The organism is Burkholderia territorii (assembly GCF_001718335.1).
Classification (GTDB): domain Bacteria; phylum Pseudomonadota; class Gammaproteobacteria; order Burkholderiales; family Burkholderiaceae; genus Burkholderia; species Burkholderia territorii.
The window spans coordinates 3,070,498-3,184,151 of sequence record NZ_CP013366.1 but is presented as its reverse complement, the minus strand read 5'-3'; the positions used below and the strand labels follow the sequence as shown (position 1 = coordinate 3,184,151).

102 protein-coding genes (2 of these 102 only partly in view) are annotated in these 113,654 nt (G+C 68.7%); 58 read left to right on the top strand and 44 right to left on the bottom strand.

Annotation, left to right across the window (positions count from 1 at the left end; all coding sequences use genetic code 11):
- A protein-coding gene (locus tag WS51_RS25170) for an NAD(P)H-dependent flavin oxidoreductase (protein WP_059507867.1) crosses the window boundary here: on the bottom strand, positions 1–399 show its 5' end (the start). Its footprint begins 561 nt before the window's first position; the window shows 399 of its 960 coding nt (coding positions 1–399); the start codon lies at positions 397–399; the stop codon falls past the left edge of the window.
- Between the two features lie 279 nt (positions 400–678).
- Between WS51_RS25170 and WS51_RS25165 the strand changes: the two genes are divergently transcribed.
- Complete coding sequence (locus WS51_RS25165; protein ID WP_059507866.1) at positions 679–1,575, top strand: alpha/beta fold hydrolase; 897 nt, start codon at positions 679–681, stop codon at positions 1,573–1,575.
- A 49-nt stretch (positions 1,576–1,624) separates the two neighbouring features.
- On the opposite strand, the gene WS51_RS25160 is transcribed toward WS51_RS25165, so the two are convergent.
- Positions 1,625–2,119 (bottom strand): Lrp/AsnC family transcriptional regulator, encoded by a 495-nt coding sequence (locus WS51_RS25160; RefSeq protein ID WP_059768568.1) that lies wholly within the window; start codon positions 2,117–2,119, stop codon positions 1,625–1,627.
- Positions 2,120–2,232: 113 nt separating this feature from the next.
- On the opposite strand from WS51_RS25160, the gene WS51_RS25155 reads away from it, so the two are divergent.
- On the top strand, positions 2,233–3,135 hold the full coding sequence (locus tag WS51_RS25155; RefSeq protein WP_059507864.1) for a DMT family transporter: 903 nt from the start codon (positions 2,233–2,235) through the stop codon (positions 3,133–3,135).
- A gap of 233 nt (positions 3,136–3,368) precedes the next feature.
- On the opposite strand, the gene WS51_RS25150 is transcribed toward WS51_RS25155, so the two are convergent.
- From WS51_RS25150 to WS51_RS25130, 5 genes are read right to left on the bottom strand one after another with little or no spacing between them, the layout of a single operon-like run.
- Positions 3,369–3,575 (bottom strand): DUF1289 domain-containing protein, encoded by a 207-nt coding sequence (locus tag WS51_RS25150; RefSeq protein ID WP_059451596.1) that lies wholly within the window; start codon positions 3,573–3,575, stop codon positions 3,369–3,371.
- A complete protein-coding gene (locus tag WS51_RS25145) occupies positions 3,572–4,078 on the bottom strand; it encodes a YbaK/EbsC family protein (RefSeq protein ID WP_059451595.1) in 507 nt (168 codons plus the stop codon). Before WS51_RS25145 ends, WS51_RS25150 begins: the two co-directional genes overlap by 4 nt.
- Before the next feature lie 22 nt (positions 4,079–4,100).
- A complete protein-coding gene (locus WS51_RS25140; RefSeq protein ID WP_059451594.1) occupies positions 4,101–5,033 on the bottom strand; it encodes a hydroxymethylglutaryl-CoA lyase in 933 nt (310 codons plus the stop codon).
- A 29-nt stretch (positions 5,034–5,062) separates the two neighbouring features.
- Complete coding sequence (locus WS51_RS25135; protein ID WP_059849172.1) at positions 5,063–6,004, bottom strand: 2-hydroxyacid dehydrogenase; 942 nt, start codon at positions 6,002–6,004, stop codon at positions 5,063–5,065.
- Between the two features lie 4 nt (positions 6,005–6,008).
- Complete coding sequence (locus WS51_RS25130) at positions 6,009–6,446, bottom strand: VOC family protein (protein ID WP_060023199.1); 438 nt, start codon at positions 6,444–6,446, stop codon at positions 6,009–6,011.
- A gap of 258 nt (positions 6,447–6,704) precedes the next feature.
- Between WS51_RS25130 and WS51_RS25125 the strand changes: the two genes are divergently transcribed.
- A complete protein-coding gene (locus WS51_RS25125; RefSeq protein ID WP_059507861.1) occupies positions 6,705–7,328 on the top strand; it encodes an RBBP9/YdeN family alpha/beta hydrolase in 624 nt (207 codons plus the stop codon).
- 48 nt (positions 7,329–7,376) lie between these two features.
- Here the strand turns inward: WS51_RS25125 and WS51_RS25120 are convergent, their stop codons facing one another.
- Both WS51_RS25120 and WS51_RS25115 read right to left on the bottom strand, forming a co-directional pair.
- Entirely contained in the window at positions 7,377–9,497 is a 2,121-nt protein-coding gene (locus tag WS51_RS25120; protein ID WP_069229905.1) for a phosphocholine-specific phospholipase C, read from the bottom strand.
- Positions 9,498–9,548: 51 nt separating this feature from the next.
- Positions 9,549–9,827 (bottom strand): hypothetical protein, encoded by a 279-nt coding sequence (locus tag WS51_RS25115; RefSeq protein WP_059507859.1) that lies wholly within the window; start codon positions 9,825–9,827, stop codon positions 9,549–9,551.
- A gap of 545 nt (positions 9,828–10,372) precedes the next feature.
- Between WS51_RS25115 and WS51_RS25110 the strand changes: the two genes are divergently transcribed.
- Genes WS51_RS25110 through WS51_RS25100 form a run of 3 tightly spaced genes read left to right on the top strand, consistent with a single transcriptional unit; the run spans position 10,373 to position 14,360 of the window.
- Positions 10,373–11,125, top strand: a complete 753-nt coding sequence (locus WS51_RS25110) for a (2Fe-2S)-binding protein (protein ID WP_060273303.1) — start codon at positions 10,373–10,375, stop codon at positions 11,123–11,125.
- A gap of 11 nt (positions 11,126–11,136) precedes the next feature.
- Complete coding sequence (locus WS51_RS25105; RefSeq protein ID WP_059952270.1) at positions 11,137–12,138, top strand: FAD binding domain-containing protein; 1,002 nt, start codon at positions 11,137–11,139, stop codon at positions 12,136–12,138.
- A complete protein-coding gene (locus WS51_RS25100) occupies positions 12,135–14,360 on the top strand; it encodes a xanthine dehydrogenase family protein molybdopterin-binding subunit (protein WP_069229904.1) in 2,226 nt (741 codons plus the stop codon). The genes WS51_RS25105 and WS51_RS25100 overlap by 4 nt, the downstream gene beginning before the upstream one ends.
- Positions 14,361–14,367: 7 nt before the next feature.
- Here WS51_RS25100 and WS51_RS25095 read toward each other — a convergent pair whose 3' ends face one another.
- Positions 14,368–15,630, bottom strand: a complete 1,263-nt coding sequence (locus tag WS51_RS25095) for an MFS transporter (protein ID WP_069229903.1) — start codon at positions 15,628–15,630, stop codon at positions 14,368–14,370.
- A 107-nt stretch (positions 15,631–15,737) separates the two neighbouring features.
- Between WS51_RS25095 and WS51_RS25090 the strand changes: the two genes are divergently transcribed.
- From WS51_RS25090 to WS51_RS25080, 3 genes are all read left to right on the top strand, one after another.
- Positions 15,738–16,769, top strand: a complete 1,032-nt coding sequence (locus WS51_RS25090) for a LysR substrate-binding domain-containing protein (RefSeq protein WP_059768678.1) — start codon at positions 15,738–15,740, stop codon at positions 16,767–16,769.
- Positions 16,770–16,864: 95 nt separating this feature from the next.
- Complete coding sequence (locus WS51_RS25085; RefSeq protein WP_059451619.1) at positions 16,865–17,092, top strand: type II toxin-antitoxin system Phd/YefM family antitoxin; 228 nt, start codon at positions 16,865–16,867, stop codon at positions 17,090–17,092.
- Positions 17,092–17,472, top strand: a complete 381-nt coding sequence (locus WS51_RS25080; RefSeq protein ID WP_059507854.1) for a type II toxin-antitoxin system VapC family toxin — start codon at positions 17,092–17,094, stop codon at positions 17,470–17,472. The genes WS51_RS25085 and WS51_RS25080 overlap by 1 nt, the downstream gene beginning before the upstream one ends.
- A 20-nt stretch (positions 17,473–17,492) precedes the next feature.
- Here WS51_RS25080 and dapA read toward each other — a convergent pair whose 3' ends face one another.
- Complete coding sequence (gene dapA, locus WS51_RS25075) at positions 17,493–18,386, bottom strand: 4-hydroxy-tetrahydrodipicolinate synthase (RefSeq protein ID WP_069229902.1); 894 nt, start codon at positions 18,384–18,386, stop codon at positions 17,493–17,495.
- 452 nt (positions 18,387–18,838) lie between these two features.
- On the opposite strand from dapA, the gene WS51_RS25070 reads away from it, so the two are divergent.
- Entirely contained in the window at positions 18,839–19,858 is a 1,020-nt protein-coding gene (locus WS51_RS25070) for a sulfate ABC transporter substrate-binding protein (RefSeq protein WP_059768680.1), read from the top strand.
- A 181-nt stretch (positions 19,859–20,039) separates the two neighbouring features.
- Positions 20,040–21,008 (top strand): ion channel, encoded by a 969-nt coding sequence (locus WS51_RS25065; RefSeq protein WP_059807834.1) that lies wholly within the window; start codon positions 20,040–20,042, stop codon positions 21,006–21,008.
- A 74-nt stretch (positions 21,009–21,082) separates the two neighbouring features.
- On the opposite strand, the gene WS51_RS25060 is transcribed toward WS51_RS25065, so the two are convergent.
- Positions 21,083–21,697 (bottom strand): glutathione S-transferase family protein, encoded by a 615-nt coding sequence (locus WS51_RS25060; RefSeq protein ID WP_057928595.1) that lies wholly within the window; start codon positions 21,695–21,697, stop codon positions 21,083–21,085.
- 389 nt (positions 21,698–22,086) lie between these two features.
- Here WS51_RS25060 and WS51_RS25055 point away from each other — a divergent pair, with 389 nt between their 5' ends.
- The 3 genes from WS51_RS25055 (at position 22,087) to WS51_RS25050 (ending at position 28,441) form a co-directional block, all read left to right on the top strand.
- The gene (locus tag WS51_RS25055; protein ID WP_059952273.1) at positions 22,087–22,644 is read left to right on the top strand and encodes a sugar O-acetyltransferase; all 558 of its coding nucleotides are present in this window, start codon (positions 22,087–22,089) and stop codon (positions 22,642–22,644) included.
- A 63-nt stretch (positions 22,645–22,707) separates the two neighbouring features.
- Positions 22,708–22,983, top strand: coding sequence for a hypothetical protein (locus WS51_RS32220; RefSeq protein ID WP_155773613.1), 276 nt, complete (start codon positions 22,708–22,710; stop codon positions 22,981–22,983).
- 1,885 nt (positions 22,984–24,868) lie between these two features.
- Entirely contained in the window at positions 24,869–28,441 is a 3,573-nt protein-coding gene (locus WS51_RS25050) for an indolepyruvate ferredoxin oxidoreductase family protein (RefSeq protein ID WP_069229901.1), read from the top strand.
- Between the two features lie 168 nt (positions 28,442–28,609).
- Here the strand turns inward: WS51_RS25050 and WS51_RS25045 are convergent, their stop codons facing one another.
- Positions 28,610–30,277, bottom strand: coding sequence for a Na+/H+ antiporter (locus WS51_RS25045; protein ID WP_059507849.1), 1,668 nt, complete (start codon positions 30,275–30,277; stop codon positions 28,610–28,612).
- 291 nt (positions 30,278–30,568) lie between these two features.
- On the opposite strand from WS51_RS25045, the gene WS51_RS25040 reads away from it, so the two are divergent.
- Together WS51_RS25040 and WS51_RS25035 are read left to right on the top strand one after the other, a co-directional pair.
- On the top strand, positions 30,569–31,855 hold the full coding sequence (locus WS51_RS25040) for a sensor domain-containing phosphodiesterase (RefSeq protein WP_059451578.1): 1,287 nt from the start codon (positions 30,569–30,571) through the stop codon (positions 31,853–31,855).
- Positions 31,856–31,931: 76 nt separating this feature from the next.
- The gene (locus WS51_RS25035) at positions 31,932–32,657 is read left to right on the top strand and encodes a copper homeostasis protein CutC (RefSeq protein ID WP_059507848.1); all 726 of its coding nucleotides are present in this window, start codon (positions 31,932–31,934) and stop codon (positions 32,655–32,657) included.
- A 98-nt stretch (positions 32,658–32,755) separates the two neighbouring features.
- Here WS51_RS25035 and bioB read toward each other — a convergent pair whose 3' ends face one another.
- From bioB to bioA, 4 genes are read right to left on the bottom strand one after another with little or no spacing between them, the layout of a single operon-like run.
- Positions 32,756–33,775, bottom strand: coding sequence for a biotin synthase BioB (gene bioB / locus WS51_RS25030; protein ID WP_059768589.1), 1,020 nt, complete (start codon positions 33,773–33,775; stop codon positions 32,756–32,758).
- A 50-nt stretch (positions 33,776–33,825) separates the two neighbouring features.
- A complete protein-coding gene (gene bioD, locus WS51_RS25025) occupies positions 33,826–34,545 on the bottom strand; it encodes a dethiobiotin synthase (RefSeq protein WP_069229900.1) in 720 nt (239 codons plus the stop codon).
- On the bottom strand, positions 34,542–35,774 hold the full coding sequence (bioF, locus tag WS51_RS25020) for an 8-amino-7-oxononanoate synthase (protein ID WP_069229899.1): 1,233 nt from the start codon (positions 35,772–35,774) through the stop codon (positions 34,542–34,544). The genes bioD and bioF overlap by 4 nt, the downstream gene beginning before the upstream one ends.
- A 23-nt stretch (positions 35,775–35,797) precedes the next feature.
- Positions 35,798–37,144, bottom strand: coding sequence for an adenosylmethionine--8-amino-7-oxononanoate transaminase (gene bioA / locus WS51_RS25015; protein ID WP_059768595.1), 1,347 nt, complete (start codon positions 37,142–37,144; stop codon positions 35,798–35,800).
- Between the two features lie 198 nt (positions 37,145–37,342).
- On the opposite strand from bioA, the gene WS51_RS25010 reads away from it, so the two are divergent.
- Positions 37,343–37,615, top strand: coding sequence for a hypothetical protein (locus tag WS51_RS25010; protein ID WP_155773612.1), 273 nt, complete (start codon positions 37,343–37,345; stop codon positions 37,613–37,615).
- 63 nt (positions 37,616–37,678) lie between these two features.
- On the opposite strand, the gene WS51_RS25005 is transcribed toward WS51_RS25010, so the two are convergent.
- The 5 genes from WS51_RS25005 to aceK form a co-directional block, all read right to left on the bottom strand.
- On the bottom strand, positions 37,679–38,938 hold the full coding sequence (locus WS51_RS25005) for a dienelactone hydrolase family protein (RefSeq protein ID WP_059798195.1): 1,260 nt from the start codon (positions 38,936–38,938) through the stop codon (positions 37,679–37,681).
- Between the two features lie 107 nt (positions 38,939–39,045).
- Positions 39,046–39,483, bottom strand: a complete 438-nt coding sequence (locus WS51_RS25000) for a YchJ family protein (protein WP_069229897.1) — start codon at positions 39,481–39,483, stop codon at positions 39,046–39,048.
- Between the two features lie 39 nt (positions 39,484–39,522).
- On the bottom strand, positions 39,523–40,200 hold the full coding sequence (locus WS51_RS24995; RefSeq protein WP_059507841.1) for an SDR family oxidoreductase: 678 nt from the start codon (positions 40,198–40,200) through the stop codon (positions 39,523–39,525).
- A gap of 100 nt (positions 40,201–40,300) precedes the next feature.
- Entirely contained in the window at positions 40,301–41,068 is a 768-nt protein-coding gene (gene can / locus WS51_RS24990) for a carbonate dehydratase (RefSeq protein ID WP_059507885.1), read from the bottom strand.
- Positions 41,069–41,123: 55 nt separating this feature from the next.
- Positions 41,124–42,944 carry a bifunctional isocitrate dehydrogenase kinase/phosphatase gene (gene aceK, locus WS51_RS24985; protein ID WP_059507840.1) on the bottom strand — a complete coding sequence of 607 codons (1,821 nt, stop codon included), beginning with the start codon at positions 42,942–42,944 and terminating at the stop codon, positions 41,124–41,126.
- A gap of 349 nt (positions 42,945–43,293) precedes the next feature.
- On the opposite strand from aceK, the gene WS51_RS24980 reads away from it, so the two are divergent.
- Entirely contained in the window at positions 43,294–44,373 is a 1,080-nt protein-coding gene (locus WS51_RS24980; RefSeq protein WP_059451567.1) for an MBL fold metallo-hydrolase, read from the top strand.
- A gap of 16 nt (positions 44,374–44,389) precedes the next feature.
- On the opposite strand, the gene WS51_RS24975 is transcribed toward WS51_RS24980, so the two are convergent.
- From WS51_RS24975 to argS, 6 genes are all read right to left on the bottom strand, one after another.
- Positions 44,390–46,030 (bottom strand): ABC-F family ATP-binding cassette domain-containing protein, encoded by a 1,641-nt coding sequence (locus tag WS51_RS24975; protein ID WP_069229896.1) that lies wholly within the window; start codon positions 46,028–46,030, stop codon positions 44,390–44,392.
- Positions 46,031–46,219: 189 nt separating this feature from the next.
- Positions 46,220–47,818, bottom strand: a complete 1,599-nt coding sequence (locus WS51_RS24970; protein WP_059768600.1) for an ABC transporter substrate-binding protein — start codon at positions 47,816–47,818, stop codon at positions 46,220–46,222.
- 497 nt (positions 47,819–48,315) lie between these two features.
- Entirely contained in the window at positions 48,316–49,089 is a 774-nt protein-coding gene (locus tag WS51_RS24965; RefSeq protein WP_060130343.1) for an SDR family oxidoreductase, read from the bottom strand.
- Between the two features lie 19 nt (positions 49,090–49,108).
- The gene (locus tag WS51_RS24960; RefSeq protein WP_059768603.1) at positions 49,109–49,750 is read right to left on the bottom strand and encodes a thiol:disulfide interchange protein DsbA/DsbL; all 642 of its coding nucleotides are present in this window, start codon (positions 49,748–49,750) and stop codon (positions 49,109–49,111) included.
- Positions 49,751–49,819: 69 nt separating this feature from the next.
- Entirely contained in the window at positions 49,820–50,707 is an 888-nt protein-coding gene (locus WS51_RS24955) for an SPOR domain-containing protein (protein ID WP_059544896.1), read from the bottom strand.
- Positions 50,708–50,815: 108 nt separating this feature from the next.
- A complete protein-coding gene (gene argS / locus WS51_RS24950) occupies positions 50,816–52,597 on the bottom strand; it encodes an arginine--tRNA ligase (protein ID WP_069229895.1) in 1,782 nt (593 codons plus the stop codon).
- Positions 52,598–52,797: 200 nt separating this feature from the next.
- Here argS and WS51_RS24945 point away from each other — a divergent pair, with 200 nt between their 5' ends.
- The gene (locus WS51_RS24945) at positions 52,798–53,121 is read left to right on the top strand and encodes a DUF1840 domain-containing protein (protein ID WP_059451560.1); all 324 of its coding nucleotides are present in this window, start codon (positions 52,798–52,800) and stop codon (positions 53,119–53,121) included.
- Positions 53,122–53,240: 119 nt separating this feature from the next.
- Here the strand turns inward: WS51_RS24945 and metH are convergent, their stop codons facing one another.
- From metH to WS51_RS24920, 5 genes are all read right to left on the bottom strand, one after another.
- A complete protein-coding gene (metH, locus tag WS51_RS24940; RefSeq protein ID WP_059507835.1) occupies positions 53,241–55,958 on the bottom strand; it encodes a methionine synthase in 2,718 nt (905 codons plus the stop codon).
- Positions 55,959–56,001: 43 nt separating this feature from the next.
- Positions 56,002–57,069: a homocysteine S-methyltransferase family protein gene (locus WS51_RS24935; protein WP_059451558.1), complete on the bottom strand. Its 1,068-nt coding sequence runs from the start codon at positions 57,067–57,069 to the stop codon at positions 56,002–56,004.
- A gap of 177 nt (positions 57,070–57,246) precedes the next feature.
- The gene (locus tag WS51_RS24930; protein WP_006477667.1) at positions 57,247–57,504 is read right to left on the bottom strand and encodes a BTH_I0359 family protein; all 258 of its coding nucleotides are present in this window, start codon (positions 57,502–57,504) and stop codon (positions 57,247–57,249) included.
- Positions 57,505–57,749: 245 nt separating this feature from the next.
- Positions 57,750–59,027 carry a DUF3108 domain-containing protein gene (locus WS51_RS24925; RefSeq protein ID WP_069229894.1) on the bottom strand — a complete coding sequence of 426 codons (1,278 nt, stop codon included), beginning with the start codon at positions 59,025–59,027 and terminating at the stop codon, positions 57,750–57,752.
- A gap of 117 nt (positions 59,028–59,144) precedes the next feature.
- Positions 59,145–60,020 (bottom strand): IclR family transcriptional regulator, encoded by an 876-nt coding sequence (locus WS51_RS24920; protein WP_059507833.1) that lies wholly within the window; start codon positions 60,018–60,020, stop codon positions 59,145–59,147.
- 126 nt (positions 60,021–60,146) lie between these two features.
- On the opposite strand from WS51_RS24920, the gene WS51_RS24915 reads away from it, so the two are divergent.
- The 6 genes from WS51_RS24915 to rfaE2 all read left to right on the top strand — a co-directional run bounded on the left by WS51_RS24915 (position 60,147) and on the right by rfaE2 (position 66,205).
- Positions 60,147–61,139, top strand: a complete 993-nt coding sequence (locus WS51_RS24915; RefSeq protein WP_069229893.1) for a fumarylacetoacetate hydrolase family protein — start codon at positions 60,147–60,149, stop codon at positions 61,137–61,139.
- A 128-nt stretch (positions 61,140–61,267) separates the two neighbouring features.
- Positions 61,268–62,095, top strand: coding sequence for an enoyl-CoA hydratase/isomerase family protein (locus WS51_RS24910; protein ID WP_059544902.1), 828 nt, complete (start codon positions 61,268–61,270; stop codon positions 62,093–62,095).
- Between the two features lie 79 nt (positions 62,096–62,174).
- Positions 62,175–62,939: a PhaM family polyhydroxyalkanoate granule multifunctional regulatory protein gene (locus WS51_RS24905; RefSeq protein WP_059507830.1), complete on the top strand. Its 765-nt coding sequence runs from the start codon at positions 62,175–62,177 to the stop codon at positions 62,937–62,939.
- A gap of 24 nt (positions 62,940–62,963) precedes the next feature.
- Positions 62,964–64,190 carry a patatin-like phospholipase family protein gene (locus tag WS51_RS24900; RefSeq protein ID WP_059451552.1) on the top strand — a complete coding sequence of 409 codons (1,227 nt, stop codon included), beginning with the start codon at positions 62,964–62,966 and terminating at the stop codon, positions 64,188–64,190.
- A 487-nt stretch (positions 64,191–64,677) separates the two neighbouring features.
- The gene (locus tag WS51_RS24895; RefSeq protein ID WP_059451551.1) at positions 64,678–65,556 is read left to right on the top strand and encodes a ferritin family protein; all 879 of its coding nucleotides are present in this window, start codon (positions 64,678–64,680) and stop codon (positions 65,554–65,556) included.
- 163 nt (positions 65,557–65,719) lie between these two features.
- Positions 65,720–66,205: a D-glycero-beta-D-manno-heptose 1-phosphate adenylyltransferase gene (gene rfaE2, locus WS51_RS24890; RefSeq protein ID WP_069230039.1), complete on the top strand. Its 486-nt coding sequence runs from the start codon at positions 65,720–65,722 to the stop codon at positions 66,203–66,205.
- 16 nt (positions 66,206–66,221) lie between these two features.
- Here rfaE2 and WS51_RS24885 read toward each other — a convergent pair whose 3' ends face one another.
- The 5 genes from WS51_RS24885 to WS51_RS24865 all read right to left on the bottom strand — a co-directional run bounded on the left by WS51_RS24885 (position 66,222) and on the right by WS51_RS24865 (position 71,655).
- The gene (locus WS51_RS24885) at positions 66,222–66,464 is read right to left on the bottom strand and encodes a hypothetical protein (RefSeq protein ID WP_059451615.1); all 243 of its coding nucleotides are present in this window, start codon (positions 66,462–66,464) and stop codon (positions 66,222–66,224) included.
- Positions 66,465–66,693: 229 nt separating this feature from the next.
- On the bottom strand, positions 66,694–67,488 hold the full coding sequence (locus WS51_RS24880; RefSeq protein WP_059451550.1) for a type III pantothenate kinase: 795 nt from the start codon (positions 67,486–67,488) through the stop codon (positions 66,694–66,696).
- Entirely contained in the window at positions 67,485–68,405 is a 921-nt protein-coding gene (locus WS51_RS24875) for a biotin--[acetyl-CoA-carboxylase] ligase (RefSeq protein ID WP_059768621.1), read from the bottom strand. Before WS51_RS24875 ends, WS51_RS24880 begins: the two co-directional genes overlap by 4 nt.
- Before the next feature lie 323 nt (positions 68,406–68,728).
- Complete coding sequence (locus tag WS51_RS24870) at positions 68,729–69,574, bottom strand: tetratricopeptide repeat protein (RefSeq protein WP_069229892.1); 846 nt, start codon at positions 69,572–69,574, stop codon at positions 68,729–68,731.
- 14 nt (positions 69,575–69,588) lie between these two features.
- Positions 69,589–71,655, bottom strand: coding sequence for a bifunctional 2',3'-cyclic-nucleotide 2'-phosphodiesterase/3'-nucleotidase (locus tag WS51_RS24865; RefSeq protein WP_069229891.1), 2,067 nt, complete (start codon positions 71,653–71,655; stop codon positions 69,589–69,591).
- Between the two features lie 272 nt (positions 71,656–71,927).
- Here WS51_RS24865 and WS51_RS24860 point away from each other — a divergent pair, with 272 nt between their 5' ends.
- The 10 genes from WS51_RS24860 to WS51_RS24815 all read left to right on the top strand — a co-directional run bounded on the left by WS51_RS24860 (position 71,928) and on the right by WS51_RS24815 (position 81,079).
- The gene (locus WS51_RS24860; protein ID WP_069229890.1) at positions 71,928–73,052 is read left to right on the top strand and encodes an MlaE family ABC transporter permease; all 1,125 of its coding nucleotides are present in this window, start codon (positions 71,928–71,930) and stop codon (positions 73,050–73,052) included.
- A complete protein-coding gene (locus WS51_RS24855; RefSeq protein ID WP_059544912.1) occupies positions 73,049–74,008 on the top strand; it encodes an ABC transporter ATP-binding protein in 960 nt (319 codons plus the stop codon). Before WS51_RS24860 ends, WS51_RS24855 begins: the two co-directional genes overlap by 4 nt.
- Positions 74,009–74,035: 27 nt before the next feature.
- Positions 74,036–74,971 carry an MlaD family protein gene (locus WS51_RS24850; protein ID WP_059451545.1) on the top strand — a complete coding sequence of 312 codons (936 nt, stop codon included), beginning with the start codon at positions 74,036–74,038 and terminating at the stop codon, positions 74,969–74,971.
- A gap of 95 nt (positions 74,972–75,066) precedes the next feature.
- Positions 75,067–75,690 carry an ABC-type transport auxiliary lipoprotein family protein gene (locus tag WS51_RS24845; protein ID WP_059545019.1) on the top strand — a complete coding sequence of 208 codons (624 nt, stop codon included), beginning with the start codon at positions 75,067–75,069 and terminating at the stop codon, positions 75,688–75,690.
- Positions 75,691–75,709: 19 nt separating this feature from the next.
- Complete coding sequence (locus WS51_RS24840) at positions 75,710–76,861, top strand: VanZ family protein (protein WP_059451544.1); 1,152 nt, start codon at positions 75,710–75,712, stop codon at positions 76,859–76,861.
- Between the two features lie 157 nt (positions 76,862–77,018).
- Positions 77,019–77,336, top strand: coding sequence for a (2Fe-2S) ferredoxin domain-containing protein (locus WS51_RS24835; protein ID WP_045567109.1), 318 nt, complete (start codon positions 77,019–77,021; stop codon positions 77,334–77,336).
- 13 nt (positions 77,337–77,349) lie between these two features.
- Positions 77,350–77,994 (top strand): alpha/beta hydrolase, encoded by a 645-nt coding sequence (locus tag WS51_RS24830; RefSeq protein WP_059451543.1) that lies wholly within the window; start codon positions 77,350–77,352, stop codon positions 77,992–77,994.
- 485 nt (positions 77,995–78,479) lie between these two features.
- Positions 78,480–79,796: a D-alanyl-D-alanine carboxypeptidase family protein gene (locus tag WS51_RS24825; RefSeq protein WP_069229889.1), complete on the top strand. Its 1,317-nt coding sequence runs from the start codon at positions 78,480–78,482 to the stop codon at positions 79,794–79,796.
- A 48-nt stretch (positions 79,797–79,844) separates the two neighbouring features.
- Positions 79,845–80,771 (top strand): D-amino acid aminotransferase, encoded by a 927-nt coding sequence (locus WS51_RS24820; RefSeq protein WP_069229888.1) that lies wholly within the window; start codon positions 79,845–79,847, stop codon positions 80,769–80,771.
- Positions 80,771–81,079: an HP0495 family protein gene (locus WS51_RS24815; protein ID WP_059451540.1), complete on the top strand. Its 309-nt coding sequence runs from the start codon at positions 80,771–80,773 to the stop codon at positions 81,077–81,079. Before WS51_RS24820 ends, WS51_RS24815 begins: the two co-directional genes overlap by 1 nt.
- Here the strand turns inward: WS51_RS24815 and WS51_RS24810 are convergent.
- Positions 81,063–82,052 (bottom strand): transcriptional regulator GcvA, encoded by a 990-nt coding sequence (locus tag WS51_RS24810; protein WP_059451539.1) that lies wholly within the window; start codon positions 82,050–82,052, stop codon positions 81,063–81,065. The two genes, WS51_RS24815 and WS51_RS24810, sit on opposite strands and share 17 nt — an antisense overlap.
- A 102-nt stretch (positions 82,053–82,154) precedes the next feature.
- Here WS51_RS24810 and WS51_RS24805 point away from each other — a divergent pair, with 102 nt between their 5' ends.
- From WS51_RS24805 to WS51_RS24780, 6 genes are all read left to right on the top strand, one after another.
- The gene (locus WS51_RS24805; protein ID WP_059451612.1) at positions 82,155–82,481 is read left to right on the top strand and encodes a DUF2917 domain-containing protein; all 327 of its coding nucleotides are present in this window, start codon (positions 82,155–82,157) and stop codon (positions 82,479–82,481) included.
- A gap of 83 nt (positions 82,482–82,564) precedes the next feature.
- Positions 82,565–83,320 (top strand): lipoyl(octanoyl) transferase LipB, encoded by a 756-nt coding sequence (gene lipB / locus WS51_RS24800; RefSeq protein ID WP_059507820.1) that lies wholly within the window; start codon positions 82,565–82,567, stop codon positions 83,318–83,320.
- Positions 83,313–84,305, top strand: coding sequence for a lipoyl synthase (lipA, locus tag WS51_RS24795; protein WP_059451537.1), 993 nt, complete (start codon positions 83,313–83,315; stop codon positions 84,303–84,305). Before lipB ends, lipA begins: the two co-directional genes overlap by 8 nt.
- A gap of 254 nt (positions 84,306–84,559) precedes the next feature.
- The gene (tauA, locus tag WS51_RS24790) at positions 84,560–85,576 is read left to right on the top strand and encodes a taurine ABC transporter substrate-binding protein (RefSeq protein WP_059544926.1); all 1,017 of its coding nucleotides are present in this window, start codon (positions 84,560–84,562) and stop codon (positions 85,574–85,576) included.
- A 39-nt stretch (positions 85,577–85,615) separates the two neighbouring features.
- A complete protein-coding gene (locus WS51_RS24785; RefSeq protein WP_059979721.1) occupies positions 85,616–86,413 on the top strand; it encodes a taurine ABC transporter ATP-binding protein in 798 nt (265 codons plus the stop codon).
- The gene (locus tag WS51_RS24780) at positions 86,413–87,378 is read left to right on the top strand and encodes an ABC transporter permease subunit (RefSeq protein WP_069229887.1); all 966 of its coding nucleotides are present in this window, start codon (positions 86,413–86,415) and stop codon (positions 87,376–87,378) included. The genes WS51_RS24785 and WS51_RS24780 overlap by 1 nt, the downstream gene beginning before the upstream one ends.
- Positions 87,379–87,420: 42 nt before the next feature.
- On the opposite strand, the gene ggt is transcribed toward WS51_RS24780, so the two are convergent.
- Together ggt and WS51_RS24770 are read right to left on the bottom strand one after the other, a co-directional pair.
- Positions 87,421–89,313 carry a gamma-glutamyltransferase gene (gene ggt / locus WS51_RS24775; RefSeq protein WP_059544932.1) on the bottom strand — a complete coding sequence of 631 codons (1,893 nt, stop codon included), beginning with the start codon at positions 89,311–89,313 and terminating at the stop codon, positions 87,421–87,423.
- 71 nt (positions 89,314–89,384) lie between these two features.
- Positions 89,385–90,347 carry a LysR family transcriptional regulator gene (locus WS51_RS24770; protein ID WP_059451532.1) on the bottom strand — a complete coding sequence of 321 codons (963 nt, stop codon included), beginning with the start codon at positions 90,345–90,347 and terminating at the stop codon, positions 89,385–89,387.
- A 240-nt stretch (positions 90,348–90,587) separates the two neighbouring features.
- Between WS51_RS24770 and WS51_RS24765 the strand changes: the two genes are divergently transcribed.
- The 9 genes from WS51_RS24765 to WS51_RS24725 all read left to right on the top strand — a co-directional run bounded on the left by WS51_RS24765 (position 90,588) and on the right by WS51_RS24725 (position 103,556).
- Positions 90,588–92,723, top strand: coding sequence for a 3-hydroxyacyl-CoA dehydrogenase NAD-binding domain-containing protein (locus WS51_RS24765; protein ID WP_059944946.1), 2,136 nt, complete (start codon positions 90,588–90,590; stop codon positions 92,721–92,723).
- 29 nt (positions 92,724–92,752) lie between these two features.
- The gene (locus tag WS51_RS24760; RefSeq protein ID WP_069229886.1) at positions 92,753–93,949 is read left to right on the top strand and encodes an acyl-CoA dehydrogenase family protein; all 1,197 of its coding nucleotides are present in this window, start codon (positions 92,753–92,755) and stop codon (positions 93,947–93,949) included.
- 14 nt (positions 93,950–93,963) lie between these two features.
- A complete protein-coding gene (locus tag WS51_RS24755) occupies positions 93,964–95,109 on the top strand; it encodes an acyl-CoA dehydrogenase family protein (protein WP_059791020.1) in 1,146 nt (381 codons plus the stop codon).
- Between the two features lie 30 nt (positions 95,110–95,139).
- On the top strand, positions 95,140–96,345 hold the full coding sequence (locus WS51_RS24750) for a CaiB/BaiF CoA transferase family protein (RefSeq protein WP_059544941.1): 1,206 nt from the start codon (positions 95,140–95,142) through the stop codon (positions 96,343–96,345).
- A gap of 102 nt (positions 96,346–96,447) precedes the next feature.
- On the top strand, positions 96,448–96,753 hold the full coding sequence (locus WS51_RS24745) for a DUF485 domain-containing protein (protein ID WP_059451527.1): 306 nt from the start codon (positions 96,448–96,450) through the stop codon (positions 96,751–96,753).
- An 11-nt stretch (positions 96,754–96,764) separates the two neighbouring features.
- Positions 96,765–98,450 carry a cation/acetate symporter ActP gene (gene actP / locus WS51_RS24740; protein ID WP_069230038.1) on the top strand — a complete coding sequence of 562 codons (1,686 nt, stop codon included), beginning with the start codon at positions 96,765–96,767 and terminating at the stop codon, positions 98,448–98,450.
- Between the two features lie 357 nt (positions 98,451–98,807).
- Positions 98,808–100,097 carry a dicarboxylate/amino acid:cation symporter gene (locus tag WS51_RS24735; protein ID WP_059451525.1) on the top strand — a complete coding sequence of 430 codons (1,290 nt, stop codon included), beginning with the start codon at positions 98,808–98,810 and terminating at the stop codon, positions 100,095–100,097.
- A gap of 4 nt (positions 100,098–100,101) precedes the next feature.
- Positions 100,102–102,120: a sensor histidine kinase gene (locus WS51_RS24730; protein WP_059768642.1), complete on the top strand. Its 2,019-nt coding sequence runs from the start codon at positions 100,102–100,104 to the stop codon at positions 102,118–102,120.
- Between the two features lie 80 nt (positions 102,121–102,200).
- Entirely contained in the window at positions 102,201–103,556 is a 1,356-nt protein-coding gene (locus WS51_RS24725; protein ID WP_059507810.1) for a sigma-54-dependent transcriptional regulator, read from the top strand.
- A gap of 97 nt (positions 103,557–103,653) precedes the next feature.
- Here WS51_RS24725 and WS51_RS24720 read toward each other — a convergent pair whose 3' ends face one another.
- Positions 103,654–104,190, bottom strand: a complete 537-nt coding sequence (locus WS51_RS24720) for a TlpA disulfide reductase family protein (protein WP_059451522.1) — start codon at positions 104,188–104,190, stop codon at positions 103,654–103,656.
- A gap of 163 nt (positions 104,191–104,353) precedes the next feature.
- On the opposite strand from WS51_RS24720, the gene WS51_RS24715 reads away from it, so the two are divergent.
- On the top strand, positions 104,354–104,926 hold the full coding sequence (locus WS51_RS24715) for a hypothetical protein (protein ID WP_060346111.1): 573 nt from the start codon (positions 104,354–104,356) through the stop codon (positions 104,924–104,926).
- Positions 104,927–105,259: 333 nt separating this feature from the next.
- Here the strand turns inward: WS51_RS24715 and WS51_RS24710 are convergent, their stop codons facing one another.
- Both WS51_RS24710 and WS51_RS24705 read right to left on the bottom strand, forming a co-directional pair.
- The gene (locus WS51_RS24710; protein WP_069229885.1) at positions 105,260–106,912 is read right to left on the bottom strand and encodes a YifB family Mg chelatase-like AAA ATPase; all 1,653 of its coding nucleotides are present in this window, start codon (positions 106,910–106,912) and stop codon (positions 105,260–105,262) included.
- 270 nt (positions 106,913–107,182) lie between these two features.
- A complete protein-coding gene (locus WS51_RS24705) occupies positions 107,183–107,434 on the bottom strand; it encodes an accessory factor UbiK family protein (protein ID WP_006398174.1) in 252 nt (83 codons plus the stop codon).
- Positions 107,435–107,789: 355 nt separating this feature from the next.
- Between WS51_RS24705 and WS51_RS24700 the strand changes: the two genes are divergently transcribed.
- From WS51_RS24700 to ptsP, 7 genes are all read left to right on the top strand, one after another.
- On the top strand, positions 107,790–108,128 hold the full coding sequence (locus WS51_RS24700; protein ID WP_006398175.1) for a P-II family nitrogen regulator: 339 nt from the start codon (positions 107,790–107,792) through the stop codon (positions 108,126–108,128).
- Between the two features lie 33 nt (positions 108,129–108,161).
- Positions 108,162–109,673: an ammonium transporter gene (locus tag WS51_RS24695; RefSeq protein WP_059507806.1), complete on the top strand. Its 1,512-nt coding sequence runs from the start codon at positions 108,162–108,164 to the stop codon at positions 109,671–109,673.
- Between the two features lie 242 nt (positions 109,674–109,915).
- Complete coding sequence (gene gshA, locus WS51_RS24690) at positions 109,916–111,205, top strand: glutamate--cysteine ligase (RefSeq protein WP_059451518.1); 1,290 nt, start codon at positions 109,916–109,918, stop codon at positions 111,203–111,205.
- A 25-nt stretch (positions 111,206–111,230) separates the two neighbouring features.
- A complete protein-coding gene (gene gshB, locus WS51_RS24685; protein WP_059507805.1) occupies positions 111,231–112,187 on the top strand; it encodes a glutathione synthase in 957 nt (318 codons plus the stop codon).
- A 231-nt stretch (positions 112,188–112,418) separates the two neighbouring features.
- The gene (locus tag WS51_RS24680; protein WP_059451516.1) at positions 112,419–112,889 is read left to right on the top strand and encodes a PTS sugar transporter subunit IIA; all 471 of its coding nucleotides are present in this window, start codon (positions 112,419–112,421) and stop codon (positions 112,887–112,889) included.
- 74 nt (positions 112,890–112,963) lie between these two features.
- On the top strand, positions 112,964–113,233 hold the full coding sequence (locus WS51_RS24675; RefSeq protein WP_006477716.1) for an HPr family phosphocarrier protein: 270 nt from the start codon (positions 112,964–112,966) through the stop codon (positions 113,231–113,233).
- A gap of 201 nt (positions 113,234–113,434) precedes the next feature.
- Positions 113,435–113,654, top strand: partial view of a phosphoenolpyruvate--protein phosphotransferase gene (ptsP, locus tag WS51_RS24670; RefSeq protein WP_069230037.1) — the 5' end (the start) only. The gene runs 1,553 nt beyond the window's last position; the window shows 220 of its 1,773 coding nt (coding positions 1–220); the start codon lies at positions 113,435–113,437; its stop codon lies beyond the right edge, outside the window.

The following is a 113,654-nucleotide window of genomic DNA, read 5'->3' as shown; positions in this document are numbered from 1 at the left end:
GTTGATCACGTCGTGCAGCACGATGCCGCCGTAGCTGTGCACCGCGTCAACGATTTCGCGCGCCGGCGCGCGCAGGCTCGTGATGAAGATCGGCACCTTGTGCTCGACGCACACGCGCACGTCGTGTTCGAGCCGCACGTTCGACTGATGGACGATCTGGTTGACCGCGATCGGGCCGATCACCGCATCCGGATGCTTCGCCTTGTGATCGGCGAGCTCGGCCTGGATCTGCGTGAGCCATTCGTCGAGCAGTTCGGCAGGACGGGCGTTGAGCGCGGGAAATGATCCGACGATACCCGCCTTGCACTGCGCGAGCACGAGTTCGGGATAGCTGACGATGAACATCGGCGACGCGATGACGGGCAGCGTCAGGTTCTGCAGGACGGCGGGCAATGCCATGTGATGTCTCCAGTCTCGAGGGGCGGCCGGATGCGGCGCGGGCGCGCCGATGCCGGCATCAATGCTTGGCGGTCGAACGATGCTTCGAGTGTAGCCGTGCAGCGATGCGCTCATATTAATACGAACGGTCGTGCGATTCTACGCGAGCTTAGCAAACGGCGCGGCATGTCCACAATCGAGTGAGTGCTCTCGTTCTACGCATTCGGGCATCTGGCGCGCGCAGCGCCCGGCCGTGCGCTCCTACAATAGCCGCCATAACAAACCAACGAGAAACAAACCATGTCGTTTGAGGCGTTTGCACCGTTTCGCGTGATGGTGCAGGACACCGACATCTTCGGTGTCAAAGGAGGCGCGGGGCCGCCGCTTCTGCTGCTGCACGGCCATCCGCAGACCCACATGATCTGGCATCGCGTCGCCGCGACGCTGGCGAATCATTTCACGGTGATCGCGACCGACCTGCGCGGCTACGGGGCGTCGGGCAAGCCGCCGAGCGATGCGCGGCATGCGCCGTATTCGAAACGCGCGATGGCGGCCGACCAGGTCGCCGTGATGCGGCATTTCGGCTTCGAGCAATTCCACGTGTGCGCGCACGATCGCGGCGCGCGCGTCGCGCACCGGCTAGCGCTCGATCATCCGGCGGCCGTCGAGCGGATGATGCTGCTCGATATCGCGCCGACGCTCGCGATGTACGAGCAAACCGATCGCGCGTTCGCGACCGCGTATTTCCACTGGTTCTTCCTGATCCAGCCGGCACCGTTGCCCGAGACGCTGATCGAAGGCCGCACCGACGCGTACATCGAGCGCGTGATGGGCAACCGGTCCGCCGGGCTCGCGCCGTTCGCGCCGCAGGCGCTCGACGCGTATCGCGACGCGCTCGCGCAGCCGGGCGCGGTGCATGCGATGTGCGAGGATTACCGCGCGTCGGCGACGATCGATCTCGAACACGACCGCGCGGATCTCGAGCGCGGCAACAAGGTCGCGTGCCCGCTGCGCGTGCTGTGGGGCGAAAACGGGATCGTCGGACGCTGCTTCGATCCGCTCGCTGAATGGCGGCGCGTCGCGCGCGACGTCAGCGGCCGCGCGCTCGACTGCGGCCATTACATTCCGGAGGAGGCGCCCGTCGCGCTGATCGACGAGCTGCTCGCGTTCTTCGAGGCGCGCGACGCGGCCGCGTGAGCGGTGCCTGCCGCCGCTTCTAGCGGGTGAGCCTGCCGCGCGGCGGCGGTCAGCGGCGCGCGGCGGCGTCGTCGTCGACCAGCGGCGGCAGGCGGCGCGGCACCGGCGTCGATTTCACGATCGCCGTGCTCGTTTCCGCGCGTTCGGTGACCTTCGCCAGGATGTCGTCGAGGTGCTCGATCGTGCGCAGGTAGAGCCGGCAGATGAAGCAGTCCTCGCCGGTCACCTTGTCGCATTCGACGAATTCCGGAATCCGCCGCAGCACCTCCTCGACCAGATGCAGCTGCCCCGGCAGCGGCTTCACGCGAACGATCGCCTGCAGCGTGTAGCCGAGCGCGCGCGGGTCGAGTTCGACGGTGAAACCCGCGATCACGCCCTGCGCTTCGAGCCGTCGCACGCGGTCGGCGGTCGCGGGCGCCGACAGCCCGATCTGGCGCGCCAGTTCGCTGGTGGCGATGCGCGCATCCTCGGCGAGCGCCGCGAGAATCGCGCGGTCGGTCGCATCCAGCGACGCGACGGCGGGCGGGGAAAGGCGTTTCGACATGATCGCTTTGCTTTCGAAGGTGAATCGGCGGTTTCGCTTCAGTTTAGTCGTGGATGCAAGGAAAGCAAGTTCCTAGAATCGAAGTCATCCTCTCTCGTCAAACGGAGTCCATGATGGCCTCGAACGAAATCCGCCGCGGTGCCGCCGAGATGGTCGTCGCGATGCTGATGTCCGGCACGATCGGCTGGCTCGTGATGTCGTCGCAGCAACCGCTCACCAACGTCGTGTTCTTCCGCTGCCTGTTCGGCGCCGCGACGCTCGCGATCGTCTGCGCCGCGCTCGGCTTCCTGCGTCGCGCGCTGTTCTCGCCGCGCATGCTCGCGCTCGCGACGCTCGGCAGCGTCGCGATCGTCGCGAACTGGCTGCTGCTGTTCGCCGCGTATTCGCGCGCGTCGATCTCGATGGCGACCGCCGTCTACAACACGCAGCCGTTCATGCTCGTCGCGCTCGGCGCGATCGTGTTCCGCGAACGGATCAGCGCGTCGACGATCGCGTGGCTCGCGCTCGCCTTCATCGGGCTCGTGTGCGTGGTGCGCGTCGAGCCGGCCGTGCTCGCGGTGCCCGGCGAATATCTCGAAGGCGTCGCGCTGTCGCTCGGCGCGGCGTTCCTGTACGCGGTGTCGTCGATCGTCACGAAGCACCTGAAGGGCACGCCGCCGCATCTGCTCGCGCTGCTGCAGGCCGGCCTCGGCATCGTGCTGCTCGCGCCGTTCGCGCATTTCGGCAGCTTGCCGGCGACGGCCGCGCAGTGGCTCGACCTCGTCGTGCTCGGCGTCGTCAACACAGGCCTGATGTATGTGCTGCTGTACGGTGCGATCCAGAAGCTGCCGGTCGCGATGACGGGCGCGCTGTCGTTCGTCTATCCGGTCGTCGCGATCATCGTCGATCGCGTCGCGTTCGGGCAGACGCTCGCATGGACGCAGGTGCTCGGCGCGCTGCTGATCCTGCTCGCGGCGGCCGGCGTGAATCTCGGCTGGCGCATCGTGCCGGCGCGTCGCGCGGCGGTCGGCAACTGAAACGGTCGTGCGATTCGGCTTGCCGCTACGGCTCGCCGCTACGGCGCGTTGCCGACACCCGCCGGCGGCGTGTCGGCAACCGGAGATTGCGCGCGCGAAGTGCTGTAAGAAGTTGTAGGGAAACACCCGATGCGACGCTGCGGCGTCGCTCGTATGATGCGGGCTGTGACGTTGATCACGTTCACAGGATTCCGATCTCATGCCGTTCGCCAGGCAGGCCGAACGGCATTTTTTTATGCGCCGCTGCGCGCGAGCAGCCGCCGCCGCGCGTCGAGCCGCGCGAGCAACAGGCGCCTCGCGTCGTCGTCGGACGCGCGCCATCCCTTGATCTCGTCGCGCGTGCGCAGGCAGCCCGCGCACCAGTCGGTGCGCGGATCGATCCTGCAGACGTCGGTGCACGGCGACGCGACCGTGCCGGCCGTTACCGGAACGTCGCTCATGCGTCGTTGCGCAGCGCGACGTCCGCGACCGGCGCGCCCGTGAGCGATACGAGTTCCTGCGGCGACAGGTTGAACACCGCGTGCGGATGGCCGGCGGCCGCCCACAGGCTGTCGAGTTCGAGCAGGTCGGCGTCGATCAGCGTGACCGGTTCGACGAGATGGCCGATCGGGCAGACGCCGCCGATCGCATAGCCGGTGTTGTCGCGCACGAATTTCGCGTCGGCGCGGCCGACCGCGCCGACTTGCGCGGCGACTTTCTTCTCGTCGACGCGGTTCACGCCGCTCGCGACGACCAGCACCGGCAGGCCGTCCGATTCGCGGCGAAACAGGATCGACTTCGCGATCTGCGCGACGGAGCAGCCGAGCCCGGCCGCGGCCTCGGCGGACGTCTTGCCGGTTTCGGCGAGCATCACGATTTCTTTTGAATGACCGCGTTCGCGCAGCAGCAGCGCGACGCGTCGCGCGGAATCGGGCAGAGAGTCGAATGAAGCGGGTGTCGTCATGGGGTATCCGTGAATGTCGAGGTCATGCGCAGCTCGGCGCGTCGGCCGCGCTTTGCGCCTTGGCGAGCAGCGCGCGACCGGCGCGCGACACGTTCGCGCGGCCGATCGCGTTCGAGATGAAGTCGCCGGCGGCGACCACTTGCGCGAGGTCGATGCCGGTGTCGATGCCGAGGCCCTGCATCAGGTAAAGCACGTCCTCGGTCGCGACGTTGCCGGTCGCGCCCTTCGCGTACGGGCAGCCGCCGAGCCCGGCGACCGATGCGTGGAAGATCTCGATCCCTTCGAACAGCGCCGCGTAGATGTTCGCGAGCGCCTGGCCGTAGGTGTCGTGGAAGTGGCCCGACAGCCGCTCGCGCGCAAACACGCGCGTGACGGCCGACAGCACTTCGCGCGTGCGCTTCGGCGTGCCGACGCCGATCGTGTCGGCGATGTCGATCTCGTCGCAGCCGAGCGCGGCGAAGCGTTCGACGACGTCCACCACCGATGCGACCGGCACGTCGCCCTGGTACGGGCAGCCGAGCGCGCACGACACGCTGCCGCGCAGCCGCAGGCCGGCATCCTTCGCGGCCTTCGCGACCGGCTCGAAGCGCGCGATGCTCTCGGCGATGCTGCAGTTGATGTTGCGCTGCGAGAACGCCTCGCTCGCCGCACCGAAGATCACGACTTCGTCCGCGCGTGCGGCGAGCGCATTCTCGAAGCCCTTCAGGTTCGGCGTGAGCACCGAGTACACGGTGCCCGCGCGACGCTCGATGCCGGCCATCACGTCGGCGCCGTCGGCCATCTGCGGCACCCATTTCGGCGACACGAACGATGCGGCCTCGATATTGCGGAAGCCGGCGCGCGACAGACGATCGACGAGCGCGATCTTCACGTCGGTCGGCACGAAGGTCTTTTCGTTCTGCAGCCCGTCGCGCGGGCCGACTTCGACGATCTTGACGGCGGTAGGGAACGTCATGGTTGTCTCCAGTTTGGTATGGGCGGAATTCAGTAGCCGCGCGCGTAGTCGACGATGCCGCCGACGCGCTCGCCGCGCTCGAGCGCGCGGATCTTGCCGGCGATCTGTTCGACGGCTTCGTCGCGCAGCGTCTCGGCCGAGCTGTGCGGCGTGATCGTGATGCGCGGCGTGTGCCAGAACGGATGATCGGCCGGCAACGGCTCATGCTGGAACACGTCGAGCGTCGCGGCGGCGATCCGGCCGCTCGCGAGCGCGTCGAGCAGGTCGGCCTCGACGAGATGCGCGCCGCGCGCGACGTTCACCAGGTACGCGCCCGGCGCGAGCCTTGCGAAGGTGCGTGCCGACAGGATCCCGTCGGTATCGCGCGTGCTCGGCAGCAGGTTCACGAGCATCTTCGCGCCGTCGATGCATGCGTCGAACGCGTCGTTGCCCGCGAACGTCTCGACACCGTCGAGCCGTTTCGGGCTGCGGCTGTAGCCGCGCACCGGCAGGCCGAGCGCCGCGAGCGCCTGCGCGACCTGCGCGCCGAGCACGCCGAGGCCGAGCACCGCGACGGTGAAACTCGCGCGCGCATGCGGCTCGAGCACCTGCCAGCGGCGCTCGCGCTGCAGCGCGTCGTATTCGTCGAAGCGGCGCAGATAGCGCAGCGCCGCATGCGTCACGTATTCGATCATCTGCCGCGCCATGCCCGAATCCTCGAGCCGCACGAGCGGCACGTCGCGCGGCAGCGTGCCGGGATACTCGCGCTCGAGCGCGAGCAGCGCGTCGACGCCCGCGCCGAGATTGAAGATCGCGCGCAGGCCGTCGCGCGGCGCGAACAGCTCGCGCGGCGCGCGCCAGACGAGCGCGTAGTCGGCGGCGCCCGTGTCGCCCGGCTGCCATGCGCGCAGCTCGGCCTCGGGCAGCGCTTGCGCGAGCGCGTCGCGCCATGCGTCGGCTTCCTGATGCGGCGAATGGAACAGGATCTTCATGCGTCTACTTCGCGAACAGCTGGCCGATGTCGGCGAACGCCTTGAACTCCAGCGCGTTGCCGCACGGATCGAGGAAGAACATCGTCGCCTGCTCGCCGACCTCGCCCTTGAAGCGGATGTGCGGCTCGATCACGAAGCGCGTGTGCGCGGCCTTGAGCTTGTCGGCGAGGGCGTGCCACTCGTCCATCGACAGCACGACGCCGAAATGGCGCACGGGCACGTCGTCGCCGTCGACCGGGTTCACCGCGCTCTTGCCGGTTTCGTCCGGCGCGAGATGCGCGACGAGCTGGTGCCCGAAGAAGTCGAAGTCGACCCATTGTTCCGAGCTGCGGCCCTCCGGGCAGCCGAGCAGGCCGCCGTAGAACGCGCGCGCGGCGGCGAGGCTCGACACGGGAAAGGCGAGATGGAACGGGCGCAGCGCGCCGGCGGGCGTAGCGGACATCGGGCGTCTCCTGTCGATCGGAACCGGCGCGGCGGCGCCTGGTTCGATCCGATGCAAGGCAAGCGGGAAGCCCACATTCTACGGTTTCGCGGCGCGTTGCGCCGCTGCGAGGCGGCCGGCCCGCACCGGGCGGCGCGTGCCGGCGGGCGTCCCGGCGGCCTTCCCACGCAAAAGCAAAGCACAAAATATTGGTTCGGCCGTCGCGCGCGCCGCGCCACAATCGAATCTCGTCTTCAAGCAAAGCAAGCGAGGGCAATCATGCGCGCATGCAGCAAATCGGCGTGGCCGCCGCGGCTCGTGACCGTTCCGGGCCTGCACGGCAGCGAAGGCGCCCACTGGCAGACCTGGCTGGAGCGGCAGTTCCCGCGTTCGCTGCGGGTCGAGCAGGCCGACTGGGATGCGCCCGATCTCGCACGCTGGGCGCAGTCCGTGCGCGCGCTGCTCGAGCGCGAGCGCGGCCCGTTCGTGCTGGCCGCGCACAGCTTCGGCTGCCTCGCGGCCGCGCATGCGCTCGCGCAGTGGCCGCAGGCGGCCGAGGTCGCCGGCGTGCTGCTCGTCGCGCCGGCCAGTCCGAAGAAATTCACGTTCGCGGGGCCGTTCGACGCGCGCCGGCTCGCGGTGCCGTCGATCGTGATCGGCAGCGAGACCGATCCGTGGATGCCGCTCGCCGATGCGCGCACGCTCGCGCAGCGGCTCGGCAGCGCATTCGTCAACCTTGGCGACGCGGGACACATCAACACCGCGGCCGGCTTCGGCCCGTGGCCGCGCGCGAAATACTTCATCGACACGCTGGTGCACTGCGCGGCGCCGCTGCGCTTTCGCGACGCGGACGACAGCTTCGACGCCGCGCTCGTCGACCGCGCGCTCGCGCACGCGATCTGACGCTCACGCACCGCGCGGCAACGGCCGCGCAGCGCGTGCCGCCGGCGCTTACGACGCGGAGACGGGGCGCACGGCGGCCGGATCGGAGTAGCTCGGCCGGCCGTTCTCGACGTGCCCCGCGAAGCGGCGCGAGAACGTGCCGTTCGCGCCGTCGCTTACCGTCACGTCATACCAGTGGTGGCTCGACGCGAGCGCCCATTGCTCGACGTGTTCGTCGCCGCCGTGCAGCGTCACCTGGCGCGCGGGCGTGCCATAGGCGTTGTCGGCGAGCGTCAGCGTCACGTGCCCGGTGCCGTGGTTGCGCAACTTCAGGTACAGGTTGCCGTTCGCGATGTCGTAGCCGGCCTTCACTTCCGGCTGCGCATGATTGCGGCGGCGCGCCGTCGCGGCCGACACGTTGCCCGCGAACATCCGCACGAAGCCGTTCGGCCCATACACCGAGAACGAATACGCGCCGTTCGTCTCCGTCAGGTCGAAGTCCGCGTGCAGCACGCGGCGCGCGCCGACCGTGTAGCGCCACGGGCCGTCGGTGCGGTTCGTCGCGTACACCTGGAAGTGCGCACCCTGGTTGCCGCGGTTCGCGAATTCGATGCGCAGCGTGTTGCCGCCGTAGATGCTCGCGTTCACGTGCAGCTCGTACGGCAGCGCACGCGCGGGGCGCACGCCGGGCTCCTGCGGATCGATCGGCGACGGGGTCGCGGGCACGGTAGGCGCGGGTTGCGACGTGCATTGCTGGTCGGCGATCGTGCGGTACTGGCTCGTGTCGGGCAGCGTCGGGAACGTCGCGTCGGACGAGCGGAAGTCGAACGCGGCGGTGAGGTCGCCGCAGACGGTCCGGCGCCACGGCGTGATGTTCGGTTCGTCGACGCCGAAGCGCTCGCCGATGAAGCGGATCACCGACGTGTGGTCGAACACCTGCGAGCACACGAAGCCGCCTTTCGACCACGGCGACACGACCGTCATCGGCACGCGCGGCCCGAGGCCGTAAGGCAGGCCGTCGGCCGTGTAGCTGCCGCCGCGGCCGGGATTCACGACCGTGTGCAGCTCGCCGTCGGTGGTCACGGTCGATGCGCCCTGCGCGGCCGACGTCGGCGGCTGCGGCGGCACGATGTGATCGAAGAAGCCGTCGTTCTCGTCGTACATGATGAACAGCACGGTCTTCGCCCATACGTCCGGATTCGCCGTGAGCGCGTCGAGAATCTGCGACGTGTAGTTCGCGCCGTACGCGGGCGTGTATTTCGGGTGCTCGGAGAAGACGGCGGGCGGCAGCAGCCACGACACCTGCGGCAGGCGGTCGTTGATCACGTCGTCCTTCAGGTTGTCGAGCGTGCGCACCGTCTGCGCGCGCTGGTACAGCGACGAGCCCGGCTTCGCGTTGATGAAGTTCGTGAAGTTCTGCAGGATGTTCGTGCCGTAGTTGCCGTTGTACGGATCGGCCCACGTCAGCCCCTGCTGGTAGATCTGCCACGACACGCCGCGCGCCTCGAGCCGCTCGGGGAAGGTCGTCCACGACAGCAGCTGGTACGCGGGCGGCAGGTCGCCGTCGACGTAGTCGGCGTTGTCGAGCAGCGGGCCGCCGAACTTGCCGGTCGGGTCGATCGTGCCCGTCATCAGATACGAGCGGTTCGGGTGCGTCGGCCCCGGCAGCGAGCAGAAGTAGTGGTCGCACACGGTGAACGCATCGGCGAGCGCGTAGTGGAACGGGATGTCCTCGCGCACGTGATAGCCCATCGTCATGTCGGACTTGTTCGCGGGCCACTGGTCGTAGCGGCCGCCGTCGATCGCCGCGTGGGTCTTCGCCCACGAGTGGTCGAGCGCGCCGAGGCATTGCGCGCTGGTCGTCTTCGTGTCGAGCCGGAACGGCAGCACGGGCTTCGCCGGGTCTTCCTTCGACGGCTGGTACCACACCGGCTTGCCGTTCGGCAGCGGGATCGGGAAGCGGTCGTTGTAGCCGCGCACACCGCGCAGGTGTCCGAAGTAATGGTCGAACGAGCGGTTCTCCTGCATGAACACGACGATGTGCTCGACATCGCGGATCGTGCCGGTGCCGCGCGCGGCCGGAATCGCGAGCGCGCGGCGGATCGATTCGGGGAACGCGTTGAGCGCGACGGCCGCGCCCGCGGATTGGGCGACGGTATGCAGGAAACGGCGGCGGCTGGATGACGTCATGTTATTTCACCTCGGTTCTGCGATCGGGGGGCAGGGACAGCAACGGCGGGATCAATGTGCCGGCGATGCGGCGACGCCGGACGCGCCCGCGTTCGTCGCGGACTTCGTGTCGTCGTCATCGTCGGGCGGGTAGTGAACGACGGGCGGCGCGAGCGGTGCGGCATCGGACGCGGCGGCGCTCGGGCCGCTGTTGAACGCACTCGCGGAGCCGGTCGATGCGCCGGCTTGCCGGGAGGCGTCGTCGGCCGCGTGCGCGTCGTGCGGCGCGTCGTCGCTGCAGGCGGCGACGAGGGTGGCGGCACATAGGACGACGAGGGCGACGCGACGCATGACTTCTCTCCTGGCAGGCGGATCGGGAAACGTTTCCGAGTATGCCGGTGCGATGCGACGATTCGGTGAATCGTTTGCGACCGGAGCATGATCGCGAAATGCTTTCGCCAACCTGACCGCTCGCTTTCGCGGAAAGGCGCATCCATGCATGGCGGAATTTTCCAGCGGATGCAGAAGCTGCACGCATTTGCATGCGCGTGCGGTGCGACGACCGCACACGCGCGATGCGTGCGCGTGCACGGCATCGGCGAGACGGCCGGTAAATCTGTGGCGATCGGCGCTCGATGCATCGCCGCTTGCGCCGCAAAGCGGGCATTTCTTGCCGTCTCGCCAGCAGGCAGCCAGTTGCGCGCCAGCGTGGCGCCATGCAGGCGCCATCGGCGGCAAACCGGCACGGTGCGCCGTGCGCCAGCCCCCTTCGATGTCGCCCACGGCCCGTTCGCGGCACCGGAATTGCTCTCTGCGCCGATGCGCGTGTCGTCCCGCGCGGCCATCCGGGCCCGGGGGCATCTGCGCGTCCATCAACCATGGAGCGAGCAGCAGCCATGTCCAGCGATCCATCCGATTTTCCACCGGCCGAACCCGCGCGCGATGTTGCCCCGTCGCCGCTGGGAGCCGGCCGGTCTGCGGCGCCGCCGTTGGCGCACGATACGCCGCCGAGTGCCGCGCGGCGGCGCTTTCTGCAATCCGCGGCGGCGGCGACGGTCAGCGCCGCGTCGCCCGTCCATGCGCAGCCGCCGTACGCGGCGCCGCCATCCGCGGTCACGCACCGCGACGCGGTACCCGCGCAGCCCGTTCGTCTCGACATCAACGGACGCGAATACGCGCTGCAGCTCGAGCCGCGCGTCACGCTGCTCGACGCGCTGCGCGAATACGCCGGGCTCACGGGCACGAAGAAGGGCTGCGATCGCGGGCAGTGCGGCGCATGCACGGTGCTCGTCGACGGAAGGCGCATCAATGCGTGCCTGACGCTCGCGGTGATGCACGAAGGCGAGCGGATCACGACCGTCGAAGGGCTCGCGCGCGGCGGCGTGTTGAGCCCGGTGCAGCACGCATTCATCGAACACGATGCATTCCAGTGCGGCTATTGCACGTCCGGCCAGCTCTGCTCCGCGACCGCGCTGCTCGACGAATTCGCGGCGGGTGCCGCGAGCGCCGCCACCGGCGACGTGCGGCAGCGCCCCGCGCAGCTGTCGGACGACGAGATTCGCGAGCGCATGAGCGGCAATCTGTGCCGCTGCGGCGCGTACCCGAACATCGTCGCCGCCGTGCGCGCCGCGCACGCGGCCGCCACCTAGGGGCCAGCGCAATGGAAGCGATCACATACGAACGTGCGACGGATGTCGCCGGTGCGGTGCGGGCGGCGCAGCGGCCGGGCACGGCGTTCATCGGCGGCGGCACGAACCTGCTGGACCTGATGAAGGGCGGCGTCGCGCGGCCGGTCACGCTCATCGACATCACGCGCATCGAAGGTCTCGACACGGTCGATGCGCTGCCCGGCGGCGGATTGCGCATCGGTGCGCTCGTGCGCAACAGCGACGCGGCCGATCATTCGCGCATCCGCGCCGACTATCCGTTGCTGTCGCAGGCGCTGCTGGCCGGCGCATCCGCGCAACTGCGCAACATGGCGACCGTCGGCGGCAACCTGATGCAGCGCACGCGCTGCCCGTATTTCTACGATCCCGCCTTCGCGCAATGCAACAAGCGCGAGCCGGGCAGCGGCTGCGCGGCGATCGGCGGCCACAACCGGATGCACGCGATTCTCGGCGCCAGCCCGCAATGCGTCGCGGTGAACCCGTCGGACATGAGCGTCGCGCTCGCGGCGCTCGACGCCGTCGTGCAGGTGAGCGGGCCGAACGGTGCGCGGCAGATTCCGTTCGCCACGTTTCACCGCTTGCCCGGCGATCGGCCCGATCTCGACACGACGCTCGACGCGGGCGAACTGATCACCGCCGTGGACCTTCCGCCGCCGCATTTCGCGGAGCATGCGCACTACCTGAAGGTGCGCGACCGCGCGAGCTATGCATTTGCGCTGGTGTCGGTGGCCGCCGCGCTGCGCATGGACGGCCCGCGCATCGCCGATGCGCGGATCGCGCTCGGCGGCGTCGCGCACAAACCGTTGCGTGCCGCGGACGCCGAGCGGCATCTGGCGGGGCGCGCGCCGACCGACGCCGTGCTGCACGAGGCGGCCGCGCTTGCGCTGCGCGATGCGCATCCGCTCGACGGCAATGCGTTCAAGGTCGCGCTCGCTCAGCGCGCGATCGTCCGCGCAGTGAAAATCGCCGCGTCGGCGACGGGAGGTGCCGCATGAACACGCTGACCGGACAACCGCTCGATCGCGTCGACGGCGTACTGAAGGTGACGGGCGGCGCGCATTACGCGGCCGAATTCACCGATGCGCGGTTGGCGCACGCGGTGCTCGTGACCAGCACGATCGCCGCCGGCCGCATCGAGTCGATCGACACGGCGCGCGCACGCGCGATGCCGGGCGTGCTGCTCGTGATGACGCACGAGAACGCGATGCGCCTGCCCAATGGCGGCCGCCCGCCACTGTCGCCGCCCGCCGGGCGCCGGCTCACGTTGCTGCAGGACGACACGGTGCGCTACAGCAACGAGCCCGTCGCGGTGGTCGTCGCCGACACGCTCGAGCATGCGACCGACGCCGCGAATGCCGTGCAGGTGCGCTACCGCGCGAGCGAAGCCGCGCTGGATTTCGCGCATGCGAAGGGTGGCGCGCGCGTGCCGCCCACGCAGCAGGGCCGCCCGATGGACACGCAACGCGGCGACGTGGACGCCGGCCTGCGCGAAGGCGCGGTGCGCGTCGACGCGACCTACACGACGCCGATGCAGCATCACAACCCGATCGAGCCGCACGCGACGATGGCGCACTGGGACGGCCCGACGCTCACGCTGCACGACGCGACGCAAGGCGTGTCGGGCGCGAGCGCGGCCGTGGCCGCCGTCTTCGGCATCGCGCCGGAGCACGTGCGCGTGATTTCGCCGTTCCTCGGCGGCGGCTTCGGTTGCAAGGGCTCGTCGTGGTCGCACGTGTCGCTGTGCGCGATGGCGGCGAAGCAGGTCGGCCGCCCGGTCCGGCTGGTGCTCACGCGCCCGCAGATGTTCGGGCCGGTCGGCGGGCGGCCGTTCACCGAACAGCGCGTCGTGCTGGCTGCCCGCCGCGACGGCACGCTGACGGCGATGCGGCACGACTCGGTCGTCACCACGTCGACCTTCGAGGACTGGACCGAGATGTGCGGGATGCCGTCGCGCATCATGTATGCGGTGCCGAACCAGGCGACCACGCACCGGATCGTGTCGCTGAACGTCGGCACGCCGACCTTCATGCGCGCGCCGGGCGAGGCGTCCGGCTCGTTCGCGCTGGAATCGGCGATGGACGAACTCGCGTGGCGGCTGGGGATGGACCCGGTCGCGCTGCGGCTCGCGAATTACGCGCAGGTCGATCCGCAGGACGGCAAGCCATGGTCGAGCAACGCGCTGCGCGAGTGCTACCGCGTCGGCGCGCAGCGTTTCGGCTGGTCTCGCCGCACCGGCGCGCCGCGCACGATGCGCGACGGCGACACGCTGATCGGCCTCGGGATGGCGGCCGCGACGTATCCCGCGAACCGCAGCGAGGCCACGGCGCGTGCGCGCATTCTCCCGGACGGCACGGCCGAAGTGGCGTCGGGCACGCAGGACATCGGCACGGGCACCTACACGGTGATGACGCAGGTCGCCGCCGATGCGCTCGGCTTCGCGCTGCAGAACGTGCGCTTCGCGCTCGGCGATTCGAGCCTGCCGCGCGCGCCCGTGTCGGGCGGCTCGCAATCCGCGGCGAGCGTCGCGCCGGCCGTGCGCGAGGCCGCGTTGCAGGCGCGTGCGAAGCTGATCGCGCTGGCGATCGCCGATGCCGGGTCGCCGCTGCATGGTGTCGCGGCCGACGACGTCACGGTCGACAACGGCTGGGTCGTGCATCGCGGCGACCCGTCGCGGCGCGATCCGGCCGCCGCGGTGATCGCGCGTGCGGGCGGCCGGCCGATCGACGCGCTCGCGACGACGAAGCCGGGCGACGAGAAGTCGCGCTACGCGAGTCATTCGTTCGGCGCGGTGTTCGCCGAAGTGCACGTCGATGCGGAACTCGGCACGATCCGCGTGGCGCGCATCGTCGGCGTCTACAGCGTCGGCAGCCTGCTCAATGCGAAGACCGCGCGCAGCCAGCTGATCGGCGGGATGGTGTGGGGGCTCGGCACGGCGCTCGAGGAAGGCTCGCATCTCGACGTGCGGCACGGCCGCTTCACGAACGCGAATCTCGCCGAATATCACGTACCGGTGAACGCGGATATCGAGACGCTCGACGTCACCTTCGTCGACGAGCACGACACGCATTTCAATCCGCTCGGCATTCGCGGAATCGGCGAAATCGGGATCACCGGCGTGCCGGCCGCGATTGCGAACGCTGTCTATCATGCGACGGGTGTGCGCGTGCGCGACCTGCCGATCACGCTCGACAAGGTCGCGATGCCGATGCGGGGTTGATCGCTCGCTACCGCGCGAACAGCGGCCAGGTGGCAGCCGCGACCAGCGCGGCCGCGAGCCAGACCACGCTCCACGAGCTGACGGCGAGCAGCGGCGGAATCGCGAGCGGCGTTGCGAACAGCCCCAGATAGACGATCGTGTTCGCCATCCCGAGCGCGGTGCCCGCGTGGTTCGCGCCCGCGAGCGTCGCGAGTTCGGTGTACGCGACGCCGTGCCACGCCGACACGCAGATGCCGGCGAACACGAGGATCGCGACGATCGCGGCGAGCGGCACGTGCGGGCTGCCGGCGGTCGCGGCCGCGAGCAGCGCGAACGAACCGGCCGCGACGCAGACCGACCCGCGCAGGTACGCACGCCGGTTGCCGTGCCGGTCGGTATGGCGGCCGCTCCACACGCGCATCACCATCGCGCCGAGTTGCAACGCGACCATCGCCGCGCTGATGCCCGCGAGGCCGAGCCGGCCGAAATCGTGCAGGAACACGGTCGCGAACGTGAGCACCGCGAACTGCGGCGCGCACAGCGCGCCGATGCCGAGCACGATGCGCCATACGCGCCCGCTCGCCAGCGGACTGCGCGCGGGCGCGGCCGACTGGTGTTGCTGCTGCACGGCGGGGCGGTGCGCGCCGGCCGGTGCGTCGGGCGGTTCGTGCAGCCAGCGCCACGTGAGCGCGGCCGATCCGGCGCACAGCAGCATCAACGCGCCGTACACCGCGGCGAAGCCCGCATGCGACGCGAGCGACGGCAGCAATGCCGCGCCGACGCCGCCGCCGAGCGGCACGGCCGTCTGGCGGATGCTCATCGCGAGCCCGCGTTCGCGTTCGCCGAACCAGCGCATCACCGCGCGGCCGCTCGACCCGTTCACGCTGCCGCCGAGCAGGCCGACGCAGCACATCGCCGCGACGACGCGCATGAGCGGCGGCACCGCATGCGCGTTCGGCACGATCGTGGCCACCATCAGCGCGAGCATCGCGGCCGTCGCGACGAGGCCGGTGAGCAGCACGCGACGATCGCCGAAACGGTCGGCGGCGATCCCCCATGGCAGCTCGGACAGCGCGACGCCGAAGCCGAGCGCGCCGAGCACGAGGCCGAGCGCGCCATTGTCGAGGTGGTAGGCCGAGCGCATCCACACGGCGGTGGTCGGAATGCCGGCCGCGGCGGCGGAAAAGCTCATGTTCGCGGCGACGCCGGCCGCGAGGACGCGCCAGCGATGGGCCGGGCCGCGCACGGCGTGCGCGGGCGAGGACGGAGAAGCGAGGCAGGAGGTATCCATGGCGACGGAATCCGTGTGGAAATTGACAGCGCCAGTGTGACGACCTACATTCATCCTGAAAATCGGAAAGTTTTTGATGAATCGTTCGATAAAACGGGATGATTGAGATGTCCGGACAAGACAATGCCCACGCGGCGCCCGACGCCACGCTGGCCCGCCCGAACTTCGACGTCGCGGCGTTGCGCAGCCTGGTGGCGGGCGTGGATCTCGGCAGCTTCGCGAAGGCCGCCGATCGTGTCGCGCGTTCGTCGTCGGCGGTGAGCGCGCAGATCCGCAAGCTCGAGGAACAGGCCGGCACGCCGTTGTTCGTGAAGGCCGGGCGCGGGCTCGCGCTGACCGATGCCGGCGACGCGATGCTGCGCTATGCGCGGCGGATGATCGAGCTGAACGACGAAGCGGCCGCCGCCGTGCGCGGCGTGAATCTCGACGGCTGGGTGCGGGTCGGCCTGCAGGAGGATTTCGGCGAAGCGATCCTGCCCGACGTGCTCGGGCGCTTCGCGCGTGCGCATCCGAAGGTGAGGATCGAGGCGCGTGTCGCGCGCAATGCCGAACTGCTCGAGCGGCTCGACGCGAACCAGCTCGATCTCGCGCTCGTGTGGGGCGACCCGGCGTCGGCGACGCTGGTGTCGCGCGCGGGCATCGACAGCGACGCGATCGCGCAGGTGCCGATGCAGTGGATCGCGGCCGTCGGCGCGAGCGGCCTCGGGATGCCGGACGGCGACGGACCGGCCGAGGCGGCCGACGACGGCGGCGCGCGTCTTCGTGCGATGCGCGCGGCGGGCGAGCCGCTGCCGCTCGTCGTGTTCGACCGGCCGTGCCGCTTCTTCGGCGCGGCGACCGATGCGCTCGATCGCGCGGGCGTGCCGTGGCGCGTCGCGTTCACGACGCCGAGCCTGGCCGGGTTGTGGGCCGCGGCGGCGGCCGGCCTCGGGCTGACGGTGCGCTCGCACTACGGGCTGCCCGCGTCGGTGCGCGTGCTCGATGCGCCGTCGTCCGGGCTGCCGGCGCTGCCGAGCCTGCCGCTGATGTTGCTGCGGCGTACGTCGTCGGCGACGCCTACCGTGGAGCGGCTCGCGCGGATCGTCACGCAGGCGGTGCGGGAAGCGACGGCGGGGGAGCGGGCGGTGCTGGCGGCGTGACGTCGGTGAACGTGCATGCGGTCGGCTGGACATTCGGCCTATTGGAGGGACGGGCGAATGTCGTAACAATGGCGGATCACTTCACGGAGGCCATCATGCCCATTGCCACTGTCCCCGAAGCCACGCTCGACCTTCAGCGGCTTGTCGATGCCGCGATCGCCGGCGAGCGCGTCGTGATCATGCAGGACGGCAAACAGTCGGTCCGGCTCGTGCCGCTCAAGCCGATTCATCATTACGGGCTTCTCGAGGGACAGATACGGATCGCTGACGACTTTGACGCACCGCTTCCCGATGACTTGCTGGATGCGTTCGAAGGAAAGTGATGCGGTTGCTATTCGATACGCACATCTTTCTCTGGATATGGGCCAACGATCCGAAACTGAGCGCTCGCGCGCGCAATCTGATCGCCGAAGCCGACGAAGTATTCATCAGCAGCGCCAGCATCTGGGAAGTCGCGATCAAGGCCGGAACCGGGAAGCTGGACGTGGATGTTGATCGGATGGTCGAGGCAATTGCGATGAGCCGGTATCGGGAGTTGCCAGTTCGGGCCGCGCACGGCGCAGCCGTGCGCTATCTGCCCCATTACCATCGCGACCCGTTCGACCGTTTGCTGGTGGCGCAGGCTTCGTCCGAACCGATGCTGCTCATAACGGCTGACAGCCGTCTTTCGCAGTATGGCTCGTCGAGAGTGTTGACGGTCTGAAACAGTTTCGGAGTGAAATCCTACGCTGCCGCGATAAGCGGCGCTGATGCCTCCAGTGCCGCGCACAGCTTGCCGAGCCTTTCCCGCAATCCCTCGCTCGCCGGCACGAACGGCAACCTCAACCCGTCCTCGCACCACCCCTGCGCGGCCAGCACCGCCTTCACCGGCGCCGGATTCGGCTCCGCGAACAGCCCCGCGACGAGCGGCTGGAGTGCCACCGACAATCGTCGCGCATCGGCAAGGCGCCCGTCGCGCAGCAGCGCATGAATGCGCACGTGCCATTCGGGCAGCACGTGCGCGCTGCTCGCGATCGCGCCGTGCGCGCCGGCGCACAGCGCGGCGAAGTTCTGGTTGTCGTCGCCGGAGAGGATCGCGAGCGGCGTGTCGTGCACGAGCCGGCTCATCCGCTCGAGCGTCCCGCCGCACTCCTTGATGCCCGCGACGCGCGGATCGCGCGCGAGCGCCTGCAGCGTTTCCAGCTCGACGTTCACGCCGGTGCGGTACGGGATGTTGTAGACGAGGACCGGCAGGTCGGCCGCCGCGACGATCGCTTCGATGTGGCGGCGGATGCCGTCCTGCGTCGGCCTCACGTAGACGGGCGGCGTGACGAGCAGGCCGTCCGGCCGCAGCGCGGCGAGTTCGCGTGCGCGGGCGGCCGCGAAGTGCGTCGCGCTCGCGGTGAGCCCGACGACGATCGGCAGGCCGGGCACCGCATCGCGCAGCGTCGCGAATACCGCCTCCTGTTCGCGCGCGTCGAGCAGCACGCCTTCACCGGTCGTCGCGCCCGCGACGAAACCCGCGATGCCCGCCGCCGCAAAGTGGCGCGCGAGCCGCGCGAGCGCGCGATGGTCGACCTCGCCGTCGTGGAACGGCGTGACGAGCGGCAGCCAGATACCTTCGAAACGTGTGTGCATGAAAAGCCTCATGGTGGAAACGGAGTGGGAAGGAACCGTTCCGCCGGCGGTGAGCCGGAGCGAGGCGTGCGAGCAAGGAGAAAGAAACGACCTGCGTGCATCCCGTCCGGCATTCGCCTGACGGGACGCGACGTCCCCGTCAGTCGAGGAGTCGTTTTTTCAGTTTCAGCCCGGCCGCGCGCGTACCGGCCGCGATGGCGGCAAGGATCGAGGGCGAGCGCAGGGCAGCGGACATGGATGAACCGTGAAAAGGGCTGAGCGGCGATCTTAACACCGGATCCGGCGCCGGCGCGAGCGGCGCGCGCCGTTTAGCAGGATTCGAGATTTGCTTTGCACGACAGATTGGAAGGCGCGCAGCGCGCGGCCGCTAGAATGCCCGCTTACGTTTCGATGACGGCACGCACGCGTGCCGTCACGCACATTCACCACTCATGGAAACGGGGCATATCACGATGGCAAGCATCAACGGGATCGGCCGCTGGCTGCACACCGGCGCCGCGGTAGCGCTGGTCGTGGCGGCAACGGCCGCGCACGCGGACACGTCGATCCTGAACGTGTCGTACGACGTGACGCGCGAGCTGTACAAGGACATCAACGCGAGCTTCGCCGCCGCGTACAAGCAGCAGACGGGCGAGACCGTGACGATCAAGCAGTCGCACGGCGCGTCGAGCGCGCAGGCGCTGTCGGTGCTGCAGGGGCTGCAGGCCGACGTCGTGACGATGAACCAGCCGAACGACATCGACCTGCTCGCCGAGCGCGGCCAGCTGCTGCCGAAGGACTGGCGCGCGCGCTTTCCCGACGGCAGCTCGCCGTATTCGACGACGATGGTGTTCCTCGTGCGCAAGGGCAATCCGAAGGCGATCAAGGACTGGAGCGATCTCGCGAAGCCGGGCGTCCAGGTGATCATCGCGAACCCGAAGACGTCCGGCAACGGCCGCTACGCGTACCTCGCCGCGTGGGGCTACCAGAAGCAGAAGGGCGCGACCGATCAGCAGGCGCTCGACTTCGAGAAGGCGGTGTTCCGCAACGTGCCCGTGCTGGACTCGGGCGGCCGCGGCGCGACGACGACCTTCACGCAGCGCGGCATCGGCGACGTGCTCGTCACGTTCGAGAACGAGGTCGCGCTGATGGACACGGGCGCGTCGGGGGCGGAATTCGACGCCGTGTATCCGTCGGCCAGCATTCTCGCGGAGCCGCCCGTCGCGGTCGTCGACAAGGTCGTCGACAAGAAGGGCACGCGCAAGGTCGCGCAGGCGTATCTCGACTACCTGTACACACCGCAGGCACAGGAGATCATCGCGCGGCACCATCTGCGCCCGCGCGACGCGAACGTGCTGAAGAAGCATGCGGCCGAGTTCAAGCCGCTGAAGACGTTCAGCGTCGAGCAGGTTTTCGGCAGCTGGGCGAACGCGCAGAAGACCCACTTCGCCGACGGTGGTACGTTCGACCGCGTGATCGTCGACCGCAAGTAAGCACGCCGCGCGGCGAGCGCCGAGCGCCGAGCGCGTGCCGGCGCGGCGGCTGCGAAACCGGCTGCAATACCGGCCGCCCATGCGGCCGGATTTTCGCGCTCGTGCGGAAAGCCCGCCGCGCACTCCCAGGCGCGGCCTTCGCGTGCTACGCTCATCGCCTCCCTGCTTCAGGCCTCGCGCGATGAACGTCGATTCGTCCTCCCCAGCTTCCCGCGGCCGTGGCCGCAAGCTCTGGTCGGGCACCCGCCCCGTGGTTGCATACGGGATGCCGCCGCCCGGCTGGCGCGACCTCTATCACCGTGCGCTGACGGTGAGCTGGCCTGTATTCTTCCTGTCGCTCGCCGTGCTGTTCCTGCTGCTCAACGGCGGTTTCGCGGTGCTTTACCTGCTCGGCCACGCGTCGATCGCGAACCAGTCGCCGGCCGGGTTCCTCGGCGCGTTCTTCTTCAGCGTCGAGACGCTCGCGACGGTCGGCTACGGCGACATGCATCCGCAGACCGTCTACGCGCACCTCGTCGCAACGTTCGAGATCTTCATCGGGATGTCGGGCATCGCGCTGGCGACCGGTCTCGTGTTCGCGCGCTTCTCGCGGCCGCAGGCGAAGATCCTGTTCGCGCGTTACGCGATCGTGCGCCCGCTGAACGGCAGGATGACGCTGATGGTGCGTGCCGCGAATGCGCGCCAGAACGTGATCGCGGAAGCGCAGGCGAAGCTGCGGCTGATGCGTGTCGAAGGCACGCACGAGGGTTATACGCTGCGCAAGATTCACGACCTGCCGCTCGTGCGCAGCGAGCATCCGATCTTCCTGCTCGGCTGGAACCTGATGCACGTGATCGACGAAACGAGCCCGCTGTTCGGCGAGACCGCCGAGTCGCTCGCCGCGCGCGACGCGTCGCTGCTGATCACGATCGAAGGCTCGGACGAGACGACCGCGCAGGTCATGCAGGCGCGCTACTCATGGGCGCATGCGGAGATCCGCTGGCGTCACCGCTATGTCGACCTGATGCACGACGAAGACGGCATCACGCATATCGACTACACGCATTTTCACGACGTCGTGCCGGTCGACGCCGATACGGACGAGCGCGGCTCGCCGGGCGTGGTGGTCGGGGCCGACGCGGCAACGCAGACGCCCGGGCCGGCCGCATGACGTCGGTGACGGGCGCGAGCGCGCGTTGGCATTCGGGCACGGTTGCCGCGCCCGAATGCCGTGCCCGTCACGCGTCACGCATGCAGCAGACGCGCCGCTTCCCGCTGTTCGACGGCGACCGCGCGGCGATGGCCGTCGCGATCCTCGGCCCGTGCGACATAGTCGCCGAGCACGCCTTCGTGCGGCAGCAGATGCGCGTCGAATGCGATCTTCAGCGTGCTGGCGAGCAGCAGGTCGGCCGCAGTGAAGCGATCGCCGACGAGCCAGCGGCTATGGGCGAGCGTTTGCGCGAGCGCACGCTGCACGCGCGTGATGTTGCCCCAGCCGAAGGCGACCGGATTGCCCGACGCGCCGGTGAATTTCTCGGCCATCGCGGGTTCGAGGCAGGTCGGCGTAAAGAACATCCATTGCAGGAAGCGGCCCCGCAGCGGATCGTCCGGCGCGATGCCGAGCCTGGCGCCCGGGCAGCGATCGGCCAAATAGAGCAGCACCGCGCCGGATTCGGCGAACGGTTCGCTGCCGTCGTCGAGTGCGGGCAGCTTGGCCATCGGATTGACCTGGACGAACGCGTCGCTGCCCTGTTCGTGCGAACGCAGGTCGATCGGCACGAGCTCGTAGACAGCGCCGATTTCCTCCAGCATCCACAGCGCCCGGAATGCCCGGGTCTTCGGCCAGTAGTAGAGCTTCATCGCGCCTCCGCGTATCGGTGTGCGTGTCGGTTCGGTGGATGCTCAAGCGTACCCGAGCGGGCGCGGTTCGGACAGGGGCGCAGGGCAGCGCGCGGGTAACGAATTTCCCGCAAAGCCGCATGCTACCGAAGTTCATCAAATAACTAGTTATCGACTAACTATCTTTTGAATCGATGCACGAATACCCGCCGGCCCCGGCCGCGACGACACTTGCGCGACTGCTTTGCAGCCGCCGCGTCGCCGGCTGGTCGCGCGAATCCGCGCGACGTTCATCGGCGGGGCTCGACCGAGCGATTCAATTCAAGGCCAGGCGAAGCGCATGCGCCGAGTCGGGCGCTGCGTGATGGACAACGAGCCGATTCGAACACACCACGGAGAAACAGCAACGAATGACGAACGACGATCGCACCACGATCATTGCCCGACGCACGCCGGAATCGGCCGCGATGCGCGCGGAGCTCGAGCGGACGATGGCGATCGCCACGCGGCTCAATCGTCTGACGTTCGACGATGCGGACGAAGTCCGGCAGTTGTTCGGAGAACTGATCGGCAAGCCGATGGACGACGGCTTCCTGCTGATCCCGCCGTTCTACGCGACGGGCGGCGCTAACATGCGCATCGGCCGCAACGTATTCGTCAACCAGAACTGCACGTTCTACGACCTCGGCGGCCTCGATATCGGCGACGACGTGATGATCGGCCCGAACGTGAGCCTCATCACGTCGGGCCATCCGCTCGAGCCGTCCCGCCGACGCGACGCCGTCGTCGCCCGGCCGATCGTGATCGGGCGCAACGTGTGGATCGGCGCGGGCGCGACGATCATCGGCGGCGTGACGGTTGGCGAGAACTCGGTGGTCGGCGCGGGTTCCGTCGTGACGCGCGACGTTCCGGCGAATACGCTGGTCGGCGGAAACCCGGCGCGGATCATCCGTTCGATTGCCGACTGAGCGCTCGCAAGCGCCGCCTGTTGCGCCGCGAATGTGGACAACCGGCCGCACCAGCCACTCGAAATGCTGTGGATTCGAACGGTGAGCGTGCCTGCGCAGGCCGAATCGGCGGGGCTTTGCGGCATTCGACGCGAATCGATGGCGGCGGAATGCGCCGACAGTGTCGATGTGGCGGCGATGAATTTTTGCGGCAGACCGGTTGTGGATATTCCTCGCTCGGAACCACTCGGCACACTGTGCATTTCACCGGTGAGTGCGGCTTCGTGCGAGCGACGCGCGATGCGCGGTGTGGACAACCTGCCTCCCGACGAGGAAAAAAGCTGTGCTCCCGAACAGTGAGCGCCGTTGACCGATCGCGCGAGAGCCTTCCCTGATGCGGCCTTCCGTGCGGTGAGCGAAATTCGGAGCGCCACGCATTCCCGCAGCACGTGCAGAACGACGACGGGATCGCACGCGTATCGCGGTGTGGATATCCTGCCGCAGGATCGACTCGAAGCGCTGTGAATCTCAACGGTGAGCGTTGGCTTGCTCGCCCGGTCGGTAACGTCGATCGCGGCTTCGAGGGTCGCGCATTCTAACCGCACTCGCGATCGTGCGCTTCATTCGAGTGTGCGCCGCGATGTGGATATCCGGCCGCGCCAGCCAGTCGACTTGCTGTGTATTTCAACGGTGAGGGGCTGCGCGTGCTGCGCGGCTGCGTCGGTGCGAGGCCGGATCGGCGGGCCTCGGCGGGGTTGCGGGCGCCGTCTGAATCGGCGACTGCGTGCGATGCCGTGCCGACACTCACCGTGGAAATTCACAGCGTTCCGAGTCGTCGCGAGTCGGGTTGTTCACACCGGAATCGTCGGTCTCGTTCGATCGCGATGCCGACGCTCACCGCTCGAATTCACAGCGTTCCGAGTCGCCGTGAATCGGGTTGTTCGCACCGGAATCGACGGTCTCGTTCGATCGCGACGCCGACGCTCACCGTTAGAATTCACAGCGTTCCGAGTTGTCGCGAGTCGGGTTGTTCACACCGGAATCGGCGGTCTCGTTCGATCGCGATGCCGGTGCTCACCGTTGGAATTCACAGCGTTCCGAGTCGTCGTGAATCCGGGTTGTTCACGCCGGAATCGACGCTCCCGTTCGATCGCGATGCTGCTGCTCACCGTTAGAGTTCACAGCGTTCCGAGTCGTCGCGAATCGGGTTGTTCACACCGAAATCGATGCTCCCATTCGATCGCGATGCTGCCGCTCACCGTTCGATTGCACAGCGTTCCGAGTCGTCGCGGATTGGACTGGCCACACCAGAATCGGTGTCCTCGTTCGCGCACGCGACGGTGCTCACCATCGAAATTCACAGTCTTTTGAGTGTGTGCCGGCGGCGATATCCACACGCGTTCCCGCACGTCGTTCGGCAGCGCCACGATGCGTACCGATGAGCGCCGAAGCCCCGCCAGTGCTCGCGCTGCGGGCGCCAATCCGCGCCGAGGCTGGCACCCGGACCGCGCCCGCCGAACGCACGCCTGCCTTGCCGCGACGACCGGGCCGCTGCCCAGGAACGACGCACCGGCGGACAGCCGTGTGGATATCGCGCGGCGGAATCGACTCGCAAGTCTGTGGATGCGACAGGTGAGAGCGAACGTCGCAGCGGACGGACGGGAGTCCGGCGATGTGGATATCTTCCACCGACATCGACTCGGCTTGCTGTGAATGTCGATGGTGAGTGTCGCCATCTGCTCAACCGCGGACCGATGATCGATGTGTGGACATCCGCCCACCGACGCGACTCGAAACGCTGTGCAATCGACCGGTGAGCGCGCCCGCCCGTTTCGCCCGCAGCGCGGGATTGTGGACATCCCGCCTCCACGACCAATCCGAACGCTGTGCGTTCGATGGGTGAGGACGCCCCCGCTTCGCCACGCGAACCCTTGCCGCGCGGCCCCCGAGCGCCGACCACTGCGCGCTCCGGTACGCTTCCCGCATATCCCCGCGTGTTCGAGGCAACCGCCTCGCCCGGTCCGACACGCATCCAGACACCGCCCGCCGCCCCGCGCGAAAACTCTCTCAATTTACGGTCAAAACCTGCGCGGTTTTTCTCACTCGGGGCCGTCCCGAGCAAGATGAGAAAAAACTTTCTCGCCTTCCCGCGAAAAAATAGAGCCATCCCGCCGCCGTCGGCCGGGCGTCGCCCGACGCCCGCCGCGCGGCCCGGAACAGAACAGCACAATCAGGAGACATCCCCATGACCGCCCGACTGCCCGTCGACGGCACGCCCGCTCTATCCGACTACCGCCTGACCGACAACCTCACCGCCACGCGCGGCCGGATCTTCCTGACCGGCACGCAGGCGCTGGTGCGCCTGCTGCTGATGCAGCGCGCGTCCGACATCGCGCAGGGGCTGAACACGGCCGGCTTCGTCAGCGGCTACCGCGGCTCGCCGCTCGGGATGGTCGACCAGCAGTTGTGGAAGGCGAAGAAACTGCTCGACGGCAGCGGCGTGCGCTTCCTGCCCGCGATCAACGAGGAACTCGGCGGCACGGCCGTGCTCGGCACGCAGCGCGTCGAGGCCGACCCGGAGCGCACCGTCGATGGCGTGTATGCGATGTGGTACGGCAAGGGCCCGGGCGTCGACCGTGCCGGCGACGCGCTGAAGCACGGCAACGCATATGGCTCGTCGCCGCACGGCGGCGTGCTGGTGGTGGCGGGCGACGACCATGGCTGCGTGTCGTCGTCGATGCCGCACCAGAGCGACTTCGCGATGATCGCGTGGCACATGCCGGTCGTGAACCCGTCGAACATCGCGGACATGCTCGAATTCGGCCTGTATGGCTGGGCGCTGTCGCGCTTCTCGGGGGCGTGGGTCGGCTTCAAGGCGATCTCGGAAACCGTCGAATCGGGCTCGACCGTCGATCTCGACGCGCTGCAGACGCAATGGCCGGCGCCGGCAGGCTTCACGCCGCCCGCGGGCGGCCTGCACAACCGCTGGCCCGACCTGCCGAGCCTCACGATCGAGGCGCGCCTCGCGGCCAAGCTGGACGCCGTCCGCCATTTCGCGCGCACCAACAGCATCGACAAGTGGATCGCGCCGAGCGCGCACGCGAACGTCGGCATCGTCACGTGCGGCAAGGCGCACCTCGACCTGATGGAAGCGCTGCGCCGGCTCGATCTCACCGTCGCCGACCTGGAAGCAGCCGGCGTGCGGATCTACAAGGTCGGCCTGTCGTATCCGCTCGAGATGACGCGGATCGAAACCTTCGTCGACGGCCTGTCGGAAGTGCTCGTCATCGAAGAAAAGGGCCCGGTGATCGAGCAGCAGATCAAGGACTACCTGTACAACCGCGCGGACGGTGCGCGCCCGCGCGTGCTCGGCAAGCACGACGCCGAAGGCGCGTGCCTGCTGTCCGAGCTCGGCGAGCTGCGCCCGTCGCGCATTCTGCCGGTGTTCGCCACGTGGCTCGCGCGGCACAAGCCGGCGCTCGATCGCCGCGAGCGCGTCGTCGATCTCGTCGCGCCGCAGATCCTGTCGAACGAAGCGGACGCAGTGAAGCGCACGCCGTACTTCTGCTCGGGCTGCCCGCACAACACGTCGACGAAGGTGCCGGAGGGCTCGATCGCGCAGGCCGGCATCGGCTGCCACTTCATGGCGTCGTGGATGGAGCGCGACACGACGGGCCTGATCCAGATGGGCGGCGAGGGCGTCGACTGGGCCGCGCACGCGATGTTCACCAACACGAAGCACGTTTTCCAGAACCTCGGCGACGGCACCTACTTCCACTCGGGCATCCTCGCGATCCGCCAGGCGGTCGCCGCGAAGGCGAACATCACGTACAAGATTCTCTACAACGATGCGGTCGCGATGACGGGCGGCCAGCCGGTCGACGGCAGCATCTCGGTGCCGCAGATCGCACGGCAGGTGGAGGCGGAGGGCGTGTCGCGCTTCGTCGTGGTGTCCGACGAACCGCAGAAGTACGACGGTCATCACGGCCTGTTCCCGAAGGGCACGACGTTCCATCACCGCAGCGAACTCGACGCGGTGCAGCGCGAGCTGCGCGAGACGCAGGGCGTCACCGTGCTGATCTACGACCAGACCTGCGCGGCCGAGAAGCGCCGCCGCCGCAAGAAGGGCGAGTTCCCCGACCCGGACAAGCGCCTGTTCATCAACGATGCGGTGTGCGAAGGCTGCGGCGACTGCGGCGTGCAGTCGAACTGCCTGTCGGTCGAGCCGCTCGAGACGCCGCTCGGCCGCAAGCGCCGCATCGACCAGTCGTCGTGCAACAAGGATTACTCGTGCGTGAACGGCTTTTGCCCGAGCTTCGTGACGGTCGAAGGCGCGGCGCTGAAGAAGGCCGCCGGCGCGGCGTTCGACGAGGCGGCGCTCGCCGTGCGCGTCGACGCGCTGCCGGTGCCCGCGACGCATCTCGATGCGGCGCCTTACGACATGCTCGTCACGGGCGTGGGCGGCACGGGCGTCGTGACCGTCGGCGCGCTGATCAGCATGGCCGCGCACCTCGAGGGCAAGAGCGCGTCGGTGCTCGACTTCATGGGCTTCGCGCAGAAGGGCGGCTCGGTGCTGTCGTTCGTGCGGATCGCGTCGAGCGACCGGTGGCTGAACCAGGTGCGCATCGACACGCAGCAGGCCGACGTGCTGCTCGCGTGCGACATGGTCGTCGGCGCGAGCGCCGAGGCGCTGCAGACGGTGCGCCACGAGCGCACGCGGATCGTCGTCAACACGCACCGGATTCCGAACGAGTCGTTCGTGCAGAACCCGGACGCGAACCTGCACGCGGATGCGCTGCTCGAGAAAATGCGCCATGCGGCCGGTGAAGGCTGCCTGTCGAGCTGCGACGCGCAGGCGCTCGCCGCGAAATTCCTCGGCGATTCGATCGGCGCGAACATCCTGATGCTCGGCTATGCATGGCAGCTCGGCCTCGTGCCGGTGTCGCTCGCCGCGATGATGCGCGCGATCGAGCTGAACAACGTCGCGGTGCCGATGAACAAGCTCGCGTTCGCGATCGGCCGGATGGCGGCCGGCGACGCGGCGGGCCTCGACGCGTTGTGGAACGCGCGTCATGCGGTGGCTGCCCACGCGGCGCCGGAGACGCTCGACGCGCTGATCGCCGATCGCGAAGCGCGCCTCGACGCATACGGCGGCGCGCGTTACGTCGAACGCTACCGCGCGCTGGTGAGCGCGGCGCGCGCGAAGGGCGACGATGCGCTGACGCGTGCCGTCGCGACGACGTTCTACCGGTTGCTCGCGGTGAAGGACGAATACGAAGTCGCGCGACTGTATGCGGACGGTGCGTTCCGCTCGGCGCTCGAAGCGCAGTTCGAAGGCGTGCCGGGGCAAGACTATCGCGTGAAGTTCAACCTGGCGCCGCCGACGGTCGCGAAGGCCGGGCGCGACGGCAGCGTGCCGAAGAAGCGCGTGTTCGGCCAGTGGATGTGGCCGGTGCTCGGCACGCTCGCGCGCGTGCGCGGCCTGCGCGGCACGTGGCTCGATCCGTTCGGCCGCACCGTCGAGCGCCGGATGGAACGCGCGCTCGCGCACGACTACGAGACGACGCTCACGCGCGCGCTCGCCGCGACGACCGCCGCCAATGCGGCGCAGGTCGCGCAGCTGGCCGAACTTCATGCGCGCGTGCGCGGCTTCGGTCACGTGAAGGTGCGCAACCTCGCGGGCGTGAAGCGCGCGGAGCGCGAGCTCGCGCTGCAGCTCGGCATCGACGCCGCGACCAGCGCGGCCGTGCAGCACGCGCTCGACGAAATGAAGGGCGCGGGGATGCTGAAGGGAATCCCGGTCGTGGTCGCGAAGTAACGCGAACGCGCGCGGATGTGCACACGGCGACGCTCACGCGTCGCCGTTTTTGTTTGGGGCCGTCAAGCAGCCGGCAACGAACTCCGGCATCGCGCCGACATGACCGGAGCCGGCGCGGCCGCCCTTTGTCGAGCCAGGCCGCGCAGCGAGGGGCACTTCGCCATCGGGCTAGACGATTCCTTTCTTGCGCGTCGACAGCGCCGTTTCAGACAGATCGATTTCGCGGATCAGCTTCGTCAGCGTCTCGTCGGAAATCTTGCTTTCGCTGCGCAGCCGGTACAACACCGAACGTTCCGCGCGCACGGCCGCGATACGCATCTGCAGTTCCATCGTTTCGGCCTGCCGCGCTTCGGCGCGCGGCGTCGGGCCGTCTTCGGCGAGCGCGGCGAGGCGGCGGCGATACTGGTCCATCACGCGTGCGGAGATGTCCGCGCAACGTGCGGCGCCCGATTCGTCGAGATCGGCCGAGATCGCGTCGTGCGACGAGTCGATCGCGCGGATCGCGGCTTGCGCGGCGGCCGCGCGCGCGGTGCGCTCCTCGTCGGCGAGCGGGTTGCGCGTCGAGCGCACGCCGCGCAGCAGCAACGGCAGGCCGATTACCGCGACGATCAGCGAACCGAGGATCACCGCCGATGCGATGAAGATCGCGGTGTCGCGCCCGGGCAGCGGCGTACCGTCGGCCAGTGCAACGGGGATCGACAGCACGCCCGCGAGCGTGACCGCGCCGCGCACGCCGCCGACCGTCATCACCGCGATCGTGCGCACGCCGGCCATCGTGCCCGCGAGGCCGTGGCGCGCGGCGCGGCGGCTTGCGATCCAGCGCAGCAGCCAGACCCACAGAAAGCGGATCGCGTACAGCGCGAGCATCATCGCGCACACGTTGAAGATCATCCGGCCGACGAGCGCGTCGCTGGTGTGATGCGCGTCGACGAGCGCGCGGCCGATGATGTGCGGCAGCTGCAGCCCGAGCATGATGAACACCATGCCGTTGAATACGAACTCGATCATCGCCCACGTGCTTTCGGCCCGCACGCGCGAGGCGACCGTGCTTTTGCGCGAGAAGCTCGTGTAGTTCATCATCATCCCGGCCGATACGGCCGCGAGCACGCCCGACAGCTCGAGATGCTCGGCGAACAGATAGGCGGCGAACGGCACGAGCAGCGTCATCACGATGCCGGGGGCCGGATCGCCTTCCTGCTCGGCGTTCAGGAAGCGCGTGGACAGCGCGCTGAACAGCCACGCGACCGCCGCGCCCGTCGCGAGCCCGCCGGCGGCGACGATCACGAACGTGATCGACGCGGCGCGCAGCGAGAACATGCCGGTGAGCGCGGCCGCGACCGCGAACTTCAGCGCGACCAGGCCCGACGCATCGTTCATCAGCGCCTCGCCTTCGAGGATGTGCATCAGTTGCGGCGGAATCCGGCCCTTGCCGGCGATGCCCGACAGCGCGACCGCATCGGTGGGCGACAGCACCGCGGCGAGCGCGAACGCGATCGGCAGCGGCAACTCGGGTATCAGCCAATGCGCGAAGTAGCCGACCGCGAGTACCGTCATGAACACGAGCCCGAACGCGAGCATCAGGATCGCGCGGCGCTGCAGGTACAGCTCGCGTTTCGGGATCCGCCAGCCGTCCGCGAACAGCAGCGGCGGAATGAACAGCAGCATGAAGATTTCGGGATCGAACGTGACGTGCAGGTTCAGCTTCGGCCACGCGAGCATCGCGCCGAACGCGATCTGCATCAGCGGCAGCGGCAGTCGCAACGGCAGGATGCGTGTGACCGCGCCCGACAGCGCGACGGTCAGCAGCAGGATCAGGACTGTGAAGACGATTTCCATCGATACGGCAATTGAGCAGAATGAAACGACCGTACGGAGTGTAGCGTGACGCCGTGACGGGTGCGTTCGAGTGGGCCGGTGCGGGTGCACGCAAACGGTGCATCCGGCCTGCGCCACGCTGGTGCGGCGGCGCCGCACGCAGGCGTGGCGCGTGGTTCAAGGGCTTGCACGGAGCTTGCTTGATGCTTGCGTACCGTCCGGCACCGTCCGGACAACCGAGGATTCCACCATGACAATGCGCGCGCCGTTTCAAGCACTCGCCGCGTTCCGCTTCATCGCCAGGAGGGCGCCATGACGATCGTGCAACAGGAGCGTCCGGCCGCCGCTTCACCCTATCGTTTCGAGCGGGAGATGAGCTCCGGCCTCGAACGCCTCGCGACGCAGCATCGCGACCTGATGCTGACGACGGTGTTCCAGCCGATCTTCAGCCTGTCGCACCAGCGTGCGGTCGGCTACGAGGCGCTGTTGCGCGCCCATGATGCGCTCGACCGGGCGGTGTCGCCGCTCGACGTGTTCGGCGAGGCCGCGCGCCAGGGCGAACTGCTGCAGCTCGACCGGCTCGCGCAGGCGCTCCATCTCGAGAACTTCGCGCTGCTCGGCGCGGAGCGCGAGTGGCTGTTCCTCAACGTGCATCCGGGCGTGCTCACCGACCCGTTCCAGGCCGCCGCGCTGCTCGCGAACCTGAAGCGGATCGGCATGCCGCCGCGCCGCGTCGTGCTCGAAGTGCTCGAACAACGGGCGGACGACATCGAGCGGCTCGCCGAAGCCGTGCGCGAATTCCGCGCGCAGGGTTTCCTGATCGCGCTCGACGATTTCGGCGCCGGCCATTCGAACCTCGAGCGGATCTGGCAGCTGAACCCGGACATCGTGAAACTCGACCGGATCATGCTGTCGCACGCGGCGCACCGCACGGGCCTCACCGCGATCCTGCACGGGCTGGTCACGCTGCTGCACGAGGCCGGCAAGCTCGTGCTCGTCGAGGGCATCGAGACCGAGCACGACGCGCAGATCGCGCTGTCGTGCGAGGCCGATTTCGTGCAGGGCTATTACTTCGGCCGCCCGGCGCCCGGGCTGCCCGACAGCGCGACGGCGACCGGCTGTATCGGCGAGCTGACCGAGCGCTTTCGGCAACAGACCGAAGCGCGCGAGCGGCGCGACGCGCAGCGGCTCGCGCCGTACCTGCGCGCGTTCGAGCGTGCAGCCGAGCGGGTGGCGGCCGGCGAGCCGCTCGACGAGGTGTGCTGGAACTTCCTCGCGCTCGATGCTGCCGCGCGCTGCTTCCTGCTCGACGCGCGGGGCCGGCAGGCGGGCCGCAATGTCGTATTGCGCGCGGACCGCGCGCTTGCCGAGGCGCGCTTTTCGCCGCTCGCGGATGCGCAGGGCGCGAACTGGCTGCGCCGGCCGTATTTCCGCTCGGCGATCGCCGAGCCGGGGCGCGTGCAGGTGACGCGCCCGTACCTGTCGATCAACGAGGCGCAGCCGTGCGTGACGCTGTCGGTGGCCGTGCGCATCGGCGATGCGCAGCACGTGCTGTGCGGCGATATCGACTGGATCGACGAGGAAACGGACGACGCATAGCGACGGCGACGCGCTGGCGCCGTTCACGCCGCTCGGCTAGGATGCGCGAATTGTCCTGACGATTCGCGAGCCGCCGATGAACCGAACCGCCGCTTCTTCCGTCCTCCTCGAAGTGATCGCCACCACCGTCGGCGATGCGAAGGCCGCTGCCCGCGCGGGCGCCGACCGCCTCGAACTCGTGACCGCGATCAGCGAGGGCGGGCTCACGCCGAGCGTCGGCCTGATCGAGGCCGTCGTCGCGGCCGTGCCGATTCCGGTCAACGTGATCGTGCGGCCGCACAGCCGCTCGTTCGTCTACGACGCCGACGACCTGCGCGTGATCGAACGCGACGTGCGCGCGGCCGTCGCGGCCGGTGCGAACGGCGTCGTGTTCGGCGCGCTCGACGCGCGCGGTGACGTCGATCTCGGTGCACTCGAGCGCGTCGCGGCGGCGGCGGACGGGCGCGACCTGACGTTCCATCGCGCGTTCGACGTGTCGCGGGATCTCAACGCCGCGTTCGACGCGCTGCTGCGCGTGCCGGCCGTCACGTCGGTGCTGACGTCGGGCGGCCATCCGTCGGTGCTCGACGCGGTCGCGACGATCACGCGGCTGGTACGGCACGCGGCGGGCTCGAGCTGCACGGTGCTGGCCGGCTCGGGGCTCACGATCGACGCGGTCGGCGATTTCGTGCGCGCGACCGGCGTGCGCGCGGTGCATTTCGGCTCGGGTGTGCGGCCGCGCGGCGAAGTGCTGGCGCCCGTCGACGAACAGCGCGTCGAGCGCGTGCGCGCGGCGCTCGACGGTGCGGCGGCGCATGTTTGACGGGCGGCGCTGAACGCCGAGCGCTGACGATCGGGCGAAAAAAAGCCGGGGCATGCCCCGGCTTTTTCATCTGCTCGCGAACGACGCGACGCGGCTGCTTACGCGTTCTCCGCCAGCGCGTCGGCCTGGCTCGCGCGGATGCCGAGGCGCTCGAACAGCGCGCGGTCGCGCTGCGTTTGCGGATTGCTCGTGGTCAGCAGCTGGTCGCCGTAGAACATCGAGTTTGCGCCTGCGAGGAAGCACATCGCCTGCATCGCGTCGTCGAGCTGCTCGCGGCCGGCCGACAGGCGCACGACGGCCTTCGGCATCGTGATGCGCGCAACCGCGATCGTGCGCACGAACTCGAACGGATCGAGCGGCGCGGTGCCTTCGAGCGGCGTGCCCTCGATCGCGACGAGGTTGTTGATCGGCACCGATTCCGGATACGGGTTCAGGTTCGCGAGCTGCGAAATCAGGCCCGCGCGTTCACGGCGCGATTCGCCCATCCCGATGATGCCGCCGCAGCACACGTTGATGCCCGCGTCGCGCACGCGGTCGAGCGTGTCGAGCCGATCCTGGTACGTGCGCGTCGAGATCACCTGGCCGTAGAACTCCGGCGACGTGTCGAGGTTGTGGTTGTAGTAGTCGAGGCCGGCGTCGGCGAGCTGCCGTGCCTGCTCGTTTTCCAGCATGCCGAGCGTCATGCAGGTCTCGAGGCCCAGTTCCTTCACGCCGCGCACCATCTCGGTCAGCGCCGGCATGTGGCGCTCCTTCGGGTTGCGCCATGCGGCGCCCATGCAGAAGCGGCTCGCGCCGTTCGCCTTCGCCGCGCGCGCGGCGTCGAGCACCGCGTCGACGTCCATCAGCTTCTCGGCCTTCAGGCCCGTGTCGTGATGCGACGACTGTGAGCAGTAGCCGCAATCTTCCTCGCAGCCGCCCGTCTTGATCGACAGCAGCGTCGACAGTTGCACCGCGTTCGCGTCGAAGTGCTCGCGATGCACCTGCTGCGCGCGGAACATCAGGTCGTTGAACGGCAGCTCGAACAGCGCGACGACGTCGGCGACGCGCCAGCGCTGCGGCGCCGGAGCGGCCACGGGGATCGCGTCGGGTTGCACGGCGGCGGTCTGGGCTTGGGTCATGGTGTTTTTCCTGTCGTGGATTCGAGGTTCTTGAATTCGGAATCGAGGTGTCAATGCCGCGCGGCGCGCAGCGTGTCGACGAGCGTGGCGATGTCGAGCATCGCCGCGGCGGATTCGGGAGCGGCCGGGTGCAGGTGCGCAATGCGGCCAAGTAGCGGCGCGCGATGTTCGCGCGCGAGCCAGTCGCGAATCGTCGCGACGTTTTCGTCGGCGTACGACATGGCCGGGTCGACGTGGTTCGCGACCCAGCCGGCGAGCGTGAGGCCGCGCTGGCGAATCGCGTCGGCGGTCAGCAGCGCGTGGCTGATGCAGCCGAGCCGCATCCCGACGACGAGCACCACCGGCAGCCCGAGCGCGAGCGCGAGATCGGCCGTGTCCTGCGTGTCGTTCAGCGGCACGCGGAAGCCGCCCACGCCTTCGACGACGACGACGTCCGCGCGCGTCAGCGCTTCGCGGTGGCTCGCGACGATCGTGTCGATGTCGAGCGTCACGCCTTCCTGCGCGGCGACGATGTGCGGCGCGGCGGGCGCCTTCAGCAGGAACGGCGTGCGCAGCGCGGGCGGCAGTACGACGTTCGCGGCCGCATCGAGCTGGTCGGCGTCTTCGTTGTGCCACACGCCGTCGCGTTCGTACGCGCCGGCGGCGACGGGCTTCAGCGCGGCGGCGCGCAGCCCGTGCCGCGCGAAGCCGTGCAGCATCGCGGCCGACACGAACGTCTTGCCGATCTCGGTGTCGGTGCCGGTGACGAAGAGGGAAAGCGCGGCCGTCATGCTGCACCTTCCTCGGCGGGCAGCAAATGCGAGCGGGCGTCGGGGCGCCCCGGCCCTTCGCTGGCTTCGATCAGCGCGGCTTCGAGGCGCGCGAGATCGTCGAACGAATGCGCGGCCGACAGCGAGATGCGCAGCCGCGACGTGCCGGCGGGCACCGTCGGCGGCCGGATCGCGGGCACCCACAGGCCGTGCGCGTCGAGCGAGCGCATTGCCGCGAGCGTCGCGTCGTTGCTGCCGATCACGAGCGGCTGCACGGCCGTGTGCGAGTCGACCGGCTGCCAGCGCGTCATGCGCAGCAGCGCGCGCGTGCGCTCGATCAGCGCGGCGAGGTGTGCGCGGCGCGCATCGCCTTCGTCGCCGGCGATCACCTTCAGGCTCGCCGACACCGCATGCGCGACGGCCGGCGGCGCGGCCGTCGTGAAGATGTAGCTGCGCGCGCGCTGGATCATCCATTCGATCACGGTTTCGTGCGCGATCACGAACGCGCCCGCGACGCCGGCGGCCTTGCCGAGCGTGCCGACGTACACGAGGTTCGGCGAGCGCAGCGCGGCGGCCGCGAGCGCGCCGCGCCCCTGCGGGCCGAGCACGCCGAAGCCGTGCGCGTCGTCGACGACGAGCCACGCGCCGTGGCGTTCGGCCAGTGCGACGAGTTCGGCGAGCGGCGCGATGTCGCCGTCCATGCTGAACACGGTGTCGCTGACGATCAGTTTCGTTTCGGCCTCCGACGCGTCGAGCAGCGCGGCGAGCGCGGCCATGTCCGCATGCGGGTAGATCTGCACGGTCGCGCGCGACAGCCGGATCCCGTCGATCAGCGACGCATGGTTGAGCGCGTCCGAGAAGATCGTCGCGTGCCTGGCCGCAAGCGCGGTCATCGCGGCGAGGTTCGCCATGTAGCCGGTGCTGAAGTACAGCGCGCGCGGGGCATCGGAGAAGCCGCCCGCGAAGCCGGCGAGCTCGTCCTCGAGCGTCGCATGCGCGCGCGAATGGCCGCCGAGCAGATGCGAGCCGCCGCTGCCGGAGCCGTAGCGCTGTGCGCCTTCGGCGAACGCGGCGACGAGCGCGGGATGCGCGGCGAGGCCGAGGTAGTCGTTGCTCGCGAAGCCGACGATGTCGCGACCGTCGACGCGCATGTGCGCGTCGCACGCGGTGTCGGCAGTGCGGCGCACGCGTCGCAGGCCCTGCGCGTCGAGTTCGGCGAGGCCGCGCTGCAGCGCGTCGAGCAGGGGCATGGTCGTTTTCGGTGAGGATTGCTTCATCGCGCCGGCTCCGCGAGCGTCGCGTCGAGCGTGTCGCGCGTGCGTTGCGCGAGCCACGCGATGTCGTCGTCGGTCATCACGTAAGGCGGCATCAGGTACACGGTCGTGCCGATCGGGCGCAGCAGCAGCTCGCGCTCGAGCGCATGCTCGAAGAAGCGCCGCGAGAAACCGCGCGCGGCATCGCCGTCGAGCGCGACGTCGAACGCGAACAGCGTGCCGCGCTCGCGCAGGTGCCGCACCTGCGGGTGCGCGCCGAGCGGCGCGAGCGCGGCACGCATCGCGGCCGACTTGCGCGCGTTGGCGGCGAGCACGTCGTCGCGCGCGAACAGGTCGAGCGTCGCGACGGCCGCACGGCACGCGAGCGGGTTGCCGGTGTACGAATGCGAATGCAGGAAGCCGCGCGTCGTGTCGTCGTCGTAGAAGGCCGCGAACACTTCGTCGCGCGTGAGCACGAGGGACAGCGGCAGGTAGCCGCCGCTGATGCCCTTCGACAGGCACAGGAAATCGGGCCACACGCCGGCCTGCTCGCAGGCGAAGAAGGTGCCGGTGCGGCCGCAGCCGACGGCGATCTCGTCGGCGATCAGGTGCACGCCGAATTCGTCGCACAGCGCGCGCAGCCCGCGCACGTACGACGGATCGTGCATCGCCATGCCGGCCGCGCATTGCACGAGCGGCTCGACGATCAGCGCGGCGATCCGGTCGGCGCGTTCGGCGAACAGGCGCCGCACGTCGTCGAGCGCGCGGCCGGCGACGTCGGCGGCCGTCTCGCCCGGCAGCGCGCCGCGCGCGTCGGGCGACGCGACCACGTGCGCATGACGGATCAGCGGGTCGTATGCATCCTTGAACAGCGCGACGTCGGTCACGCCGAGCGCGCCGATGGTCTCGCCGTGATAGCTGTTCGCGACGCACACGAATTCGCGCTTGTCCGCGTGGCCGCGGTTGCGCCATGCGTGGAAGCTCATCTTCAGCGCGATCTCGACCGCCGATGCGCCGTCGGACGCGAAGAACGCATGGCCGAGCGTGCGCGCGGTCAGCGCGTGCAGCCGCTCGGCGAGCTCGATCGCCGGCTCGTGCGTGCAGCCGGCGAGCATCGCGTGCTCGAGCGTGTCGAGCTGGTCCTTCAGCGCCGCGTTGATGTCCGGGTTCGCATGGCCGAACAGGTTCACCCACCACGAGCTGATCGCGTCGAAGTAGCGGCGCCCGTCGCGGTCGTACAGCCACAGGCCCGCGCCGCGCGCGACGGGAATGAGCGGCATGCGCTCGTGGTGCTTCATCTGGGTGCAGGGATGCCAGACCGCGCGCAGGCTGCGCGCGACCCAGTCGTCGGTGGCTGGCGTACTCAAGGCAACTCCGGGGGTAAAACGGCGGCGGGCATCGCATCCGATGCCGCGGCGACAGACTCGAAACGCGCTGAGATTAGCGTGTTCCGCCGCACGTTGCACTACCGGTTACAAACGCCGCGAAGCCTTGCTGGGCGGGAGTTCGGCGCAGATGTGGGACGCTCGGGACGGTACGCGCCAGATGTCCAGAAATGACCGCAGATGACGACGTTCGAGTATCACCCCCCGACAGAAAAAAATCGCGGGCCGACGGGCGGCGATCGGGCGAAAAATCGGGTCCGGATGGGAAAAGGACGCGAAGCGACGCGCACCATGCGCGGCAAATGGCGTTCGGACTCGGGCGCGGGCGAGATTCAGAAGAGGCCGGATAACGATCCGGCGGGCGTCGCGGGCGGTGCGCTGTTCGCGGCGCGGCTCATGCGGCCGCGCGAGCGGGCGTGCGAACGCCGTCGCGGGCCGCGCGCACGTTCATGAAACGGAGAAGGGAAGAAAGGCAGGCGCGTATCGCGCCACTCCGGGAACCGCGCGCGTCGCGCGTCAGCGCGACGCCAGCGCGCGCGAGCCGGCGTTGCCGTCGTCGGCCGTCTGCGTCGCGTTCGCGTTCCACACGACGCGATCGTTGACCGCATACAGCCGGCATGCGCCCGCACCCTGCTTCGAGCAGTTGTCCAGCGCGAGCGCCATCGGATCGTCGCCGCCTTCGGCCCACGACCATGCGCCTTCGGCGGACACGGCGAACGCACGGCTCGGATGCTGGCTCAGGAAGCGGCGATAGCCTTCGCGGCCCGCATCGTCGAGGAACGGCACCGCGTCGACCGCATCGATCGAGGCATAGCCGGTCGCAGTCGGTTCGTGCGGGTTCGCGACCGCGTAGCGTACCGAGGTCGGCAGGTTCAGTTCAGCGAGGAACGCATTCACGGCCGGCCACCACACGGGCACGCCATCGCGATCGACGATCAGCCGGTGCGCATCGTCCTTGTAGCGGCCGAAATCGACGAACTGCGCCTGCGTGCCGTGCGACACGTACGCGTCGTGCATCTGCGCGACGAGCGCGGGCGTCCACACCGAATCGTTGTCGCCGTACAGCCACAGCGAACGGACGGCCGTATGCGCGCCGTACTGGTCGAACGCGTCGACGAGATTGCGTTGCCAGCCGTCGCAGAGATCCTGGCGCAGCCCGCCGGAGAAGTTGATGATGCCGCGCACGCCGGGTGCCGCTTCGGTGCCGTACGCGACCGACACGAGGCCGCCGTGCGACGTGCCCGCGACGACGATGCGCGATGCATCGATGTACGACTGGCGCGACATGTAGCGGACCGTCGCGTCGACGTCGGCGGCCTGCGTGAGGCCGTTCTTGCCGACGTTGCAGCCTTCCTGCTGATACGTGCCGCCCGACCCGGCGAAGCCCTGCCGGTTCGGCGCGATCACCGCATAACCGCGGCGCACGAATTCGCGCGCGAACGCGAGCGGCCGGCTGCGCGGCTGCTGATGAAGGTCACCGGTGTTCTTGCCGTGGTTGAAGACGACGAGCGGGAAGGGGCCGGGGCCGTTCGGCTTGAACAGCGTGGCCTCGAGCATCACCGAGCCCGACGCATCGGCCGGAATGCTGACGATTTGTTCGTTGAGATTCGCGGCGACTTGCGGAAGGCCCGAATCGCCGTAGTCGAAGCGCTCGGCGTGGGCGAGCGAGCCGCCGGCCGCGGCCGCGCCGGCGTTTGCGTTCGGCAGCGCACCGGCCTGAGCGGCCGACAGCGCACAGGCCGCCATCCATCCCACCAATACCTTGCTGAACGCCATTCGTAAGCCCTGCCATGCAACATGACCAATCTGACGGCCATCCTAGCCCGACAAATTCAGGTTGTGCAATGCGGGAATTACCCGGCGTCTGACATGGCAACTATTTGTCAGCGTTCACTTACTTCGCCGTCGACATAGCGCCAGAAACCGTGCTCGTCACGGGTGAAACGGCTCGTCTCGTGAAGCCGGTAGGCACGTCCGCCGACCTTGTAGCGGGCCGCGAATTCGACCTGCGCATGCCGTTCGTCGAGCACTGCGTGGCGCTTGATCGCCAGGCCGAGCCAGCGCGGCGCGTCGGGCGCATTCGGGTCCGCATCGAGATCGGCGGGGCAGGTGCGCGCGTCCCAGGTCGCGCGCAGATAGTCGGTCGCGCCGAGCACGTACGCGCTGTACCGCGAGCGCATCAACTCGAGCGCGCTGGGCGCGGCTTCGCCGCCATCGATGAAGCGGCCGCAGCACGCCGCGTAGCGCGGCGCCGGGGCTTTGCCGGCAGGTGCGGGGGACGCGCCGCCGCACGGGCACGCGTCAGGTCGGTTCAAAATCATGCGAATCGTGAATTAACGACGCCGGGTTGTGATGCCGGCTTACCAGCTGAGCTCGACGCCGTCGTACTGGAAGAAACGGCCGTTGGCCTGCGACACGTCCGCGCCGGCTTCCGCGATCACGCGGCGCATGCCGGTCACGCTGGTTTCCGGATCGATCGCGGCCTGCGCGCCGCCCATGTCGGTGCGCACCCAGCCGGGATGCAGCGAGATGCATGCGGCGTGGCGCGTCTGCAGCGACGCGATGCGCAGCACGTCATTGAGCGCCGCCTTGCTCGCGCGATACAGCCAGCCGGTCGTGCCGGTCGCCTCGGCGATGCTGCCCATGCGGCTCGAGACGACGGCCAGCACGCCGCGCGCGTCTTCGACGAGCGGCAGCAGGATCGGCAGCAGCTGCATCGGGCCGCGCACGTTCGTATGCATGACCGTGTCGAAATCCTCGGCGCCGATGGTTTCGACGCCTTCGGTGCGCGGCCCGTACACGCCCGACACGAGCACGGCCGCGTCGAGCCGTTCGCCGTCGAGCTGCCAGCCGAGCGCCGCGATCTGTTCCGGCCGCGCGATGTCGAGCGCGTGCGCGTGCGCGCCGAGTCCGCGCAGCGCGGCGAGCGAGGCGTCGTCGCGCGCGGTCGCGATCACGTTCCAGCCGTCGCGCCGGTATTGCCGGACGAATTCGCGTCCGAGGCCGCGCGATGCGCCGACGATCAATACGGTTTTCATGTTCGCCGCTCCTTCGCAATGCACCGCCGTCGCGGCGGTGCCGATGTCAGGTCATTTCGAGGGCCGTCGCGCCCGGGCGCCGCGCAACGAGAGTGCGAGCTTACTTGGCGTCGCCGCACGGCTTCAGCGTATCGACGACCGCCTGCGCGACGCCGTCGAGGTGCGCGGCATCGGCCGCGACCATGTCGTTGTCGGGCGCATGCTGGCCGCGCGCCGTGAGCGCCGCGACGCAGCGCTTGTAGGTAGCATCCAGTGCGTCGAAGTTCGACACGGACATCCCGAGGTTGCGCATCCGCCCGTCGTGCACGCCGTACACGAGCCCGTGCACGGTGAGCGACTGGCCGCGCGCCCACGCGTCGTTGACGATCGTCGTGCGGCACACGTTGACGACCTGTTCGATCGCGTTCAGCTCGATCAGGCGGCGGTACCGCGCTTCGCCGACCGGCCATTCGTCGAGCAGCGCCGCGTGGCGTTCGCGCACGTCCTGCACGTGATGCAGCCAGTTGTCCGCGAGGCCGACGCGGCGGTTGTGAAGCGCCGCGTTCACGCCCGAGCAGCCATAGTGGCCGACGACCATGATGTGCTTCACGCGCAGGATGTCGACGGCGAACTGGATCACCGACAGGCAGTTCAGATCGCTATGGACGACGACGTTCGCGATGTTGCGGTGCACGAACACCTCGCCCGGCGGCAGGCCGATGATCTGGTTCGCCGGCACGCGCGAATCCGAGCAGCCGATCCACAGATATTCCGGCGCTTGCTGGTCGGCAAGGCGCGCGAAGAATTCCGGATCGTCGGCGAGCTGGCGCTGGACCCACGCGTCGTTGTTGTCGAACAGATGCGAAAGCGGATTGTCTTGGGTATTCATCGGTGTGGATTCCGTTGGCGGAAAGCGGTTCGATTCGATCGGATCCGGCCGTGCGTCAGGCCGCGCGCTGCGCGTCGCCTGCGTCGTCGCCGGCGTCCGGCTTCGCACCGAAGCGCGCGGGGTAGCGCACGCTGAAGCGCAGCGACGCGTCGTACGGGAAAAAATCGGGCAACTCGCCCTGCAGCAGCTTGTCCTTGCTTTCCTGCCAAAGCGCGGGTTCGAAAAAGTCCGCGTGATGTTTCATGAAGACCGAGCGCACGCGCGGATCGCCGAGCAGGAACGGTCCGTAGGTTTCCGGAAAGATGTCGTGCGGGCCGACGGTGTACCACGGCTCGCCCGACAGTTCGTCTTCCTCGTTGCGCGGCGGCGGCACGCGCCGCACGTTGCAGTCGGTCAGGTACTCGATCTCGTCGTAGTCGTAGAACACGACGCGGCCGTGACGCGTGACGCCGAAATTCTTGTACAGCATGTCGCCCGGGAAGATGTTGGCCTTCATCAGCTCCTTCACCGCGTTGCCGTATTCCTTCACGCCGTGCTCGATGTCCGCGTCGCTGCCGTTCTGCAGATACAGGTTGAGCGGCGTCATCCGGCGCTCGATGTACAGGTGCTTGATCACGAGATTGTCGTCCTCGTATTCGAGCAGCGACGGCACTTCCTTCTCGAGTTCGCGCACGAGCGCATGATCGAGCCGCGACAGCGGCAGCGCGACGCTCGAATACTCGAGCGTGTCGGCCATCCGCCCGAGGCGGTCGTGGCGCTTCACGAGCTGGTACTTCTCCATGATCTGCGCGCGTGTCGTTTCCTTCGGCGGCGGGAAGTGATCCTTGATGATCTTGAACACGTACGGGAACGACGGCAGCGTGAACACGAGCATCACGAGGCCCTTGATGCCCGGCGCGATGATGAAGCGATCGCTCGAATGCGACAGATGATGCAGCAGGTCGCGATAGAACAGGTTCTTGCCCTGCTTCTGCAGGCCGACCGACGTGTAGATCTCGGCCTTCGGCTTGCCCGGCATGATCGTGCAGAGGAAGTCCACGTACGCGGACGGCACGCCCATGTCGACGAGGAAATACGAATGCGAGAAGCTGAAGATGATCTGCAGCTGGTCGCGGCGCAGCAGCACGGTGTCGAGCGCGAGCAGGCCCGCACGCACGTGGCGGATCGGCACCGCGAACGGCAGCACGCGGTCGGCGTTGATGATGCGGCCGATGATGTACGCGCTCTTGTTGCGAAAGAAGAGCGACGACAGCACGTGGATCTGGAAATTCGCCGCGGCATCGAACTGGCCGAATTCGTCGGTGATCGCCTGCATCACGCAGCCGATGTCGCGCGTGAGATCCTCGAACGGCGGCTCGAGCTGGAAGTTCGTGACGATGCGCTCGAGCGTGGCCGCGAGCCCGTCGGTGCCCGGGTAGTACGCGCGATAGGTCGGCTTCGCGGCCGGCTCGTCGTTCTCGAGGTATTCGGTCGAGATCGCGGGGCGCACGAAAATGAAATCGTTGCTGAAATACGAGCGGTGCAGGATCTTGCAGCACACCGAATTGAAGAACGTCTCCGCGCATTCGGGCTGGCGGTGCGACGTGAGCAGGCCGATGTAGTGCAGCTTGATCTGCTGCCACACTTCGTCGTCGATGTTCTCCGCGTCGTATTCGTCCTCCAGCACCTCGACACATTCCTTCACGCGCTCGTCGTAGGACGTGATCCGCTCGCGCGCCAGCCGCTGCAGGCCGTGCCAGTCGGTGCGCTCGAATAGCGTCTTCGCGTCGACGGCGGCTTCCCGGAAGATCCGGTAATGGCGGTCGAAGTATTCGAGCATCGTCTGCGCGACGTCGAAGCCGATCTGCGACGACAGCAGTTTGGGGAAGTGATTCATCGCGTGCAGGCTCGTTCGAGGGACTGTAAGCACCCGCCATTTTAGCGCTCAAGTCGGCGTTTCAATGATTTTCGGAAGCGGGCGCCGAGCGCCGTCAATGCGCGGGTTGTTCGCCGTTACAGGCCGTTCGTTGCATCTTCGCGTAAAGATACGGGTACGGAATCGATTCTGGCGCGAACTTTTTTTGCCCGTCCGGCGCGCGCCGGCACGCGTTTCGCGCGACGGCGATAGAATCGATGCGATGCCCGCCGCGGCATGCGGCCCGCGCGCGCCTGCCCCGCATTCGCACCCGCAGCGGCACCCGCATTCGCTGCCGCATTTGCCCTGATAACGACGAGACACCCCACCGATGAACGCACTGGAACACCAACTCGACTATCCGTTCGCCGACACGCTGCCCGCCGCGGGCGACACCTTCGAGGTCGCGCCGGGCGTGCGCTGGCTGCGCATGCCGCTGCCGTTTTCGCTGGATCACATCAACCTCTGGCTGCTGCGCGACGAGATCGACGGGCAGGCCGGGTGGACGATCGTCGATTGCGGGATCTCGTCGGACGCGATTCGTACGCACTGGGAACGAATCTTCGACACGCATCTCGACGGGCTGCCGGTGCTGCGCGTGCTCGTCACGCATTGCCATCCCGATCACTTCGGCCTCGCGAACTGGCTCTGCGAAGGCGGCGACAAGGGCCGCTGGAACGTGCGGCTGTGGATGACGCTCGGCGAATACATGTTCGGATGCCTGATGGCGGCCGGCAACGGTTCGAACGCCGGCGGCGCGGCCGCGGCCGATCATTTCGCGCGCCACGGCCTCACCGATCCGGCCGCGCTCGAGAAGCTGCGCAACCGCCGCAGCTACTACTCGGACCTCGTGCCGGCCGTGCCGCCGCGCTACCGGCGCCTGCGCGAAGGCGACGCGGTGACGATCGGCGCGCGCACGTGGCGCGTCGTCACCGGCTACGGGCATTCGCCTGAACATTGCGCGCTCCACAGCGAAGCGGACGGCGTGCTGATCTCCGGCGACATGGTGCTGCCGCGCATCTCGACCAACGTGTCCGTGTTCGATCTCGAGCCGGAGGCGAATCCGCTCGCGCTGTATCTGGAATCGCTCGGCCGCTACGAGACGATGGCGCCCGATACGCTCGTGCTGCCGTCGCACGGCAAGCCGTTCCGCGGCGTGCGCACGCGCATCGCGCAACTGCGCGCGCACCACGACGCGCGGCTCGACGAAGTGCGTGTCGCGTGCGCGGAGAAGCCGGCGAGCGCGGCCGACATCGTCCCGATCATGTTCCGCCGTCGCGAGCTCGACATTCATCAGATGACCTTCGCGCTCGGCGAGGCGCTCGCGCACCTGAACCTGCTCTGGCTCGCGGGCGAGCTCGTGCGCGAGCAGGGCGACGACGGCGTGCTGCGCTTTCGCTCGTCGCGCTGAACGCGCGTCGCCGCCGTCACGTGACGGGTTCGTAACGCCACCCGTCGCGTTGCCATTGCATCGTGTGCGTCGGTGCGAGCGCCGCGAGAAACGCGGCGTCGTGCGATGCGACCACGAGCGCGCCCGGAAAGCTGGCCAGCGCGGCTTCGATCGCGCGCACCGATTCGAGATCGAGATGATTGGTCGGCTCGTCGAGCAGCAGCAACTGCGCGGGCGTGCCGCGCCACAGCGCGCACGCGAGCGCGGCCTTCAGCCGTTCGCCGCCGCTCAGCCGGTGCACCGGCTGCGTTGCGCGCGCGGCATCGAGCTGCAGCAGCGCGAGCCGGCTGCGCAGGTCGCCTTCGGCGAGCGGCGTATCGAGGCTCACCAACTGCTCGACGATCGAGCGTGCAGGATCGAGCAGCGCGAGCCGCTGGTCGAGATACGCGGCGCTGACGTGCGTCGTGCACGTACCGGCGCGCGGCGCGATTTCGCCGGCGAGCATGCGCAGTAGCGTCGACTTTCCGCAGCCGTTGGGGCCCGTCAGCGCGATGCGCACGGGGCCGCTGGCCGACCATGTGAGCGCGTCCGTGCGACCCGCGGCGGGCCACGGCAATTGCGCGCGCTCGAGCGTGAATAGCTGACGACGCGCGCTGACCTCGGTGCCCGGCAATGACACGAGCACCGGCGCGTCCGCTTCGACGCGCGCGGCGGCCTGCTGCACGCGCTCGTCGAGCGTCGCCTTGAACGCGAGCTGGTCGCGACGAACCTGCCCCATGACGTTGCGCGCGGCCGCCTTGCGACGCTGCTTCGCGCCCGATGACAGATTGGCCGTCTTCGCGTCGCGCAGCGAGCCGGCCGCGTGACGCTGGATCGTGTCGTGCGCCTGTTCGAGCCGGCGCCGCACGCGCCCGCGTTCGGTGCGCGCATGCTCGAGCGCGGCCTGCGCGGCATCGTGTTGCGCATCGCGTTGCGCGCGATACAGCGCGTAGTTGCCGCCGTACGCGCGGACTCCGTGCGGCGTCACCTCGACGATGCGTTGCACGTGCGCGAGCAGCGCGCGGTCATGACTGACGATCACGACACCGCCGCGCCAGCCGTCGAGCGCATCGCGCAGCCATGCACGGCCCGGCGCATCGAGATGGTTGGTCGGTTCGTCGAGCACGAGCAACCCGGCATCCGACAGCAGCGCACCGATCAGCGCGACGCGCGCCATCTGGCCGCCGCTCAACGCATGCGCCGGCGTGTCGGCGTGCACGTCGTGCAGGCCGGCCGCGTCGAGCGCCGTGCGCAGCCGCTCGGCCAGGTCCCAGCGTTCGCCGATCAGCTCGAAGTCGTGTGGCGTCGCGCGCCCGTCCGCGAGGCGCGCAAGGGCCGCGAGCGGCGCGTCGAGCGCGGCGATGTGCGCGACGGTCCGTGTGCCGGCCGGCGCGTCGTCGTGCTGCTGCGCGACGTAGACGACCGACGTGTGCCGGTCGATCGTGCCCGTGCTCGGCGTGCGCCGGCCCGCGATCAGTTGCGCGAGCAGGCTCTTGCCGACGCCGTTGCGGCCGACGATGCCCGTCGGCGTGCGGTCGATGGAAAGGTCGAGCGAATCGAACAGCGTGACGCCGTCGTCGAAGCGGAAAGAAACGTGATGAAGCGCGACGAGCGCGCCGGTCGGCGTGGCAGCAGCCATAAGCACCTCCGAAAATGCGTGAAACCTTCGCGCGGCGTGCATGGCACGGCGGCGACGACATTTTTGGGAAGGCTTAGTTGTTCACTTTGGCTGGCGTCCGGTATGAGGAATGAGCGCGCAGTGTAGCAAGCGCGGCGCGCGGGCCGCAAGCGACGGGCGAGCGCACCGTCGCCTGCGCGCCACGCGCGGTTACTGCACCGTGACCGCCGCGAAGTTCTGGCGGCCGAACGGGCTGACGCGATAGCCGCTCACGTTCGCGCGCGTGAGCGCGGCCGCGGTCGGGTAGCCGAGCGGAATCCACAGCGCCTGGTCGTGGATGATCTTCTGCGCGGATTCGTACAGCTTCGCGCGCCGGGCCTGGTCGGCGGTCGACTTGCCGTCGGCGATCAGCTTGTCGAGCTGCGCGTCGCAGAAGCGCGCGAAGTTGATGCCCGATTTCACCGCGTTGCAGCTGAACAGCGGCGACAGATAGTTGTCCGGATCGCCGTTGTCGCCGGCCCAGCCCATGAACAGCATGTCATGCTGGCCGAGCTTCGCCTGCTTGATCAGCTCGCCCCATTCGATCACCTTCACCTCGGCCTTCACGCCGATCTTCGCGAGGTCGGCCTGCAGCAGCTCCGCGCCGGCCTTCGGGTTCGGGTTCAGCACGCTGCCCGTCGGGCGCGTCCAGATCGTCGTCGAGAAGCCGTTCGGGAAACCGGCCTGCGCCAGCAACTGCTTCGCCTTCGCGGGATCGTACGCATACGGCGTCACGTCCTTCGCGTAGCTCCACGTGTTCGGCGGATACGGATTGTTCGCGGCCGTCGCCGTGTTGTCGAACACGACCTTCAGGTAGGTCGCGCGATCGAACGCGAGGTTCAGCGCCTCGCGCACCTTGTCGTTGTCGAGCGGCTTCTTCTGCGTGTTCAGCGCGACGAACGCGGTCATGAACGCGGGCGTCTGCACGACCTTCAGCGCGCTCTCGCCCTTCGCGGCGAGCACGTCCTGCGGCTTCGGCGACAGCGCGATCTGGCATTCGCCGGCCTTCACCTTCTGCATGCGCACCGACGGATCGGGCGTGATCGCGTAGATCAGGCGGTCGACCTTCGGCTTCGCGCCCCAGTAGGCCGGATTCACGTCGTAGCGGATCAGCGCATCCTTCGTGTAGCTCTTCAGAACGAACGGGCCGGTGCCGACCGGCTTCGCGTTCAGGTCGGCCTGCTTGCCGGCCTTGAGCAGCTGGTCCGCATATTCGGCCGAGTAGATCGACGCGAAGCCCATCGTCAGGATCGGCACGAACGTCGCGTTCGGCTCGTTCAGCACGAACTTCACCGTGCCGTCGTCGACCTTCGTGACCGACTTCACGAGCTTCACGAGGCCCATCGACTGCGCGTGCGGGAAGCCGCTCGCGCCGGCCACCTTGTGCCACGGGTTCGCGTCGTCGAGCATCCGCGAGAACGTGAACACGACGTCGTCCGCGTTCAGCGGGCGGCTCGGCTTGAAGTAGTCGGTGGTCTGGAACGCGACGTTCGGGCGCAGGTGGAACGTGTACGTGAGGCCGTCGGCGCTGGCTTCCCATTTGTCGGCGAGCGCGGGCACGACTTTCTTCGCGGCTTCGTCGTACGACACGAGCGTGTTGAAGATCACGTCTGCCGATGCGTTGGTCGTGACGAGCGAGTTGTACTGCACGACGTCGAAGCCGTCCGGGCTCGATTCCGTGCAGACGGTGAGCGGCTTGGCGGCCGCGAAGCCGGGAGCGGCGAGGGTGGCGACGGCGAGCGCGGCCGCGGCGAACAGCTTGACCTGCATAGGTTCTCCCATGTGACTTGTGATTTTTTGCCGGGTGTCGGAATGCGGGCGCGGCCTGACGGCAGGCCGGCGCGGCTGGCGAATAGCATACCGGCAAAGCGTGCGGCGCGTGAAAAAAGGCGCCGGAACCGATGAATTGAGCGAAAAAAGGCTGCGTTCGCGACGGAATGCATGTTGGGGCGGCGAGGCGGCGGAGAGACGCGGCGGGCGCGGCGGCGAACGGCGGGCGGTCGTGGCGATGGTGGGGGAGCGCAGATCGAGTTGAATCGCCGCGAATTCGTTGGATCGACTGAAGCGGAGGAAGCGGGGGAAGCGGGGGAAGCGCGGGAAGCGGGGGAAGCGGGGGAAGCGGGGGAAGCGGGGGAAGCGGGGGAAGCGGAAGAAGGCCGAGAACGCCGAGAACGCGAAGAGCACCGCCCGCCACGTGGCCATCAAACCGCGATGCCCCACCGGCCCGGCGCAAGCGTCGCGACGAACCCGCAGGACGCCCGATGCGCTCAGTGCACGCCGGCCTTCGGCTTGCGCGGCGCCTTTTCGAACAGGCGATCGTACAGCCAGCGCGGCAGCACGTGCAGCACCTTCGCGACGACGCCCATCTGCCACGGAATCACGCGAAACGCGTGCTGCCGGGCGATCGCCCGCGCGGCGCGGGCCGCGAAGCGGTCGGCGTCCATCAGGAACGGCATCCGGTACGGGTTGTGCGCGGTCATCGGCGTGCGGATGTAGCCGGGCGCGATCGTCACGACACCGACGCCGGCCGGGCGGAGCTCGACGCGCAGCGCCTCGAGATACTTGATCGCGGCCGATTTGGACGCGCTGTACGCGCCGGAACCGGGCAGGCCGCGCACGCCGGCGACGCTCGCGACGCCGACCAGCGTGCCGTGGCGCGCGGCGGTCATCGGCCCGACGAACGGCTCGAACGTCGCGACCATCCCGTAGTAATTGATGTCCATCACGTCGCGGAACGCGGCGAGGTCGCCTTGTCCGGTGACGGCGCCCTGGCTGATGCCGGCGTTCGCGATCACGACGTCGGGGCAGCCGTGCGCGGCGATGAACGACGCGGCGGCCGTGGCGAGCGCGTCGGCATCGCGTACGTCGGCGCGATAGACGGAGACGGAAAGCTTGGGAAAGCGTCGCGCGAACGCATCGAGGGCCTCGGTGCGGCGCGCGACGAGTGCGAGCGTGGCGCCCTGGCGGGCGTATTCCTCGGCCATCGCGAGGCCGAGGCCGCTCGACGCGCCGGTGATGAAGACCTTCAGCGGAGTAGTCATGCCGGCGCGCACGCGGGGATCAGAGCTTCTTGTCCTGGACCTGCTTCACGAGGTAATCGAGCACCTGCGCGGTACCCGGGATGCTGTTCGTGTAAGCCGGGCCCGTCTTGTACTTGCCCTGGACGACGACCGTCGGCACGCCGTCGATCGCGTAGTTCTTCAGCAGCTCGGCCGACTGCTTCACCTGGCCCTGCACGCTGAACGAGTTGTACGCGTCCATGAACTGCTTCTTGTCGACGCCTTGCGTCGCCAGGAAGTCGGCCTGCGCCTGCGGCGTCAGCAGGTAGTTCTTCTGCTTGTGGATCGCATTGAAGATCGCGGGCGTGACCTTCTCCGAGATGCCGAGCGCCGACACCGCATAGAACAGTTTCGAGTGCGGGACGAAATCGTCGCGGAACGCGACCGGCACGCGCTTGAAGTCGATGTTGTTGCCCTGCTTCTTCACCCAGGCCTCGATCGTCGGCTCGAATTCGTAGCAGTGCGGGCAGCCGTACCAGAAGAACTCGATGACCTCGACCTTGCCGGCCGGCGCGGACACCGGCTGCGGCGACTTCATCACCTCGAAGTCCTTGCTGGACACCTGTGCGGCAGGCGTTGCCTGGGCGAAGCCGGCTGCGGCCAGGCCAAGGGACAGAAGGAGCGTGCTAAGCAGTTTTTTCATGTTGTGGACGTCGAATCAGTTGCTCGGGTTACGAAACGTAACGGGTTCTGCGTGGGCGCGGCCGGGTGCTTACTGCTTCGTGAAACGGATCACCGCCGTGTCGACACCTGCATCGGACAGGCGCTGACGGGCCGAGTTCATATCCTCGAACTTCGAGAACGGGCCGACGCGCACGCGGAAATAGGTCACGCCGCTGACATCGCGCTTCGACACCTTCGACTCGAAGCCCTGGAAGCCCAGGCGCGCGCGCTGCTGCTCGGCGTCGCCTTCCGTCTTGTACGCGCCGACCTGCAGGAAGTAGCCGGTGTTCGCGTCGTTCGCGGTCGGCGGCTTCGCTGCCGCGGAGGATGTCGCGGACGGCGCCGGCTTCGGCGTGTTCGCGGCCAGTTGCTGTTGCTGCTGCTTCTGCGCGGCAGCCTGCTGCGCCTGCTTCTGCGCGGCGAAGCGCGCGAGGTCGTCCTCGCCGCCTTGCTGCTGTTGCTGCGCCTGCTGCGTCTTCTTCGGCGGCGGGTTGTCGGCCGGCTTCGGCGCGACCGCGACGCCGTTGCCCGACGACGCATTGTTCGACGCGGTGGTGTTGCTCGAGCCGGTCGTGCCGTTCGAGCTGCCCGACGGCGGCACTTCGACGATCTGCGGCTCGGGCAGCAGGCCGCCCTGGGTCTGGTTCGCGGCCTGGCCCGGCGCGGTGTTGGGCGGCGCGGGCTGCGCGGCCTGCGGCACCGGCTGGCCGGGCGTCTTGCCCTGCAGCGCGCGGTTCGGGTCGAACTGCTGCGGCTGGCTCGCGCCGTTGTCGGCCGGCGGCGGCGCGACCTTCGACACGAACGGCGACGGCGAGCGCGTGATGTAGAGCGCCACGACCACGGCGATCGCGAGGCCGACGATCAGGCCCAGCACGATTCCCAGAAATGTCCCTCCGGTTTGTTTCGATTGCTTCGAAGTGCGGCGTGGTTGTGCCATTGCTTGAGTCACCTGCAAAAAGAATCGTGAAGAGGCCGGCGGGCACCCGGCGCCGGGCATCCGGCGACGGGCGCTGCCGCGGCCATTCGCAGCCCGGTTCGGGGCCGCTTACATCTTGGCGGGCGCGGACACGCCGAGCATCGCCAGACCGTTCTCCAGCACCTGCCGGGTCGCGGCGAGCAGCGCGGCGCGCGCATTGCGCGGTGCTTCGTCGTCCACCAGCACGCGCTCCGCATTGTAGAACGAGTGGAATTCACCAGCGAGATCGCGCAGGTAGAACGCGACCGCGTGCGGCGCCAGTTCGTTCGCCGCGTGCGTGAGCATGTCCGGATACTCGGCGAGCTTCTGCATCAGCGACACGGCCTGCGGGCTCGTGAGCTGCGACAGGTCGGCGCCCGGCAGTTGCGCGACCTCGACGTTGTAGCGCGACTTCAGTTCGTTGAGCACCGAGCAGATCCGCGCATGCGCGTACTGGACGTAATAGACCGGGTTCTCGTCGTTCTGTTTCAGCGCGAGGTCGATGTCGAACACGAATTCGGTGTCGGCCTTGCGGGAGATCAGGAAGAAACGCACCGCGTCGCGGCCGCGCGTGATGGTGGCCTCGTCGATCAGGTCGGGTGCCGCTTCCTGGCCCGGTGCCGCGCCGCCCGACCATTCGATCAGGTCGCGCACCGTCACGTAGCTGCCCGCGCGCTTGGACAGCTTCACTTCCTGGCCGTCGCGCATCACGGTGACCATCTTGTGCAGCACGTAGTCGGGATAGCCCTTCGGGATGCCGATGTGCAGGCCCTGCAGGCCCGCGCGCACGCGCGCGATCGTGCCGTGGTGATCGGAGCCCTGGATGTTGATGACCTTCGTGAAGCCGCGCTCCCATTTCGTCACGTGGTAGGCAACGTCCGGCACGAAGTACGTGTACGTGCCGTCCGTCTTGCGCATCACGCGATCCTTGTCGTCGCCTTCGTCGGTCGTGCGCAGCCACAGCGCGCCGTCCTGCTCGTAGGTCATGCCGGCCTTGATCAGCGCGTCGACCGTCTTCTCGACCCGGCCTTCGCTGTACAGCGACGACTCGAGGTAGTACTGGTCGAATTTCACGCCGAACGCCTGCAGGTCCATGTCCTGCTCGTGACGCAGGTATGCGACCGCGAACTTGCGGATCGCGTCGAGATCGTCGATGTCGCCGGCGCCGGTGACCGGCTCGCCGTCCTTCGCGGCCACCGTCTCGCGGTTCAGGTAGTCGCGCGCGATGTCGGCGATGTATTCGCCGTTGTACGCGGCTTCCGGCCAGCCCGCGTCGCCCGGCTTCAGGCCGCGCGCGCGCGCCTGCGTCGAGATCGCGAGGTTGCCGATCTGCACGCCGGCGTCGTTGTAGTAGAACTCGCGATGCACCGCGTAGCCCTGGCTCGCGATCACGTTCGCGAGCACGTCGCCGAGCGCCGCCTGGCGGCCGTGGCCGACGTGCAGCGGGCCGGTCGGGTTGGCCGACACGAATTCGAGCAGCACCTGCTTGCCCTTCTCGCGATCCGACGTGCCGAACGCGCGGCCCTGCTCGAACACCGCGGCGATCACCGCCTGTTTCGCGGCGGCCGTCATGCGCAGGTTGATGAAGCCGGGGCCGGCGATTTCGGCCGCGTCGACGAGCCCTTGCGCGGCCGGCTGGGCCGTGAGCGCGGCGACGATCTTCTCGGCGAGCTGGCGCGGGTTCGTGCCGAGCGGCTTGGCGAGCTGCATCGCGACGTTGCACGCGACGTCGCCGTGCGCGGCGACCTTCGGGCGCTCCAGCGTGATGGCCGGGGTGACGAATGCCGCGTCGGCGCCTTTCAGCGCGTGTGCGACCTGCGTGACGCTATCCGCGAGCAGGGCTTCGAGGGTCTGTTTGTGAGCTGGCAGCATGCTGGTAGAAGGCTTCGTTGGTGGCGGCCGGAAACGCCGGCCGGCCGGCGCGCTTTTTAAGCGCGCGTTTCAGGGATCGCAGAATTTTAACAGGTGCTAATATGCCGCTCAGGCGCCCCGCGTCCGCGAGGCCGGACGCCGGCCAGCCGGCGTGCCCCAACCGCGCCGCGCAGGCACAACAAGATGAAAAGGGAATTGTCATGATTACGTTCAAGAGCAAGGCGGCACAGGATCTCGACGTGCTGAAGGATTTCGCCGTATACGTGCTGGGCCTCGTCGGCAAGCAGCTGGGCGAACGCGGTGTCATTACGCACGACGAACTGGACCACGCGATTGCGAAGCTGGAGGGCGCGGTCGCGCAGGCGAAGCAGGAGCGCGCCGAGCACGCCGGCCATTTCCACGAGGACGAAGCCGATCACGCGCACCACGAAGTGCCCCCGAGCCTGGCGCAGCGCGTGGCGCCGTTCCTCGCGATGCTGCGCGAAGCGAAGGCTGCCGAGGCCGACGTGCACTGGGGCTTCTGAGCTTCGTTGCCCCGGCCGATACCGACCGCAGGATGGGTCAGGCAAGAAAAAGCCCGCGCGATGCGGGCTTTTTATTCGTCTGATCAAAAGGCGGCGAGACCGCCCCGGACGCGTGTCGCTCAGAGCTGCGGCGCGAGTGCGCGGCGCGCGTCGTCGAGCGACAGGGCCATGCGCTGCGCGTAATCCTCGAGCTGATCCTGACCGATTTTCCCGACCGAGAAATACGTGCTGTCGGGATGCGCGAGATAGAAACCCGACACGCTGGCCGCCGGCAGCATCGCGAGCGAATCGGTCACGCTCATGCCGATCTCGTCCGCATGCAGCGCGGCGAACATGTCGCGCTTCACCAGATGGTCGGGGCACGCCGGGTAGCCGGGTGCCGGGCGGATGCCCGCGTACTTTTCGGCGATCAGCGCATCGTTGTCGAGCGTCTCGCCGCTCGCATAGCCCCACAATTCGCGCCGCACGCGCGCGTGCATCGCCTCGGCGAACGCTTCCGCGAAGCGGTCGGCGAGCGCCTTCAGCATGATCGCGCTGTAGTCGTCGTGGTCGGCTTCGAACTGCTTTTCCTTCACGTCGACGCCGAGGCCGGCCGTCACCGCGAACATCCCGATGTAGTCGGCCACGCCCGATTCCTTCGGCGCGATGAAGTCGGCGAGCGAGCGGTTCGGGCGCATCACGCCGTCGACCACCGGACGCACGCTCTGCTGGCGCAGGTTGCGCCAGGTCATCAGCACTTCCGAGCGCGACTCGTCGGTGTAGATCTCGATGTCGTCGTCGTTGACCGTGTTCGCCGGCAGCAGCGAGATCACGCCGTTCGCGGTGAGCCAGCGGCCCTGGATCAGGCGCGCGAGCATCGACTTCGCGTCGGAGAACACGCGCCGCGCCGATTCGCCGACGATCTCGTCGTTCAGGATCGCCGGGTACGGGCCCGCGAGGTCCCAGGTCTGGAAGAAGGGGCCCCAGTCGATGTAGTTCGCGAGCTCGTTCAGGTCGTAGTTCCTGAACACGCGGCGGCCGATGAACTTCGGCTTCACGGGCCGGTAGCCCGCCCAGTCGATCTTCGTCTTGTTCGCGCGCGCTTCGGCGAGCGTGACCATCGGCTGTGCCTTGCGGTTCGCGTGCTGGTCGCGAATGCGTTCGTAATCGGACTTCAGTTCGTCGAGATACTTCGCCGCGCCTTCGTCCGACAGCAGGTTCGACGCGACCGACACCGAGCGTGAAGCGTCCGGCACGTAGACGACCGGGCCTTCGTAGTGCGGCGCGATCTTCACGGCCGTGTGCACGCGCGAGGTCGTCGCGCCGCCGATCAGGAGCGGAATCTTCTTCACGCGGAAATAGTCGTCGCGCTGCATCTCGGACGCGACGTACGCCATTTCCTCGAGGCTCGGCGTGATGAGGCCCGACAGCCCGATGATGTCCGCGCCCTCGACCTTCGCCTTCGCGAGGATCTCGTTGCACGGGACCATCACGCCCATGTTGACCACTTCGAAGTTGTTGCACTGGAGCACGACCGACACGATGTTCTTGCCGATGTCGTGCACGTCGCCCTTCACGGTCGCGATGACGATCTTGCCCTTCGCGCGCACGTCGCCGCCCGCTTCCGCGAGCAGCCGCTTCTCTTCCTCGATGAACGGAATCAGGTGCGCGACCGCCTGCTTCATCACGCGCGCGGACTTCACGACCTGCGGCAGGAACATCTTGCCCTGGCCGAACAGGTCGCCGACGATGTTCATGCCGTCCATCAGCGGGCCTTCGATCACGTTGATCGGGCGGCCGCCGGCCGCGGCGATGGCCGCGCGCGCTTCTTCCGTATCTTCGACGATGAAGTTCGTGATGCCGTGCACGAGCGCATGCGCGAGGCGCTTCTCGACCGGCTGGTTGCGCCACTCGAGGTTCTCTTCCTTCTTCGCGGCGCCCGTCTTGAACTTGTCGGCGATCTCGAGCAGGCGGTCGGTGGAATCGTCGCGGCGGTTCAGGATCACGTCCTCCACGCGCTCGCGCAGCTCCGGGTCGAGATCGGCGTACACGCCGAGCTGGCCCGCGTTCACGATGCCCATGTCCATGCCCGCCTGGATCGCGTGGTACAGGAACACGGTGTGGATCGCCTCGCGCACCGGGTCGTTGCCGCGGAACGAGAACGAGACGTTCGACACGCCGCCGCTCACCTTCGCGTACGGCAGGTTCTGCTTGATCCAGCGGGTCGCCTCGATGAAGTCGACCGCGTAGTTGTTGTGCTCCTCGATGCCGGTCGCGACCGCGAAGATGTTCGGGTCGAAGATGATGTCTTCCGGCGGGAAGCCGACTTCGTTCACGAGGAAGTCGTACGAGCGTTTGCAGATTTCGATCTTGCGCTCGTACGTGTCGGCCTGGCCTTTCTCGTCGAACGCCATCACGACCGCGGCAGCGCCGTAGCGGCGGATCAGGTTCGCGTGGTGGCGGAACGCGTCCTCGCCTTCCTTCAGCGAGATCGAGTTCACGATCGCCTTGCCCTGCACGCACTTGAGGCCCGCTTCGATCACTTCCCACTTCGACGAGTCGATCATGATCGGCACGCGCGCGATGTCCGGCTCGGATGCGATCAGGTTCAGGAAGCGCACCATCGCCGCCTTCGAGTCGAGCATCGCCTCGTCCATGTTGATGTCGATCACCTGCGCGCCGTTCTCGACCTGCTGGCGCGCGACGGCGAGCGCCTCGTCGAACTGGCCGTTGAGGATCATTCGCGCGAAGGCCTTCGAGCCGGTGACGTTGGTGCGTTCACCGACGTTGATGAAGAGCGTCCCGGACGTGACGTTGAACGGCTCGAGGCCGGCAAGGCGCATCATGTGATCGGTCATGGCGGTGCGAATTCTTGTGAGGTAGGGCGTTGATGCGTTCGGGTCAGGCAGCGTCGCTGTACTGGCTCGGCCAGCGGCGCGGTTTCACGTCGGCGAGCGCCTTCGCGATCTCGGCGATGTGCTCGGGCGTCGTGCCGCAGCAGCCGCCCGCGAGATTCACGAGCCCGGCCTGCGCGAATTCCTTCAAGAGGCCCGACGTGACGTCCGGCGTCTCGTCGAAGCCGGTGTCGCTCATCGGGTTCGGCAGGCCGGCGTTCGGATAGCACGACACGTAGGTGTCGCACAGCTTCGCGAGCTCGGCGATGTACGGGCGCATCAGCGCCGCGCCGAGCGCGCAGTTCAGGCCGAACGTGAGCGGCTTCGCGTGGCGCAGCGAATTCCAGAACGCCTCGACCGTCTGGCCCGACAGGATGCGGCCCGACGCGTCGGTCACGGTGCCCGAGATCATGATCGGCAGGCGCTCGCCGGTGTTCTCGAACAGCTCGTCGAGCGCGAAGAGCGCGGCCTTTGCGTTCAGCGTGTCGAAGATCGTCTCGACGAGGAACAGGTCGACGCCGCCGTCGAGCAGCGCCTTCGCCTGCTGGTAATACGCGTCGCGCAGCTCGTCGAACGTGACGTTGCGCGCGCCCGGGTCGTTGACGTCCGGCGAGATGCTCGCCGTCTTCGGCGTCGGCCCGATCGCGCCGGCGACGAAGCGCGGCTTGCCGGGCGTCGCATGGCGCTCGGCCGATGCGCGCGCGAGCCGCGCCGATTCGACGTTCATCTCGACGACGAGGTCTTCCATCCCGTAGTCGGCCTGCGCGACCGTCGTCGCGCCGAACGTGTTGGTTTCGACGATGTCCGCGCCGGCCGCGAAGTACTGGTCGTGGATCTCGCTGATGATCTGCGGCTGCGTGAGCGACAGCAGCTCGTTGTTGCCCTTGATGTCGCGCGGGAAATCCTTGAAACGCTCGCCGCGATATGCGGCCTCGTCGAGCTTGTAGCGCTGGATCATCGTGCCCATCGCGCCGTCGAGGATCAGGATGCGCGATTTCAGCAGCGCGGGCAGGTCGGCGCCGCGCGTGTAGCGCGCGTCGAGCGGGGCGGAAGCGGCGAGAGGAGTCGCGGACATGGCGGAAGGGCGGCGAAGACGGAAAAACCGTCATTGTAGCCGGTGCGCCGGGGCGCCGCCCGGCCCGCACCAAACGAAAACCCCCGCCCGGCGAACCGGACGGGGGCTTGGATCGGAGTGCTCGCGGCGCCGCCCGAACGCGGCGAACGGCCCGGCAATGCGCCGGGCCGCGGGTCGTCAGTGCAGGACGACGGGCATCATCATCAGGCTGTCGAACTGTCCGAGGAATTCGTCCACTTCGTCGAGCGACGGCTCATCCTCGATCAGTTGCTTCACGTGTGCGCGGAATCGCTCGGCGAGCTCGCCGTCGATGAAGATCTCGCGCTGCGCGTTCTTGTCGACGATTTCGTATCCGCCGGCATTCATCAGATGGTGGCCGGCCTGCGGCGCGAATTCGACGACGCAGTAGTTGGGGCTGTTGTAGATCATTTGCATGGCGGCACTCCTCTTCGCAGTGGCATCTGGCCTTGTTGTCCTGTAGGTGGGGCAGACCTTGCCGGTTTCAAGGGGCTTGCGCTGCACACCCCGTTCTCCCTTTTGCGTGGGGTGTATCGGGTTAGAAGCCGATATCTCTCAAACGTTTCTTATTGTGATCCCGTGCACTGAAATAGTTGTTAAAGAGTGTCATCGGCCATTTCGGCCAGACCTTTAATCGGTCGAAATTGCCGATCGAGCGATCGTCACGGCGCGGCCGGCGACGATGCCGGCGGTGCAGCCGCCGGCGCGGGCGCCTGTCCGGCGGGCGGCGGCGCGGATTGTGCAGGCTCCGCGGCCGGTGCGGAGGCCGGTACGCCGGCAGGCGCGTTCGTTGCGTCCTCGCTCGTCGCGCGTTGTGTCGCGCCAACGGCAGGCGCGCCCGGCGGCGCGAGCGGGCCGTGCCACAGCAGCTCGATCTGCGCGCCGTTCGGCTCTGATTGTACGAGCCGCGTGGGCAGCCAGCCGAGCGACGGCGCGAGCCACATGTCGATGCGGCGCGTGTCGCCGTCGCGGCGCGGCAGCCGCATGAAGTGGCGGGCGCGGACGCTGCCGGCCTGCGTCTGCACGTCTTCGTCGCCGATCACCGTGATCGGCCAGGTCTCGCCGCTGTTGTTGTCGATCACGAAGAACTGCTGCGTGACGCCCGGCTTGTACGCGGACGGATTGCCGCGCACGAGCCCCGACAATTGCATCAGCATGCTGAAGCGGTCCTGCACGCCGTCGGGCAGCGGTGCGTTGTTCGGCGTGCGCGTGAACACGACCTGGTGGATCTCGCGGTTGAAGATCGCGATGTCCTCGGGGCGCTTGCCGCGCTTTTCGACATAGCGGTCGGGCGCGATGCCGAATGCGTCGATGCGGCCTTCGCTGCGATAGCTGAACGGGCCGACGAACGGCACGGGCATGGACACCGACAGGTCGTAGGTGCGGCCGTCGGTGCGCCAGTGGATCGTGCCGATCATGTTCTGCATCCCGTTGTAGAACGTGTCGTACTGAAGGTCGCCGGGCGGCGGCGCCGCGAACTTCACGCCGCTCGTCGCGGGGCCCGGCGTCGCGGCACCGCCGGCATCGCCCGCCGATGCCGCGTGCGTGCCGGATGCGCCTGCCGCGCCGCTCGCGGCGGAGGCTGCGGACGCGGCCTGCGGCGGTTCGCCGCGTTCGTCCGTCTGCGTCGACGTGAGAACCGGCTCGGGCGCCGGCGCGGGCTTTGCCGCGGGCTTCGGTGCGGCCGCGGCCGGCTTGGCCGGTTGTTTGGCGGGTGGTTCGGCCGGCTTCGGCGCGGGTGCGCGCTCGATCGGCTGCGGCTTGAGCAGTTCGATCTGCACCGGTATCTCGGCGGGCGCGGGCGGCGTGAACGCGTCGCGGCTGTGCGTCAGCCACAACGCTGCGAGCGCGTGCAGCACCAGCACGACGACGAGCGCGACGCCCACGCGCAGCCAGTGGCGGGGCAGGGCGTGGCGAGGACGGGTGTCGGCAGGCGGCATCGGCGAAACGGAGCAGGGTTGAGGCGGTCGTGGCGCATGGCGCGCGTCACAGCGTTCGGACCGCCGGATGCGCCGCGCGTTCGCGATACATCGCGCCGGTGTCGCACGCGTCGCGTATCAGGCGTCGCGTGCGTCCGGACTATAGCCGAGTTCGTAAGACAGTTTCTGCGCGCACGCGCGCAGCGCGGTGTCGATCTCGCCGCCCCACGCGATGTCGAATGTGCCTTCCTGGCCGAGCGCGACGATCGCGAGCGCGAGTTCGCCGACCGCATCGAACACCGGCATGCAGAACGCATGGATCGTCGGCAGCAGCATCCCTTCGACGCGCGCGGCCTGATGCGCGCGCACGTCGGCGAGCACCGCCTCGACCTCGTCGAGCGTGCGCGGCCCGCCGTGATGCGGCGAGCGGCGCGTATCGGCGAGCTCGCGTTCGAGCATCGCCGCGGTCTTGCTGCGCGGCAGATACGCGGCGAACAACAAGCCCGTCGCAGAGCCGAGCAGCGGCATCACGTCGCCGAGCTTCAGCGACGCCTTCGCCGGATGGCTCGACTCCATCCAGTGCACGATCGTCGGCCCTTGATTGCCCCACACCGCGATGCCGACCGTCTGGTCGACGCGGTCGCGCAGTTCGGTCAGCGCGATCCGCGCGAGCTTCACGCCGTCCACGCGTGCGAGCCGCGCGAGGCCCATCTGCAGCGCGAAGCCGCCGAGTTCGTAGCGGCCCGACACGGGATCCTGCGACACGACGCCGAGCCGCGAGAAGCTGACCAGGTAGCGATGCGCCTTCGCGGGGCTCATGCCCGCGCGCTGCGCGAGATCGCGCAGCATCATCGCGCGCGGCTCGCTCGTCAGCACGTCGAGCAGGCGGAAGCCGACTTCGATCGACTGGATGCCGGAGCGAACCTTCTCGCCGCCTTCGCCGTGCTCGCCGGAGCCGGTGTCGTCGGTGTCGGAATCGGCGAGATCGTCGTCGGGAAGCGGGCTGGCGGGCATGGGCAACGGGGCGCGACAAGGCGGCAAGGGTCGGGACGAAAGCGGCGTGCACGATCGTGGCGCGCCGCACGGATTCACCATCGTAAAATAGATTCCCTCCATCGTCACTACAACGGCAGATACCCCATGAAACTTGCATCGCTGAAGGACGGCACGCGCGACGGCCAGCTGATCGTCGTGTCGCGCGACCTGCACACCGCGGCGATCGCCGATGCGATCGCACCGACGCTGCAGCGCGTCCTCGACGACTGGGCGTTCTACGCGCCGCAACTGCGCGACCTGTACGACGCGCTGAACCACGGCCGCGCCCGCAACGCGTTCGCGTTCGACCCGGCGAACTGCATGGCGCCGCTGCCGCGCGCGTTCCAGTGGGCCGACGGGTCCGCCTACGTGAATCACGTCGAGCTCGTGCGCCGCGCGCGCGGTGCCGAGATGCCGCCCGAGTTCTGGACCGATCCGTTGATGTACCAGGGCGGCAGCGACGATTTCCTCGGCGCGCGCGACGACATCGTGTGCCTGTCCGAGGAGTGGGGCATCGATTTCGAGGCCGAAGTGGCGGTGATCACCGGCGACGTGCCGATGAGCGCATCGCCCGACGACGCGCTGAAGGCCGTGCGGCTCGTCACGCTCGTGAATGACGTGTCGCTGCGCAACCTGATTCCGGCGGAGCTCGCGAAGGGCTTCGGTTTCTTCCAGAGCAAGCCCGCCACCGCGTTCGCGCCGGTCGCGGTCACGCTCGACGAACTCGGCGACGAATGGCGCGAGGGCCGCGTGCATCGGCCGATGATCGTCCACTGGAACGGCAAGAAGGTTGGCCAGCCCGATGCGGGCACCGACATGGTCTTCCACTTCGGCCAGCTGATCGCGCACGCGGCGAAGACGCGCAACCTGCGTGCCGGCTCGATCATCGGCTCGGGCACGGTGTCGAACAAGGACGCGAAGCGCGGCTATTGCTGCATCGCCGAGAAGCGCTGCCTCGAGACGATCGAGCACGGCGCGCCGCAGACCGAATTCATGCGCTACGGCGACACCGTGCGCATCGAGATGTTCGACGCGGCCGGCAAGTCGATCTTCGGCGCGATCGAGCAGGCCGTCGCGCCGCCCGACGGCGCGGCCTGAACGCCGGCGCGAAGCCCGGCCGCGGCCCGCGCGCCGGGTTTCGCCCGATGTTTGGCCGCGCGGGCTTGGCTACACTCGATTCAGGCGTTTCAAACGTCGAATGCATTTCAACGATCCTGGAGCTGCGCATGGCCGATCTCGCCGCATACGGCGCTTACGAAGCATTGAAGGTGACGCGCCGCGAGCATGGCGTGCTCGACATCGTGATGAGCGGCGAGGGCGCGAACCGCAGCGGGCTCGCGACCGCGAACGAACGCATGCATCGCGAGCTCGCCGACATCTGGCGCGACGTCGATCGTGATCCCGACACGCGCGTCGCGGTGATCCGCGGCGAGGGCAAGGGCTTTTCGGCGGGCGGCGATCTCGCGCTCGTCGAGGCGATGGCGAACGACTTCGACGTGCGCGCCCGCGTGTGGCGCGAGGCACGCGACCTCGTCTACAACGTGATCAACTGCAGCAAGCCGATCGTGTCCGCGATGCACGGGCCGGCCGTGGGCGCGGGGCTCGTCGCCGGCCTGCTCGCCGATATCTCGATCGCCGCGAAGGATGCGCGCATCATCGACGGTCATACGCGGCTCGGCGTCGCGGCCGGCGATCACGCGGCGATCGTGTGGCCGCTGTTGTGCGGGATGGCGAAGGCGAAGTATTACCTGCTGCTGTGCGAACCGGTGAGCGGCGAGGAGGCCGAGCGGATCGGCCTCGTGTCGCTCGCGGTCGAGCCGGCCGACCTGCTGCCGAAGGCGTACGAGGTCGCGGAGAGGCTCGCGCACGGGTCGCAATCGGCGATCCGCTGGACCAAGTACGCGCTGAACAACTGGCTGCGCAGCGCCGGGCCGGCCTTCGATACGTCGCTCGCGCTCGAGTTCATGGGCTTCTCGGGGCCCGACGTGCAGGAAGGCATCCGCTCGCTGCGCGAGCGGCGCGCCCCCGACTTCCGCGGCGACGCACCGTTCTGACGCGCGCTATGATCGGATCAACGGCGGCCGCGCGACTCACGCCGGCCGCATCGCCCACCCAGTCAACCAGGATGCCCGTATGACGACCGATGCCTCCGGCTCCAATCCTTTCGCCGGCTTTGCCGGTTTCAAGCCTGCCGACATGCTCGACCGGATGTGGGACATGATGCGGATGTCGCCGTTCGGCGGGATGGCGTCGTTTCCCGGCGCCGCATCGGGGCTGCCACCGTCGCTGTCGAGCATGTCCGACATGATGGCGCCGCTCACGAGCGTCGAGGAGCTCGACAAGCGGATCACCGACCTGCGCGCAGTCGAGCAGTGGCTCAAGCTCAATCTCGGGATGCTGCAGTCCGCGATCCAGGCGCTTGAGGTACAGCGCGCGACGCTCGCGACGCTGCGCGCGTTCGGCGCGTTCGCGCAAAGCTCGATGTCGGCGGCCGAGGACGCCGCGGTCGCGGCCGCGCAAGCGGCGTCCGCGCCGCGCGCCGATGTGCCGCGCGCCGATGCGCCGCAGGCGCCGGATGCCGCTGCCGCGCCCGACGCACCGCCGGCAGGCGACGCCGCGCAGCAGGCATTCGACCCGGCCGGCTGGTGGAACCTGCTGCAGGCGCAGTTCAACCAGCTCGCGAGCCTCGCGATGGCGCAGCCGGGCGCGCAACCCGACGCGTCGGGCGCTGCGCCGTCCGGGCAGGCCGCATCGACGGCGCGGGCGGAGCCGCCCGCACCGGCCGCCGCCGCGCCGCGCAAGCCGGCCGCGAAGCGCGCGAAGCCGGCCGGCTCGGCCGCGGCGCGCGCGGCGGCCGCGTCGTCGCCCGAAACGCGTCCGCCGAAGCGCTCGACGTGACGCGCACCGGATAGCAGGTCGATCATGCGGCTCGCGCTCGTGCTGATGGGAGGCGGCGCACGTGCCGCCTACCAGGTCGGCGTGCTGAAGGCGCTGGCCGAGATCGCGCGCGAGGCCGATCCGAACCGGCACACGGTGCCGTTCACGGTCGTCTGCGGCTCGTCGGCCGGCGCGATCAATGCAACTTCGATCGCGAGCCACGCGGACGATTTTTCGCACGGCGTGCGGCGGCTGCTGGAATTCTGGGAGCCGCTGCGCGCGGACTACGTGTATCGCACCGACTGGCTCGGCATCGCGGCGGCGGGCGCACGCTGGCTCGCGACGATGACCTTCGGCTGGGCGGCGCGCCGCTCCCCGCGCGGGTTGCTCGACAACGCGCCGCTCGCCCACCTGCTGCAGCGCGAGCTGAGCTTTCACCGGATCGAGCAGATGCTCGAGAGCCGGCTGCTGCACGCGCTCTCGGTGACGGCGCTCAGCTATTCGAGCGGCCGGCACCTGACCTTCTACCAGGCTGCCGAGCCGATCCAGGCCTGGCGGCGCGCGCAGCGCACCGCGCGGCTCGTCGATCTGTCGGCGTCGCACCTGCTTGCGTCGTCGGCCATTCCGTTCGTGTTTCCCGCCGTGCCGCTCGTGCTCGACGGCCAGGTCGAATATTTCGGCGACGGCTCGATCCGGCAGGTCGCGCCGCTGTCGCCGGCGATCCACTTCGGCGCGAACCGGATCGTCGTCGTCGGCGCGGCCGACCCGCGGCCCGAGATCCCGGCCGCGAACGGCTCGGGGCGGGTGCGCGGCTACCCGACGCTCGCGCAGATCGGCCAGCAGGTGCTCGCGAGCGTGTTTCTCGACTCGATCGGCTCGGACATCGAGCGCATCGAACACATCAACCGGATGATCGAGCACTTGCCGCACCAGGTCGAAGTGGACAGCGGCTGGCGGCACGTCGACGTGCTCGCGATCGCGCCGTCCGAGCGCATCGAGCTGATCGCCGCGAAACACCTGAAGCAGATGCCGGCCACGATGCGCGGGCTGCTCGGCGCGATCGGCGGCAGCCAGCCGGCCGGCGCGTCGTTCGCGAGCTACCTGCTGTTCGAGGAAGCCTTCACGCGCGAGCTGATCGAGCTGGGCTATCGCGACGGGCGCGCGCAGCGCGACACGCTGGCGGACTGGATCGCCGGGGCCGACGGCGGCAGCGCGCCGCCATCCGGCACGTCGCCGGCGGGCGGTCGCGCAAGCGGCGAAATACGGGTCTGACGCCCATGACGCGCGCAGAGCGCGCCAGGCGCCCGAAGCTTACATATCGGTTGCATTTTCGCGACGGCTGCCCCGCGACCGATCGCCGCACCGCTGCTGGCGGCGCGCGACCGGTTCAGCGTCTCGGAACCGTCATGCACGCGTGCTATCATGGCCGCCGCCGTATACACCATATCGAGCAGCCCGCCGGTCCGGCGGTCGCACGGGAACCCGTCGGGGACCGCGTGGCGCCGGGCGGGCTCGCCACCGAGCCGGCTTGCGCCGGCCCCCCACATCAGGCACGCGCGGCCGGTTCCGTTCGAGCGGAGCGGGGCCGCCGTGCTTCAACGCGGCGCGGCCGCCCGGCTGCCGGAAGCGGAAACTGCGTCCGGGGGCGGGATACACGCGTAAAATTAGAGTCTTGGCTGCAAAAGGCGCGCTTGTGCGCCGGCGCGGCAACAGTCACGTTTAGAGAAGTCGCATTGCGCAGAACAGGGGTGGGACCATCATGAACACCATGCTTTATCCGGAACTTTACAGGTCGCTCGAAGCTGTCCGCTGGGACATGGAAAAGGACATTCCGTGGGACAAGTTCGACGCTTCGTTGCTCACCGACGAGCAGGCGAAGACGATCAAGATGAACGCGATCACCGAATGGTCGGCGCTGCCCGCGACGGAAATGTTCCTGCGCGACAACCAGCACGACAGCGACTTTTCCGCGTTCATGAGCGTGTGGTTCTTCGAGGAGCAGAAGCATTCGCTCGTGCTGATGGAATACCTGCGTCGCTTCCGGCCCGAAATGGTGCCGACCGAGGAAGAGCTGCACGCGGTGCGCTTCGAGTTCGATCCGGCGCCGCCGCTCGAGACGCTGATGCTGCACTTCTGCGGCGAGATTCGCCTGAACCACTGGTATCGCTGCGCGGCCGACTGGCACACCGAGCCGGTCATCAAGCACATCTACGAAACGATCTCGCGCGATGAAGCGCGCCATGGCGGCGCATACCTGCGCTACATGAAGAAGGCGCTGAACAATTGCGGCGACGTCGCGCGCGCGGCGTTCGCGAAGATCGGCGTGCTGATGGCGTCGGCGCGCCGCACCGAGAAGCCGCTGCACCCGACCAACCTGCACGTGAACCAGGCGCTGTTCCCGCGCGACACCGTGCAGTCGCGCCTGCCCGATCCGGAGTGGCTCGAGCGCTGGCTCGACGAGCAGATCCGCTTCGACGGCGAGTGGGAGAAGAAGGTCGTCGAGCGAATCCTGCACAACCTGTCGATCCTGTTCGAGCGCACGTTCGCGACCGCGCAGGAGCTGAACCGCTACCGCAAGGAAGTCACCGGGCGCCTGCAGTCCGAAAGCGGCCCGTCGTCGGCCGCGCAACCGGCCTGAGGCCGCACGGCATCGCAGCCGGCGTGAAGCGCCGCCGGCCGCGAGTCGCCGCAGTGTCGTTCCGCATGAAGCCCGCCCGGCCGTCCGGCGGGCTTTTTATCTGGCGCCGCCGTGTTCCGTTGCGATGTGCACCGCGCGCCGCTCACGCCATCCGAAATTCATCATGTCCGCTACCTTCGAACGCAAGCTGATCACCCGCGATGCCCTGGTTGCCCTGCGCGCTTCGCTGCCTTCGCCCGTCGTGTTCACGAACGGCGTGTTCGACATCCTGCATCGTGGCCACGTCACGTACCTCGCCGATGCGAAGGCGCTCGGCGCGTGCCTGATCGTCGGCGTGAACAGCGATGCGTCGGTGCGCATGCTCGGCAAGGGCGACGACCGTCCGATCAACCGCGAGGAAGACCGGATGGCGCTGCTCGCCGCGCTGGAAAGCGTCGACTGGGTCGTGAAATTCGAGGAAAAGACGCCGGTGTTGCTGATCGAGGCCGTCCGTCCGGACATTCTCGTGAAGGGCGGCGACTACGACATGGACGCGCTGCCGGAATCGGCCATCGTGCGCGGCTGGGGCGGGCGGGCGCTCGCGATTCCGTTCGAGCACGACCGCTCGACCACCGCGCTGCTGAAGAAGGTGCGCGCGCAGCAGTCGTGATGCGGGTGTAGCGCCGTCAGGGCGCGGATGCCGCGAGCGGCTCGGCCGTCACGGCCGGCGCGCCGATCGGGCCGCCGATCACCGGCTGATCGCTCTCTTGCGCGAGCGGCATCGCATGCAACGCATCGGGCCGCACCTGCCGCGACAGCACGCCCGGTTCGCGCGGGCCGGCCGCCGGCAGCGGCCCGAACACGCCGCGCACCGCGACGAACGCAAGCAGGTTCGCGAGAATGAGAACAGCGATCAGCCAGCGCAGCATCGTCGACACTCCTCGTCGTTGTTCGGTCGTTCAGTTGTTCAGTCGGGCCGGCTGCATCGCACGCGCGGGCGTTGCCGCGGGCGATCGTACGCATCGGCCAGGCCGCATGCCGATGCGGCCAGCTGTCCGCGTCGGCGCAAACGCCGGCGCCCATTTCCCATCTTCACCGTGACGATGCCCGCAGCCGGGCATCCGTCGATGCGGCCGGCGCGATGCCGGCCGGTTTCCGTCAATTTCGCGCCTCCGCCGCCGCCTCCGCCGCGATCAACGCAAGCCCGGACAGGATCAGCGCGTCGTGCCGCGTATGCGGCAGCGTCAGCGCGCGCGCGACGTCGTCCGCCGCGCCGCCCGCCAGCACGAGCCGCACGGGCGCCTGCCATGCATCGGCGAGCTCGCGCCATGCGCGCTCGATCAGCCCCGCCTGCGCGTACAGGCAGCCCGCCGACAGCGAGCGCGGCGTATCGACCTGGAACGGCTCGGCCTGCGCGCCCGCGAGCAGCCCGCTCGCGATGTCGGTCGTGAGCGTCGGCAGCTGCGCGGTGTGCGTGCCGAGCGCGCGCATCATCAGTGCCCAGCCGGGCGCGATCAGCCCGCCGGTGAAGCGGCCGTCCGCGCGCAGCGCTTCGAGCGTCGTCGCCGTGCCGAAGGTCGCGATCAGCAGATGCTCGCCCGGAAACGCCGCCCGTGCGCCGATCAGGCCGGCCCAGCGATCGCTGCCGAGCTGCTCGGGCGTCGTGTAGCCGTTCGTCACGCCGCATTGTGCGGGCCGCGAGCGGATCGTCGTGCGCGCGAGGCCCGGCCAGCGGGCATCGAGCAACGCATCGAGCCGCGCGGCCACGTCGGCGCCCGCGACGTTCGAGATCCAGGCGCCACGCGGACGCGGCAGAGCCGACCAGTCGGGATCGGCACCGCCGTCGCGCGTATGGCCGAACGCGCCGGTGTCGACGAGCGTGCGCTGCGCGTCGGCAAGCGCCCACTTGATCCGGCTGTTGCCGGCGTCGATCAGCAGATGCGGTGCGTTCATTGCGCTTCGCGCAGCGATACGTCGCCGGCTGCGATTGCCTGGATGCCGTCCGGCGTGTCGAGCAGCAGCTGGCCGGTCGCGTCGATGCCGGTGGCGATGCCGCGCACGCGTTCGACGCCCTGTTCGAGCAGCACGACTTCGCGTCCCGCGTACGCGTGCAGCGCGTGCCAGCGCGGCAGGAACGGCGCGAGCCCGTCGGTGCCGAACTGCGCGAGTGCGGGCGTGAGCGCGTTCAGCGCCGCGGCGAGCGTGTCCGTGAGGTTCGCCGACGCGCAGGCGGCCGACAACGCGGCCGGCGGCAGCCCGCTCGCGAGCGTCGCTTCGCGCGCGCGCAGCGCATCGACCTGCGCGGCAACGGCTTGCGCGCCGCGCACGTTGATGCCGAAGCCGATCACGACGGCCGTCGCGTCGGCGGTGGTCCAGACGGTTTCGATCAGGATCCCGGCGAGCTTGCCGACGATGCGCGGCGCGCCGTCGTCGATGGTCGTCAGCAGCAGGTCGTTCGGCCACTTGAGCGCGACGCGCGCGCGGGCGTCGAGCGGCAGCGTGGCGAGCCCTTCCGCGAGCGCGACGCCGATCGCGATGCTGAGGCCGCCGAGCGCATCGACGGAGCGGGGCACGATGCAGCCGACCGAGCACAGCAACGCGTTGCCGGGCTGCGCGAACCAGGGCCGACCTTGCCGGCCGCGGCCCGCCGTCTGCTCGAACGCGACGCGCACGAGCGGTGCGGGCAGCGCGTTCGCGGTGCGCGGCAGCGCCTTCAGGCGCGTCGCGATGTCGGCATTGGTCGAGCCGGTGGCGGCGACGATGTCGAGCGGCCACGCACGCGGGCCGGCGTCCAGGTGTGCCTCGAGCCGGTTGCGCGCGATGTGCGCGTCGCCGGAATCGGGCGTGTCGGAGGAGGTGGGGGCGTTCATGGCGCCTATTGTAGCGACAGGGGACAGTGCGTGACGGGCGGCGCGCATGCCGGGCGGCCGACGTGCGCAGGGCCGCCCGGCATGCGGTCTGGTACTTCGCCATCTGGCTCGGCGTGTTGATGTTTTTTTCAACGTCAAACGCCATCTCGCCCGCAAGCAGCGTCTTGCCATGCAGGGCAGGCCCCGGCGGGCCGACACACGAGGATCGGTGCGCCGCGCATCGATTCGCGTTGCGGACGATCGATGCGCGGCGCGTCAACTCATGCCCGTCGCGGAAAGCGCCGCCCTGCCGCCGCATTCGCGCCGGCGCCGCCAACGCACCGTCACGGCGCGACGACCGGATGCTTCAACGCATGCGCGGTCTCGATCCACTGCGCGTGGAATTCGTCCGCGTCGGGCCGCAGCCCCAGCTCGCCGTTGCGATACGCCATCGCGAGCGTCTGCACGGCTTCGGGCAGCTCGTGTTCCGCCGCACGACGATACAGCGCGAGTGCGCGCGCTTCGTCGCGCGGCACGCCGCTGCCTTCGCGGTACGCGTTGGCGAGCATGAAGTCCGCGGCCGGGATGTCCGCGCGCGACGCGATTTCGAACCAGTGCGCGGCGCGCACCGGATCGGCCGCGACGCCGTAACCGCTGCGATAGATCAACCCGAGGTAATACGCGGCGGCCGGGTCGCCCTGCGCGGCCGCTTCGCCGAGCAGCATGCGGGCGCGCGCGTAGTCCTTCGGCATGTCGCCGCTGCCGAGCAGCAGCGCCTTGCCGAGCGCCAGTTGCGCACGCCGCGCGGCCGGCGTGTCGGTGCGGCCGTCCGCCTGCGCGGCGGTTTCGAGCCAGCCGCGTCCCTCGTCGCGCAGCCCCGGCTCGCGCGCATCGACGAGCGCGATCCCGAGCGCCGCCTGCGCGTCGCCCGAGCCGCGCCGCGCGAGCGTGCGCAACTGCGCGAGCGCGTGCGGCTCGACCGCCTGCGCGACCATCGCCTGCCATTCGTCGAGCTGCGCGGCGCTCGGCGCGGGGCCGGCGGCGCGCCAGCCGGTCGCCGCGACGACGGCCGCGACGGTCACGGCCGCCGCCGCGAGCAGCGCGGCGGGCGGGAGCTTTGCGCGCAGCACGCGCCGCGCGGTGCCGGCGAGGCCGGTCTCGGCCGGACGCATGGTCCGGATCGGTTGCATCGCGGGTCTCGAGGTCATTGCGTGAGGTCGATCTCGTAGATGGCGAGGTTCTTGCCCGAGCCGTCGTCGGCGGCGACCTGCGTGAGGCCGGTCAGGCCGGCTGCCGCCGCGTCGCCGAGCCGGTTCGGCGCCGACGTGAACTGCACGTGCGCGACCGAGCTCGCGAGCTTCGTGAAGCGCCAGCTGCGCTGCGCGCCGTCCGCCGCGCGCGTGATCGCGCCGCGCTTCTTGATGAACGAAATCAGCACGTCGCGGTTCGCGTCGGGCGACGCGAAGATCGTCTTGCTGCCGTCGAGGCCGGGGAAGTTGCCGCCGCCGCTCGCGCGGTAGTTGTTGGTCGCGACGATGAACTGCGCGTTCGGGTCGATCGGCGCGCCCTTGTACGTCAGGTTCCTGATCCGGCTGCCGACCGGCTGCGTGACGTCGATCTCGTACGCGAGATCCGCGGACGTGAACATGTCGAAGTTGTAGCCGGGGAAGCTGCTGACGAGCGGCTGCACGGTCGCCTTGGCCGGATCGATCGTGTTGAAGCGCTTCGCGGCCGTCTCGAGCCAGTTCTTCACGTCGCTGCCGCTCACCTTCACCGCGTACACCGTGTTCGGATACAGGTACAGGTCGGCCGCGTTGTTGATCGCGAGCGCGCCGGGCGCGACGTCGGTGTAGTCGCTGCCGCCGCCGAAGCCGCTCTTGAACGGCGCGCTGACCGACAGCACCGGCAGCGACGCGTATTGCGGCAGGTTCGCCTGCACGTAGGTCTTCACGTAGTCGGCCTGCGCCTCGTTGACGATCTGGATCGCGCCGGGATCGCCGACGTCCGCGAAGTACGAGTTCATCCGGTAGTCGGTCGAGCCGATCGGCGTCTTCACGTAGTCGATCGTCGCCTGGTGCTCGGCGGCGATCGCGGCGGACACCGACGGATCGGCGGCGACGTAGCTTTTGTCGGCGTTCTGGATCGGCCGCGCCTCGACGGTCGTCTGCGACTTGTCGACGCTCCACGCGTTGCCGTCGAACTTCAGGCTGAGCTTGATCACGCCGAGATGCTTGCCCCAGTAGTTCGCCATCACGGTCGGCACGCCGTTGACGGTGCCCTTCGCCTTGTCGACGCCCGGCAGGTTGAACTGCGCGACGGTGCTGTTCGCGTCCGGGAACACCTGGTGCGAGTGGCCGATCAGCATCGCGTCGATGCCGGGCACCTTCGACAGCCACCAGCTGCCGTTTTCCATCGTCGGCGAATACGCGGAATTGTCGAGGCCGCCGTGCGAGATCGCGACGACCAGATCGGCGCCCTTCGCGCGCATCTCCGGGATGTACTTCTCGGCCGCTTCCTTCAGGCCGGTCGTGTAGACCTTGCCGTCGAGCCAGCGCTTGTCCCAGCTCATGATCGCCGGCGGCGTGAAGCCGATGATGCCGATCTTCACCGGCGCGCTGACGGTCTTGCCGTCGGGCGTGACGGCCGTCACCGTGCGGGTCAGGATCGTGTACGGCGTGAACAGCGGCGCGTTGGTCCGCGCGCTGATCACGTTCGCGAGCACCTGCGGGAAGTTCGGGCCCGCGCACTTCTTCTGTTGCGCGGGGGCCGGCAGGCCGTCGACGTCGAACGTGTTGCCGGTCACCTGCGACAGGTACGGCAGCCCGTAGTTGAACTCGTGGTTGCCGATTCCGCCGCCGTCGAACTTCGCGGCGTTCATCACCTTGTAGATCGCGAGCGTCTGGTCGCAGCCGAGCGGGTTCACGAGCGCCTGGTAATCCGACAGCGCGGTGCCCTGGATCGTGTCGCCGTTGTCGAGCAGCAGCGTGTTCGGGTACTGCGCGCGCGCCTGCGCGATCAGCGTCGACACGCGCTCGAAACCGAGCGACTTGTCGGCGGCGAGCTTGAAATAGTCGTACGACAGCACGTTGGTGTGCAGGTCGGTCGTTTCGAGCAGCGCGAGCGTGGCCGTCGTGCCGGCCGGCGCCCGGGCCTGCGTCTGCGACGAGGGGGCGGTGACGTCGTCGCCGCCGCAACCGGCGAGGGCGAAGGCGAGACTGGCGAGCGCGGCGGCGGTGCGCGCGCGGCGGCGGGTAAGCGGGGGCAGACGCATCGATTGTCCTGTTTGGTGTTCTGTTCCGAGCATTGCGAGACGCCGCGAAATGGCGGCGCGGGCGCCGACGGCCTGATGTGCGGCGCGTGAGAGTATCGAAAGGAAACGTGACGGAAGAATGAAAGGTCGCGTGTGCCGCGCGCCGTGGCGGAGGCCAACGCCGCCACGGGGCATGCCGGGCACCGTCGTCCGCTCCGACGGAAATCCTCACGTCGCGCCGCCGGACGGTTCGCTACAATGGCCGCTGTCATCCTTTTGCAAACAACCCGCCCTTGGACTTCGACACATCTCCCGGCCTGTCGGTCGACGCCGGCGGCCAGGGCCAGACGGTGCGCCTGACCGGCCAGTGGACCGCGCTTGCGCTCGCGCGCAATCGCGGCGAGGTCGCGCGCCGCATCGCGGGCCTGGCGTCCGGGCGCGTGAACGAATGGGATCTGTCCGGCATCGAGCGGCTCGACCATGTCGGCGGCCAGGCGCTGTGGCGCGTCTGGGGCCGCAAGCTGCCGGCCGGCGTCGCGCTGAGCGCCACGCAGCGCACGATCTTCGAGCGGATCGAGCGTCTCGACAGCCAGCGCGAGGCGCCCGAGCGCATCGTGCGCTTCGATCCCGTCACGCGGCTCGGCCAGGCGATCTTCTCGTTCGGCGAACATCTGCAGGGCGGCATCGCGATGTTCGGCCTCGTGATCCTCGATGCGCTGTCGGTGCTGCGCCGTCCGCAGACGATGCCGTGGAAGGAAACCTCCGCGAATATCTACAGCGCCGGCGCGCAGGCGCTGCCGATCACCGCGCTGGTCGCATTCCTGATCGGCATCGTGCTCAGCTACCTGTCCGCGCAGCAACTGCAGATGTTCGGCGCGAACCGCTACATCGTGAACATTCTCGGGCTGTCGGTGATTCGCGAACTCGGCCCGGTGTTGTCCGCGATCCTCGTCGCGGGCCGCTCGGGCTCGGCGATCACCGCGCAGATCGGCGTGATGCGCGTGACCGAGGAACTCGACGCGATGCGCGTGATGGGCATTCCGCACGGGTTGCGGCTGATCCTGCCGCGCGTGCTCGCGCTCGGCGTCGCGATGCCGCTGCTCGTGATGTGGACCAACGTCGTCGCGCTGACGGGCGGCGCGCTCGCCGCGAAGTTCGTGCTGGGGATCGACGTCAACTATTTCGTGCGCTCGCTGCCGGGCGTCGTGCCGATCGCGAACCTGTACATCGGCCTCGGCAAGGGCGTCGTGTTCGGCATGCTGATCGCGCTGGTCGCATGTCATTTCGGCTTCCGGATCAAGGCGAACTCGCAGAGCCTCGGCGAAGGCACGACGACGTCGGTCGTCACGTCGATCACGGTCGTGATCCTCGCCGACGCGGTGTTCGCGATCCTGTTCCAGAACGTGGGGCTCGGATGAACGCGTCGAAAGATTCGGCGGCCGGTGCCGCGCCGGCCGGTGCCGCGCCGGCAGACGATGCCCGTGCGCACGCCGCGGCACTCGACGCGGGCACGGTCGGCGCGCCGCCGGCGCCGGCCGCGCGCGGCGATGACCTCGTGATCGAGGTGCGCAACCTGACGAAGCGCTACGGGCGCAACATCGTTCACCAGAAGCTCGATTTCGACGTGCGGCGCGGCGAAATCGTCGCGATCGTCGGCGGCTCGGGCTCGGGCAAGACGACGCTCGTGCGGCAGATCCTCGGCCTCGAGCGGCCGACCTCGGGCACGATCAAGGTGTTCGGCGAAGACACGTCGAAGATCGACGACGCGACCGCGCGAATGATGCGCACGCGTTCCGGAATGCTGTTCCAGCAGGGCGCGCTGTTCTCGTCGATGACGGTGTTCGACAACGTCGCGCAGCCGCTGCGCGAACTTGGCCGCGTCCCGCCCGACCTGCTGCACGACATCGTGATGCTCAAGCTCGAGATGGTCGGGCTGCCGTGCAAGCACGCGTCGAAGATGCCGGCCGCGCTGTCGGGCGGGATGGTGAAGCGGGTCGGCATCGCGCGCGCGATCGCGCTCGAGCCGGAGCTGCTGTTCCTCGACGAGCCGACCGCCGGCCTCGACCCGCAGGCCTCCGACGAATTCGTCGAGCTGATCGCGACGCTGCACCGCACGCTCGGGCTGACCGTCGTGATGGTGACGCACGATCTCGACACGATGGTCGCGCTGTCGACGCGCGTCGCGGTGCTGGCCGATCGCAAGGTGCTGGTCGCCGCGCCGGTCGAGGAGGCCGCGAACGTCGACCATCCGTTCATCCACGAATATTTCCTGGGGCTGCGCGGGCGCCGCGCACTGCAGGCGCTGCCGCCGGAGCGGCGCGCGAAGCTGCCGAAGGCGGCCCTCGAACCGGCGCTGTCGAGCGTCGAACTGTAGGAAAGGCACGAAGCAAGGAACCCGCGAATGGAAAACAAATCACATGCGTTCTGGGCCGGCCTGTTCACGATCGCGCTGACGCTGGCGATCGCGGGCACCGTGTTCTGGTTCAACGTCGATCGCACCGTGCGCGTGCCGTACGACCTGCTCGCGCGCACCAACGTGACGGGTCTGTTCCCCGACGCGGCCGTGCGTTTTCGCGGGCTCGACGTGGGCAAGGTGCAGTCGATCGGCTTCGACCGCTCGCATCCGGGCCAGATCCGGATCCGGATTCTCGTCGATCACGACGCGCCGATCACGCAGTCGACCTACGGCAGCCTCGGCTTCCAGGGCGTGACGGGCATCGCATTCGTGCAGCTCGAGGACACGGGCCGCGATCTGGCGCCGCTGCCGTCGTCGCCGAAGGCGATCGCGCAGATCCCGATGCGGCCGAGCCTGTTCGACCAGATCCAGGAGCGCGGCGACGTGCTGCTGCGGCAGCTCGAACTGGCGGCGAAAAGCGCGAACGCGCTGATGTCGCCGGAGATGCGCGAGCAACTGCGCGCGACGGCCGAAAGCCTGCAGCACGCGGCGGACGGCGCGACCACGCTGTCGAAGCAGCTCGCACCGGCGGTGGCCGCGCTGCCGGAAACGATGCACCAGGTCGATCGCGCGATGGCGTCGGCGAACACGCTGCTGCAGCCGAACGGCCCGCTCGTGTCGAACCTGAACAAGGCCGGCACGGCGGCCGAGCAGGTCGGCGTCGCGTTGAACGACCTGAACGCGCGGGTCCAGTACGACACGCTGCCGCGTTTCAACGCGCTGGCCGGCAGCGTCGGCGATGCGTCGCGGCAATTGAAGGACGTCGCCGGTGAACTCGGCCGCAACCCGAGCAGTCTGTTGTTCGGTTCGCCCGGCGCGGCGCCGGGGCCCGGCGAGGCGGGCTTCGTGTGGCCGGGCGCGGCAGCCGCGGCCGGGAAATGAAGCAGATCGCCAGTTCATCGAAGTTGATCGTCCGGCCCCGCGCGAGCGCGGGTCACGACGCCATCGAAACCGGAAACACCATGCAGGAACATGCCATGCCACGAATCCTTGATCGCGCGCTGCGTCCGGCCGCGACCGCGCTCGCGATGCTGACGCTCGTGCTCGCCGCCGGCTGCGCCGGCAACAGCGCGGCGCTGTCGAACATCCGCTACGACCTCGGTCCGGCCGCATCGACCGTCACGGCCGGCACGGGCCCCGCACTGAAGGTGCTCGACGTCGCGGCGCCCGACGCGCTCGACACCGACAAGTTCGTCTACCGTCTGGCGTATGCGGATGCGCAACGCATGGCCGTCTATCGCGACAGCCGCTGGACCGCGCCGCCCGCGCAACTGCTCACGCAGCGGCTGCGCGGCGCGCTGTCGTCGCGCGGCGCGGTGCTCGAAGGCTCCGACGGCGTGCGTGCGCCGACGCTGAAGGTCGATCTGAACGAATTCGAGCAGGTGTTCGACGGGCAATCGAAGAGCCATGGCGCGGTCACCGCGCGTGCGACGCTGATGCAGGACGGCAAGGTGCTCGGCCAGCGCACGTTCGTCGCGCGTGCGCCGTCGAGCACGCCCGATGCGGCCGGCGGCGCGCAGGCGCTCGCGGCCGCGAGCGACGAGCTCGTGTCGCAGATCGCCGCGTGGGTCGGCGTGCAGGCGTACGCGGGCAACCCGTGACGCAGCGCGCGCAGCCGCGATGAGCGCACCGGGCGCGTCGCGCGCGTCGTCGCTGGCGCGGCAGGCGTTCGCCGCGTATGCGGCGCTGATCGTCTATGCATCGCTGTATCCGTTCGACGGCTGGGTATCGCTCGGCATCGGGCCGTTCGACTATCTGTTCGCGCCGATGCAGCGTTATGTGACCGCGTTCGACGTGGTCACCAACGTGCTCGGCTACATGCCGTTCGGCGCCCTCGGCGTGCTCGCGCTGCATCCGCGCTGGCGCGGCGTGGCCGCGACGCTGCTCGTGGGCGGCCTCGGCGTGCTGCTGTCGGGATCGATGGAGGCGCTGCAGACCTACTTGCCCACGCGCGTCGCATCGAATCTGGACCTTGCGGCCAATGCGCTCGGCGCGCTGCTCGGCGCGGCGCTCGCGGCACCGGCCACCGGCGCGCTGCTCGAGCGCGGCGCGCTGCGGCGGTTGCGCTTCGCATGGTTCGAGGCCGACGGTGCGACCCCGCTGCTGCTCGCCGCGCTGTGGCCGTTCGCGATCCTGTTTCCGTCACCGTTCCTGTTCGGCATCGGCGACTGGCCGGCCGCGCTGTGGGAGCGCGCCGACGGCTCGATGCAGGACGCGCTGCTCGCATGGCTGCCGGATGCATGGCGCGTGAGCGAATGGCCGGAGCGCGTCGACGCCTGGCTGTCCGACTCCGCGTGGGAAGCCGCGCTCGGCGGGTTGATGCTGTTCGCCGCGCTGGCGATCGCGTCGCTCGCGATGCGCGCCGGCGCGCCGCGCGTGCGGCTCCTGATCGCGTTCGTCGCCGCGACGCTCGCGCTGAAGGCGGCCGCGACCTTCATGCAGTCGAGCACCGGCCTCGTCGTCGTGTGGGCGACGCCCGGCGCGCGGCTCGGCATCGAGCTCGGCTTCGCGGCGGCGCTGCTCGCGTTGCGCGTGCCGGCCACGTGGCGTGCGCTGCTCGCGGCGCTCGCGCTGCTGGCCGGCGTGGCGCTCGTCAACCTGCTGCCGGTCAACCCGTTCTTCGACTTCACACTGTCGGGCTGGCGGCAGGGCCGCTACGTGCACTTCAACAGCATCGCGCGCTGGCTCGCGTGGATCTGGCCCTACGCGGCGCTGATCTGGCTCGGCCAGCGGGTCGAGCACGCGTGGCTGCCGGCCGTGCGGCGGCGCTGACGCGGCAGCGGGCGCAACCACGAGCGCGGCCGCGCGCGTGTCGATCGCGGGCAGCCGCGCGCGCCGGTCGTTATAATCGTCCGCACATCCGTTGCCGCGCGCAACGTCAATCGCCTCTCTTTCCGTCCGGCGCCGCGCCGGGCCGCTCGTCACCATCATGGACTCCTACTACCAGCACCACGTCTTCTTCTGCCTGAACCAGCGCGAACCGGGCGCCGAGCGCCCGAGCTGCGCGCAATGCGATGCGCAGACCATGCAGGAGTACGCGAAAAAGCGCGTGAAGGAACTCGGCCTCGCCGGCCCCGGCAAGGTACGCATCAACAAGGCCGGCTGCCTCGACCGCTGCGAGGAAGGGCCCGTGATGGTCGTGTATCCGGAAGGCACGTGGTACACGTACGTCGATCGCGCCGACATCGACGAGATCGTCGAATCGCACCTGCGCGACGGCAAGGTCGTCGACCGCCTGAAGATCTGAGCGGGCGGGCCGAATGAACGTTCATACGCAGAAGTCGCTGATTGCCGGCCCGGTCGGGCAGATCGAAATCGCGGTCGACCTGCCGGATGCCGTGCGCGAAGGCGGCGCCGCGCCGCGCGGCATCGCGCTCGTCGCGCATCCGCATCCGCTGTTCGGCGGCACGATGGACAACAAGGTCGCGCAAACGCTCGCGCGCACGCTGGTCCAGCTCGGCTACGTGGTGTACCGGTCGAACTTCCGCGGTGTCGGCGCGACCGAGGGCGTGCACGACAACGGCATCGGCGAGGCCGACGACCTGCTGGCCGTGCTCGCGCATATGCGCGCGCAGCCCGCCTATGCGGACCTGCCGCTCGTGCTCGCGGGCTTCTCGTTCGGCACCTTCGTGCTGTCGCATGTCGCGAAGCGCTTGCGCGACGCGGGCGAGACGATCGAGCGGATGGTGTTCGTCGGCACGGCCGCGAGCCGCTGGCAGGTCGCCGACGTGCCCGAGAACACGCTCGTGATCCACGGCGAGACCGACGACACGGTGCCGATCGGCTCGGTCTACGACTGGGCGCGGCCGCAGGAGCTGCCGGTCGTCGTGATTCCCGGTGCCGAGCATTTCCTGCATCGCAAGCTGCACGTGCTGAAGCGCATCATCGTCGACGCGTGGCGTTGATCCGCTGAGCCCGGCATGCGGCGCGGTTGCCGCAGGGCCGCGATGTGGGCGCTCGCGCGACATCGCACCGCAGCGTGTCACGGCACGACCGCACATGCGCACGCCGGCGCGGCGCAACCCCGCTTGCACGGCGCCTGCGCACACCTTTCGCGCGGCTTCGAGCACGATCGTCCGCAGCGAAGCCGCGCTATCCTCGCGAAGCCTGTGTGTTGCCGGCCGACCCATGGTTCGCGAAAACGCCGTTCGCGGCCACGTATAATGGCCGCATTTCGCGTCGCCCGCGGCCCGGCCGGGCCCATGCGGCGCTCGTTTCGCCGCCTGTCCGCCCGCTCGCGACGGCCGCGAACCGAACGCGTCCGCACGAGTCCAACCGGCGCGTTTCGCGCCGTCCGACGCAGTCGGGCGAACGCCGGAACGCTCGCCGCCTTGCCGTTCAACCCCTGCGCGTTTCGCGCCGCACTTTCTGCCACCAGCCTGAATCGATCATGCGTCTGTCTTCCCAAGGCCTCAAGTCCCTCGCTTCTTCCATCGCCTTCGGCACCGCCGCGCGCAACGTCGCGCTGGGCGTGATGCTGCCCGTCGCACTCGCGTCGACGATCGTCGTCGCCGAGGCGAAGCCGGCCGCCAAGGCCAAGACCGCGCATGCCGCGCCGGCCGCCGCCGCCGAGCAGTCCACCGGCGCGCCCGCGACCTTCATGCCGGGCGCGGTGCCGCCGCCGGGCGTGAACGCGCGCTCGTGGGTGCTCGTCGATGCGACGAGCAACACCGTGCTCGCATCGGGCAACGCCGACGAACGCGTCGAGCCCGCGTCGCTGACGAAGCTGATGACGGCCTACCTGGTGTTCGAGGCGCTCGACAAGAAGAAGATCTCGATGGAGCAGATCGTCACGCCGAGCGAAGCGGTGCGCCGCGTCGGCCGCGACGAGTCGCGCATGTTCATCGAGGCGAACAAGCCGGTGTCCGTGCACGACCTCGTGTACGGGATGATCATCCAGTCGGGCAACGACGCCGCGATCGCGCTGGCCGAACTCGTCGGCGGCAGCGAAGGGCAGTTCGTCACGATGATGAACGACGAGGCCGCGCGCCTCGGCATGAAGGGCACGCACTTCGCCGACGTGAACGGCATGCCCGACCCGAACCACTACACGACGGCCGGCGACCTCGCGAAGCTGTCCGCGCACCTGATCCGCGATTTTCCGCAGTACTACGGCATCTTCTCGGAGAAGGAATTCAAGTACAACAACATCCGCCAGGGTAACCGCAACCGCCTGCTGTGGCTGGATCCGACGGTCGACGGCCTGAAGACGGGCCACACGCAAGCGGCGGGCTATTGCCTGATCGCGTCGTCCAAGCGCGCGATCCCGGGTGTCGACAGCCAGCGCCGTCTCGTGTCGGTGATGATGGGCGAGCAGAAGGAAAGCGACCGCACGCAGGACAGCATGAAGATGCTGAACTACGGCTATAGCGCGTTCGACGCGGTGCGCCTGTTCAAGGGCGGCCAGGCGATGTCGACGCCGCGCATCTACAAGGGCAAGGAAAACACCGTTCAGGTCGGCGTGAAGGGCGACCAGTGGGTGACCGTGCCGCGCGGCCTGGGCGACAAGGTCAAGCCGGAAGTCGACGTCAACGCGCCGCTGATCGCGCCGCTCGCGGAAGGCCAGCAGGTCGGCACCGTGAAGATCGTCGCCGACGGCAAGACGCTGTCGGAGTTCCCGGTCGTCGCGCTGCAGGCCGTGCCGGAAGCGGGTATCTTCGGACGTATCTGGGACTCGATCCTGCTGATGTTCAGCAAGAAGAAGTAAGCACGACGGGCCTTTGTTTTCACGACTTCATCCCCATCTGGTACATCCATGAGCCAAGCCGAATTCGAACCGATCGTCTACCTCAGCGTGTCGTCGCAGGAGGAACTGGTGCCGCTGTCGCAAGCCCGCGTGCCGGTGCTCGACCGCGGGTTCATCTTCGGCGATGGCGTGTATGAAGTCGTCCCCGTTTATGCGCACGACGGCGCGCACGTGCCGTTCCGGATCGACCAGCATCTGGAGCGGCTCGCGCGCAGCCTGAAGAAAATCGGCATCGACGATCCGCATGACGCGGCCGGCTGGCGCGCGCTGATCGAGCGCGTGGTCGCCGCGAACGCGCAAGGCCTCGGCGACGGCAATGCGCTCGTCTACCTGCAGGTCACGCGCGGCGTCGCCAAACGCGGCCACGCGTTCCCGGCGAACACGGTGCCGACGGTGTTCGCGATGGCGAGCCCGCTGCGCCTGCCGTCGGCCGACGAGCGCGCGCAGGGCGTGCGCTGCGTGACGGCCGAGGATCGCCGCTGGCTGCATTGCGACATCAAGTCGATTTCGTTGCTCGGTAACGTGTTGATGGCGCAGCATGCGGCCGAACGCGATGCGTTCGAGACGATCCAGCTGCGCGACGACAACGTGACCGAAGGGTCGTCGTCGAACGTGTGGATCGTGAAGAACGGCGAGCTGATGGCGCCGCCGCGCAGCAACAGGATCCTCGAGGGGATTCGCTACGCGCTGGTCGAGCAGCTGGCCGAGGAGTGCGGCATTCGGTTCGTCGCGCGCGAGATCAGCGAGGTCGAATTGCGCTCGGCGGACGAGATCATGATCACGTCGGCGACCAAGGAGATCCTGCCCGTGACGTCGCTCGACGACCTGCCCGTGCAAGGCGGCAAGCCGGGCCCGGTGTTCGCGGCGTTGTACGACGCGTACCAGCGTGCGAAGGCACGCGAGTTTGAAAAGTTTGACCTAACCCGGAGAAAGTGATGAGCGAACCGACCAAAACCATCGAGGTTACCGGCGCAATCGATGCCAGGAAGGAGTCGCTGCTGGAGTTTCCGTGCGATTTCCCGATCAAGATCATGGGCAAGGCGCACCCGGAGTTCAAGGATACGATCTTCAAGGTCGTGGCCGTCCATGACAACGAGATCGACGTCGAGAAGATCGAGGAGCGTGCATCGAGCGGCGGCAACTACACCGGCCTCACGATCACCGTGCGCGCGACGAGCCAGGAACAGCTCGACAACATCTACCGCGCACTGACCGGCCATCCGATGGTCAAGGTCGTGCTCTGAGCGCCGTTTTCCATCCTCCTTCCCGCGCGCACTCGGCGGGGGTCTTCCCCGCCGCGCGCCGCGCGTCCAGTTCGTCGCACAGCAGCTTGTATTCGGCGACTTCCTGAAGCAGCCAGGTTCTGAACGCCTGCACGCGCGGGGTGTTCACGAGCGGCGGCGGACACACGAAAAAATAGTGCCACGGGCTTTGCCCGTCGATGTCGAACAGGCGCACGAGGCGCCCGTCCAGCAGGTCGTGCACCGCGAGCGAGCGGCGCACCAGCGCGATGCCCTGGCCGTCGATCGCGGCCAGCAGCAGGTTCGACGAATCCTGGTACAGAATTCCCCGTTTCGGCTCGGTCAGCGTATCGAGCCCGGCCGCGTCGAACCACGGCCGCCACAGCTCGTCGTCCGAGCGCAGCAGGTTGTAATGCACGAGATCGGCGGGCGTTTGCGGCAGCTTGCCGCCGTTCAGTGTCGGCGAGCATGCCGGAAAGAACACCTCCTCGAACAACGGCTCGACGTGCAGCCCCGGATAGTGGCCGGAGCCGAAGCGGATCGCGAGGTCGACGTCGTCGCGCGCGAAATCGGTGAGCGAGTTGGTCGACTGCAGCTCGACGTCGATTTCCGGATGCCGCTCGATGAACGTGCCGATGCGCGGCGTGATGAAGCGCGCCGCGAACGACGACAGCATCGACACCACCAGCCGCCGGCCGCGGTCGCTTGCGCGCACGTCGCGCGTCGCATCGGCGATCACCATCAGCGCGGTGCGGACCTGCTGCGCGTAGCGCATGCCGGCGTCGGTCAGGCACAGCCGCTTGCCGTTGCGCGTGAACAGCTGCACGCCGAGCTCCTCCTCGAGCGCGCGAACCTGGTGGCTGACCGCGCCGTGCGTGACGTACAGCTCGTCGGCGGCGCGGGAGAAATTCTCGTGGCGGGCGGCGGCTTCGAACGCACGGATCGCGTTCAGCGCGGGCAGCTGGCGGAGGTCCATTTGCTAATTTTCCTCACATCGACGTGAAAAATGGTCGTTTGGTCGAGCCCCTTCAAATGACTACGATTGTAGCCATCGAAGCATTTATTGGCGGAGTCGATCATGCAAGAAATTTCTTCAAGCATCACGTTCGAAATCCCTCCCGGCGAAACCGTGCCGATGAAGGTGCAACGCAGCACGCGTCTGACGGTGCAATGCGGGCCGGTGTGGGCGACGCGCAGCAACGACGTCGAGGACTACTTCCTGGTCGACGGCGAGACGCTGCGGCTGCGCCGTGGCGAGCGGCTGTGGTTGAGCGCGGAAAGCGGGCAGGGCGCGCAGGTGGCGTTCTCGGTGTCGCGGCCGGCCGGCGAGGTTGCGCGCGGCGCGCTCGCACGGCTGCGTCACCGCGTGAACGCACTGTTCCACGACGGCTGGCGCACCGTCTGACGCGCCTTTCCTCCGACGGATGCGCGCGATCCGTCCCCTTCTGAAGCCGGCGAGACGCATGGGTTTTCGGTAAACTACCGGCCATGTCCGTCTCGCCGGTTGCCATCGTGTCCACGCCTGTCGCTGTTTCCGAATCGCCCGCCGGGTCTCCGGTTCAGCCCGTCGTGCCGGTCACCGTGCGCTGGCGGGGCAGCGAGGCGTACGAGACGAGCTTCGACGCGATGCGCGCGTTCACCGACACGCGCACGGCCGACACCGGCGACGAAATCTGGGTCGTCGAGCATCCGCCCGTCTACACGCTCGGCCAGGCCGGCGACCCGGCCCACCTGCTGGTGGCCGACAGCGGCGTGCCGCTCGTGAAGGTCGACCGCGGCGGACAAATCACCTACCACGGCCCCGGCCAGATCGTCGTCTATTTGCTGCTGGACCTGCGCCGGCGCAAGCTGATGGTGCGCACGCTCGTGACGAAGATCGAGGAGGCCGTGATCGAAACCCTCGCGGCGTATAATCTCGCTTCGGTCCGCAAGGCGGGCGCGCCGGGAATCTACGTGGCATCCGGCGTGCACGAAGGCGCGAAGATCGCGGCCCTCGGCCTGAAGATCCGCAACGGCTGCAGCTATCACGGGCTGAGCCTGAACGTGAAGATGGATCTGCGCCCGTTTCTCGCGATCAACCCGTGCGGCTATGCCGGACTGGAAACCGTCGACATGGCGAGCCTCGAGGTTGCCGCCGACTGGAACGACGTCGCCCACACGCTGGTGGGGCGTCTGATCGCCAACCTCGACGGCGAATCCGCGGCCGCCGACAAGCCGCAGGCACTGGAACATTCGAATGACTGACGTTACCGCTTCCCCCGCACCGGCCGATTCGGCCGCGACCCCTGCCTACGATCCGACCGCCAAGCAGAAGGCGCAGGCGAAGACGGCGCGCATCCCGATCAAGGTCATTCCGATCGAGAAGCTGAAGAAGCCGGAATGGATCCGCGTGAAGGCGGCCACCGGCAGCTCGCGCTTCAACGAGATCAAGACGATCCTGCGCGAGCACAACCTGCACACCGTGTGCGAGGAAGCGAGCTGCCCGAACATCGGCGAATGCTTCGGCAAGGGCACGGCGACGTTCATGATCATGGGCGACAAGTGCACGCGCCGCTGCCCGTTCTGCGACGTCGGCCACGGCCGTCCCGATCCGCTCGACGCGGATGAACCGAAGAACCTCGCGCGCACGATCGCAGCACTCAAGCTCAAGTACGTGGTGATCACGAGCGTCGACCGCGACGACCTGCGCGACGGCGGCGCGGCTCACTTCGTCGAGTGCATCCGCGAAGTGCGCGAGCAATCGCCGGAAACGCGCATCGAGATCCTGACGCCGGACTTCCGCGGCCGTCTCGACCGCGCGATCTCGATCCTGAACGCGGCGCCGCCCGACGTGATGAACCACAACCTCGAAACGGTGCCGCGCCTGTACAAGGAAGCGCGCCCGGGTTCGGACTACGCGCACTCGCTGAAGCTGCTGAAGGACTTCAAGGCGCTGCATCCGGACGTCGCGACGAAGTCGGGCCTGATGGTCGGCCTCGGCGAGACCGAAGAGGAAATCCTGCAGGTGATGCGCGACCTGCGCGCGCACGACGTCGACATGCTGACGATCGGCCAGTATCTGCAGCCGTCGGAGCACCACCTGCCGGTGCGCGCTTACGTGCATCCGGACACGTTCAAGATGTACGAGGAAGAAGCGTACAAGATGGGCTTTACGCACGCGGCCGTCGGCGCGATGGTGCGTTCGAGCTATCACGCCGATCTGCAGGCGCATGGGGCGGGGGTGGTCTGAGCGCCATTGGCCTGCTCCGCAGAAGCCTTGCAGTCGAAAAAAGCCCGCAGCGATGCGGGCTTTTTCGTTGGCGCGGCCGCCGAGCACGCGTTCGCACGACATTCGCCACCCGACCGGACGTCCGATCCAGTCGAACGTGAAAAGCAAAGCTGGAGCGGCATCGATAGCTTCGCAGGATAAGTTCGCTCCCGCCGCGCGCAAAGCCCGTAAAGTCGGCTCTCCCGCAGCAATGCACGCATTCGAAGGAGAGCCGCATGTCCCGTTTCAGCCTCGTGGGCCGCGCCGCAGTCGCGCTGGCCGCCTTTGCCGTACTCGGCGCGGCGCACGCCGAATCGCGCGAAGTCGTGATCGCGTACCAGGACATGGTCGTGCCGTGGCGCTATGCGCAGGCGAGCGGTGAAGTCGAAAAAGCCACCGGCTACAAGGTCACGTTCCGCAAGCTCGACAGCGGCGCCGACGTGATCCGCGCGCTTGCGTCGGGCTCCGTGCAGCTCGGCGAGGCAGGCTCCAGCCCGATCGCGGCCGGCCTGTCGCAGGGGCTCGACATCTCGCTGTTCTGGGTGCTCGACAACATCAACGACGCCGAGGCGCTCGTCGCGCGCAACGGCTCGGGCGTGACGAGCGTCGCCGCGCTCAAGGGCAGGAAGATCGGCGTGCCGTTCGTGTCGACGTCGCATTTCCATACGCTCGTCGCGCTGCAGGCCGCCGGCGTGAATCCGAACGACGTGAAGATCGTCAACCTGCGCCCGCCCGAGGTCGCGGCCGCGTGGACGCGCGGCGACATCGACGCGACCTATATCTGGGATCCGGTACTCGCGAAGGTCAAGCAGTCGGGCACCGTGCTGACGACGTCGGGGCAGGTCGCGAAGGAAAGCGGCAAGGCCACGTTCGACGGTTTCGTCGTGAGCCGCAAGTTCGCGCGTGCCAACCCCGAATTCGTCGAGCGCTTCGTGAAGGTGCTGGCGGCCGCCGATGCGGATTATCGCGCGCATGCGGCGGCGTGGAAGGTCGGCTCGCCGCAGGTCGCGGCGGTGGCGAAGGTGTCCGGCGCGAACGCGCAGGACGTGCCGGCCAGCCTCGCGCTCTACGCATTCCCGACGCCGGCCGAGCAGGCATCGCCGACGTGGCTCGGCGGCGGCGCGCAATCGGGCGCCGCGAAGTCGCTCGCGGCCACGGCCACGTTCCTCAAATCGCAAGGCACGATCCAGACGGTGCTGTCCGACTACTCGGTCGGCGTCGATCCGCAGTTCGTGCAGAAGGCCGCGCGCTGAGCGCCGCGCATCACGCCACTCACCCCGGAGCATTCGATCATGAGCACGCTGGAGGTTCGTCAGGTATCGGTCGCCTATCCGGGCGAACGCGGCAGGCCGACGACGCAGGCGCTCGCGCGCGTCGACCTGCGCATCGATTCCGGTGAATTTGTCGTCGCGCTCGGCGCGTCGGGTTGCGGGAAGACGACGCTGCTCAATTGCATGGCTGGCTTCGTCGCGCCGACGACGGGCGACGTGCGCGTCGACGGCGTGCCGGTCACGGGCCCCGGCGCCGATCGCGGCGTCGTATTCCAGAAATATGCGTTGCTGCCGTGGCTCGACGTGCTCGACAACGTCGCGCTCGGGCTGCGCTTCGCGCGCGTGTCGAAGCCCGAGCGCGAAGCGCGCGCGATGGAGATGCTCGCGCTCGTCGGCCTCGAGCGCCATGCGCACGCGCGCGTGTACGAACTGTCGGGCGGGATGCAGCAGCGCGTCGGCATCGCGCGTGCGCTCGCGAGCGATCCGCGCGTGCTGCTGATGGACGAGCCGATGGGCGCGCTCGACGCGATGACGCGCGGCACGATGCAGGCGCTGGTGCTCGATGTGTGGGCACGCACAGGCAAGACGGTGTTCTTCATCACGCACGACGTCGAGGAGGCGCTGTTCCTCGCGACGCGTCTCGTCGTGATGACGCCCGGCCCCGGCCGCATCGCGGAAACCTTCGAGCTGCCGTTCGCGCGGCGCTACGTCGAATCGCGCGATGCGCGCGCGGTGAAGTCGGCGCCGGAATTCATCGCATGGCGCGAGCGGCTGATCGCGTATCTGCATCGCGACGACGCGATCGGGCAGGCGGCGTGATGCACGAGTTCGCGCGGCACGGCGCGTCCGTCGGGCGCGGCCGGATCAGTACTTTGCACAGGCAGGACGACATGAGCACGCAGGATTCCTGGCCGGCCGATCGAGCGGTCGCGCCATTCGCGCAGGACGAGCGCAGCACGCCAGGGCAGCGCGCGGTGCGGGCGCCACGCGCATCGCATCGCTACCGGTTGCCCGGGCAGGGGCGGGCGGCCGCGCTCAGCGCGGCGACGGTCGCGGCGCTGGCCGTGCTGTGGTGGGTCGCGACGCATCTGCAGTGGCTGCCGCCGCTATTCCTGCCCACGCCGGAAGCGGTGTGGGCCGCGTTCGTCGACGCATGGCACGGCCGGATCCAGGGCGGCCTGCCGTTGTCCGACCATCTGTTGTGGAGCGCCGCGCGCGTGTTCGGCGCGTTCGTGTTCGCCACCGCGATCGGCGTGCCGACGGGCATCCTGATGGGCGTGAGCCGCATCGCGCGCGGCGTGCTCGATCCGCTGCTGGAGTTCTACCGGCCGCTGCCGCCGCTCGCGTACCTGCCGCTCGTGGTGATCTGGTTCGGCATCGACGAGACGGCGAAGCTGGTCGTGATCTTTCTCGCGTGCTTCGCGCCGATCGCGATGGCCGCCCGCGCGGGCGTGCGCGCGGCGACGGTCGAGCAGATCAACGCCGCATATTCGCTCGGCGGCAGCTTCGCGCAGATCGTGCGCCACGTCGTGCTGCCGGCCGCGCTGCCGGAAATCCTCACCGGCCTGCGGATCGCGATCGGCTTCGGCTGGACGACGCTCGTCGCGGCCGAGATGGTCGCCGCGACGGCCGGCCTCGGGCAGATGGTGCTCAATGCGTCGAGCTTCCTGCGCACGGATATCGTCGTGATGGGCATCCTGATCATCGGCGCGATCGCGTGGCTGTTCGATCTCGCGATGCGATGGGTCGAGCGGCGGGTGGTGCCGTGGAAAGGGCGCGGGTGACGCGAACGCAGGCGGCGCACGCGCCGCCCGTTCCCGCCGGCCTCAATCGCCCATCGCGATCCCTTCGCGCCGCGGGTCCGCGCCGCCGAACCACACCGTCTGCCCCTGCACGTTCAGCCGCTGGATGCCCTGCAGGCCCGAGTTCATCTCGACGACCTGCACGTCGTGCCCGCGCCCCTTGAGCCCGTCGACGAGCGCATCCGACACGCGCCCGCGCTCGAGCTGCGTCGGCCCGTTCATCGATCCGAAGTTCGGCAGCGCGATCGCCTGCTGCATCGTCATCCCCCAGTCCATCACGCCGATCAGCGTCTTCGCGACGTGGTTGATGATCGCGGGGCCGCCGGCCGAGCCGACGATCATCGTCACCTGTTTCGTCTTCTTGTCGAACACGAGTTCGGGCGACATCGACGAGCGCGGCCGCTTGCCCGGCTGCACGCGGTTCGCGACGGGCCGGCCGTTCTCGCTCGCCGCGAACGAGAAATCGGTGAGCTGGTTGTTCAGCATGAAACCGCGCACCATCAGCCGCGAGCCGAACGCGTCTTCGACGCTGGTCGTCATCGACAGCGCCTGGCCGTAGCGGTCGACGATCGCGATATCGGACGTCGACGGCAATTCGGGGCTGCGGTCGTCGGCCAGCGCGAGCGTCGCGCCCTGCGGCGTGCCTGCCTGCGCGACGCCCATGCTCGTGTCGCCGATCAGGCGCGCGCGCTGAGCGAGATAGGTCTTGTCGGCAAGGCTCGCCCAGCTGCCGCCCGGCAACGGCACGAAATCCGGATCGGCGACGTAGCGCGCGCGATCGGCGAACGCAAGGCGCCCGGCCTCGCTGAACAGGTGCGCGGCAAACGGCGTCGGCTCGTAGCCGAGCTCGTTGCGTACCGGCTTCTGCGCGCCGATCTGCTGCCAGTCGGGCATCGCCTCGAGAATGCCGAGCATCTGCGCGATCGCGAGACCGCCCGACGACGGCGGCGGCATTCCGCACACCACCGAGCGCCGGTAGTCGGTGCACAGCGGCGCACGCACCTTCGCCTTGTAGCGCGCGAGATCCTGCAGCGACAGCAGGCCCGGGTTGGTCGGATGCTTGCGCACCTTGGCGACGATGTCGCGCGCGATCGCGCCGGTGTAGAACGCATTCGCGCCGCGCTCGGCGACCTGGCGCAGCACGGTCGCGAGCGCGGGGTTCTTCAGCACCGTGCCGGCCGCCTTCGGCGTGCCGTCCTTGTTGTAGAAATACGCGCGCGCGGCCGCATCGTTCATCAGGTACTTGTCGTTCGCGATCAGCATCGCGAGGCGCGGGCTGATCGTGAAGCCGTGCTCGGCGAGCCGGATCGCGGGCTGGAACAGCCGGCGCCACGGCAGCTTGCCGTGCGCCCGGTGCGCGGCCTCGAGCATGCGCAGCACGCCCGGCGTGCCGACCGAACGGCCGCCGACGACGCCTTCGTAGAAGCCCATCGGCTGGCCGGTCGGGCCGTAGAACAGGCGCTCGGTCGCGGCGGCCGGCGCGGTCTCGCGGCCGTCGTATGCCTGCGTCGTCTTGCCGTCGGAGTACAGCATGAACGCGCCGCCGCCGAGCCCGGACGATTGCGGCTCGACGAGCGCCAGCACCATCTGCGTCGCGATCGCCGCATCGATCGCGGTGCCGCCGGCCTTCAGCATGTCGTAGCCGGCCTGCGTCGCGAGCGGGTTCGCGGCCGCGATCATGAAATGCTGCGAGGTCCAGCCCGGCTTGTCGGTCCAGCCTGACGACCGCTCGGGCGCGTGAACGCCGGGCAGCGGCACAGCGGCGCCCGACGCGGCGGCCACCGGAACGACGGCGCCCGACGGCGCGGACGGGGACGTGCAGCCCGCACCGAACGCGGCGAACGTGACGAGCGCGGCGAGCGCGAGCGTGGCGGCGAGCGTCCGGGGACGCGAATGCGGACGGATCCGGTCGAACATTGAAACCCTCGGCAACAGTGAATTCGAAGGAGGCGGCGTGTGCGCGGCACGCGCTCCGCACGGGCGGCGCGCTATTGTCGCCGCGCGGCCGGCGGGTTGTCACCCGACAGGAAACCCTGACGCATCCCGTCGGGCCCGCCCCGGCCGGTCTTTCCGGCCTGTTCGAGGATGAACTCTATGAACGTCGCGGTCGCGCGCGTGTGGTGCCGGTTCGGCATGTAGAGCATGTACATGTGCGTGCCGAAGATACTGAGCCGATACGCATCGAGCGACGTGACGACCGTGCCGCGCCGCATGTCGTCCTGCATCACGTAGTCGGGCACGATGCCGACCCCGATCCCGGCGAGAATCGCCTGGCGCAGGAACAGGAAGTTCTCCGAAATCAGCGTGGGCTCGAGCAGCACCTCGTGGCGTTCGTCGCCGAGATACGCGGCGATCCGCAGCTGCCGCCCGAGCACCGTCGCGGTGACGACCGGCGCGGCGGCCAGCGCGCCGAGGCTCGCCGGCATCCCGTGCGCGGCGGCGAACGCGGGCGACGCGCACGCGACGTAGCGCACCGCGCCCATGTCGCGCGCGACGAGGTTCTGCGGCGGCTCGGACATCACGCGGATCGCGATGTCGACCTCGTCGCGCATGAGGTCCTCCACGCGATTCTCGAACACGACGTCGAGCACGATGCCCGGATGCAGCCGCTTGAACGCGAGCAGCCAGTCGGACATCACCATCTGCCCGTAGCCGCTCGGCACCGACAGCCGCACGCGGCCCTGCAGGTCCTGGCCGAGCGTCGTCACCGATTCCTGCGCGGCAAGCAGCTCGTTGCGGATGCGCCGGCCGTGTTCGTACAGCTTCAGCCCGATCTCGGTCGGCTCGATGCGGCGCGTCGTGCGGCGCACGAGCTGCTGGCCGATCGAGCGTTCGAGCTGGTTCAGCCGGTAGCTGACGTTCGCGCGGCTCATCTTGAGCCGCTGCGCGGCCTTGCTCAGGTTGCCCGCATCGAGAATCTCGACGAGCAGCGTCAGCGCGTTCAGGTCCATGCCTGGTGTCTCCTGATCCGGCCCTTTGATGGCCCGGAAACCTTCAATGTCAAGTCAGACTTGACAGCTTGTAAAGGCGCGCGGGAATTGTCAATGAATCTCGATCAATCGAGAATCGAGTCATGCCCGGCAACCACGCCGGATCGTTTCCCGCCGCGCGGCATCAGGCTCGGAAGGCCGCATCGCTGGCCCGCCCCGACGACCGCTTCCGCCCGCGCGGCGCATCGCACTGGAGACACGATGAATTCATCCGCTTCCCCCGAATCCTCCCAGGCCGGCACCGTCACGCGCGAACGGCGCGACAAGGTGCTCGTCGTCACGATCGACCATCCGCCCGTCAACGCGTTGTCCGCCGACGTGCGGCGCGGCCTCGCCGACGCATTGGACGCCGCGCAGGCCGACGACGCGATCCGCGCGGTGCTGATCGTCGGCGCCGGCCGCAATTTCATCGCGGGCGCCGACATCCGCGAATTCGGCAAGCCGCCGGTGCCGCCGTCGCTGCCCGACGTGTGCGAGCGGATCGAGTCGAGCGCGAAGCCGGTCGTGGTCGCGCTGCACGGCGCGACGCTCGGCGGCGGCCTCGAGGTCGCGCTCGCCGCGCATTACCGGCTCGCGGTGCCCGGCGCGAAGCTCGGCCTGCCCGAAGTCACGCTCGGCCTGCTGCCCGGCGCGGGCGGTACGCAGCGCACACCGCGCCTGATCGGTGCGAAGGCCGCGCTCGACCTGATGCTGACGGGGCGTCACGCCAGCGCCGACGAAGCGCTCGCGCTCGGCCTCGTCGATCGCGTCGCGCACAGCGACGACACGCTCGCCGAAGGGCTCGCCTATGCGCAGGAACTCGTGTCGCTCGGCGCGCCGGCGCGGCGCACGCGCGATGCGCAGGGGCTTGCCGATCGCGCGGCCGCGCAGGCCGCGATCGACGCGGCGCGCGCCGAGCTGCCGAAGAAGTCGCGCGGGCTGTTCTCGCCCGCGAAGATCGTCGAAGCGGTCGAGGCGGCGCTCACGCTGTCGTTCGACGCGGGGATGAAGCTCGAGCGCAGCCTGTTCCTGCAATGCATCGACAGCCCGCAGCGCGCGGGCCTCGTGCACGCGTTCTTCGCGGAACGCGAGGCGGCCAAGGCGCCCGAGGCGCGCCGCGCGAGCGCACGGCCGGTCGAGCGGATCGGCGTGGTCGGCGGCGGCACGATGGGCGCGGGCATCGCGGTCGCGGCGCTCGACGCCGGGCTGCCGGTGACGATGATCGAGCGCGACGACGCGTCGCTCGCGCGCGGCCGCGCGCATGTGGAGAAGGTGTACGACGCGCTCGTCGCGAAGGGGCGGATGACGCCGGCCGCGCATGCGGCGCGGCTCGCGCGCTTCAAGGGCAGCACGTCGTACGATGCGCTCGCGCAGGCCGACGTCGTGATCGAGGCCGTGTTCGAGGACATGGCCGTGAAGAAGGCCGTGTTCGCCGAGCTCGCGCGCGTGTGCAAGCCGGGCGCGGTGCTTGCGACCAACACGTCGTATCTCGACATCGACGAGCTGGCCGCCAGCATCGACCGGCCGGCCGACGTGATCGGCCTGCATTTCTTCTCGCCGGCCAACGTGATGAAGCTGCTGGAGATCGTCGTGCCGGCGCGCGCGAGCGCGGACGTCGTCGCGACCGCGTTCGCGCTGGCCAAACAGCTGAAGAAGACGCCGGTGCGCGCTGGCGTGTGCGACGGCTTCATCGGCAACCGGATCCTCGCCGTCTACCGGACGGCGGCCGACTACCTGATGGAAGACGGCGCATCGCCGTACCAGATCGATCGCGCGGTGCGCGAATTCGGCTTCCCGATGGGACCGTTCCAGGTCGTCGATCTGGCGGGCGGCGACATCGGCTGGGCGACGCGCAAGCGCCGCGCGGCGACCCGCGACCCGCGCGCGCGCTACGTGGAGATTTCCGACCGGCTGTGCGAGCGCGGCTGGTTCGGGCAGAAGACCGCGCGCGGCTACTACCTGTATCCGGACGGCGCGCGCACCGGCACGCCGGACCCGGAAGTCGAGGCGATCGTCGCCGACGAGCGCGCGAAGAAGGGCATCACGCCGCGCACCTTCACCGACGACGAGATCATGCGCCGCTACCTCGCCGCGATGATCAACGAAGGCGCGAACGTCGTGCACGAGAAGATCGCGCTGCGCCCGCTCGACGTCGACGCGGTGTTCCTGTACGGCTACGGCTTCCCGCGCTATCGCGGCGGCCCGATGCACTACGCGGACACGGTCGGCCTCGCGAACGTGCTGGCCGACATCCGCGCGTTCGCGAAGGAGGATCCGCTGTTCTGGAAGCCTTCGCCGCTGATCGTCGAGCTGGTCGAGCGCGGCGCAGGTTTCGCGAGCCTCAACCATATCGACTGAACGTTCACCGCATTCGCAACGGACTCACGATGGATCTCAATTTCACACCCGAAGAGGAAGCGTTTCGCACCGAAGTGCAGCGCTTTCTCGCCGCCGAACTGCCCGCGCGCATCGCGCGCAAGGTAAGGGGCGGTCTGCATCTGACGCGCGACGACATGCGCGAATGGCACGCGATCCTCAATGCGCGCGGCTGGCTCGCGAGCCACTGGCCGCGCGAGTATGGCGGCCCCGGCTGGAGCGTCGCGCAGAAATTTCTGTTCGACAACGAATGCGCGCTCGCGGGCGCGCCGCGCATCGTGCCGTTCGGCGTGAACATGCTCGGGCCCGTGCTGATCAAGTACGGCAGCGACGCGCAAAAGCGCCACTGGCTGCCGCGCATTCTCGACGGCCGCGACTGGTGGTGCCAGGGCTATTCGGAGCCGGGCGCCGGTTCAGACCTCGCGTCGGTGAAGACGAGCGCCGTGCGCGACGGCGACCACTATGTCGTGAACGGGCAGAAGACGTGGACCACGCTCGGCCACTACGCGAACATGATCTTCTGCCTGGTGCGCACCGCGACCGACGTGCGCAAGCAGGAGGGCATCAGCTTCCTGCTGATCGACATGGCGACGCCCGGTGTCGAAGTGCGCCCGATCGTCACGCTCGACGGCGAGCACGAGGTGAACGAGGTGTTCTTCACCGACGTGCGCGTGCCCGTGGCGAACCTGGTCGGCGAAGAGAATCGCGGCTGGACGTACGCGAAATACCTGCTCACGTACGAACGCACCAACATCGCCGGGATCGGCTTCTCGACGGCCGCGCTCGAGCGGCTGCGCGCGGTCGCCGCGCAGGTCACGAAGAACGGCCGGCCGCTCGCGGACGATCCGTTCTTCGCGGCGCGCATCGCCCGCGTGGAGATCGAGCTCGAGAACATGCGCACGACCAACCTGCGCGTGCTGGCCGCGGTCGCGGGCGGCGGCGTGCCGGGCGCGGAAAGCTCGATGCTGAAGATTCGCGGCACGCAGATCCGCCAGGAGATCACCGCGCTGATGCGCCGCGCGATGGGGCCTTACGCGCAGCCGTTCGTCGAGGAGGCGCTCGACGCCGATTACGACGGCGAGCCGCTCGGCCCGGACGGGGCCGCCAGCGCCGCGCAGCAGTATTTCAACAACCGCAAGCTGTCGATCTTCGGCGGCTCGAACGAGATCCAGAAGAACATCATCGCGAAGATGATGCTCGGGCTGTAACGAGGGACGCGACGATGGATTTCCAGCACACAGAAGACCGCCGGATGCTGGCGGACACGTTGAACCGGTTTATCGCCGAACAATATGCGTTCCCCGTGCGCGACCGCATCGCGCAGTCGGCCGACGGATTCGATCGCGCGATGTGGCGGCGCTTCGCCGAACTCGGCGCGATCGGCGCGCTGTTTCCCGAAGCCGACGGCGGCTTCGGCGGCGCGGGTTTCGATATCGCCGTCGTGTTCGAATGCCTCGGGCGCGGGCTCGTCGTCGAGCCGTTCCTCGGTGCGCTGCTCGCGGGCCGCGCGCTGTCGCTGGCCGGCGGCGACGCGCATCGCGACAAGCTCGCCGCGTTGATCGACGGCAGCGCGAGCGCTGCATTCGCGCACGACGAGCCGGGCTCGCACTACGAACTGACGACGGTGCGCACGCGCGCCGAGCGCACCGCCGACGGCTGGGTGCTGACCGGCGCGAAGGGTGTCGTCGACCAGGGCGCGCAGGCGGCGTTCCTGGTCGTCAGCGCGCGCGTGTCCGGCGATGACGACGACGCGGCCGGCATCGGCCTGTTCGTCGTGCCGGCCGACGCGCCGGGCGTGTCGCTGCGCGACTACCGGAAGATTGACGGCGGCCACGCGGCCGAAGTGCGCTTCGAGCGCGTCGTGTTGCCGGCCGATGCCGCGCTCGGCGCGCCGGATGCGCATGACGGAGAAGCCGGCGCCATGCTGCTCGAGCGCGTGCTCGGCTACGGGCTGCTCGCGCTGTCGGCGGAAGCGCTCGGCGCGATGGACGTCGCGAAGGACGCGACACTCGACTACCTGCGCACGCGCAAGCAGTTCGGACTGCCGATCGGCAGCTTCCAGGCGCTGCAGCACCGGATGGCCGACCTGCTGCTGGAAGTCGAGCAGGCGCGCTCGGCGGTGATCAACGCGGCCGCGCAGCTCGATGCGCCGCGCGCGGTGCGCGAGCGCGCGCTCGCGGCGGCGAAATACAGCATCGGCCGGATCGGCACGCTCGTCGCCGAGGAGAGCATCCAGCTGCACGGCGGGATCGGGATGACGTGGGAGCTGCCGTTGTCGCATTACGCGAAGCGGCTCGTGATGATCGATCACCAGCTCGGCGACGAGGATCACCATCTCGCGCGCTACATCGCGCTGTCGAAGCAGTAAAGGCATACGACGCGAATGGAGGAGACAAGGATGACGAACGACGCGCGCGCATTGCCGCTGGCCGGCGTGAAGGTGCTCGATTTTTCGCGCGTGCTGGCGGGCCCGTGGAGCGCGATGGTGCTCGCCGATTTCGGCGCGGACGTGATCAAGGTCGAGCATCCGGCGCGCGGCGACGACACGCGCGACTGGGGGCTGCGGATCGGCGACACCGAGACGACCTATTTCAACAGCGTGAACCGCAGCAAGCGCTCGATCTGCATCGACCTGCAGACCGAAGAAGGGCAGCGCATCGCGCGCGAGCTGGCCGCGCAGGCCGACGTGCTGATCCACAACTTCAAGTTCGGCGGCGCGGAGAAGCTGGGCCTCGGCTACGACGCGCTCGCGGAATTGAACCCGCGGCTCGTGCACTGCGCGATTTCCGGCTACGACCGCTCGGGCCCGGAGGCCGCGCGGCCCGGCTACGACCTCGTCGTGCAGGGCGAGGCCGGGCTGATGGCACTGAACGGCGAGGCCGGCCAGCCGCCGCTGAAGTTCGGCGTCGCGGCGGTCGACCTGTTCACCGGCATGTATTCGGCGCAGGCGATCCTCGCCGCGCTGTACGAGCGCCACGCGACCGGCCGCGGACGGCGCATCGAGATGGCGCTGTTCGACTGCGGGTTGATGATCACCGCGTACTACGGGCTCGATGCGTTGCTGATGGGCGAGGATCCGCCGCGCTACGGCAACGCGCATCCGTCGATCGTGCCGTACGGCGTGTTCGATGCAGCCGACGGCCCGCTCGTGATCACGGTCGGCAACAACACGCAGTTCGCGCGTTTCTGCGATGCGATCGAGCGGCCCGACCTCGCGGCGGACGATCGCTACCGGACCAATCTCGGCCGCTCGGAGAACCGCGCCGCGCTGCTGCCGGAGATTCGCGGCGAACTCGCGCGGCGGCCGCGCGCGATGCTGCTTGCGGCGCTGGCCGATGCGGGCATTCCGTGCGGCGAGGTGCTCGGGCTGCACGACGCGCTCACGTCGGAGCGTGCGAGTCGCGCGGGGCTCGTCACGCGGCAGCCGCATCCGGTCGCGGGCGGCGTCGACGTGCTCGCGCCGCCGTACCGCTTCGACGGTGCGCGGCTGCCGGTGCGCGGTGCGCCGCCGGTGCTCGGCGCCGATACGGACGACGTGCTCGGCAGCTGGCTTGGATTGTCGCCGGACGCGCTGGCGCGGCTGCGCGCGGACCGCGTCGTGTAGCGCGTTTCATGGATTGCCGCCGCGGCGCGGGCGGAGCAGTCGATGCGCGCCGACCATCCATAAGACACGCCTCGCGAACGACGAGGGGACACCGGAGACACCATGGAGCATTCCGTCATCGAATCGGTCACGGCGCGCCGTGACTACCAGCAGCTCGTGCGTGCGCGGCGCCGCTTCAGCTTCACGCTGACGGCGCTGATGATCGCCACCTACTACGGCTTCATCCTGCTCGTCGCGCTTGCCCCGCACGTGCTGGCCGCGCCGCTGTACCGCGGCGCGACGACCACGGTCGGGATCGTCGCGGGCGTCGCGATCATCCTGGTCGCGATCGGCCTGACCGCGTGCTACGTGCTGCGCGCGAACCGTGCGTTCGACCGCCGCGTCGACGCGATCCTGCAACGTTCGTGACGGAGGCCGACATGCGACGCATCTCGAGCGCGCCCGGCGCGCTGGCCATTCTCGTTTCCTCTACCGCGCACGCGAGCGCCGTCGCGGGGCCGATGCCCGACAAGGTCGAGCTGAACCCGGTCGCGATCGCGATGTTCTTCGCGTTCGTGTTCGCGACGCTCGCGCTCACGCGCTGGGCCGCGCGCCGCACGCGCTCGACGCGCGACTTCTACACGGCCGGCGGCGGCATCACCGGCCTGCAGAACGGGCTCGCGATCGCGGGCGACTACATGTCGGCCGCGTCGTTCCTCGGGCTGTCGGGGATGGTGTTCATGTTCGGCTTCGACGGGCTGATCTACTCGATCGGCTTCCTGGTCGGCTGGCCGTTCGTGATGTTCCTGATCGCCGAGCCGCTGCGCAACCTCGGCAAGTTCACGTTCGTCGACGTCGTCGCGTACCGCTTCGCGCAGCGGCCGATCCGGCTGCTGACGTCCGCGAACGCGCTGACGATCGTCGTGCTCTACCTGGTCGTGCAGATGGTCGGCGCGGGCAAGCTGATCCAGCTGCTGTTCGGGCTGTCGTACGGCACGGCCGAGCTGATCGTCGGCGTGCTGATGGTCGTGTACGTGTTCTTCGGCGGGATGACCGCGACCACCTGGGTGCAGGTGATCAAGGCCGTGCTGCTGCTGTGCGGCGCGACGCTGCTCGCGTTGCTCGCGCTGGGCGAGTTCGGCTTCAGCGTCGACGAGATGTTCCGCCGCGCGGTGGCCGTGCATCCGGGCGCGCTGTCGATCATGTGGCCCGGCAAGCTGATCCGCGATCCGGCCAACGCGCTGTCGCTCGGCATCGCGCTGATGTTCGGCACGGCCGGCTTCCCGCACATCCTGATGCGCTTCTTCACGGTGCCGAACGCGAAGGAGGCGCGCAAGTCGGTGCTCTACGCGACCGGCTTCATCGGCTACTTCTATCTGCTCACGTTCGTGATCGGCTTCTCGGCGATCGTGCTGCTCGCGCAGCATCCGGAATTCTTCCGGCTCGGCGCGAACGGCACCTTCAACCTCACGCACGACCTGCTCGGCGGTTCGAACATGGTCGCGGTGAAGCTCGCGCAGGCGGTCGGCGGCAACTGGTTCTACGGCTTCATCGCGGCCGTCACGTTCGCGACGATCCTCGCGGTGGTCGCCGGGCTGACGCTCGCCGGCGCGACCACGATCTCGCATGACCTGTACGCGCAGATGTGGGCGCGCGGCAAGCCCGACGAGCGGCTGGAGATGCGCATCTCGCGCGCGGCGACGATCGGGTTGTCCGCCGTCGCGATCGCGCTGTCGATCCTGTTCGAGCACGTGAACGTCGCGTTCATGGTCGGTCTCGTCGCGGCGGTGGCCGCCAGCGCGAATTTCCCGGTGCTCGCGATGTCGATCTTCTGGCGCGGGATGACGACGCGCGGCGCGGTGCTCGGCGGCGGCCTGGGCCTCGCGTCGGCGGTGGCGCTCACGGTGCTGTCGAAGTCGGTGTGGGTCGACGTGCTGCACCACGCGCATGCGCCGGTGTTCCTCGACAACCCGGCGCTCGTGTCGGTGCCGCTGGCGTTCGTCGGGATCGTCGTCGGCTCGCTCGCGGACCGCGGCGAGCGCGCGCGACGCGAGCGCGAGGCGTTCGCGCGGCAGGAGTTCTACGCGCAGACGGGCGTGCTGGCCGGCGAGGCCGTGCAGCACTGATTCGTCGGATGAAACGATCGATCCGTCCGGATCGCCGGACGGATATTTTCCGGAAATCCGGAATCCCGGATTTCCTTGCCTGCCGCATTATGAGAAATACAATGAAAACAACGGCTTGAGGGGTTCCGGAAACCTGGCATCGACCTTGCAATATGAAAAGCACGGCCATCCCCCCGGCCCGACTATTAAACCAAGGAGACAATCGATGACCACTGCCTTCCATCCCCTCCGGACGTCCTGAGGCATCGCTTGTTGCGGCACGGCAGCCGCGCGGGCGAGTGACTTTTCCCCTGGGCATTCGTCCGCGCGCGTGACGCCGTCTCCACCGGCTCATCATCTACTTCAGCAGGAACCATCGTGAAGAAGAAACCCTTCTACAAAGTGCTCTATGTGCAGGTGATCTTCGCCATCATCGTCGGCGTGATCCTCGGCCACTTCTATCCGGCGCTCGCCACCGACATGAAACCGCTCGGCGACGGCTTCATCAAGCTGATCAAGATGGTGATCGGACCGATCATCTTCTGTACGGTCGTCACCGGCATCGCCGGCATGGAGGACATGAAGAAGGTCGGCCGCGTCGGCGGCAAGGCGCTGCTGTACTTCGAGATCGTGTCGACCTTCGCGCTGCTGCTCGGCCTCGCGGCCACGCACCTGCTGCGCCCGGGCGTCGGCTTCAACATCGATCCGGCGACGCTCGACGGCAAGGCCGTCGCGTCGTACGCGGCCAAGGCGCACGGGCAGTCGACGGTCGACTTCCTGATGCACATCATCCCGAACACGATGGTCGATGCGTTCGCGCAGGGCGAAATCCTGCAGATCCTGCTGATCGCGCTGCTGTTCGGCAGCGTGCTCGCGCACCTCGGCGAACGCGGCAAGGTCGTCACCGATTTCATCGACGGCCTCACGCGCGTGCTGTTCGGCATCGTGCACATCGTCACGAAGCTGGCGCCGATCGGCGCGTTCGGCGCGATGGCGTTCACGATCGGCAAGTACGGCGTCGGCTCGCTGGTGCCGCTGCTCAAGCTGATCGGCACGTTCTACCTGACCTCGGTCGTGTTCGTGCTGGTCGTGCTCGGCGCGATCGCGCGCGTGACGGGCTTCTCGATCATCCGCTTCGTGTCGTACATCAAGGAAGAGCTGCTGATCGTGCTCGGCACGAGCTCGTCGGAAGCCGCGCTGCCGCAGCTGATGGAAAAGCTCGAGAAGGCCGGCTGCTCGCGCTCGGTGGTCGGCCTCGTCGTGCCGACCGGCTACTCGTTCAACCTCGACGGCACCAACATCTACATGACGATGGCCGTGCTGTTCATCGCGCAGGCGACCAACATCGAACTGACGTGGATGCAGCAGCTCACGCTGCTCGCCGTCGCGATGCTGACGTCGAAGGGCGCGAGCGGCGTCACGGGCGCGGGCTTCATCACGCTCGCCGCAACGCTCGCCGTCGTGCCGACGATCCCGCTGTCGGGCATGGTGCTGATCCTCGGCATCGACCGCTTCATGAGCGAATGCCGCGCGCTGACCAACATCGTCGGCAACGGCGTCGCGACCGTCGTCGTGTCGGCCTGGGAGAAGGAGCTCGACCGCAACAAGCTGCGCCAGGCGCTGAAGGGCGGCGGCGAGGTCACGACGACCGAGACGGCCGGCGTCTGACGTCATGAAGGAGCAGGCGGCGGCGCCGCTCGCCGGCGGCGCGCCGCGCGGCGGCCCGGGCGAACGCGGCAGCGGTGCGGAGCCCTATGACACAATAGGCGATCCGCATCGCCAGGAAGTCACGTCCGTGAAGCGCCGCCTGCTCATCCTCGTCGTGCTTGCCGCCGCGCTCGCGGCGGCGTGCGCGCTGACGTGGACCATCACGTGGCGGCGCGGCGTCGCGGAGCTGCAGCGCAACGCCGCGGTGCGCGTCGACCGCACCACCAACGCGCTCAAGAGCACGCTCGACCGCTACGAGTCGCTGCCGTATCTGCTCGGCAGCCACCCGTACGTGCAGGACGTGCTTGCCGAGCCGAAGCGCGCCGACTTCACCGCGCGCGCAAACCGCTATCTCGAAGACCTCAACGAACACGCGCACGCGACCGTCACTTACGTGATCGGCGCGGACGGCCTGTGCGTCGCCGCGAGCAACTGGCGCGCGCCCGACAGCTTCGTCGGGACCGGATACCAGTTTCGTCCGTATTTCATCGATGCGATGGGCGGCCGGGTCGGCCGCTTCTTCGGGATCGGCACGATCTCGCGCGATCCCGGCTACTACATCTCGCAGCCGGTGTGGCGCGACGGCAGGATCGCGGGCGTCGTCGTCGTGAAGCTCAATCTCGAATGGTTCCAGGGCGCCGACGCGTCCGAGCCGCTCGTCGTCGCGGACGATCACGGCGTCGTGTTCCTGTCGTCCGTGCCCGCGTGGAAATACCACACGCTGCATCCGTTGACCGGGCCCGTCGCCGCGTCGATCTACGAGACGCGCCAGTATGCGCAGCAACCCGTCACGCCGCTGCCGCTGCGCGTCGAACAGGTGCTCGACGCCGACGCGGAGATCGTGCGCCTCGGCCACGGCCGGCGCGCGCCGCGTTTCCTCGCGAGCAAGCGGCGGATCGGCGAGCCCGACTGGCTGCTGGTGACGCTCGCGCCGATCGCGCCGATCGACGCCGACGCGCGCAACGCGACGATCGTCACCGGCTTCGGCTTCGTGTCGGTCGCGTTGCTCGCGTTCTACTGGCGCATGCGCCGCGCCCGCGTGCGCGAGATGATCCGCGGCCGCGCGTTGCTGCAGCAGGCGTATGCGGAGCTGAACCGGCGCGTCGAGGAGCGCACGGCCGACCTGTCGGAGGCGAACGAGCAATTGCAGAAGGAAGTCGGCGACCGGATCCGCGCGGAACAGGAACTGCGCGCCGCGCACGACGAACTGATCCAGGCGAGCAAGCTCGCCGCGCTTGGCCAGATGGCGGCCGGCATCACGCATGAACTGAACCAGCCGCTCGCGGCGCTGCGCAGCTTCTCGGACAACACGCGCGTGCTGCTCGACCGCGGAGAGCAGGCGGCCGCACGCGAGAACCTCGAGGCGATCGCGGCGCTGACCGAGCGGATGGGCAAAATCACCAACCAGCTGAAGCTGTTCGTCGGCCGCGCGAAGCCGCGCAACGAACAGGCGCTCGTCGTGCGCGCGCTGCGCAGCGTGCTGTCGCTGCTAGGCGACCGGCTGCGCGGCGTCGCGCTCACGCTGACGCTGCAGGACGCGACCGTGTCGCCCGCGCGCGACGCACCGCTCGATCTCGCGTGCGACTATCCGGAGCTCGTCGCCCGCTGCGAGGACCTGCGCCTCGAACAGGTGCTGATCAACCTGCTCGGCAACGCGCTCGACGCGGTCGCGGGCGTTGCGTCGCCGGCGATCGAAGTGACGATCGCGGTGTCGGTCGCGACGCTCGCGGTCGAAGTGCGCGACAACGGCCCGGGCATCGCGCCCGACTTGCTGCCGCGCTTGTTCGAACCGTTCTTCACCACCAAGGAAATGGGGCGCGGGCTCGGGCTGGGCCTCGCGATCTCGTCGTCGATCGCGAGCGACGCGGGCGGCGCGCTGACCGCGCGCAATGCACCGTCCGGCGGTGCGCTGTTCGTCTTGACGCTGCGGCGCGCGCGCACGCATCATCCGGACTCGGTGTCGGAGCCGGCGGGCTCGCACTAGGGCCGGTTCGCCGCACGACCGGCATCAACGAGAGCCGCGCGCGCCAGTGTCGCGCGGCGTGTCAGGAGCAAGTGACCAAGATGGCCAACCGGCTGCAAGTGATCTATATCGAAGACGATGCGCTCGTTCGCCGGGCGAGCGTGCAGAGCCTCCAGCTCGCGGGGTTCGACGTCGTCGGGTTCGAGTCGGCCGAGGCGGCCGACAAGGCGATCGTCGCGGAAACCGCCGGCGCGATCGTCAGCGACATCCGCCTGCCTGGCGCGAGCGGGCTCGACCTGCTCGCGCAGTGCCGCGAGCGCGTGCCCGACGTGCCGGTGATCCTCGTCACCGGCCACGGCGACATCTCGATGGCCGTGCAGGCGATGCGCGACGGCGCGTACGACTTCATCGAGAAACCGTTCGCGGCCGAGCGGCTGATCGAGACCGTGCGGCGCGCGCTCGAGCGGCGCGAGCTCGTGCTCGAGAATCACGCGCTGCGGCGCGAGCTGGCCGGGCAGAACGTCGTCGCGCCGCGCATCATCGGCCGCAGCCCGGCGATCGAGCAGGTGCGCAAGCTGATCGCGAACGTCGCGCCCACCGATGCGTCGGTGCTGATCAACGGCGACACGGGCGCCGGCAAGGAGCTGATCGCGCGCAGCCTGCACGAGCTGTCGCCGCGTCGCGACAAGCCGTTCATCGCGGTGAACTGCGGCGCGCTGCCGGAGCCGATGTTCGAGTCCGAGATGTTCGGCTACGAGCCCGGCGCGTTCACCGGCGCCGCGAAGCGTCGCGTCGGCAAGCTCGAATACGCATCCGGCGGCACGCTGTTCCTCGACGAAATCGAAAGCATGCCGCTCGCGCTGCAGGTGAAGCTCCTGCGCGTGCTGCAGGACGGCGTGCTCGAGCGGCTCGGCTCGAACCAGCCGATCCGCGTGAACTGCCGCGTCGTCGCGGCCGCCAAAGGCGACATGAGCGAACTCGTCGCGGCCGGCGCGTTCCGGCGCGACCTGCTGTACCGGCTCAACGTCGTGACGATCGCGCTGCCGCCGCTCGCCGAGCGCCGCGAGGACATCGTGCCGCTGTTCGAGCACTTCATGCTCGACGCGGCCGTGCGCTACGGGCGGCCGGCGCCCGTGCTGACCGACCGGCAGCGGGCGAGCCTGATGCAGCGCGACTGGCCCGGCAACGTGCGCGAGCTGCGCAACGCGGCCGACCGGTTCGTGCTCGGCGTCGCCGACATGCCGCCGGAAGCCGGTGCGGGCGGCGACGCGGCCGACAGCGACCAGACGCTGAAGGAGCGTATCGAGCAGTTCGAGCGCGCGGTGATCGCCGAAGCGCTGAACCAGACGGGCGGCGCGGTCGCCGCGACGGCCGACCGGCTGCACGTCGGCAAGGCGACGCTGTACGAGAAGATGAAGCGCTACGGGCTGTCGGCGAAAGGCGAAACCGAGCGCTGAAAAAGCAACGGACCGCGGAACCGGGCAGGCCGGTCGGGCGGTCCGTGGTGCGGGGCAGCGCGCGGCGGGCGCCCCGGCGAGCCTCGTCGGGCGGCGCTCAGGCCGCGTTGGCGTCGAGCGCCTTCTTGAGCAGCGCGTCGAGTTCCGCGAATTGCGGGGCGCCGACGTAGCGTTTCAGGATCTTGCCGTCCTTGTCGACGACGAAGGTCGTCGGCGTGAGCTGCACGTTGCCGAACTGCTTCGCGACGCTGCCGTCGTCGAGCGCGACCTTGAACGGCAGCTGGCGCGTCTGCGCATAGTTCGCGACGTACATCGGCGGATCGTAGTTCATCGCGACCGCGACGAATTCCAGCCCCTGGCCCTTGAAGCGATTGTAGGTATCGACCATCTGCGGCATTTCCTGCATGCAGGTCGCGCAGCTCGTCGCCCAGAAGTTCACGAGGTACACCTTGCCCTTCAGGTCGCCGGCCGTCGACACCTTCTGGCCCGACAGCAGCGTGAACGTCGCGTCCGGCACGGTGGACTTGCCGTTGAACGCGAAGAAGCCGGCAACGGCGATGGCCGCGACGACGACGGCCGCGGCGATATAGCGGGCGGGGCCGGTGCGGCGCTGGGCGGGAGGCGTGGTGTTCATCTGCGGTGCTCTCGGAGTCGGTCGATGACGCGCATCGATGCAAAGGACGTCGAAATTCGGCGCTTATTTTAGCGCGAATGCGGCGCGCGCACCGGTGGCCGCCGCGCATACCGGATGCCGGCTTCGGCGGATAATGGGCGTTTTGCCTGTCCCCATCACCGCCATGCCGAAGGAAGTCATCGATTCGTTGCGCCCCCTTTTTCGTCCGCTGCGACACTACGCCGCGCTCGTGTGTGTCGGCGCGGCGCTGGCCGCGTGCTCGCCATCGTATGACTGGCGTACGCTGCACAACGACGCCGGTTACACGATCGACCTGCCGGCGAAGCCCACCGTCGAGGATCAGCCGGTGGCGGTCGGCGGTGCGTCGATGCCGATGCGGATGCAGGCCGCGCACGTCGACGGCGCGGTGTTCGCGGTCGGCACGCTGACGCTGCCCGACGACCGCGACGACACGCGTCGCGCGGCGCTCGAGTTCCTGCGCGCCGGGTTGTCGCGCAATCTCGAAGGTGTGCCACGGACGGCGTCGGTGCCGGTGCCGCTCGCGGCCGGCGGCGCGGTGAACGGGCTCGAACTGCGCGTCGCGGGCGCGGCCAGCGGCGGCGACCATTCGCACAAGACGATCGTCGCGCGGCTCGTGGCACGAGGCCGGCACGCTTACCAGGCCGTCGCGATCGCCGACCGGCCGCTTGCGCAGGAGCAGCTCGACCAGTTTTTCGGCTCGTTCAAACTCGACTGACGGCGGCCGGCGAGGGCGCTCGGACTCTCCGTGACAATTGAAAGTTCATTCGCAGCTTTCGGCGCTAATCGACGGATTTTGCGGGGATTTTTCGGCTATCCACAGCGCATGTGGATAACTTTGTTGAAAAGTGGGCCGAATCTCCCGCAAAGCCGCGCCGGACGGCCTTCCGGTATATTTGACAGCTCGCGCCCCGTTTGAGAAAAATCAATTAAAACAACGAGATACGAATTTCGCGATGGAGCGTCGCCCACGCTGCACGATCGGACGCCGGATTCGTGAAATTGTGCATAAGTCAAGTCTTGACAGCCGTATTTTGTCCTTCGAGGGCGTTCACAGCGCCGTGAGCGCACGCCGGTAGCGGATCGCTTCGGCGATCTGCGCGGCGGTAGGCCACGGGTCGCCGGCCAGATCGGCGATCGTGCGTGCGACCTTCAGCACGCGGAAATATGCGCGTGCCGACCAGCCGAAGCGCTCGCCGGCCTCGCGCAGCAGCCGCTCGCCGTCGTCCGTCGGCCGGCACAGATCGTCGGTTTCGCGGCCGCTCAGCATGTGATTGGTCTTGCCCTGCCGCTCGAGTTGCAACGCGCGCGCCCGGGCGACCCGCGCGGCGACGGCCGCGCTCGGCTCGCCCGGTGCCGTCGCGCGCGACGCGAGCTCGGCCGGCGACAGCGCGGGCAGGTCGATCTGGATGTCGATGCGATCGAGCAACGGACCCGACAGCTTGCGCAGGTAGCGCGTGGCGACATCCGGCGTGCAGCGACAGCGCCCGGACGGATCGCCGTGCCAGCCGCACGGACACGGATTCATCGCGGCGATCAGCTGGCACGCGGCGGGGAAGTCGGCCTGCTGCGCCGCCCGCGAGATCGTGATGCGGCCGGCCTCCAGCGGCTCGCGCAGCATTTCCAGCACGTGCCGGTCGAATTCGGGCAGCTCGTCGAGAAACAGCACGCCGAGGTGCGCGAGCGTGATTTCTCCAGGCTGCGGCGGGTTGCGGCCGCCGACCAGCGCGGCGGCGCTCGACGAATGGTGCGGCGAGCGGAACGGACGCCGCCGCCACTGCGACGGCGAGAAGCCGATGCGGCTCGCGGAAAGAAGCGCTGCCGACGTCAGCGCCTCGTCGTCGGTCAGCGGCGGCAGCAGGCCGGGCAGCCGCGCGGCGAGCATCGACTTGCCGGCGCCGGGCGGCCCGATCATCAGCATGTGGTGGCCGCCTGCGGCCGCGACTTCGAGCGCGCGCCGGGCGCCGCGCTGGCCGACGACGTCCGCGAGATCGGGCGCGGCCGGCGCCGGCACGCCGTCGAGGCAGGGCGCCGCGACCGGCGCGAGCCGCGCATCCGGCGCACCGGCCAGGTGCGCGCACAGCGCGGGAAGGTCGGGCGCGCCGAACACGGTGACGCCCGGCACCAGCGCAGCCTCGGCCGCGCTGTCAAGCGGCAGGTACAGCTCGGGCGGGCGCGACGCGGCCGTCGCGCCGGTTATCGCGACGCGATCGACGCCGGAATGGCCGCTGGAACCGGGGCTGGCGCCGAGACCGGAATCGAGGTCCGCTCCAACGCGACCGGCGTGGCTGGCATGGTCCGCGCGCCAGTCGCGCGCCGCACCGCACGCCATCGCGAACGCGCCGCGCATCGGCCGCAGCGCGCCGGTCAGCGACAGTTCGCCCGCGAATTCGCGGCCGACCAGCGTGTCGGCCGGCAGCTGGCCGTTCGCGGCGAGAATGCCGAGCGCGATCGGCAGGTCGAAGCGGCCCGACTCCTTCGGCAGGTCGGCCGGCGCGAGATTGACGGTGATGCGCCTGACGGGGAAGTCGAATCCGCAGTTCTGCAGCGCGGCGCGCACGCGCTCGCGGCTTTCGCGGACTTCGAGATCGGGCAGGCCGACGATCGAGAACGACGGCAACCCGTTGGCAAGGTGAACTTCGACGGTGACGTCCGGCGCGCGGCCGGCCGCCGGCGCGCGACTGCGCACCACGGCGAGCGACATGGCGAGGCTCCTGTAGGTGGATCGTGCGGGCAACGGCCGTTGGTGGCCGCATGCCGCGGGAATCGGAGGAATCGGTGCGCGCTGCCGGCGTGGCGCGGGAAAGAACGAGGAACGACGAACTGCGGGGAACGACGAACTGCCAAGAGCCAGGAACAGCGGCGAAGAACAGCGAAGCGCGACGTCACGACTCGCTGACCGGCCGATTTCCGGGTGGCGGGCGCGGGCCGCACGAGGCGGCCCGCGCCCGGACCGGTCGGTCGGGTGGGGGCGTCAGGCCTGGGACGCTGCGAGCTTCTGCTCGAGTTCCGCGACGCGCTTCTCGAGTTCCTCGAGACGCACGCGAGTGCGGGCGAGCACCTGCGCCTGCGTGTCGAACTCCTCGCGCGTGACGAGATCGAGCTTCGAGAAGCCTTGCGACAACATGGCCTTCACGTTGCGCTCGACGTCCTTGGCCGGCGAGTTTTTCAGCAGGTCGCTGACGCGCGACTGCAGGTCGTTGAAAACATCGCTGGGTTGCTTCATGAGATTTCCCTTCCTTGCACAAAAATTGTGCATCTTCAGTTGCATACGTGCCCATGATGCACGCATGACCGGAAATGGTGCGCCTGCGGCGCGATTTCCGGGCATGGCGCCCGCATGGGTGAATGGCCCGGTGAGCCGGGACGTGCGTGCACTCTAGCAACGATCCTTTCGACGCGCCAGCAAACCGGGCCATGTTGGCCATTCGGCCGGGCTTTCGCACCTTTCAGCAGTCGATGTGACCCTGTTCGGAAGCCGTTCGAGGCGGTGTTCGCACGCACATGGCATGCGAGTTGCTGAGGAGAGAGCGTCACACCATTCCAACCAATTCGACGGGACCACCCAGCGAGAGGACTTCATGAAACTGATTACCGCAATCATCAAGCCGTTCAAGCTCGATGAGACGCGCGAAGCGCTCTCAGCGCTCGGCGTCTCGGGCATCACGGTCACGGAGGTCAAGGGATTCGGGCGCCAGAAGGGGCATACCGAGCTGTACCGGGGCGCCGAATACGTGGTCGATTTCCTGCCCAAGATGAAGATCGAGGCAGCCGTGTCCGACGATCTGGTCGATCAGGCCGTCGAGGCGATCGAGCGGGCCGCCCGCACCGGCAAGATCGGCGACGGAAAGATCTTCGTCACGCCGATCGAGCAAGTGATCCGGATCCGGACCGGGGAGACCGGCGCTGACGCGCTGTAACAGACAAAGACAAGCGACAAGAGGAAACCCGAGATGCGCAAACTTCTGATGTCCCTGCTGATGGCCGGCTCGCTGATCGCGGCCGGTGTCGGCCCCGCGCTCGCCGACGACGCGGCTTCCGCCGCCGCTGCGTCCGCGCCCGCCGCAACGGCGTCCGATGCGTCGGCCGCCGCCGCACCGGCCGCTTCGGCGCCGGCCGCCACGGAAGCATCGGCACCTGCCGCTGCCGCCGCCCCTGCTTCTGGCGCCGCGTCCGACGCCGCCGCCGCGGCCTCCGCGCCGGCCGCACCCGCCGCGCCGACCGAGCCGTTCTCCGTCGATTCGTCGAAGATCAGTGCCGGCGACACCGCGTGGATGCTGACGTCCACCGCGCTCGTGCTGTTCATGACGATCCCGGGCCTTGCGCTGTTCTATGCGGGCATGGTCCGCAAGAAGAACGTGCTCGCGACCGTGATGCAGAGCTTCGCGATCACCGCGGTGATCACGGTGCTGTGGACGGTGGTCGGCTACAGCCTCGCGTTCACGCCGGGCAATGGCTTCATCGGCGGGCTGTCGCGCGCGTTCCTGCACGGGATGACCTACGTGAAGGGCGACAAGGCGACCACGCTGACCGTCAGCCACCTCGCGACGACGATTCCGGAGTCCGTGTACTTCGTCTACCAGATGACGTTCGCGATCATCACGCCGGCGCTGATCTGCGGCGCGTTCGCCGACCGCATGAAGTTCTCGGCGATGCTCGTGTTCATGGCGCTCTGGTCGCTGGTGGTCTATGTGCCGATCGCGCACATGGTGTGGGAGCCGACCGGCTGGCTGTCGGCGGACGGCGTGCTCGACTTCGCGGGCGGCACGGTGGTGCACATCAACGCCGGTATCGCGGGCCTCGTGTCGTGCCTGATGCTCGGCAAGCGCATCGGCTTCGGCCGTGAATCGATGGCGCCGCACAACCTCGTGCTGACGATGATCGGCGGCTCGATGCTGTGGGTCGGCTGGTTCGGCTTCAACGCAGGTTCCGCGGTCGCGGCCGACGGCCGTGCCGGCTTCGCGATGCTGACGACGCAAGTCGCGACGGCGTGCGCGGCGCTCGGCTGGATGTTTGCCGAATGGATCTCGCACGGCAAGCCGTCGGTGCTCGGCATCGTGTCCGGCGCGGTCGCGGGCCTCGTCGCGATCACCCCGGCCGCAGGCTTCGTCGGCGTGACGGGTGCGCTCGTGATCGGTATCGCGGCAGGCGTCGTGTGCTTCTGGTCGGCCACGTGGCTCAAGTCGAAGCTCGGCTACGACGATTCGCTCGACGCGTTCGGCGTGCACGGCATCGGCGGGATTCTCGGCGCGCTGCTGACGGGCGTGTTCGCGATCAAGGACATCGGCGGCGCCGACGGCAGCCTGCTGCTGCAGGCGAAGGGCGTGCTGATCACGCTGGTGTACAGCGGCGTGCTGAGCTTCGTGCTGCTGAAGCTGATCGACCTGACGATCGGCCTGCGCGTGACCGAAGAGGAAGAGCGCGAAGGCCTCGACGTGGTGCTGCACGGCGAGCACGTCGAATAAGTCGTACGGATGACCGCGGGCCGCCGCGCAGACGGCGCCCGCCCCGAATGAGCGCAGCGACTTCGGCCCGCCCTCCCGGCGGGCTTTTTTTCTCCTGCCGCGTGCTGCCGTAGCGCATAACCCTTCAGGCTATCGGGTCAATAGCCGAAAACTTCCTCCAAATCCTTGCGAAGCCGGGAACAATCCCCAAATGGGCAGGGCAATTGCTCTACAATCTCCATTCTCCCGCTCGCGAGTGATTCATGGTTCCCCACCTCGTTACCGCGTTGAACGGTCCGCTGCTCGAGCTCGAGCAGAAGATCCTCGACGCGACGCCGGCGATCGAACGCTGGTTCAGGCTCGAATGGCAGGAACACACCCCGCCGTTCTATTGTTCGGTGGACCTGCGCAACGCCGGTTTCAAGCTGGCGCCCGTCGACGCGAACCTGTTCCCCGGCGCGTTCAACAATCTGCCGTCCGAAGTGCTGCCGCTCGCCGTTCAGGCCGCGATGGCCGCGATCGAGAAGATCTGCCCGGACGCGAAGAACCTGCTCGTGATCCCCGAGCTGCCGACCCGCAACGCGTTCTACCTCGAAAACGTCGCGCGGCTCGCGACGATCATGCGTCAGGCCGGCCTGAACGTGCGCTTCGGCTCGCTCGACCCGAGCATCACCGACATGACGCCGATCACGCTGGCCGACGGCCAGAAGATCGTGCTCGAGCCGCTCGAGCGTTCGCAGCGCCGCCTCGGCCTGAAGAATTTCGATCCGTGCTCGATCCTGCTGAACAACGACCTGTCGGCTGGCATTCCGGCCGTGCTGGAAAACCTGCACGAGCAATACCTGCTGCCGCCGCTGCACGCGGGCTGGGCCGTGCGCCGCAAGTCGACGCACTTCTCGTGCTACGACGACGTCGCGAAGAAGTTCGCGAAGATGGTCGGCGTCGATCCGTGGATGGTGAATCCGTATTTCGCGCACGTCGAAGGCGTCGACTGGCAGGGCCATGAAGGCGAGCAGGCGCTCGCCGACGCGATCGACGGCGTGCTGAAGAAGATCGCGCGCAAGTATCGCGAATACGGAATCAGCGAAAAGCCGTACGTCGTCGTGAAGGCCGACGCGGGCACCGCGGGCCGTGGCGTGATGACCGTGCACGACGCAGCCGAGATCGGCCGCATGTCGAAGGCCGAGCGCGCGCAGATGGCCGAGTCGAAGGCCGGCCTCGCGGTGCGCGACGTGATCGTGCAGGAAGGCGTGTATACGTTCGAGCGCGTCGGCGACGAAGTCGCGGAGCCGGTCGTGTACATGATCGACCGCTACGTGGTCGGCGGTTTCTACCGCACGCACGGCGGCCGCGAGCGCGACCAGAACCTGAACGCGCCCGGCATGCATTACGTGCCGCTCGGCTTCGAGCACACCGCGCTGCCGGATGCGGGCGCCAAACCGGGCGCCGCGCCGCCGAACCGTTTCTACATGTACGGCGTCGTCGCGCGCCTGTCGCTGATCGCGTCGTCGATCGAACTGGAAAAGACCGATCCCGAAGCCATCCAGGTGTAACGGCTTCGCTACGTACAGGACCCGCATGGACATTCTCTTTATCGCCGACCCGCTCGAGCGCTTCAAGATCTACAAGGATTCGACCTACGCGATGATGGCGGAAGCCGCGCGGCGCGGGCATGCGGTGTACGCATGCCAGCCGCATCAGCTCGCGTGGACGGGCTCGGGCGTCGAGGCGGACGTGCAGCGCGTGACGATCGTCGGCGACACGGCCGATCTGCATCGTCATCCGTGGTACGAGGCTGGCACGCACGAATCGCGTCAGCTGACGTCGTTCGGCGCGGTGCTGATGCGCAAGGATCCGCCGTTCGACATGGAGTACGTGACGGCCACCTGGATGCTCGAGCTTGCCGAGCGTGCGGGCGCACGCGTGTTCAACAAGCCGCAGTCGATCCGCGATCACTCGGAGAAGCTCGCGATCGGCGAGTTTCCGCAGTTCGTCGCGCCGACGCTCGTCACGCGCGACGCCGCGCGCTTGCGTGCGTTTCACGCCGAGCATGGCGACGTGATCGTGAAGCCGCTCGACGGCATGGGCGGGATGGGCGTGTTCCGCGTGAAGGCCGACGGGATGAATCTCGGCGCGATCATCGAGATGCTCGGCCACGACGGCACGCGCTCGCTGATGATCCAGAAGTTCATTCCCGAGATCACGGCCGGCGACAAGCGCATTCTGCTGATCGCGGGCGAGCCGGTGCCGTATTCGCTCGCGCGGATTCCGCAGGGCAGCGAAGTGCGCGGCAATCTCGCGGCGGGCGGGCTCGGCGTCGCGCAGCCGCTGACGCCGCGCGACCGCGAAATCGCCGAGACGCTGGGGCCGGTGCTCGCCGCGCGCGGGCTGCTGCTGGTTGGCCTCGACGCGATCGGCGACTGGCTGACCGAGGTGAACGTGACGAGCCCGACGTGCTTCCGCGAAATCATGGAGCAGACGGGTTTCGACGTCGCCGCGATGTTCATCGACGCGCTGGAGCGGGCGGCCGCATAGCCCGCTTTTCACGCAAGCCCGGCGGCGGCCGCGCAGGTCCCCCGTCGCCGGAGCGATTCGACCGGCCTGCTACAATGCCCGCTTGCCAGGCGCCGCGACCCGCGGGCCGAAGGCCCGGCGGTCGGGCCGAAACCGTTGCAAGGCTGAACATGAAACGATTCCCTCATTCGCTACGCTCGTTGCCCCGCTGCGGGGCGTCGGCCCGCCAGGGGCGGCCGGGGGCGGTCTGACATGGCCGGGATTCTGATCATCGCGCACGCACCGCTCGCCACCGCGCTGCGGGACTGCATCGCGCACATCTACGGCGGCGTGCCCGCGCGCATCGGCTGCATCGACGTGCTGGCCGACAGCGATCCTGCCCAGGTGATGGCGTTCGCGCACGCGGAGCTTGCGCGGCTCAGGGAAGAGAACGGGGTCGTCGTGCTGACCGACATGTACGGCGCGACGCCCGCGAACATCGCGGGTCAGCTCGCGAAGCTCGACAACGTGCGCGTGCTGGCGGGCGTGAACCTGCCGATGCTGGTGCGGGCCGTCTGCTACCGAACCGTGCCGCTCGACAAGCTCGTCGACAAGGCGCTGTCCGGCGGCGCGAAGGGCGTCCACGAGGTGTCGGCCGGCACGCCGCCGCCGCCGTCGGAAACCGGCTGCGGCCAATGCGCGCCGATTCCGCCCGAGCCGCAACCGCGCACCGAATCGCACTGACCGTCCCGTTTTCCGTTTTAGACTGACCCGCCGACGCACGTCGCCGGCGGCCTCGACCGACCCGACCGAGAATCATGCTTCAACAAGAAACCACCATCGTCAACAAATTGGGGCTCCATGCGCGCGCATCGGCCAAGCTTACGCAACTGGCCGGCAATTTCCAGTCGGAAGTCTGGATGACACGCAACGGACGCAAGATCAACGCGAAGAGCATCATGGGCGTGATGATGCTCGCCGCGGGCATCGGCAGCACCGTGACGATCGAGACCGAAGGTCCCGACGAACGCGAGGCGATGGATGCGCTGCTCAAGCTGATCGCGGACAAGTTCGGCGAAGGTCAGTGATCCCCGCGCGGGATCGTTGTCGTTTCGAAGCAGAATGCCGCGTTCGTCGCGGCATTTTTTTCGTCCGCCGCATTGATGCGGAAGCCGCAATGCTGCGCTGCACGCAGTCAGCACGGAGGTACGGAATTTATAATCGCTAACCGGGGTCATAAGCGCATCGCAGCAGTGTGCCGCGGCTTTACATGTACAGAGGAGGTGCGCGTGTCCTTCACGCTGCATGGCATTCCCGTCTCACGTGGTATCGCGATCGGGCGAGCGTATCTGATCGCGCCGGCGGCGCTCGACGTCGCCCATTACCTCGTCGAGGCGAACCAGATCGACGCCGAGGTCGAGCGCTTCCGCACGGCGCGCGAGGTCGTGCATCACGAACTCGAGGCGCTGCGCGCCGACCTGACCGACGACACCCCGACCGAAGTGGGCG

Coding starts and splice junctions, on each gene's coding strand:
- WS51_RS25165 (WP_059507866.1), top strand. CDS start 679: ATGTCGTTTGAGGCGTTTGCACCGTTTCGCGTGATGGTGCAGGACACC.
- WS51_RS25160 (WP_059768568.1), bottom strand. CDS start 2,119: ATGTCGAAACGCCTTTCCCCGCCCGCCGTCGCGTCGCTGGATGCGACC.
- WS51_RS25155 (WP_059507864.1), top strand. CDS start 2,233: ATGGCCTCGAACGAAATCCGCCGCGGTGCCGCCGAGATGGTCGTCGCG.
- WS51_RS25150 (WP_059451596.1), bottom strand. CDS start 3,575: ATGAGCGACGTTCCGGTAACGGCCGGCACGGTCGCGTCGCCGTGCACC.
- WS51_RS25145 (WP_059451595.1), bottom strand. CDS start 4,078: ATGACGACACCCGCTTCATTCGACTCTCTGCCCGATTCCGCGCGACGC.
- WS51_RS25140 (WP_059451594.1), bottom strand. CDS start 5,033: ATGACGTTCCCTACCGCCGTCAAGATCGTCGAAGTCGGCCCGCGCGAC.
- WS51_RS25135 (WP_059849172.1), bottom strand. CDS start 6,004: ATGAAGATCCTGTTCCATTCGCCGCATCAGGAAGCCGACGCATGGCGC.
- WS51_RS25130 (WP_060023199.1), bottom strand. CDS start 6,446: ATGTCCGCTACGCCCGCCGGCGCGCTGCGCCCGTTCCATCTCGCCTTT.
- WS51_RS25125 (WP_059507861.1), top strand. CDS start 6,705: ATGCGCGCATGCAGCAAATCGGCGTGGCCGCCGCGGCTCGTGACCGTT.
- WS51_RS25120 (WP_069229905.1), bottom strand. CDS start 9,497: ATGACGTCATCCAGCCGCCGCCGTTTCCTGCATACCGTCGCCCAATCC.
- WS51_RS25115 (WP_059507859.1), bottom strand. CDS start 9,827: ATGCGTCGCGTCGCCCTCGTCGTCCTATGTGCCGCCACCCTCGTCGCC.
- WS51_RS25110 (WP_060273303.1), top strand. CDS start 10,373: ATGTCCAGCGATCCATCCGATTTTCCACCGGCCGAACCCGCGCGCGAT.
- WS51_RS25105 (WP_059952270.1), top strand. CDS start 11,137: ATGGAAGCGATCACATACGAACGTGCGACGGATGTCGCCGGTGCGGTG.
- WS51_RS25100 (WP_069229904.1), top strand. CDS start 12,135: ATGAACACGCTGACCGGACAACCGCTCGATCGCGTCGACGGCGTACTG.
- WS51_RS25095 (WP_069229903.1), bottom strand. CDS start 15,630: ATGGATACCTCCTGCCTCGCTTCTCCGTCCTCGCCCGCGCACGCCGTG.
- WS51_RS25090 (WP_059768678.1), top strand. CDS start 15,738: ATGTCCGGACAAGACAATGCCCACGCGGCGCCCGACGCCACGCTGGCC.
- WS51_RS25085 (WP_059451619.1), top strand. CDS start 16,865: ATGCCCATTGCCACTGTCCCCGAAGCCACGCTCGACCTTCAGCGGCTT.
- WS51_RS25080 (WP_059507854.1), top strand. CDS start 17,092: ATGCGGTTGCTATTCGATACGCACATCTTTCTCTGGATATGGGCCAAC.
- dapA (WP_069229902.1), bottom strand. CDS start 18,386: ATGCACACACGTTTCGAAGGTATCTGGCTGCCGCTCGTCACGCCGTTC.
- WS51_RS25070 (WP_059768680.1), top strand. CDS start 18,839: ATGGCAAGCATCAACGGGATCGGCCGCTGGCTGCACACCGGCGCCGCG.
- WS51_RS25065 (WP_059807834.1), top strand. CDS start 20,040: ATGAACGTCGATTCGTCCTCCCCAGCTTCCCGCGGCCGTGGCCGCAAG.
- WS51_RS25060 (WP_057928595.1), bottom strand. CDS start 21,697: ATGAAGCTCTACTACTGGCCGAAGACCCGGGCATTCCGGGCGCTGTGG.
- WS51_RS25055 (WP_059952273.1), top strand. CDS start 22,087: ATGACGAACGACGATCGCACCACGATCATTGCCCGACGCACGCCGGAA.
- WS51_RS32220 (WP_155773613.1), top strand. CDS start 22,708: ATGCTGTGGATTCGAACGGTGAGCGTGCCTGCGCAGGCCGAATCGGCG.
- WS51_RS25050 (WP_069229901.1), top strand. CDS start 24,869: ATGACCGCCCGACTGCCCGTCGACGGCACGCCCGCTCTATCCGACTAC.
- WS51_RS25045 (WP_059507849.1), bottom strand. CDS start 30,277: ATGGAAATCGTCTTCACAGTCCTGATCCTGCTGCTGACCGTCGCGCTG.
- WS51_RS25040 (WP_059451578.1), top strand. CDS start 30,569: ATGACGATCGTGCAACAGGAGCGTCCGGCCGCCGCTTCACCCTATCGT.
- WS51_RS25035 (WP_059507848.1), top strand. CDS start 31,932: ATGAACCGAACCGCCGCTTCTTCCGTCCTCCTCGAAGTGATCGCCACC.
- bioB (WP_059768589.1), bottom strand. CDS start 33,775: ATGACCCAAGCCCAGACCGCCGCCGTGCAACCCGACGCGATCCCCGTG.
- bioD (WP_069229900.1), bottom strand. CDS start 34,545: ATGACGGCCGCGCTTTCCCTCTTCGTCACCGGCACCGACACCGAGATC.
- bioF (WP_069229899.1), bottom strand. CDS start 35,774: ATGCCCCTGCTCGACGCGCTGCAGCGCGGCCTCGCCGAACTCGACGCG.
- WS51_RS25010 (WP_155773612.1), top strand. CDS start 37,343: ATGACGACGTTCGAGTATCACCCCCCGACAGAAAAAAATCGCGGGCCG.
- WS51_RS25005 (WP_059798195.1), bottom strand. CDS start 38,938: ATGGCGTTCAGCAAGGTATTGGTGGGATGGATGGCGGCCTGTGCGCTG.
- WS51_RS25000 (WP_069229897.1), bottom strand. CDS start 39,483: ATGATTTTGAACCGACCTGACGCGTGCCCGTGCGGCGGCGCGTCCCCC.
- WS51_RS24995 (WP_059507841.1), bottom strand. CDS start 40,200: ATGAAAACCGTATTGATCGTCGGCGCATCGCGCGGCCTCGGACGCGAA.
- can (WP_059507885.1), bottom strand. CDS start 41,068: ATGAATACCCAAGACAATCCGCTTTCGCATCTGTTCGACAACAACGAC.
- aceK (WP_059507840.1), bottom strand. CDS start 42,944: ATGAATCACTTCCCCAAACTGCTGTCGTCGCAGATCGGCTTCGACGTC.
- WS51_RS24980 (WP_059451567.1), top strand. CDS start 43,294: ATGAACGCACTGGAACACCAACTCGACTATCCGTTCGCCGACACGCTG.
- WS51_RS24975 (WP_069229896.1), bottom strand. CDS start 46,030: ATGGCTGCTGCCACGCCGACCGGCGCGCTCGTCGCGCTTCATCACGTT.
- WS51_RS24970 (WP_059768600.1), bottom strand. CDS start 47,818: ATGCAGGTCAAGCTGTTCGCCGCGGCCGCGCTCGCCGTCGCCACCCTC.
- WS51_RS24965 (WP_060130343.1), bottom strand. CDS start 49,089: ATGACTACTCCGCTGAAGGTCTTCATCACCGGCGCGTCGAGCGGCCTC.
- WS51_RS24960 (WP_059768603.1), bottom strand. CDS start 49,750: ATGAAAAAACTGCTTAGCACGCTCCTTCTGTCCCTTGGCCTGGCCGCA.
- WS51_RS24955 (WP_059544896.1), bottom strand. CDS start 50,707: ATGGCACAACCACGCCGCACTTCGAAGCAATCGAAACAAACCGGAGGG.
- argS (WP_069229895.1), bottom strand. CDS start 52,597: ATGCTGCCAGCTCACAAACAGACCCTCGAAGCCCTGCTCGCGGATAGC.
- WS51_RS24945 (WP_059451560.1), top strand. CDS start 52,798: ATGATTACGTTCAAGAGCAAGGCGGCACAGGATCTCGACGTGCTGAAG.
- metH (WP_059507835.1), bottom strand. CDS start 55,958: ATGACCGATCACATGATGCGCCTTGCCGGCCTCGAGCCGTTCAACGTC.
- WS51_RS24935 (WP_059451558.1), bottom strand. CDS start 57,069: ATGTCCGCGACTCCTCTCGCCGCTTCCGCCCCGCTCGACGCGCGCTAC.
- WS51_RS24930 (WP_006477667.1), bottom strand. CDS start 57,504: ATGCAAATGATCTACAACAGCCCCAACTACTGCGTCGTCGAATTCGCG.
- WS51_RS24925 (WP_069229894.1), bottom strand. CDS start 59,027: ATGCCGCCTGCCGACACCCGTCCTCGCCACGCCCTGCCCCGCCACTGG.
- WS51_RS24920 (WP_059507833.1), bottom strand. CDS start 60,020: ATGCCCGCCAGCCCGCTTCCCGACGACGATCTCGCCGATTCCGACACC.
- WS51_RS24915 (WP_069229893.1), top strand. CDS start 60,147: ATGAAACTTGCATCGCTGAAGGACGGCACGCGCGACGGCCAGCTGATC.
- WS51_RS24910 (WP_059544902.1), top strand. CDS start 61,268: ATGGCCGATCTCGCCGCATACGGCGCTTACGAAGCATTGAAGGTGACG.
- WS51_RS24905 (WP_059507830.1), top strand. CDS start 62,175: ATGACGACCGATGCCTCCGGCTCCAATCCTTTCGCCGGCTTTGCCGGT.
- WS51_RS24900 (WP_059451552.1), top strand. CDS start 62,964: ATGCGGCTCGCGCTCGTGCTGATGGGAGGCGGCGCACGTGCCGCCTAC.
- WS51_RS24895 (WP_059451551.1), top strand. CDS start 64,678: ATGAACACCATGCTTTATCCGGAACTTTACAGGTCGCTCGAAGCTGTC.
- rfaE2 (WP_069230039.1), top strand. CDS start 65,720: ATGTCCGCTACCTTCGAACGCAAGCTGATCACCCGCGATGCCCTGGTT.
- WS51_RS24885 (WP_059451615.1), bottom strand. CDS start 66,464: ATGCTGCGCTGGCTGATCGCTGTTCTCATTCTCGCGAACCTGCTTGCG.
- WS51_RS24880 (WP_059451550.1), bottom strand. CDS start 67,488: ATGAACGCACCGCATCTGCTGATCGACGCCGGCAACAGCCGGATCAAG.
- WS51_RS24875 (WP_059768621.1), bottom strand. CDS start 68,405: ATGAACGCCCCCACCTCCTCCGACACGCCCGATTCCGGCGACGCGCAC.
- WS51_RS24870 (WP_069229892.1), bottom strand. CDS start 69,574: ATGCAACCGATCCGGACCATGCGTCCGGCCGAGACCGGCCTCGCCGGC.
- WS51_RS24865 (WP_069229891.1), bottom strand. CDS start 71,655: ATGCGTCTGCCCCCGCTTACCCGCCGCCGCGCGCGCACCGCCGCCGCG.
- WS51_RS24855 (WP_059544912.1), top strand. CDS start 73,049: ATGAACGCGTCGAAAGATTCGGCGGCCGGTGCCGCGCCGGCCGGTGCC.
- WS51_RS24850 (WP_059451545.1), top strand. CDS start 74,036: ATGGAAAACAAATCACATGCGTTCTGGGCCGGCCTGTTCACGATCGCG.
- WS51_RS24845 (WP_059545019.1), top strand. CDS start 75,067: ATGCCACGAATCCTTGATCGCGCGCTGCGTCCGGCCGCGACCGCGCTC.
- WS51_RS24840 (WP_059451544.1), top strand. CDS start 75,710: ATGAGCGCACCGGGCGCGTCGCGCGCGTCGTCGCTGGCGCGGCAGGCG.
- WS51_RS24835 (WP_045567109.1), top strand. CDS start 77,019: ATGGACTCCTACTACCAGCACCACGTCTTCTTCTGCCTGAACCAGCGC.
- WS51_RS24830 (WP_059451543.1), top strand. CDS start 77,350: ATGAACGTTCATACGCAGAAGTCGCTGATTGCCGGCCCGGTCGGGCAG.
- WS51_RS24825 (WP_069229889.1), top strand. CDS start 78,480: ATGCGTCTGTCTTCCCAAGGCCTCAAGTCCCTCGCTTCTTCCATCGCC.
- WS51_RS24820 (WP_069229888.1), top strand. CDS start 79,845: ATGAGCCAAGCCGAATTCGAACCGATCGTCTACCTCAGCGTGTCGTCG.
- WS51_RS24815 (WP_059451540.1), top strand. CDS start 80,771: ATGAGCGAACCGACCAAAACCATCGAGGTTACCGGCGCAATCGATGCC.
- WS51_RS24810 (WP_059451539.1), bottom strand. CDS start 82,052: ATGGACCTCCGCCAGCTGCCCGCGCTGAACGCGATCCGTGCGTTCGAA.
- WS51_RS24805 (WP_059451612.1), top strand. CDS start 82,155: ATGCAAGAAATTTCTTCAAGCATCACGTTCGAAATCCCTCCCGGCGAA.
- lipB (WP_059507820.1), top strand. CDS start 82,565: ATGTCCGTCTCGCCGGTTGCCATCGTGTCCACGCCTGTCGCTGTTTCC.
- lipA (WP_059451537.1), top strand. CDS start 83,313: ATGACTGACGTTACCGCTTCCCCCGCACCGGCCGATTCGGCCGCGACC.
- tauA (WP_059544926.1), top strand. CDS start 84,560: ATGTCCCGTTTCAGCCTCGTGGGCCGCGCCGCAGTCGCGCTGGCCGCC.
- WS51_RS24785 (WP_059979721.1), top strand. CDS start 85,616: ATGAGCACGCTGGAGGTTCGTCAGGTATCGGTCGCCTATCCGGGCGAA.
- WS51_RS24780 (WP_069229887.1), top strand. CDS start 86,413: ATGCACGAGTTCGCGCGGCACGGCGCGTCCGTCGGGCGCGGCCGGATC.
- ggt (WP_059544932.1), bottom strand. CDS start 89,313: ATGTTCGACCGGATCCGTCCGCATTCGCGTCCCCGGACGCTCGCCGCC.
- WS51_RS24770 (WP_059451532.1), bottom strand. CDS start 90,347: ATGGACCTGAACGCGCTGACGCTGCTCGTCGAGATTCTCGATGCGGGC.
- WS51_RS24765 (WP_059944946.1), top strand. CDS start 90,588: ATGAATTCATCCGCTTCCCCCGAATCCTCCCAGGCCGGCACCGTCACG.
- WS51_RS24760 (WP_069229886.1), top strand. CDS start 92,753: ATGGATCTCAATTTCACACCCGAAGAGGAAGCGTTTCGCACCGAAGTG.
- WS51_RS24755 (WP_059791020.1), top strand. CDS start 93,964: ATGGATTTCCAGCACACAGAAGACCGCCGGATGCTGGCGGACACGTTG.
- WS51_RS24750 (WP_059544941.1), top strand. CDS start 95,140: ATGACGAACGACGCGCGCGCATTGCCGCTGGCCGGCGTGAAGGTGCTC.
- WS51_RS24745 (WP_059451527.1), top strand. CDS start 96,448: ATGGAGCATTCCGTCATCGAATCGGTCACGGCGCGCCGTGACTACCAG.
- actP (WP_069230038.1), top strand. CDS start 96,765: ATGCGACGCATCTCGAGCGCGCCCGGCGCGCTGGCCATTCTCGTTTCC.
- WS51_RS24730 (WP_059768642.1), top strand. CDS start 100,102: ATGAAGGAGCAGGCGGCGGCGCCGCTCGCCGGCGGCGCGCCGCGCGGC.
- WS51_RS24725 (WP_059507810.1), top strand. CDS start 102,201: ATGGCCAACCGGCTGCAAGTGATCTATATCGAAGACGATGCGCTCGTT.
- WS51_RS24720 (WP_059451522.1), bottom strand. CDS start 104,190: ATGAACACCACGCCTCCCGCCCAGCGCCGCACCGGCCCCGCCCGCTAT.
- WS51_RS24715 (WP_060346111.1), top strand. CDS start 104,354: ATGCCGAAGGAAGTCATCGATTCGTTGCGCCCCCTTTTTCGTCCGCTG.
- WS51_RS24710 (WP_069229885.1), bottom strand. CDS start 106,912: ATGTCGCTCGCCGTGGTGCGCAGTCGCGCGCCGGCGGCCGGCCGCGCG.
- WS51_RS24705 (WP_006398174.1), bottom strand. CDS start 107,434: ATGAAGCAACCCAGCGATGTTTTCAACGACCTGCAGTCGCGCGTCAGC.
- WS51_RS24700 (WP_006398175.1), top strand. CDS start 107,790: ATGAAACTGATTACCGCAATCATCAAGCCGTTCAAGCTCGATGAGACG.
- WS51_RS24695 (WP_059507806.1), top strand. CDS start 108,162: ATGCGCAAACTTCTGATGTCCCTGCTGATGGCCGGCTCGCTGATCGCG.
- gshA (WP_059451518.1), top strand. CDS start 109,916: ATGGTTCCCCACCTCGTTACCGCGTTGAACGGTCCGCTGCTCGAGCTC.
- gshB (WP_059507805.1), top strand. CDS start 111,231: ATGGACATTCTCTTTATCGCCGACCCGCTCGAGCGCTTCAAGATCTAC.
- WS51_RS24680 (WP_059451516.1), top strand. CDS start 112,419: ATGGCCGGGATTCTGATCATCGCGCACGCACCGCTCGCCACCGCGCTG.
- WS51_RS24675 (WP_006477716.1), top strand. CDS start 112,964: ATGCTTCAACAAGAAACCACCATCGTCAACAAATTGGGGCTCCATGCG.